This window comes from Sphingopyxis bauzanensis (assembly GCF_002205675.1).
Lineage (GTDB): Bacteria > Pseudomonadota > Alphaproteobacteria > Sphingomonadales > Sphingomonadaceae > Sphingopyxis > Sphingopyxis bauzanensis.
On the sequence record NZ_NISK01000002.1, the window covers coordinates 878090 to 989864 of the forward strand.

The following is a 111775-nucleotide window of genomic DNA, read 5'->3' on the forward strand; positions in this document are numbered from 1 at the left end:
GCCGGGTGACGGCATCGCTCGACGATCCGATGCCGTTCGGCATTGACGGTGACCTCCCGCTGGAGTTGATCAACACACGGCCTTATCCGCCGGCGCGATCTGAACTCCTGACGCCTATCGTGCCCGACAACGACCTTGAAGGACTTTCAGCCTATGCGTGATGCTTCGTTGACGTTTGCTCCCGAGACGGCCGTTGCACATGCCCAGCATGGGTCCGGGGAGGTTGTGGCGGATAGCGGCGCAACTGTTGTGGTTCGCTTCGGCGCGGCAATCCATGCCGTTCTGAGGAACGAGTTGACCCTGGCGCGTTCGTTGAATCTGGCGCTTCGTGACGGCGCTGTCGATGCCAGCAGCGATGGTTTGCTGCGCGCCAGCGCGCTGGCAATACGTTCGGTCAACGATCAATGGGGGGTATTTTCGCGTTCGCGGGTGCAGCTTTTACCGCACCAGCTTTGGGTCTGCCACAAGGTCAACCGGACCTGGCCATTCCGTTGGTTGGTGGCCGATGATGTCGGGCTCGGCAAGACGATCGAAGCCGGGCTGGTGTTGATGCCACTGATCGCGCGTGCCCAGATCCGGCGGCTGTTGGTGCTCGCTCCGGCCAAGCTTGTTCCGCAATGGCAAAAGCGGATGCGCCAGATGTTCGGTATCCGGCTGCATATGTACGACCGTTCGGTCGATACTCCTGCTGCGGATTTCTGGGACACTGCGCAAATGGTTGTCGCCTCCGTCCATACGCTGCGCCGCGAAGTCGCCGAGGGTCGCGCCGAGGGGAGCCGGTTTCTAAATGCTGACGCGTGGGACGCAGTCGTTGTCGATGAGGCGCATCACCTCAACGCCGACGAAAGAATGGGCGAGACGCTTTCGTTCCAATTGCTGCGAACGATGGAAGACCGTCGTCGAATCGGATCTCTGCTGCTGTTTACTGGAACACCCCATCGGGGCAAGGATTTCGGCTTCTTCTCGCTGCTCAGTTTGCTCGACGAACGTGTATTCGGGCCGGACAAGGACGAGGAAGCACAACTCGCCCGGCTGCCGGAGTTCATGATCCGCAATAACAAGGCGACAGTTACTGATCTCAAAGGCGTGAAACTATTCACGCCGGTGACAGTGGAATCGCGCGAATACAGCTTCAGCGAAGCCGAACGCGCCTTCTACGACACGTTGAGCGCCTTCATCATTGATGGACGGGCTTATGCCTCGACACTGGACGGCCGGGCACAGACGGCGCGAATGCTGCTGCTGATCGCGTTGCAGAAACTGGCTGCCAGCTCGATCGCTGCGATCCGCAGCGCGTTGGTCCGCAGACGCGACAAGTTGGCTGCGGTGGCAGAGCAGGCGCGCGCACCGAAGCAGGCCGCGCAGCAGACCAACGAGGACGAGACGCTGGACGAGCGCGCAGAGGCGGATGAAAACGCCTGGAACAAGGTGCTCGCAGAACTGATGGACGGCGAAGTTGCCCGTATCGACGAGTTGCTCGAACTGGCCGGGCCCATCGTGCGCGAACGGAAGGTCGATCGCCTCGTAAGTTTGATCGACGACGAGTTGCCGCCGAATGAGCCGGTGCTCCTGTTCACCGAATACAAAGCCACGCAGGCGATGGTGGTCGATGCGTTGCACGCGCGCTTCGGACACGGCTGCTGCGCTTTCATAAACGGTGATGATCGCCTTGAAGACGTGGCGCTGGCAAACGATAAGCGCGGTCCGTGCGGGTGGACACGCGATGCCGCTGCACAGGCTTTCAATAACGGCGACGTGCGCTTCCTGGTTTCGACCGAGGCTGCGGGCGAGGGCATCGACTTGCAGGAACGTTGTGCGACCCTGATTCATGTGGATATGCCGTGGAACCCAATGCGCCTTCACCAGCGCGTTGGCCGACTATCGCGTTATGGCCAGACGCGGCCGGTGCAGGTCTACATCCTGCGCAATCCCGATACAGTGGAGGCGCGAATCTGGGACCTGCTCAACGCCAAGCTCGAGCGAATCCAGGCTGCGCTCGATGTTGCCATGGATGAGCGCGAGGACATCAGCCAGCTCGTGGTCGGGATGTCCGGAGCGAGCACGTTTGAGTCACTGTTCGCTGAAGGACAGATGCATGGCCGCAAGGGGCTGGATGACTGGTTCGATCGCAATGCCGCGACGATTGGTGGTGAAGACTTGGTCGATTCAGTTCGAACCATGCTGGGCAGCGTCAGCCGCTTCGATTTTGCTCAGGTGGGACGCAACATCCCCAAGGTCGATCTCGCCGATCTAGAGCGGTTCCTAACCCTATCAATGGAAGCGAATGGGCGTCGGATCATGAAGCGCGATAATGGTCTGGAAGTGCTTGCCCCGGAGGCTTGGGCGCAAACGGACTATGCCATTCAGGATCGCTACAAAGGTCTCGTTTTCGACCGCAATGCCAAATTCGGCGGAAAGGACGCCCCCGTTCGTCTCGTGGGTGTCGGGCACGTGCTGTTTGACCGCGCGTTGCGCGACGGCGAAGAGCGCGAAGCGCATCTTGCCCATTGCTCAAGATTGGAGGCACCTTTGCTGATCGCCAGCATTGCCGACGAGGTGACTGGCCAGGGGCATTCAATCCAGCGCATCGTTGTGGGCGCTTGGCACAGCGCAGATGGGAAAACTCACCTGCTGCGCGATTGGGAACTTCTGCAAAAACTTAACACCCTCGGGCGCAGCGATCTCCCGGAATCGGCCATGGTCGACCGGGAAACTCTAGGCAGCCTGCGCGAGGTCCTGATCCGTGCCATCGAAACCGACGCAGAATCCATAGCAGAATCGATGATCCGCCCAGTAGTTCGCGGCGAAATACTGCTTCTGCCGGAGCCTTTAAGGCTCGAACCGTTCGCGTAGCCATAGCTCAGTCCCGGAACCCACGCGAGTTCCTGCATGAGAGGCTTTCGTACGCTGAAGCGCCCGAAACCCTTCACCAACTCAGCCATTGCGGCCGCCACGAAAATTGTCTGAAAGCGGGCGATCCCGAGCCCAATTGTCGCCGTCAGGAACGATACGACATATCTTCAAACATCGGCACTTGCGTCACCGCATTTCCGCTGCGTAAGGTCAATCAAACAAACGAGATTGATCCTCAAAGCATCATGCCGAAAAATGTGCCACCCGTCCTGACGACGGACACCTCAAGACCACGACGCTGGTGGCACTTCCAGTAGCATGAGAAAGCCTCAGACTGGAAAACCCTATCCGGCCGGTTTAGCCACCGAAGGAGACTATGCGACGCTCAAAGAGGCAATTGAGCGTAGCCCTTCTGACCTTCTCGATGAATTGCGTTTTGTGTGGGACTTGCCTGAAGACAAGCCCATCCGTGTCATCGGTCGCGTATGGCTCAAGGCGCTGGCAGACGGGCGGGAGCTTTGGTTCTTCGACGACATAGAGCATCCTGAGAAGGGCGTTGGCTTGCTCTATCCTACGCTATCAAACCCATCGGGCCACAAGGACGCCGTCGTAGCATCGGCGTTCGTGCCACCAGGCCCCTCGCGCAAGGTCATTGACCCTCAAGTTGCTGCATCCGGCCGCCAGTGGGCGGTGGCGGAACTTGAGCTCTCGCCCGTCGCGGAACGTCAGAAACAGCGGAATCCGTGGCTCATGAATGTCCGCTCAGGGACGCTGCGTCCGCTAAGCGAACTCCCTGTGGATTGGCACGTGGGGGTGACCGGTCCAGAGTCAGCACGTCGAATTTCAGCGCTGGCACGCGGTGAAATCGAAGACTACCTGCGTAAGCTGGTCCTCGACGAGGACAAGGAACTGGCACGCCGTCTGGAAGAAAACGATAAGGAGCTCAACAATCTGGCAGCCGCACGTCGGCAGGCAGAAGCGGACGCCGCGGAGGTCCACGCCGAGGTCGAGGCCGAACTTTCCTCGCACCGCCAGCGCCGCGATGAAGCCGAGCACGGTGTGATCGAGGCGCAATCCCAGCTTCGTGAAGAACAAGAACGCCTCGCTGCCTACCAACGAACCGTGGAACAAGGGAAGCAGACTATGGAAATCGCCTATCGCCGCCTGGAAGAGCTGCTCTCCGCGAAGGGCGACCGGCTTGTCGCACTTGGACTGGCCGATGCCGAGGACGTGGCAGCGCTGTTGCCTCATCTGGGCACCATGGAAGAAGCGCGCGAGGGGACCAGCTTCGCGGACGCGCTCCCCGGCGGCTTCGCCCAGCTGGCGCCGTTGCTGCAGAGTCGGATGGCCGAACAAGGCCTGCTCTATTCGCAGGCCCAGCTTCGGGACTTCCTCGCGCTGTTACGCACCCGTGACTTGGTGGTGCTGGCCGGTGATTCCGGATCGGGTAAGACAAGCCTCGTGCGGGCGGCTGCTAAGGCTATCGGCGGTGCCTGCACGATCATCCCCGTGAAGCCCAACTGGACCGGCCCGGAGGACCTTCTCGGATATTTCAACCCCATCCAGCGAAGTTATCAGGCGACGCCTTTCCTTCTAGCACTGCAGGCTGCCGGGCGTAATCCGCTGGTGCCGCACTTCATCTGCCTTGATGAAATGAACCTGGCACGCGTGGAGCACTACTTTGCCGATTTTCTCAGTCTGCTCGAGAACCGCTCGATCGCTCCCCAGATCCCGCTCTACACCGCTGACGAGGAGCGTCACGTGGTCGTGGAGCAAGGCATCTTCCTCGAAGTCGAGGCGGAGGCACGCCGGCGCTCCGGGCTTGGCGATAGTGCCACGCTCGAAGAAGTGCTGCGCGACGATCGCGCCAATGCCGAGCTGCACCGTCTTGGCGGCTTCGCGGACAATGAATCCGTGCTGCTGCATCATGGACGCCTGCGGCGCTCACTCGCGGCTCAGATGCGCATGCCGACCTCGATCACCCTGCCCGAGAACGTCTGGATATTCGGCGCCGTGAACATGGACGATACCACGCACCAGCTTTCGGCCAAGGTGCTCGACCGCGTGCAGGTAGTGCGGTTCCGCAACCCGATGCTAGCCGACTGGGACGCGATCGAAGCCGAAGTCCAGGGAGCTCACCAAAGCCTGCCTTCGGACTTGGCAGAGTTGCGGATGACCCCTGAGGATTTTGGCGTCCGCAGCGACTATCCGGCCTTCGACCGTCATGATGCAAGCGTGGCATTCCTCTCGCATCTGTCGCGTGAGTATCTCGATCCCCTCGGCGTGGAATTCGGACTGCGCGCTATTCGCCAATCGCAAGGTTACATGATTGCGGCCGAGGCTGCCGGGATCGACACTGACGAGGCGCTGGACAATGTCGTCAAGCATAAGATTCTCCCCAAGATCGCCTTCGACACCGCACGTCCCGCCGGCAACGGTCGTCTTCGCCGCGAACTTATCGATGAGTTGCGAACCGAGCTGACGCAGCGATTCGAAGGAACAAGCCTCGATCTCGAAGCAAGCTGCGTCGGCGATCTTGGACGCATGATCCGGCTGACCGACGGGAACAACGGCATCGTCAACTACTGGCTGCGCTGACCCGTTCGATGGGGGTGTCGGCGCACCATCTCGAGATCGAATGGGATTCGTCCGGAATTGCCCGGCGGATCGAGGTGTCGACCTATCCAATCGAGATCGCGACCGCGAGAGATGGCACGATGCATGCCGAAGTTTCGATCTTCCGGAATTTCGCGCCATGGGTCGGCCTGCAACTCTCCGGTCAACTCGCAAGCGTCGAACCGGCGACTGTCGATGCCCAGGGCGAACGTCATCCCTGGCTTCCGGTGCTTGATAAGCACGGTGCTGTCTGGTGGATTCCCGCTACCAGCTGGAGCAAGCCCAACAGCCGATATCTTTCTGAGATGCACCGATCCTTCGGGACTTTCTCGGTGGAGCTTGGACCATATCGGAGCCTGGTCATCGACGCCGTCGCGAATGAACTCGATCGCGCCCATGCGCAGGAGTATCTCGACGACTTTCGGGACGAGCTGGTCTGGCTCGCGATTGGGAAGCCGACAGGGGCTCTGGGCGAGGTGGGGTCCGACTACAGCCGTGACCTTGTCGATGCACTCGGGGAGTTTGCTCAGGCCGCGGGCCGCGTCCTCGAGCATCCTGCTCAGGAAATCCGGGAAGTCACGGCGCTGGCTCCTCCATCGCGTCTACGTCCGAATGCCGAGACGTTTCGTTCCGTCATGCGCCGTCCTGGCGCACGGCTCTACCCCGGGCGCGCGGCACAGGAGAGCGCTGACGTTCCTGAGAATCGATACCTGCGCGGGCTGGTTCAGCATTGCCGTCGCGTTGCGCAATCGCTTGCGCGCTCGTCATCGCGTCACCATGGGCATCTTGCCGCCCGTTCTGCAAGAGAGAAGGCACGAGCGGCAGATCTGCTCGTCACCGAGCAGATCGAGGTAGATCAGGAGATATTCGACAACCAGCTTGCCGATATCCGGCGACGCATGGATGCGATCGCCAACTGGGCAGTCGGTTCGGTCTTATCTCGATCAAACGAACGCGAGTATCGATTCTCTGTGGGCAAGAAGTATGAAGGAAAAGGTGGAGGCCTTTTCTATCGAAATCTGGATGGCGACAGCCAGAATGGCGGAGGCGAGCGCTTCCAGTTCAGTGTGGCTCAACTCCCCGAAGGCCTTCATGAGCTCGTGAGGGAGGCTCAGAGTATCGACAAAGACCTCACCTTGGCTTTAATGGGCAAGGCGAGTGTCAGTTCCTTTACCACGGCGAAAGGCACGGAGGGGCGCCGAGCGACTTTTACTAAGGTCTCTGCTGTCCGACCTCGATCCCCAGTGCTTGAGCGACGCGTAGCCACCCGCTTGCAATATGAACGCGAAGGCTGGCACAGGGCGATCAGCACCAAGGAACGCCAGGAATATCGCGCGGAGGCAAACACCGCGCTTATCCGGGCAAGCCAGTTCGATGTTCGTGCCCAGGAAGGCGCAATGGCGTCTGCCGCACTTGACGCCATAGGGAGTGCCCTAGGTCGCCAGGAGGCTTCATGGGATCGCCTGCGGGTTTCTGCTAGTTCAACGTTTCCGATGGGCATGCGTTTTGTCCAGAATCCGATCTATGCGGGCGCGCTGGCAGCCTTCCATAAAGTCGTGATCCTGGAGCAAAGCACGGGCATTGGCGGAGATACGCTCGAAAAGCTCGGACGCATCAACATCCTGCATGCCAGCGCGCTCTATGAACGCTGGTGCCTGATCAAGATCGTCGCGGTTCTGATAGAGGATTTCGGCTTTGTCCCACAGCCGGATTGGGTGGAACATGTCGTGACGTTCTCGGCTCAAGCGAGTGAGCCCAGAGACCCGGGTTTCACGATCAAATTCACACGTCAGTATCCCAGTCTGACCGCCCAACTGGATGTTGAACCCGTGTTGGCCAACGGACGGCGTCCGGATTTTCGGCTGCGTTTCAAGGTCGCCGCCTCTGCTTCAGACGTTGAAGCCAATGTTGATTTAACATGGGGCTATCGCCCATCTATCTTAGGGAACCTAGCCGAGCAGCACTCCGGTCTTGTAATGGATGCGAAGTTCCGCACGCGCTGGAAGCAAGGAGGACTTGCCGACATGCTGAGGTTGCTGGTCGACGCCAAGGACTATGGTCAGGACGGAGATCGCGTCTTCATCCTCCACCCTGCCAAGGGAGCAGTTGAGCATAGGACTTCGCCGTTGGTCTGGAGCCGAGATTGTGACTACGGACAGGACCACCCAACGGGTCACGCTCACGGCAGCATCCAGCTTGGTGCGGATCCCGTTTCCGCCGGCGCATCGACCATGAATTTGCGCCGCCTGATCGCACTTGAGCTTCAGGAGGTGTTTCCCAAGCCTGAGTTCGTTCAGATCAATGCGAATGGCGCCGGGCAAAGTGGTCGGGAGGACAAAAAAGCCGAAATCTGCAGGTCCAACGCAAGCTTATGCATCGCCTGCGGCAAGGCTCACGGGAGTATTGATGTCACACAAGGAAAGACCGAACGCGGCAATGCCAAATGGTTCTACCGATGCTCGGACTGTGGCACCGCGTCAATGCGGACGCCCTGCTTTGGATGTGGCACTGAATTACATAAGAATGGGCTGCATATGACGTATCACCTCACGATTGCCGATCATGTAGCTAATGTCGTCTGTCCCGACTGCGGCGCGAACTTCTGATGATGGGACGGTGCGGGAAGTGCCTAGCACCACGCGCGAGATGAAGAGCCGCGAGATGGGAAGCAGCCGTCCATAGACTTTCATCGAAGAGCCCGCGTTTAACAACGAATGGCGATTTTCGTCTGCGATCGGCGGTAAGCCCCCTCGCCACGCATTTCGCGCAAGTCGCTCCAAGGCTTCAAGATGATCGCCCATATACTCCCCCCTCTGCAAAACGCATGTGCCATGTGAAGTTTCGACTATAGCCCGCGGCGGCCAAAATGTCGGCGTTATTGTGTAGTATATTCCGTGGTTGAATACTCATCAATGATGGCATTTCCGTGCCATGAAGGTGCGCGACCTCCTTGCGGCGAATATGCGGCGCTTACGCCAGTCCAACGAGCTGTCGCAGGAAGAGCTGGCGCATCGCGCGGACCTTGATCGAACTTATATCAGCGCTCTCGAACGGTCCGTCTATGCAGCCAGCGTCGATGTGCTGGAAAAGCTCGCTACTGCGCTCAGTGTGACGACTGCCGAGCTTTTGGTTCCGCCGCCGCAAATCTCCTCGTCTCGCTCTAAGCCCTGATCCGGCCCCCCGAGCGAGCGTCGGCGGCAAAGGCCGATAACGGCTTGTCGGGTGTAAAATGCTCGTCGCGTTCGATCCGAAGGCCGCGCGGGCTGCGAAACGCCGCCATTTCGCTGAGCCGGACCCAGCCAAGCTCGGGCATCCCCAGTCCGAGATCGCAAAGGCCGAACGCGAGATCTTCGTCGTCGGGATCGACTTCGGTGAGGAGCCAGGTAGCACTGGCATCGGGCGTGAAAAGCTTGAGCACGGGTTGCGGGTCGATGTGATCGCCGCCCGCGGTCCGGTGACCGTTGGCGAGGAGCTGGGTGAAGGCTGCTTCATCGATGAAGGCGGGGCGGTTCATGTCACGCTGCCTTCGATTTCGGGATCCGGACGGTGGCGGTCTTGGGCTCTTCGCCCTTTTCCGTCGGCCAGACTTCGGCCTTTGCCTTGACAGCGTCGCGGACAACTTCGTCGACCTTGCTCCAGTCAAGATAGCGCTCGTGAAGTGCGGCGGCGTGGTCGTAGGCACCGGCCCAGCCATAGGCGTCAACCAGCTGCTCAAGGTGGACGTTGACGAATGGCACCTGGCCCTCGGTCGGCTTGGTGAGGAAGCAGGCGTAGAGCGCGGCGCTGTTCTGGACGAGGTGATTGAGGCGTGGTGCGACCAGGACGAAATAAGCCTCGGCGTAGTCGCCGCGCATGACGGCGGCCTGTGTGAGCAGGTGCTCACGAAACAGCTGCTGGAACGGATTGACGCGCAGCGCGGCGTGGTCGGGTTCCTTGAAGAGCCCTGAGGAATGGGCGAGGTCAGTGTAGCGCGGGTTGAGTTCCGGCGGCGCGGGTTCGTTGCCCGTCTCGGTATACTTGCATTCGATCCCGATGAAACCGCGCTGGCCGTCGCTGCGCTCGTAGATAAAAGCGACGTCGAAAGCACTGCGGTCGCCGGTCAGGGTCGGGTCCTGGCGTCCGGGACTGTGCTCGAAGAGTATGTCGCAAACGACCTTGAGGTCGATGCCGGGGATGATCGACCGAAGCACGCGGGCGGCGAGGTCGCGGTCCTGGCGTAGCGGGGCGCAGGCGTTGAAAGCCAAGGGCATGGACGAAAGCAGGTTACAGAACAGCCGGTTCTGGTCGATCAGTGCGTTGGGTTCCTGATATGCCGCCTCAAGCCGAGCGACTTCAGCAATCGCGGGTGTGAGGAAGTTGCGGCCCTCGGTGCCAGCGGCGGTCGAGATCAGCGAACCGATGGTGCGTTTCCGACCAAACCTGGGGGTGAAAGTGCCAATCGGCAACTTCTGGCTCTGGCGCCAAAGACTTTGCAGAAGACGCGCGCAGGAACGGAAGCGATTGTCGAATTCCTCGAAGGCGCGGTGTTTCATCAGCACGGCGGTTGGGACGATCGGCAACTGGGTAATCGGCTTGTTATCGACAGGGATCATGAAATTCCTCCTGCGCCAGCCGCTTGGATGCGGGGGCACAGGAAGGATTCACGATTGGGGGAGCGAAATTAGCAGGACCGGCCTGCGCCAGCGGCAGGATCAGCCGAACGACAATAGCGCCGCGTGCTGGGCGATCCATTTCTCCAGCGCCTGCAGACCGCGCTCGGGTCGTGCCTGCTGCTCGCCATCAATGTACAAAGTTCCTTTTGTAGGAAAATAGCTTGTCTGCCCGTCCAGCTTGAGCTGGTGGTCGCTGTTGGCCGGGCGGCGGACGTCAATGCCCTTCTCGATGAGCAGGTCGATGGCCTCGCGCATCGCTGGCGTGTCATTTGGGCGGGCCTCAGCCTTGGGCATTTTTTGGAACCTCATCCGTCATACTCCTTCTCTCAATGGATTTCACCGGAACGCAAAGGCAGAGAGAAAGCGTGTCTGTTTCACAGACAGACACAAAGTATTTCAGATAGTTAGATAGAAAGGTTATAAGGGGAAGGGGTAAGGAATATAGCTGCGCGCGCGCATCACTACAGGGCCGATCAGGGCGTCATTCCCTGAGCGATGTGCCGATCTTTTCAATAATTAGGTCCGCCTTCATTTCCGATGAATTGGTGCGCCGAGCCGGGGCGCCATCATGCGGGCACATAAAGGCGTGAAAGGTCGACGCCGATTTCGATGGTATCGATTGCCTCCTTCAGGTTCGACACCGTCAGGCCCTTGTCATAGCGAGCTGTCTCCCCAGCCGTCGCGTGCCCGGTTACCGCGTCAATGACGGAATGCTGTACGCTGGCCCGCGACATGAAGGTGGTGGCGCTATGGCGGAAAGAATGGAAATCCCGCCCGGGCACAAATAGGCCGGTTTCCCGGCGGTATCGGCTGAACCACTTCGAATAATTGTGTCCGAGGCGGTCGTCCGCTCCGCCAGGCTGCAAATTGGCAAAGAGCAGGTCCTTGCCGACTTTCCGTTGCTCATCAGCATAGGTGAGGAAGCCGAGCCGGATGAGTTCGGCATGGACGGGCACCTGGCGAATCGCGTTGGCGTTCTTGAGTTGCTGACCCGTGCGCATGTTCAAATCAAAGATCCAGATGCTTTCTACCTGGCGAACGTCCGTCAGGCGCAGCTGGCAAATCTCTTCCTGGCGCATGCCAGAGAAGACGGCGATCAGGGGAAGCCAGAACTTCTCATCGCGCAGGATGACTGAGCCGGGCTTCGATCGGCGATTGGCGGATTGACAGCCCGTCCAGACCGGCGAGGAAAACAGCGCTTCAAGCTCGTCCTTTTCCCACATCTGGCGTTGGTCGCGCGCCCGTTTGCTGGCGGCGAACTTCCAGTCAGCGAAGATGTTGGTATCGGCCCGCCCATGTTCGATGACGGACGCCCAGAGCGAGGCGAGTGCAGCGAAGTGCCGCTGCACAGTGCGCGGAGACAGGCGCTGGACGTCAAGTGACTTGGATCGCTCAACCACCTGCTCGGCTTTGACCCCGCGATATTCGGCGGCTTTACCGTAGTTGGCAGGAAGATCCTCCAGTAGCTCCTTGAAGCGAGCGGCATCGCGGCGTGTGAAGTTTGCGAGCGGCCGGTCGCCGAAATATTCGGCAAACAGGGCATAGGTTTTGCGCGCCTGCAGGCCGGTCTGCTGCTCCCAGACCTTTCGGCGCAACTGTGCTTCCCGAAAGGTTTCCGCTTCCTCGCTGAACGGCGGGCCTGCTGGAGCGGGAGGAACTATCGGCAAGGGATCAGAGGGCTGCACGGATGCCTGAGGCGGTTCTACTGGGCCCTGCAAGACAGCCACGAGCAACTTGTCTTTGGGTTCGTAGCTGAAATCACCCTCGGCCCGCGCCTTCAGCGCTTCGGCCACTTCGATTCCGGCACGAAGCATAGCATGTGACACGCGGCGAGCATCCATCTTTTCGACCTGCACGTCTTGACCAAAGCGCCGGGCAAGCATGGTGCTGGTGATCGATCGCACCGATCCGAAGGCGCTGTTGGCAAGATCAATCCGGGAGCGCTCCGCTAGTTGGCGATAATGTTCGATGTAGTGGGTGCGCCGTTCCTCGGGGATTGGATCGTCACGCATCAACCGGACAGTCTCATCCTGCGCCAGGATTGAGCTGTAAAAGTCCTTTACCAGCGCGGCGATATCCTCGTCGCTCAACATGGGTGCGGTTCTGACGGCATCGAACAACTCCTCGGAGCAGACATAGAGGCACCGCGACAAGCGGCGGGCGAGGACCACGTCGGCGGTTCGCAGGCTGCATGTAAGCTCAGACCGGTTGAATAGTCGTTGAAGGGCGACTGGCACCGCGCGCCGAAAGTAGAAAATACCCCCGCGCCGTATCGTATTCGGAATCGATCCCATGCCCACATAGCCCCGGCTCTGTAGCAGGGTTCTGTAGCAAAACCCCACCTAGCTTCGGGCGCCGAGAAAAAAGCGTTAAGTGGCAGTAACTTAAGCACCGGCTGGCTGGGGCGGCAGGATTCGAACCTGCGAATGGCGGCATCAAAAGCCGCTGCCTTACCACTTGGCGACGCCCCAACGGGCCGGTGCGAGGGCGCTCTATAGCGCTTCGGCCCCTGTTGGCAAGGCGCCCCTTAGAGCCGCGTCACCCAGCCGTGCGGATCGGCGGCGCGGCCGCGCTGGATGTCGACCAGCTTGTCTTTCAGCATACCGGTGACCTGCCCCGGACCACCGGCGCCGATGGTAAAGCTGTTGTCGCCCCGCGTGACCTTGCCCACCGGGGTCACCACCGCCGCCGTGCCGCAAGCGAAGCTTTCGGTCAGCTTACCGCTCTCCGAATCGGCCTGCCACTGGTCGATCGCATAGGGTTCCTCGCGCACCATCAGCCCGGCGTCGCGCGCCAAAGTGATGATGGTATCGCGGGTGATGCCGGGCAGGATCGTGCCGGTCAGCGGCGGGGTGACGATGCTGCCGTCGTCGAACACGAAGAACATGTTCATGCCCCCCAGTTCCTCGATCCAGCGATGTTCGGCGGCGTCGAGGAAAACGACCTGATCGTGCCCCTTGGCGATCGCCTCGCGCTGCGCGATCAGGCTGGAGGCATAATTGCCACCGCATTTGGCGGCGCCGGTGCCGCCCGGCGCGGCGCGAGTGTAATCTTCCGACACCCACAACGAGATCGCCGGGGCGCCCGATTTGAAATAATTGCCCACCGGCGAGGTGATGACGAGGAACTGATATTCGGCGGCGGGCTTCACCCCCAGGAACACCTCGCTCGCGAACATGAAGGGGCGTAAGTACAGCGCGCCGCCATCGACCGGCGGGAACCAGGCGGCGTCGGCGGCGACGGCTTCCTTCACCGCGGCGATAAACAGCTCCTCGGGCATTTCGGCCATCGCCATGCGGCGCGCGCTGGCGTTGAAGCGCGCGGCGTTTGCCTCAACCCGGAATAGCGCCATCGACCCGTCGTCGAGCCGGTAGGCCTTCAGCCCCTCAAAAATCTCTTGCGCATAATGGAGCACTGCGGTCGCGGGATCGAGCGTTAGCGGGCCGCGCGGCATCACCTGCGCGTCGTGCCAGCCCTGCCCCTCGGTATAACGGATCGACACCATATGGTCGGTAAAGACGCGCCCGAACGCCGGATCGGCAATCGCTGCCGCGCGTACATCGTCCGCCACGCGATTGGGGTGCGGCAGATGGGTAAAAGCGGGAGCGGACATGCAAAAACACCTGTGGCTGAGCGGTCTATGGAGCGCGCCTCTTGCCAAAGTCGGGCGCCGCGCGCAACGGTAGTGACCATGGCTGAGGAAAATTTTCTTTCACAAGTACCCGCTGCGTCTGCCCTTTTCTTGCGCGAAGACGAAGTGCGTCGCGGCATCGAATTTCTGTTCTTCGCGCATGCGTCGCTGTGGCGGTCGATCGACGCGCAGCTCGCCGAGCAGGAGCTGGGACGCGCGCATTACCGGGCGCTCTATTTCATTGCGCGGCAACCGGGGCTGACGATTTCTGACCTGCTCGCGCTGCTGGGCATCACCAAGCAGTCGCTGGGCCGGGTGGTCAAAGAGCTGGAAGCGCGTGACATGCTGACGACGCGGCCGGGCAATCGCGACCGGCGGCAAAAGGAACTGCGCCTGACCGACGCCGGGCGCACGATCGAAACCGCGATCTTCGCGCTGCTGCGCGACACGATGAGCCGCGCCTACACCCACGCCGGACAACAGGCGGTGACCGGCTTCTGGCACGTTAGCGAGGCGCTCGTCCCCGCGCGCGACCGCAAACGCATTGCGGGGCTGGGACGCGATCCGACTTAGCCCTCGCCGCGCGCCAGATCGGCGAGCTCGCGCCCGCGGTCGCGCGCCGCGCGCAGCACATTGGTGAGCAGCGCCGCCAGCTGGCCGTCGCTGTCGAGCACATCGAGTCCTGCCTGCGTCGTGCCGCCCTTGCTCGCGACCTGCGCGATCAGCACGCCGGGCTTTTCGCCGCTGTCGGCGAGCAGCGCCGTGGCGCCGCCAAAAGTTGCCGTGGCCAGTGCGAGCGAATCCTCTGCCGACAGGCCGAGGCGTTCGCCTGCGGCAGCGTAGGATTCGATCAGGCGAAAGACGAACGCCGGGCCGCTGCCGGTAAAGGCGGTGACCAGATCCATCGTCGAATCGTCAGCCAGCGTCACCGTCTGTCCCAGCGGATCGAGCAGTGCCGCGATCGCCGCGTCATCGGCGTCACCCAGTGTCGCCACCGCGGTCACCCCCGCGCCGATGCGCGCGGCAAGATTGGGAAGGATGCGAACCTGCGCGCCGGCACCCGGGAAACGCACCGCGAGATCGGCCAGCGACACGCCCGCCAGGATCGACATCAGATGGACGCCGCCCGTTGCCAGCGGCGCCAGCACGTCGGCGACGTCGCCCAATTGCTGCGGCTTCATACCCAGCATGATCCAGTCGGCGGTACCGCCCGCGGCCTGCCATGCTGCCAGCGATGTGTGTTGGACGACGCCATCGCGCGGCGTCGCAACCGGATCGATGATCGCAACCTGCGCGCGGGCGAGCCCCGCCGCCAGCCAGCGATCGAGCATCGCACCCGCCATGTTGCCACAGCCGACCAGCAATAACCGACCGGAGAAATCCCGCAAAAGCTTCGTCATATTCGTTTCTTTTCTAGTCCCTATCGGCAGCTGCTGTCGGCGCCCGACAACAGGTCGAGGCAGCGCCCGTCGATCTGACCTGCATCAACTGGCACCCCGGTCAGCGCCGCCAGCGTCGGCATGATGTCGACCGTCATCACCGCATTGGGCTGTTCGAATCCGGCCAGCCCCTTGCGCCAGAACAGTATCGGCACCCGCCGGTCATAATCCCACGCCGAGCCATGCGTCGCAACATAGCCGAGTCCCGATTCGGGAATCGGGGTGACGCGCGGTTTCAGGACCACGATAAAATCGCCCGACCGGTCCGGATGGAACGACGCGCGCAACTTGTCGTGCAGCGTCCAGGTGTCGGGCGCCTGTTTCGAAAATGGCCGGTTCGTCAGCTCATCCGCCTTCACTACCGCCTCGATCTGCGGATGCGCGCGCAACCGGGCCAAAATTTCGGCCTGTGCGGCCGTGCGCTGCGCCGGGGTCAGCGCCTTCGACAGATACATGTCGCCGAACGGACCGTCACCATAGAGCAAGGGCTGCGGCAGTCCGAGCTTTTCGGCAACCGCCTTGCCCAGCGCGTCGGGGGCGAGCGCGCGATCGACGCGCTCGGCAGCAGGCCAGGCGTTCTGACGATTGCGTTCGGGCATGTCATGGCCGCCATGATCCGCGGTCAGCGCGACGACATAGTCGATGCCCGTCGCATCCAGCCGCGCGAAAAAGTCACCGAGTTCGCGGTCGAGACCCATCATCTGGAGGCACATTTCGGCGCCCGCGGTACCCACGCCATGGCCGACATAATCGGTTGCCGACAGGCCGACGATCAGCAGGTCAGTGGCGCTGCCCTCGCCCATCTTGCGCACCTGACGCAGCGCCGCTGCGGTCGCGAGCACGGCGCCATCAGCCTCGGGCGACGCGAGGAAGCGCCGGAAGTCGCCGGCATCGCGCGCCAGGCGGCCCGTTCCGACGGTGGCGCCCTTGTCGCCGACCGGGATCGCGATGTCGTGCGCCGCGCAATCGGCGGGCAGCGCCAGCCCCGGGCGCGGCTGCGAGATCGCGGCGGCGATTGCCGCACCGGCCTGCGTTGCGGTCGGCGACAGGGTGGTGCCGCGGTAGCTGGTGAGGCCGTTGGGCGCGAGCCACAGCAATTCGTCGGCCTGACGCCCGCCCATCATGATCGCGGCGCGGTCCTTGCCCGCGACCGATACGACCTGCGTCTTCGGATCGCGCGCTTTCATCATGTCGCCGAGCGTCGGGACGAGGAGATGGTTCACCGACGGCGCATATTTGCCGCCGCCCGACGCGGTGCCGGGGACACTTTCGTCTTCGGCGCAATAGATGCGTTTGTCTTCGCGGGCGACCGAGAGGTCGAAATAATTGTTGGCAACGATCCCTGCGCGCCCCGGGTGACTGCCGGTCAGGATCGTCGCATGGCCGGGGCAGGTTTCGGTGGCGGCCTGCGCCTGATAGCCAGACGGAAATACCACACCCGATGCGAGCCGTGCGAAGCCGCCGGTGAATTTGTCGCGATATTCGGCGAACAGGTCGGCCGATAGCTGGTCGACCGCGACCATCACAATCAGCTTGGGTGGCGGTGTCGCGGCGGTCACTTTCGGGACGGGCGGCGCTGAATTTTGCGCGAGCACGGTGCTGGCGCCGCCGACGCAAAGGGTAGCGGCCAGGGCGATTTTGAGATGTTTCAGCGTCACGAGCGGCGGTCTCCGTTGCACAGGGTGTCAGCGCGGGCTGTCCTCTCGGCGAAACCCGCCTATATGGCAAGCCTCGAGAGACAGGTGACAGCGGAACCGGCATGGATCGCGGCAAGGACGTTTTTGTGACAGCGCTTTGGCGCCCGGTGCTCGCGCTGCTGGCGTTCGCCTTGCTCGCGCTCAGCCCCGCACGGGCGCAATCGACGCATATCCAGCCGAAGCTGGTCGCCGAATCCGCCGCGCCTGCGCCCGGCGGCGCGACCACGCTTGCGTTGACCATGACCCCCGACAAGGGCTGGCACGGCTATTGGATCAATGGCGGCGACGCGGGGTTCGGGCTGTCGGTCGAATGGAATTTGCCGGAGGGCGTGACGGTCGCGCCGTTTCGTTATCCGGTCCCCGAACCGCTGATCCTGTTCGGCATGATGAACCATGTATACGAGCATCCTTATGCGCTGCTCGCCGACGTGCAGATCGATCAGAGCATCGCGCCGGGCACCGACCTGACGCTATCGGGCGTCGCCAACTGGCTCGCCTGCACCGACAAGGTTTGCGTGCCGGAAAAGGCGGTGATTTCGGTTGCGCTCAAAGCGGGCGATGGCGCCGTTCCAGCCGCGTCGCGCACGCGTTTCGATGGCTGGCGCGCGTTGCTGCCGCAGCCGCTCGATCGCAGCGGGACGTGGGAGCGGCGCGGCGATACCGTGCGCTTTGCCATCCCCCTGCCCGCCGGGTCGGCGCTCGACGCACCCTATATTTTTATCGAAACGCAAAATCTGGTCGATTATGTCGCGCCGCAGAGATTCAGTCGCAACGGCGATTTCCTCATCGTCGAGACCCGCGCCAAAGGTGAAGCCACCGGGCCAGTCGCGGCGCTGCTCAAACTTGGCGACGGGCGCGGGCTTTCGGTGCATCTCGAGCCCGGAGCGGTGCCAGCTGCGGGTGAGGCGATCGCTGGAATGACAGACGCCATCGATCTTGGGCTGTTCTGGGCCGCGCTCGGCGGCGCGATCCTCGGCGGGCTGATTCTGAACCTGATGCCCTGCGTCTTTCCGATCCTCAGCCTGAAGGCGCTCAGCCTTGCGCGCTCGGGCGGCGATGCGCGATCGGCGAAGGTCGAGGCGCTCGCCTATACCGCGGGCGCCATCGTCACCGCGCTGCTGCTCGGCGCCGCGCTGCTCGCGCTGCGCGCCGCCGGAGAGCAGGTCGGCTGGGCGTTTCAGTTGCAACATCCGGTCAGCGTGCTGGCGCTGCTGATCCTCGCGCTCGCGATTACGCTCAACCTGCTGGGCACCTATGACCTGCCATCGTTCGGCGGCGGGCAGGCGCTGGTCGACAAGGGCGGCGCAGCGGGCGGTTTCTGGACCGGCGCGCTCGCCGCCTTTGTCGCGACGCCGTGCAGCGGCCCGTTGCTCGGTGCGGCGCTGGGCGCGACGCTGGTGCTGCCCGCATGGGCGGCGCTCCCGATTTTTGGCGGTCTCGGCCTTGGACTTGCCCTCCCCTTCCTCGCGGTCGGTTTTGTCCCGGCGCTGCGCAACCGCCTGCCCAAGCCCGGGCCGTGGATGGACCGGTTCCGCAAATGGATGGCACTGCCGATGGGGCTGACCGCGCTCGCGCTCGGCTGGCTGCTGTGGCGGCAATTGGGCAGCGGGTCGCAGCTGATCTGGCCGATCGTCGCGGTCGCCATGGCGCTCGTGCTTCTGACCCACTACGGCGCGATGCAGCGCGGCGACCGGCGGTCGTGGCTGCTGATCGCGGCCGGGCTGCTTTTCGTTGTTAGCCTTGGCAGCACCGTCACGGAAGTTGCCGACACCGAACGCACGACCGCGGCGAGCGGCTCGACCTTCTCGCCCGATGCGCTCGCAAAAGCGCGCGCCACCGGCAAGCCCGTCTTCGTCTATTTCACTGCTGACTGGTGCCTGTCGTGCAAGGCGAACGAGGCGGGGGCGATCAACCGCGAGGCGGTGCAGGATGCGTTTGACGCGGTGGGTGTCGTCACGCTCGTCGGCGACTGGACCAATGGCGACCCCGTCATCACCCGCACCCTCACCGAGCATGGCCGTAACAGTGTCCCGCTCTATTTGTGGTATGCGCCGGGCGCGGCGAAGCCCGACATCCTGCCGCAGATCTTGACGCCGGGGATGCTGACTGAACAGGCGGGCGGTTGATGGCCAAACAGCGCGCTGACCAGCTGCTCGTCGATCGCGGTCTCGCCGAAAGTCGGACGCGCGCGCAGGCGCTGATCCTCGCCGGGCTCGCCTTCGTCGGCGATCGCAAGATCGACAAGGCCGGGCAACAGGTCGCCGACGACGCCGAGATCAGCGTCAAGGGCCGCGACCATCCGTGGGTGTCGCGCGGCGGGGTCAAGCTCGACCATATGCTCACCCACCTCGGCTGGGATGTGACGGACGCAGTCGCGATCGACGTCGGGTCGTCCACTGGCGGCTTCACCGACGTGCTGCTCAGCCGCGGCGCGGCGCGCGTCTATGCGGTTGATTCGGGCACCAACCAGTTGGCGTGGAAGCTGCGCCAGGACGATCGCGTCATCGTCCACGAACAGACGAGCGCGCGCATCCTGACCGCCGCGCACATCCCCGAACCTGTCGACCTGATCGTCTGCGACGCCAGCTTCATCGCGCTGTCCAAAGTGCTGCCGGTGCCGATGAGCTTTGCCAAAGACGATGCCCGCCTCGTCGCGCTGATCAAGCCGCAGTTCGAGGCCGAGCGGCACGAGGTCGGCAAAAAGGGAGTGATCCGCGATGCCGCGGTCCACGCGCGGGTGTGCGAAGAAGTGCGCGGCTGGATGGAACGCAGCGGCTGGCGCGTCGTTGACACCGTCGAAAGCCCGATCACCGGGCCGGAGGGTAATGTCGAATTTCTGATCGCCGCGATCAAAGCTGCCGCTTGACGCCAGCCCCGTCCGCCGCGACATCCTTGCTCAGCCGATTCCCGCGCAAAGGACCATGTGCATGACCGAGATCGCTACACCGGGCCAGCTTCGAATGTCGTACCTGCGCTGGGCGCTGGTGACCGTCCCCGCCATCGTCCTGATCGGCAGCCTGATGGGCGTGCTGTCGAACAGCGGTTACGGCAATCGCTGGTTCGCCTCGCTTGACCTGCCCGCGATCACCCCGCCCGGCTGGGTGTTCGGGGTGGTCTGGCCGATCCTCTACATCATGCTCGGTCTGTCGCTGGCAATGATCCTGCACGCGCGCGGCGCCAAGGGGCGCGGCTTTGCGTTGACGCTGTTTTTTGTTCAGCTGATCGCCAACTTCGCCTGGTCGCCGCTGTTCTTTGGCCAATATCAGGTGACGCGCGCGCTTTATCTGATCATCTTCATCCTGATGATGACGATCGCCACCACCTTTGCGTTTGCCTCGATCCGCAAGGCCGCGGCCTGGCTGCTCGTCCCTTATATGGTCTGGCTGAGCTTCGCCGCGATCCTGAATTTTCAAATCGACCAGCGCAATCCCGACGCCGAAACCCTTGTCCCCACCGCCGCCAGCACCCAGATAGGGTGACGGCAAGGGCCTGAACGTCCGACAAAGGAATTTGAAGATGCAGAGCGAAAACCGCTTTTTCGACGATCTGGCCAAGATGGTGAACGGCGTTGCCGGAACCGTTGCCGGCGCCGGCCGCGAGGCCGAAGCCGCAATGCGCGAACGTGCCAAGGAATGGGTCGGCCGGATGGATTTCGTCAGCCGCGAAGAATTTGAAGCGGTGAAGCAGATGGCGGCGACGGCGCGCGCCGAGACCGAAGCGCTGAAGGCGCGGCTCGACAAGCTGGAAGGCGGAGCGAAGCCTGCGGCGGCGCCGAAGACCGCGGCGGCAAAGCCTGCGGCCGCGAAGCCTGTGACTGCCAAGCCCGCAGCAAAGCCGAAAGCGAAATAGCGAAGGAAGCGTCGCCCCCGCGAAGGGTGTCAGGAGGCGTGTGGCGCCTGCCAGCCTTCGCGGGGGCGACGGATATTCGCGGACTCGCCACTCCCGCCAAACCCCGCTAAAGCGCCCGCATGAGCGAAGATATTTACGACGACGAAGACGGCCAGGACGCCGCGCCGATGGACATGCTGTCCTCCTATTTTGCTGCGCACGACTGGCCGCACGAGATGGTCGGCGAGGACGAGATCGTCGCGACGGCGCAGGGTAGCTGGACAACTTATGAGCTGCGTGCGGTATGGCGCGCCGACGACGGCGTCATCCAGCTGCTTGCCTTTCCCGACATCCGCGTGGTCGAAGACAAGCGCGCTGTCGCGCATGAGGCGCTGGCGCTGATCAACGAACAATTGTGGCTTGGCCATTTCGAGCTGTGGTCGAACAGCGGCACGATCCTGTTCCGCCACGGCATGCTGATCGGCAGCGACGCATCGCTGTCGCTCGACATGACCGAAACGCTGATCGAAAGCGCGATCGACGAATGCGAGCGCTTTTACCCGGTGTTCCAGTTCGTGCTGTGGGGCGGCAAATCCCCTACCGAAGCGCTGGCAGCATCACTGATCGAAACGCGCGGCGAAGCTTAGCCTTTTTGCGGCCTGGCTTCGGGGAGGCGCGGCTTTGCGCGCGCCAGGACATTTCCGGTTGGTCTGCTCAGACCTTCTGACCGTCGAGATACCGATAAGAAAAGGGCCGGAGTTTCCCCCGGCCCTTCGCTAAATCAGTTGGTATCGCTCAGGCGCCGGTCACGTCGGCCGTATCGACCTTCACGCCCGGACCCATCGACGACGACAGGGCGATCTTGCGAACGTACTTGCCCTTGGCGCCAGCGGGCTTCGCCTTGACGATTGCATCGACGAAGGCGTCGAAGTTCTGGCGGAGCTTTTCCTCGCCGAACGACAGCTTGCCCAGACCCGCGTGGATGATGCCGGCCTTTTCGACGCGGAATTCGATCTGACCGCCCTTGGCGGCCTTCACGGCTTCGGCGACGTTCGGGGTCACGGTGCCCAGCTTCGGGTTCGGCATCAGGCCCTTCGGACCCAGCGTCTTACCGAGGCGGCCGACGATGCCCATCATGTCCGGCGTCGCGATGACGCGGCCATAGTCGAGGTTGCCCGCAAGCATGTCTTCCATCAGGTCTTCGGCACCGACCTTGTCGGCACCGGCGGCCAGCGCCTTGTCGGCGTTGTCGCCGCGCGCGAACACGGCGACCTTGACGTCCTTGCCGGTCCCGGCGGGGAGCGTCACGACGCCGCGGACCATCTGGTCGGCGTGGCGCGGATCGACGCCCAGGTTCAGAGCGACTTCGAGCGTTTCGTCGAACTTGGCCGAGGCCAGCTCGCGCACGGTCTTGAGCGCTTCGTCAACGGTGTGCAGCTTGAGACTGTCAACCTTGCCCTCGAGGGACTTCTGCTTCTTGGTCAGCTTTGCCATCGGATCAGCCCTCCGTCACTTCGAGGCCCATCGAGCGCGCGCTGCCCTCGATGATCTTCGTCGCTTGTTCCAGATCGTTCGCGTTGAGATCCTTCATCTTGATCTCGGCGATTTCGGTCAGTTTCGAGCGGGCGATCTTGCCGCCGCTGATCTTGCCCGGCTCTTTCGAACCTGACTTGAGGTTTGCGGCCTTCTTGATCAGATAGGTCGCGGGGGGCGTTTTCGTGACGAACGAAAAGCTCTTGTCCGCGAAGACGGTGATGATGGTCGGGGTCGGGGTGCCCTTTTCCAGGGAATCGGTCGCGGCGTTGAACGCCTTGCAGAATTCCATGATGTTGACACCGCGCTGGCCGAGTGCCGGCCCGAGCGGCGGCGAGGGGTTTGCGGTCCCTGCCGGAACTTGCAGCTTGATATAGCCGCTGATCTTCTTAGCCATAATGGCCTCCTATCTTTCTGTCGGTCCCGCCGTGCAGCAAGACCTCAAAATAAGCGGTCGAACAGAAGGGCATCACCCCTTCCTCCCGCGCGGAATCACGCCCTTATCTGGCGCGAAGCGGCGCGCATAAGCGCAAATGGTGCAGAAAACAAGCCTGAAGCAGCTCAGGCGCAGGGGAATCGGGTGAAGGCGTCAGCATGCGATGAGGCTTGCGAGGAAGTCGTCGTCCCACGCGGCGATTTTTCGCCTTGAGCGAAGCGAGTCTTTGTTGTTGGCCGTCGCAGAAGATTGGTTGCGATGTGATTGATGGCGGTGAAATTGGCCGGGGCGTTCTCAGTCCTGACGCGACATTCATCATCGCGAAAAACCATGTCCAGAACCCAGTGCAAGCTATTTTCCACGGCCCAATGACTGCGCACGATCGAACCCAGCCTGTCGGCCGGCAGTTCGAGCGAGCTGATGTAATAGCGGGTCTCGCGCTCGGTCTTGCTGCCGATTTCTCGGGTGCTATCGATGATGACGATGGACTTCAGCGCCGGCCACTGATGGCGTTTCTGGCGCCACTCAACGTCATGGATGACAGTGGTGGCCCGGGTTTCGATCCGGCCGTGATCGCCGTCTACGGACTCATGCTGACTGATCATTGTGTCCGCGTAATCCCTGGCTTTCTGCTCGGCGACGAACAATCTGACGTCCTCCTGCAGCGCGCTTTGGTTGCCTTTGAGCGCCAGGACATAGTCGGCTTTCTGGTCAATGATCTGCCTGGCTATCGCACGTTGGCGTCCCATGGCATCGATGGTCACGATGGGCGGCGGCGCTGAGCACGAGGGAGACGATAATTGTTACGGCCGAGCGGCTGTTCGCGCTCCATGGCTTGGAGGGCGTCTCGCGCCCGTTTCTTCCTGTCCTCTGGGTCGCAGATATCCAGGTTCAGGCGAGGATATCTGGAGGCCTGCTAGCTCCGATTGAAGTCCAATAATCTGAGGGCGCAGCTATTCCGTTGCGCATGACGACTTCCAATGCCGGGTTTGGCATCGATAGCCGGGCGTTCCGACTGTCCTCGCAGAATCCATATGATCGTGCCCAGCCGTCGATCGCCTGATCAATCGTGCTTGCGGAGCAAGCCGCAGTAACTTTTTGGCAGAATTCCAGTGACCTCACGAATATCGATGGATCGTCGCGCCGCGATAGCGCTCGCAAAGCGTCGAAGTAGTCGCTGCGAAATACGGTGGGAATGATGATCCGTGACAAGCCCGCAGCGAGTAGCTCCTTTGTCATCATGATCCGGCTGATGCGGCCGTTCCCATCATTGAACGGATGCACGTCGACCAGGAGAAAATGGACTACTAGAGCGCGGGAAAACGGGTCGGTGATCGAACGAAGGACGTTCACTCCTTCCCGCAAGGTTCCGCGGACCAGGTCGGGATGGACAAAGGCCGTGTTGCCGGCCTGATTGGGCTTCGTCTTTAATACGCCAGGTTGAATACCGGGCCGTTGAGTCATCAGATTCCGATGGCGTTCCTGCACTTCGTCTATGAAGGTGTCCGCATCCGTTGCAATGGCGGACCGCTGTCCGAGTTCGACGAGTTGAAGATATGTGCCAAGGACATCGTGCCCGTCTGCAGGCCGGTTCTCGGGAATCCGGCCTTCGAACACGATTTCCACCGCTTCGCCAATTGCGAACTCCGTTCCCTCAATGAAATTCGAGAAGTAAGCTTCCATGAAGGCCCCTGCCCGCCCTCGCTCCGGCGATATGTCTGGATTTGGAATGATCAACGGCGCTCGCGTTTGCAGGAATTCGACGAGCTTGACGACGCGTCCAATGCAGCCCGGGTCGATAGGCGACCCGTCAACGCGGGCTTGGCCCTGTGAAGTGAGTGCCTTGCCCTCGCGGGTTTGCATCAACATGCTGATCATCGCGTCGAGAGCATCAAACTCCTTCTCGCGGCCGATCAATGGCGCAATTGCACGGGCGTTGTCCCGGATCACATTGAGGTGGCTGACCCCGTGAGTTGTGCATAAGCTATCCAGACGCTTCTCGACGACGTCCGGACCAAGGGTCCGAGCTGGGCCGGTTCGCGCGCGCGATGGTGTCATATTATCGAGTAGACGCCGTGCTTCGCTAGCGAGATGGGTTCCCAGAAAAGGGATGTCCTCCGCGACCGGACCAGCGCCTTGACGAATGCCGATCTCCAAGCCGGGGAGTTTGATTTTGGCGCGGCTGCGGGGAGCGCTCATGAACAGGATGGGCACATGGTCTGGGGTGTCTCGGAACGGCCGCGCTTCAATTCCGGAGCGATCCGTAACGACGCCATCAGGCACAAGGTGGGCGGCGATCTTGGTCCAGTTCCGCAGGATTACCCCTTCGACCGTTTCTGTGCCGGGGTCGATATATACTCCCTGCGCCACACGTTGCAGCTTGCCGGCGGCAAGATCCCGGCGGATCTTGCGATCCGCTGCTTCGTCGCCCGTACCAGTGAAATAAATGTCCGCCATTGCCGCCTTGGGTTTGCTCTGGTTGCCAAAATGTCCGCCAGGGTCGCGTAAGAGTGCAATCTGTCCGCTACGGTCGCATAGGCCACTATCACATAAACACCGCGACAGGAACAAAAATGTCCGCCAGGATCGCGTAAGGTGCCAATCTGTCCGCTCAAATTGCTTAAAGCCATCTTTGCTGCGGCTGGCGACCTCAGCTCATCCGGCAAATAAGAATGACGTACGGGTGGTCAGTACGCCGCCATGTCCATTGCCAGTCAAGTGACGGGTTGTCGCAGTCATGACGAGTGCGTTCGCCACCGCTGTGAGCAATCGCCAAGCGACTCCGCCTTCCAAGCGTCAATCAAGCGGGACGGAAGACCCGAACAACACCAGCACGATTGCCGGCGGTTCGCAGCTCGAAGTCACTTCGAAAGAGTCGTGAGCCGGAGGGTGTTTGGGCTTTGGACACGGCCAGTTCGAAGCCTGCGGGGTCCAGCCAGCGCGTATCATCTCCATCCCTCACAGCGACGACGGCATAGCGGCGGTTTCTGCCGTCGGTGCCGGTCAATCGCGCGTCGATCGATTCCTGCTCCGGAGCATCCGGTTCGTGCCGAGCCAGGCTGGTTTGCCACTGCTGAAAATGCTGCGGATCGATCCGATCTTCTGCGACGACGTCATCTATTTCGTCGTCGAGCCAGGTTTCAAACGCCGGGCGGCGTTGGGCCGCGGCCTCCCTCGTCTGGGCGAGCCCTTGCGAAAGACAGAATGCGACGAAAGGATCATGGGTGCCCCAGCGCAGAAGCTCGCGAGCCCAGAAGCCGAACCACGGCAGGCCGGCCGTCTGCTTCCATTCACCCAGCATTGGCGTGGTCGTCGCATCGGGCGCGCCGTCCGACCATGCCTTAGCTACGACGGCGCCGACCGCGACGCCCAGCCGATATTCGAGATTGTCCGCAACGAAGCGCTGCCAGACACGAAGATCATCCGCCTCGGGGGCCCTTGCACCAGGCTCAGCCATCCACCAACCGAGGACGTCATTCCATTGGTCAAGAATGGCCTGATCGCCAATCGTTGCCCGGACACGAAAGCCGAACCCCTTGTCACCCTCGAGCAGGTTGCCAATCGCTTCGAAGATATCGATCCGATCTTTCGCGGAGAGGTCGCCATACTCGGTCGCATCGGCCAACAAAGCGCGAATTTTCTCAGCCACCGCCTCAAATCGCCGACCGATCACCGGCGTGAACCCGTAGTGATAGAGCCGGAGACGCTCATCCGCGTCGGGATAGAGGTGTTCGACGATCCCGGCGCCACGCCGGATGAAGGCGGATTCGAGCCAATCTTCCTGCTCGCGAGCCACCGCGGTAAAGGTTCTTGCCCACAACTCGCGCATCTCCGCCTCGGCGCGCGCGCGATCCATCGGCGCGGCGCTGCCCTCCTCGCTCTCGGCAATCGCAGTCAGCAAGACCGAGTCGAGTTCATCCATGGCATCTGCGATGCGCGCTCTCGCGCCGGTCGCGCCAGCACCGGCGTCTGCGCTTACGTCACCCGGCGCCGTCTTTTCCAGCCAATCCATAAAAGCGTCGGGCGTAATGCCAAGCACATCTCGCGCCTTCTCCCAGATCCGGTTGAGAAGCAGCGCGAGGGGGCTTTCTGCACCGCCGAGTTCCTGTTCCTCGGCTAGGAGCTGTTGTCTCAGCTTGTCATATTCATCCGCCCATTCACGCAATTGCCGTTGCTGCGTCGGGCGCGGGCCATTGGCGGTAGTGGACGGACGTAGAGGCAGGGCGACGAGAGTCATGCCCTCGATCCCGCGCGAAGCCCCGGGTCGCCCTGCCCGCCCGGCAAGGTTTCGAAATTCCGCAGTCGTATAAGGGATGACGACCGGTTCTTCTTCGACGGGATCCCAGGACCGACGCTTGAGCGAGGTCAAGAAAATCAGATCAAATGGAAGATTGACCCCTTCGGTTAGCGTCGCGGTCGCCACCGTGATGGGGCAGATTTTCTTGTCGATCATCTCCACCATGAGGCGGCGCAAGCGCTGCGGCATTTGCCCATGGCTTGTGGCGATACCCCGTTCGAGCAGAAAGAGTTCGAATGAATCCGGACCGCAATAATCGCGGCAAGCCGCGCATGCTTCTTCAAACCGCTCGCCCAGACGCGCTCCGGGCGGCTCGAAATCGACGATTGCGTCCCACGCATCCAGCTCGAGGGCTTCCTTGAACCATCGCATCGTCTGCTCCGGCTCCTGCGCTACCGAAATCAAGATGCGCTGGTCTTCTCGCGCCAGATGCAAGGCGGTCCAGAGCACAGTGAGCGAATTGAAGCGGTTGAGGCTGTTGCGCCATTGTGACGGCAGCTGTGGCATCGCCTCGTAGCGCAAGGGCAAATATACGGGATTTTCCTGACCCTTTAGGTACAGGGGTTTGCCGTTCATCAGGTCGAGCAGAATTTGTCCCGATGTGCCGGGCGAGGTTTCCAGAACGCCGATGACCTGACGCGTACTGCGATATCGCACGCCGACCGCATCGGCATCGGGATCGCCTTCGATCCAGCGCGCCACGGGGCCCGAGGCACCACCCGCAACGGCCGTCAACGCGATCCGTGTGACATCGGGTCGCCGAGCCAAGATGCGCGATACGAGGTTTTCCAGGCGAAGAGAGCGGTTGCTGTGATCCGAAAAGCTGACGGCCGTCGCTTCGTTGGCCTCGGGTACGACCTGATGGGCTTCGTCAATGATGAGCAGGGTCAGCCGCGTGAGCAGGATGCTGCCAAGATACCGAAGCAGCGCGTCGGCCTTCTCGACGGTCACGATCAGGACCACGGGCTCCTCGCTGGTCAGCCACACGTCCGTGATGCCCCAGTCGGCACCGCCGTAGAGACCGGTGACGATGACGTCGCCGCGCAACTCCGAGCTGAGCTTGGCCTCGACCTCGCCGGCCAGTGCGCGGGACGGCACGATGTAGAGCGCAAGCGGTCCGAGACCGTCGTCGTGGTCGCGCAGCAACAGTTCCTTGATGAGCGCGAGGTTTGCGACGAGCGTTTTGCCTGATCCGGTAGGTGTACATAGGGCAAAGCTCGAGGTGTGCAGAAGGCGCTCGATGCCGTGGAGCTGCGAAGTCCACAAGATGCCCCGCCCCCGGCTAAATTGGTCGCGCGCGTACCGAAGAAGGCGCCCCGAGCGCTCCGGGCGCAACGCTGCTAGCCGGCGCATCGGATTGAAGATCGATGCGCTCGCATAGCGATCGGCGACCTGCCGCATCAGCGAGATCACCAGCGCGGCATCGTGGCTGAACATCCGGTGGGCGAGTTCATCGAGGGCATGGAGCTTTTCGAGCGCCCGGGCGAGCCGCACGTCATCCCCGCGGCGAATGCTGTCGGCGATCAGCCCGACACAGCGGACCAGCTCAACGGTGACTGCCCACATAACGCCCGGCGCTTCGTCGCCGCCACGCATCGCTGCGAGGATCGCGCTGTCGGCGTCGGTCGATGTGAGGTCCGGGTGCCGACGCCAGAATCGCCCTGCGCGGCGGACCGCATCGTCGAGGTCGGCGCGAAGGAAGCTCGCGTAGAGCCGCACGCCGTCATGCTCACTCTCGACCTGATCGAGCAATCCCGCGGCCATTGCGGGGAGGCCACCGAGTTGATACGCGCCCGCTGCCAACAGCTCGATCGGAACGATGTGACGTGTGCCGTCCTCGGCCCGAGACAGCCATTCGAGAATTTCGCCGGTACGCCGGTAGCAGTCGATTGCTCGCGGCGATTCCGCGCCTTCGATGACGCTGAAGATATGGGCGGCGTGCAAAAGCCGGCGCGCGTCATTAAGTTGCCCGGCGGACTCGTGCTCCGCCCAGGCGATCGTCGGCACCTGCCACGTCGACTGCAAGCAGCGAACATAGGCGCGTGCCTGTGGCCGCGTCAGCGCGTTCTCGATCGCAAGTGATTGGCGGACCTGCTCGGCCAGGGCCAGTCGTTCCTCGTCGCGCGCCGCCATTACGGCGTGCTCCACAGGGAGGCGTAGAGCGCGTCGATCAGGACATCCCCTCTTTCAAGAATGACCTCGACGATTTGCAGGTCGCGGCCCGCCCGATATTCCGAGGGCGGCTGTTCCCAGGCGATCAAAGGATCCGCCCTCTCGCGTTTGGCGGCGCCGTTGCCGCAGATGATCACAAGGTCCGTACGCTCGGGCGGGGGGCCCAGGTTGAGAACCGCGCGGTCGATCGACAGGATGATATCGGCATGTCCTTCCCGGTCGCGCTGCTCGAGAACGAACTGCAGTTGGCGAAGGCCATGCGGTATCGCGGTGTCGCGATTGAGTTCATACCAGATGCCCTTGCCCGTATGCGCCAATACACCCGTCTCTTCATTCCGAACCTTCGGGCCGAGGAGCAAGGCCGCCACCGTGGACTCTGTCAGGCTTTTGCGCCATTTGGCCTCACCCGCGATGACCCTGACGACCTCGCGGTCGTTGTTGAGCGAAATCGCGACGAAATCGGTGCCGTGGCGACCATAGATTTCCCGGACTCGCTCCGGGTCGTAACGGAGTGCCCAGAGATATTTCTCGACGTCGTCATGTTCGCGGAACAGGAAGATCGGCACTTGCCAGACATGGCCCCCGACAAATTCATCCTGATAGGCTTCGGTGACCAATCCAGCCATGGCCTCGCCGAAAAGCCCGCGGAGCGCTTTTGTCGGCAGGCAGCTGGGATAATTAACCGTCGTCGTCGCGGCTGAGTCGGGATGGAGGCTGATCCCGATCTTGCGGTGGAAATGCTCGCGCGCGTCGAGATGAGCCGATTCAAAATAGGGCCGCAACGCACTCAGCAGTGTATCATCACTCTCCGCCTGTTGCTCCAGCAGAAGGTGTCCGTAATTGCCGCCCTCGACCGTTCCATACGCCTTGAGCCAACTGGCCAGCGCTGCCTTCGGGGGTGGACAATCATGCACCGGCAGGTCCGCCGGCCATTGCAGCGAGCTTTTCCACCTTGGCGTCGAAGAAACGCTCGCTCCACAAATCGACCGACTTGAGATCGGCTGGACGAAGGAAGCGCGCGACGTCGGCCGCCGCCTCCTTCCAGTCGATGTGCCGGATCGCGGCGAACAGCGCTTCTTTCAGCCAAGGCATATCGACAGCGATACCCTGGTCGCCGGCCCAAGGGCCCGCCTGAAGCAAAGCGTTGCGCAGAAGCGCGAGGTTGGGCGCCACGCCGCGCGAGATGTACCAGGAGAAGTCGAACCAGTCGCGACCCTTGAGGAACCCGCGACAAAGCAGCGCATGGATTTTGAGGGCAAAATTGGACGCAAGGTCCTGGTGTCGGACTTCATAGTCAGCCGGAAAATCGAGATATGTCGTCGCCTCGCCAGACCCCAGTGGTGGATTGACGTCGATCTCCAGCTTGATGCGAACGGTCTTGGGACGGCCGGTGCCAGCGAACGAAAGATCCAGCTGGCTGGCGATGGAATCGTTTTTGAGCAGCGCTTGACGGACAGCCTTGTCCATTCCCGGCCGGGCCTGGGCGTCGAGCTTCAGACCGAATTGGCCGACCACGTCGGTCAATGCGTTCAGATACGGCGTCCAATCGAATTCAGGGTCCGGCGCGCGCAGCAGAAAGTCGAGATCTTCCGAAAAGCGCGGCAAGCCATGAAGGATGCGGAGGCTCGTACCACCCTGGAAAAGCGCGACGTCGAAGAAGTCTGCCCGCCAGAGCGCATAGAGCGCAATTTCCTGGAGGATTTCCTTGACGGCATTTTCCTCCTCGAGCGCATTCTCCGCACCATATTGCCGCAGCTTTTCCTTGATGATGTTAATCATTCGCTAGCCGTTCCGGAGGTTTTTTCGTCACTGCGTTTTCGAGCGCCGCCAGGAATTCCCGGACTGCCTTGTGCTTGTAGACCGGCTTCAATGCCGCGAAGTCTTTCGGCGTGAGCGCCAACAGCAGTTCCTCGTCGAGACGCATGCCGCGGACAAGCCATTCGATGCCCGACCATCGCTCCTTCCGCAAGGCGACAAGATCCATCAGCGCCCGAAGCGGCTGGGCAATGAAGGCTGACGTCTTTTCGAAGGAAACACGGTCGATCGCCGTCAAAAAATGATAATCCTCGATTGCTAGCGGATGAAAGCTGAACGTACCGAAGGCGGACGTTTCGAAGCGCATCGTCTTGCGGCCCGGCGAGACGCTTGCCGTTACAAAGACGGCTTCAGGAATCCATCCGTGGTATGCCAAGGCGCTTTCGAACGAAATATAACTGCCGGCGACGAGGCCCTGAGCAATGGTAAAAGGATGGATGGAATTGCTGCGATATCGCTGGCCGAGGACGTAAGCGCCACGCTTCAGACGAATGAGCGATCCATCTCGCAAGGCCCGGTTGACCACGCCATAACGGCGCGCGTCACTGCCGCCGAGAAATTCGCCGAGCTGTCGCTCGCTGAAGACGCGATTGGCGATCCCTGTGGTTGAAAGCTGTTGAGCCAAGGCGGACATATAATTCCAGATACTTCCAAAATATGGAAGTTTCAAGAATTTCTTGCAGCGGCGCTGCTGGTCGACCTGTCAGAAACGCGCGCAAGTCCTGCTGTCGCGTCGTCGCGTCGGGCCTTTCCCTTAAGAAACAAGCGGGCGGCGTCATATTGAAAAATGTCGCCCAAATATCCTCTTGGTATATCTATCTCACAAATTCCAATATTCTGAGCCGCGATGGTCACCGCCAAGCGCGATGCCCCGTAACGGACCGTGCCTGATCCAGAAGCGCCAGAATCAGGATCCTCACTTCATCCACTGCAAAGCCGCCGTCGTCCGGGCGTCTGCGGCGCCAGATCGCGACGCGGTTCAATGCACAGTACGGCGTCGCGTTCGGCTCGACGCCTCATCTCTGCGCGCTCCCAGTCCAACCGGTTGGACAAGTTTAGCGCGCAGAACAATCTGGTCGCGTCGAGCTGGAGGCCAAACACACTCGCTTGGCTCACCGCCGACCTCCCGACGATCCCGTGTTCGACCTGTCGGGCGAGGGGCTACAGCGCGCGCCGACCCCGTTTGCCTTTTCCTATCTCGCTGAGCGCGCGGGCCAGTTTGCCTACCGGAGTTTTCTCGTGCTTATGAGTCCGGTATCCCCAATCGCGCCACAGGTTCCGGCTGTGGCTTTAAGCCGTCTGGGAGATTGCGAAAGCCCATCATCGTTTGATCCACGTCTCATTGGTATCAAACAACCGTTCATATATGACAGATTAATCCTGAATTTCTCGCTTATCTGATGATTAAATGGCTAGGGCGAGCTCGGTCTGCTCGTGGACAAAGGCGGCTTCATACTCGCGCGCCACAGCACCGAAGACGCCAACCTCGCGCAATCCTTCACGCCACTCTTCGGAGACACGGCGCGCCGTCTCACGGATCATCTGGCGTGCGTCAGCCGGAGTGATCTCGAAGAATTCGCAGGCCTCGAGGGCTAGGCGGATCGATCGGTCATGCGCGCCGCCCTCCAGAATTGCCGTTTCGAGATGAGGGTTGCGATCAGGTGCAGGGTTCACATCGAAAGCCGGAGAAAGGCGCCAGCGACCCGATCCCACATAGAGGAAGCCGTGGTTCTTTAGATGGTCATCCTTGTTCGACACTAGGATGGTAAAGATCAGACGCAGGAAGAGTTCACGAAAGTCGTCCTGCGCATTGGCAGCGTTTGCCCGCATGAAGTCGACGATCTCTGTGTAGGAGCCGAGCTCGGTGCCTGTCTTTCCCAGAGCCGTGCGCGCTGAAATGTAAGGAATGCGCGCGGTTCCGCGCCGATCGAACCGCTGGACCAGCGCCACCGGGAATGGCGTGTCGGACAACTCCAACCTAACCTCCGGTGTGCGGATGCCGCAGGCGCGAGCCAGGCGAAGCGTCGCAACCTCAACGCGCTCGATCGGCTGTTGGTCGTGAACCGATGTGAATTTGGCGAGCCAGAGCGCGGCGCCATCCCGCACATTGGCCTTGGGACGCGCGCCCCCGGAACCGCCGGCACCGGCAAGTGCCTGCATCTCCTCGGCGGAAATCTCCTTGCCCTGCTCATAGGCTCGCGCGATGGCGGTGATCGCCTGCAGGTCGACCAGGCGCGGCACCGCGTCGGCCGCTGCGCCGCGAATGATCTTTCCGGCGTCGTCGAGGAAGCGCAGCGCGCCCTGTCTGCAAGTGTCGTCAGACAATGTCAGATATTCATATTCGGAAAGGCAGTTGCCGTAGGCGCGTTCGAGAAGCCTGCGGCCCCAACTGTCCGGCGCCGCGTCGGCAAAAACACCGGCCAGTGCGTCACGCATGTTCCCGGGCTGGCCGGACGTGTGAAATGGTCCATCTTCAAACGGCAAGCTCGGCTGTACAGCAAAGGCGCGAGGATTCTCGATCCAGGCCGGGTCATAGGAGAAGGTCGAGAACTGCCGAGGCCCGGTCTGCGTGAAGCGCAATCGACCGACGGGCGTCAGGCTCTCTCCGAGAACGACCTGGGCTGTATAGTCGGGCATCAGAAGGCCGCGCCGTCCGGATCGACGACATCTGCTCCGTCCTGCGGGGACCCTTCCTTGGCCTTCTGCCTGCGCAGCGTGGTCGCGAATGACCTTGCGCGGCGCGGCAACCGTTCGTTGGCCAACGCCAGACCCAGGTCGTCCTTCCTGATATCGATCAGATCGGCCAACCGTTCCACGAGCCCCAGTACAACTAGGACATCGGCGAGCGTACCGATGGCCACGCCGGGATCCCCCTTCTCAAGGCGCGCGACGCTGCTCGGCGACGTACCAGCACGCACCGCCAGATCGGCCATAGCGATGCCCCTCCGCAAGCGTGCGCCACGGACATCTTCACCAAGCCTCTTGAGGGCTGACATTGATTTCGGTGAGCTCATATCAATTATCCAAATACGACAGATAAAAATTCATACCGCATCATATATGACTAATTGATTTCCATCAAGGAGCATGATCTTCTTCGAATTCCTGCGAAGGGCGCGCCATCCGCGCCCTTCGCAGGCTGCAGGAACCGACGCGGACCGGTCCCTTGAGAAGCAAGCTGGAACCGTCATATTGAAAAATGTCGCAGAAATACGCTCTGAGTATATCTATCTCACAAATTCCAATCTCCAAGGCCGCGACGTCAACGCCACGCGCGATGTCCCGTCACCGCTCGGACCTGATCCAGAAGCGCTAGGAGCAGGATCGTCACTTCGTCCGTTGTAAAACCTCCGTCGTCCGGGCGCTCGCGGTGCCAGATCGCGACGCGATTCCATTTCCAGTACGGCGAGAGTATCTCGGCCAGGCGCTGCATTTCGCTGCGCTCCCACCCCAGTCCGCTCGCGTTCGAATAGGCGAGCGCCTTTTCGATATTGTGCCGAATATACTTCGCACACCAATCGTCATCGAAGCCAACATCGAGCAGATGGGCGCTGAGGCCGGCCTGTGCGATGATGCCGGCGCGATAGAGCATGCCCTCGGTCGTTCGCGCTTGCAGACCGAAGGTGATCAAGGACGCAGCCGCATCTCGATATCGCGCCCGGCTCAGCGCGCGTCCCTCGTCCGTGCGTCGAAGCGTGACTGGCGCATCCCCATGTTTGAGGTGAAGCGCAGCAAGGCACGAAGCGCTGCTTTCCTGGGTCAGTTCAGCAGCGGGGATCGCGGAAATAGGTGTGGACACCGGATTGTCGAAATGAGGTACGCTCATCGTCTTCTCCCTCGCATCCGGATGCGACGCGGGAGACAGGGTGGATGCGATAGGACCCGAACTCCCGCGCGCTGGGCGCGGGAGCCGCCGGGGCTGGTAACATGTCGAGCATGCGCCGCCGCCTTTAGCCCGAGGGCCTGTACATACGCGACGGCACCCCGGGAAACCGTGGCTTCCGAGGGGGCTTATTCTCGACGGGATTACCAGTCCCGGCGCCGCCGTTTGCGCAGCGCAGGCTCGGCATAACAGACAGAGACTCGGGCGCCAATAGAGCTGTAGCCAGCCGTTGAAGCGCTAAGAAATCCGTGCTAATTTACATCGTTATGTCCGACGATGATCTCTTTCGCTCCGGTCATCTACCGAGCGGCTTGGAAGACTATGATTTCAAGCCTCACGATCCGTTCATCGACACGCCGTCCTATCTTCACTGGAGCGATGCAAGGTGGCACCCTGGGCACCCTTCAAGCCCCTACCCCGTTCGACCAATCACTTGGGACGAGGACAGGGTCACGACGATCCAGCCGATCACACCGGACCCACTGCCCCATGAAGACTGGGGCGACGTAGAACCCAAGAATGTCGGGAGCATGATCTCCTACGGCCTACTGCTCTCCCTCGTGGTCTACATGTTCTGGGTGTTGTAGCTCTCAGTCTCTGAGCTTTGGATCGTGGAAGAAGCCGTGATCGCGGCCCTCTTCGACCTGTTGACGTAAATCAGACGCACCTTCGATGTATTGGCCGCGCATGGTCTGCGCCACGGCCTTCCTGCCCTGGAGGTCGACCCGGCCTTCCTCAATGATTGCGGCAGCCGGACTCGGTCTGCCGCCACCCGGTCCGCCGCCAAGTCTGCCGAGGCCATGGGGACGGTAGGCCGCACGGATGTCGCCCTCGGTCGCAATGGACGGCGCCTCAATACCTTCAAGCCCCGGCGTTTGCATCAGGTCCGAGACTTCAGCGTACACCGACGCCATATAGTCCTCTCGCCAGCGCTCGATCATTTCCTGACGTACAAGTCGTTGCTGTGGCGACACGACGGTTGCCCAGAGCTCCGGCGCATCAAGCCCCGGGTTCTCAGCTTGCTCGGTGCGATACCATTGCGCGAGCTCTTGGCTCAGATTTTCGCTAAGCTGCATGCCATGAGTCTCGGAATAGGAGGCATCGTTCGACAGCTGTTCGGAAATCTCTTTCAAACGGCGCGCAACCTTTGAATGGCTTTGCGCAAGAGACAGCGAGTCTTCCGTCCCGACCGACGAAGAGGTGGTCGTCGATGCCCGGGAGAAGCTTCCACCCCTCTCATATTGCGAATCCGACATCGATGCCCCGGCGCCATTGGAATGCTCGTCATTCACGCCCCTCGAAGACATGCTGCCGGAATCAACCGACCGCGCCTCGGACGCACCGTGGTTCAGACTGTCATTCTGCGTTCCAGATTTGGAAACGCTGAGGCCCAAGTTTGAAGAGGCGCCGCCGCCACCCCTTATACTCCCACCGCCAAGACCACCCGAGATCGTTCCTCCGACTTGATCGGTCACCTGGGCTTGGCGGTCGTGGCTCTGCGCGATACCCTGTCGCTGACTGATCGTGGAACTCTCAATGTTTCCTTCCGAACTAGTGGTGCTCTTCTTGTCGAACTGATCGGTCCCACTGCGTGTCTCCCAGCCAGAGCCCGAGTCCCACCCGGCGCTTCGCTCGGTCGAGGTCCCGAACGTGCTACGATTGGTGTGGCTCGCCGAAAGCGACTGTGAAACCGAGTTCTCGACGGCTCTCGACAGTCGATCCGTGAAGCCTGACACCTCCCGCTGCTCGGCCACAGAACCGGATGTCATCGTCGCCGTGAACCCAAGCCGCGAGATGGCTGCGCCAGTATCGAACACCTCCTGTCCGTTGCCGAACCCGCTGACGGTCGCGCCATTGTCCTGCCGCCATCCGACGCTGGGCGCACCGCCCATATAGCTGGGCGCGGTGGTCCATTGATCGGCTTGGCGCATGTTCGCTGTCGAATTTGCCCAGCTCGCATTGCCGTAGGAATAATTGCCCGTCGTCTGCTCCAGCGCGGCGGCCTCCGCGGCATTCTGCGCGGGCGCCAGCATCGACATCGAATGCCCGGCAATCGACATCGCGCCGCGCGCCAGCCCGGCAGCGAGGAACGGCACGCTCATCAGCATGAATCCGGCGATCGTCGCTGTCTCGGCGTTGACCGCGCCGATCCCGGCATAGCTCCCCAAAGTCACGCCCCCGCCGGCTACGCCATTTGCGGCCGACGTCGCGCGCGTCATGCAGATCATGTGCAGGATTACATAAAGCGGACCCCAGGCTGCCAGATAGAAGAAGCCCGTCACATAGCCCTTGAGCGCCGCGACCCCGGTCTGCGGCATCAAAAACAGCGGAAAGATGACCGGGAACATCGCGAAGAACACAACGGTGAGCACGATGTTGAGGATCGGGACCCAGGCCATCGCCTGCTGGGCGATCGAACCATAGGTGTTGCGCGCCTGGATGTCAGCGCGCGTCTGGGCGAACGTGTCGATCGCCGCCGCGCCAGTGCTGCCGGACATGCTGTTGCGCGCCGCGGTGAAGGCATTGATCGCCGTGTTCTGCCGCATCACCTCCGCAAAGCTTCCACCGGCCCCCGTGAAGGCCGCGCTCGCAATCGGGACATCATGTTTCAGCTTGTCGGCCGCCAGCGCGTTGCTCAACCGGGGATAGGCCTCCCGTCCCCAGAGCGGCGCGTTGGCCTCGATCATCGGCCCCCATTGCGCATAGAGCGACTGATAGGCCTGGCGGCAGGTCAGGATGTAGCTGCGCACAGTGCCGTCGCGCTGGCGCTCGAGCCATTGCTGTGACCGCGCTTCCGAGCCGGGCCCGACGGTCGTCCAGAGATCGGTGGCCTTCGCGAGTTCGGTCAGCGACTTCTGGTAGAGCATCACATCGCCGAACAGGCATTTCTTGAAGTGATTTTCAAGGTTCGTCGAAAACTCGGCGTCGCGAACGATGAAATTGCGTGTCGCGTCGAACAACCGCGCGCCATAGACAATACCGTTGCTGCTGTAGTTGAGCTCGTTCGGCATCACGAACACCGTCTCCGCGGTGCGCGTCAGCCAGTCGCCCATTTGCGTCGTGAGGCTGGCGAGAAGGCCGAGACCCAACGGGACATTGTCGACAGTCGCCGGCGCGAGGGCGGGGTTGATGCGGTCGGTCACCTTGATGTCGACGGTCGGCACCATCAGGCAGAGATAGATGGCGGTCGCCTGAAGGAACCAGTTGAGCCAGACCCGATAATTCAGCGTGAAGGTCACGACGAGCAGCGAATAGATGAGGCCCATGACCATCACGACGCGGATCAGGGACTTGTAGCCCCCTCCCCCCGACCAGGCCGCAACCGCGTTGAAGGTGTTGACGAGATACTCGCCGCCGCCGACCGTGAAGACCTCAAGCATCGCACTCCCTTTCGCGGCTAGTGGAGCCCCTGCGCACTGAGACCGCGCGAGAAATTCAGCGCGGCGGTCATTCCGGGCGTCATCGAATTCTGGAGCGTCGATTCCAGCATGATACTGCGATCGATGATCTGCATGGTGACCTGCAGCTTGTTGTTGAGCTTCACGTCGCGCTGCCCGAACTTCGCGCGGGTGGACGCGATCTGCTGGCGCCACTGCGCGGCGGTCTCCTGATCGAACGTCTGGTAGTGGACCTTCGCCTGCTCGACCCGGTCGAGCATATTGTCGAGCATCGCCGACAGCAGGTCGACCGCGACGATCTCCGAAAGCGTCTGAATCTCGCCCTGCGTCAGCGCGTAATGGGCATAGGCCTGGACAGCGAGGATCTTGTAGAGCGGGATCGTTGCGAGGTTCAGAAGCTGCTTCTCCGCCGCGTCGAGCGGCGTGTCCGAGCGGATCTTGTCGCTCATCGAACGGATCATCGCCTCGATCCGCGGCCTGAGCGCAGCCGACGCCGGCACCGACAGCGTCTGCTCCCCGACATCATAGCAATTGGTGTCGTTGCAGCGCAGGATCTTGACCGGCGGCGCATCGGCCGTGCCGTCCAACAGCGCTGTCACCACCGCTTCCTCGGCTGGCCCGAACATGACCACCCTGCCGCCGACGCTCGGGTCGGATGAAGGCGACGTCACAACCGTGCCCACCAACGTCATAATATATTCGGAGAAGCCCTTGTCGAAGGCTCCGAACTTTGCCGACTTCTGGAGGGCCTCCCAAGTGTAGTTGTGCGGCTCGCCGACGAGCTGCTCCTTCATCGCCGCGTCGCTGTTGCCCGCGATCGTCGCATCGCGGCGATTGCCATTGTTGCAGCCTTGGCGCGCCGCCGCCCAGTCGGAGAAGACGCCCTGGCTGTTGCCCACCGCCTCGCAGATCGTCGCGCGCGTCGTCTCCATCTGCGGCCAGATACCTCCGACGAGCGCCTGCGCCGTTTCGCAGCTCGAAATGTTCATCTGGTTGAGGAGCTGCGCCTTCTGGCTGAACTCGTCCATGACCTTGCCGATCTCAGGCGAGACGGAATCGATAGCCAGCTTGAAGGCGAACCCGAGGGCGTTGTTCGCCGTCGCCTTCAGCATGGCGATAATCTCGCTCGCATTGATGAACGAGAAGCTGCCGCTGAAAAGATCGATGCCGCCGCAACCAGCCCGCGCGCTCGGAAGCTGGAGGTTGAACGGCTGCACGCTTTTCTGGGGAAAGCGCGTCCAGACATTGCCGAGCGAATAATAGCCGGCGGACTGTCCTTCATAAGCGGAGGGGCCCGTCACATTGGCCGCGCCGCCCGCATCGGAGAAGAAGCGGTTCATCTCGGCGCCAACGTCGGCGCGCGCGGTCCCTGCGACTGCAAGATTCGCGGTCGCGGCAAGTCCGGCCCATGCGCAGGTCGAGCGTAGGATGCGGCGCCACAGGCCGCTACGGCGATCCTTCCCCATCAATAGTCACTCCCCACCTTGGTGTTGGTCAGCGCGAAGATGCGATCCATGATCTCCTCGGCGCTCAAAATGCCGTAGCCGACCGGAATCGTTCGCTTGGTCAGCGTGTCGAACAGCACCAGCGCCGGCGTCTCGTTGCCGCCGACCCCCATGCGCGCGCGCTGGCCTGCGTCGACGACATATCCCGGAAACTCGCGGCTCGGACCGCCGTCCATCGAGACGGCCATCACGGTAATGTGGTGGCTATCGGCGACCGAGCGGAGGATCGGCGAAAAGATGTCGCATGCGCCACAGCTCTGCGCGTAGAAATAGAAGAGACCGTAGCGCTGGCTCAGGTTCGCGAGCACTCCGTCGCGATCGGCGCGGCGGTTGTCGAGCCAGGCCCTTTTGCCGACACTCGAAACCGGGCGCTGCAGCGTATAGTCGAGCTCGGGCTTCTGCCATAAAGCGCGCTGCCAAGTATCGGAAAAGGTTGACGCCCGATCGAGCTGCTCCCGCTGGAAACGGACATAGGCGATGACATTCTCCTCGGAGGGATCGAGGATCGCCCGGGCTTTGAGCTCATCGAGTTCGCGCGTGACCGCCGCCAGCCGTTCCACCGCGCTTCGCTCCGGCGGCGGAGTGTCAGGCGCGTTCTGCAGCCGCGGCTTTGGCTTCGAGCAATAGAACCATTGTCCAAGCCGCCGCTCGCCACAGTAGAAATCGTCGTTGCCCTCGCCGCGTTCGAAGTCCGCGCCGCTCGTGTGCTCGTCTTGCGCGAGCGCCGGCGCGGCGAAGCTCGAAATCCATAGCGCCGCCAGCGCGGCCATCATCCTGCCAGCCATGTTCCAGCTCCCTTCTTCGCCGGACGGTTCTGCGAACCGCCGGCCTTTTGCGCGGAGGATTTGGGTGAGCGCGCGCGGCAGGGCATGGTCGGCCCCGTTGCTCGCATGGAGGCGGTAGAGGCAATGGAAAGGCCTGCGGGCAAGGGCGCGATCATTTGCCGTGCAAGTCATAATAGCCCTCTATCTTCTGCTGAATCTGGGTCATGGTCTCAACCTCATCGGGAAGTTTCGCGGCGTCCATGAAGTCCGCATACACTTCGGTAAAATCCATCACCGACAGATCGAGCCGCGCAAATTCGTCGATCGTGAAGCCCAGGCATTGTTCCTTCTTGGGCTTGTCCCAGGGCTTGCCAAGCTGCGTGCGCCCCTGCTCCTGGAGGACGCGGCTCAATTTGCTCTCGAAGCAGCAATAGGCGGTGCGCTTGGTCTTGCAGATGCCGAGCACGCTCGAGGAGCAATAGGTGCCGACCTTGTGGCAGAACCCCATCCGGTCCCTGATATCGAGCTTCATCTCGTCCTGCGAACAGGCAAAAAGCGCCAGGAAGGGTGTGGCGAGCGCAGCGATCCCGGCGGGGCCGGCGGCAAGCGCGGCAGCACCGGCGCCGGCCGACAGCAGGCCCGAGACCTTGCCGGCGCAGCAGTTGATGAGACCGAAGACCGGCTTGTGACACGTCTCGCGTGCGCCCCGGAAGAGACTGAGGTCGTCCTCGTCGAACTCCTTGCCGGCCTGGTCGATCGCGTGAAGCGCGACCAGCGCGTCCTTGAGCTCAGTTGACGCCTCGCGAACGATCGGCTCGCAATCGCCATTGATGCAATAGACGTCGTCGCCGCAAATATATTGTGGCGCGGCCCCAACGTTGCCGCCGGGCGCCGGGCAGCGGTAGATGCGCTCCTCCACGCGGCAGGCGCCGTCCTGATCGTCGTCGAGGCACTCGGTGCGCACGAAGCTGCATGCGCTGTTGGCCTCAAGCTCGCTGCAATCACTCGCCGGCGAAACAATATTGCACTGGTAGGAGCGCCGCCACTCCCAGCACGGTTGGGTAATAGCCACGCCATCGATGATCCGCGTCGCCTCGCCTTGCGTGCACAGGTCGGGGCCCGACGGGACGCATTGGCTGTCGCCAGCATAGGCCTGACAACTCGCATCGCTGCGCTCGACCGTGACCGATGTTTCGCTGGCGCGGGCATACCAGAGCTTTCCGGTCGCCGGCATCTCGGGGCTGCTCGACGCGATCTCGGCCGTGCAGCTCAGCGTCCGCACGCTATAGTCGCCGCAGAATTTATTCCCACTCCGATACCCGACGGCGACGCTCGCGGCGCAGCCGCCCATCGAGGGACCACTGACCCAGCAGCTTCCATTCGCCAGCGCGCCAGCGAAATCGCTGTCCCGCGGAAAGGGCGCGCCGTAAACACCGTCCCCTGCCGCATAATATTTGTAGACCTGCCGTGTCGTGGCGCGCGGAACCATGGCGGGCGCGCAGGTCCGCGTCTCCTCGGTCAGCTGGCTCCCGCGGTTGCAACTTGCCTCATAATAGCCCGTCGCGTCCGTGCCGGGCGGCAGCGGCGTGCAAACCCCCGCCGATCCGCCCATTTCCTCGCCGTCCAGATAGGTCGACGGGTCATTTTCGACCGATGTCGCGCGGCGCGTTGTGGCAAGAATTTCGTCATTGCTGAAAGCAGGCCGCGTGCGATCACCGTCGACCGTGATCCGATATGGCTCGCTGCTCTGCCTCGCCGATGCGCCCGCCGCCTCGAGACGATCGGGATCGTCGAAATAGTCGCCCTCGGGCAAAGCAGTCCCCGCATATCCCGGAACCGCCTCGGCTCGCGCAGCGTCGGTCGGAACAAGCGTGCTATCGCGCCGGGTTTCGTTTCCGAGCTTGCGGCCCTCTTCCCGGGCCTCTTCGACGGTCGTTTGGGCAAGCACGGGCGACGCCGCGGCCAACGCGGCCAGCAGACAGACAAGGGCGCGCCGCGCGATCATCGCGCCGGCCGATGCAATCGCTTGAGTCCAACCGCCGCAACCCGCGCGCCGGGACCATTGGCCTCGGCAAAGCTGGTGAGCGCATATTCCAGCGTCACATTCCCAACCATGCGGTCGTGCGCCGGAACCTTGGTACGGCAAGCGAAGCCCGCGCAGAGGTCGAAATCGGACGAGACGGCGACATAGGTCGGCACCGCGGCCACATCGAACGCACGAAAGAGGCGCGGATCGATGCCGATATTGGCGAAATCATCCTCGCGCGCAACGATCCTGCCGAGACGCTCAGTGAAAGCGCGCATGGAATTGTCGGGGAAGCCGCGAAACACGACGACGCCACCCGCCCGCGCCGTATCCTCTATCAGCCTCCGCAGTGCCTTGGGCGGCATCGAAAGGCTGGCGAAGACGATGAGTTGGGGTGCTTCGCCGGCGCCGGCCCCGATATTCGTCGCCGCACCGGCGACAATCTCGTCGAAATCGATCGGACCCGCAGGACCCTTGGGCAAGTCGGCCGTCGCCACTCGCTCCATATTCTGCGTGCCCCCGACCCGAACCGACGCGGCGTCCTCCCGGAAGGCATCGCCCCGATCCTTGACCTGCTCCACGAAGGCGACCGCTTCGTCCTGCATTTCGGCGGACCGCTTTCGAACCGCCTCGAGGTCGAGCCCGTCGACTGTCTGCGCGAGGAGTGCGGTGACGCTCGCCGCCGCGAGCAGCGCGCCTCCAGCCAGGATCAGTTTTCGCATCCGCGCCTCCTAGAACACACAGCAGTTGCGCTTCCGCCAGACCAGATAGCCCATATCTTCGCCGCCGGCGGGATAGGCACGCCCGGCATCGGGCGGCATGGTCGAGGCGCCAATCGCCGAGCAGGCGAAGCGGCCGTTCACCGTCGGGATCGGATTGGTCATCTGGAACCGATATTGCTGTTTGCGCATGATCGGCATCAGATACTTCTTGCACAGGCCCTTGGTCCCCATCGTCCCCCAGGCCAGCGCCTGGCGGTGCATCTTGTATGCGAAGCGCGAGAGGGCGAGCCGCGACGACTGCACATGGCCGATCGACGCGGGGATATTGCCGTTGAGCGGATACATCGAGCCCTGGCAGCCCGCGCACCAGAATAGCTGGTCGAGCGGCAGGTTGGCCGTGGCGGCGACACAATCACCCGCGCAGGCTGCCTTGGCGATCGGGTTCGCGAAGACGACGGCTTCAGGATTGATGAGCGCCGCAAGCGCATCATCCTGCCAGAGCGGATCGACCTCGGTCATATAGGCGATGTCGAAGCTCGCCTGCTCGAAGCAGGCGAAATCGGTCAGAATCTCCATCCAGTAGAGGAGCGGGTAGACATACCAGTGCACATGCCACTTCGCCGTGCTCTGCGATCGGCCACCGACCATCGACGGCCCCGCCAGATAGCCTTGGCCGATGTCGAAACCGGGGGCGATCCGCATGCCGCCGAGGTTGGGAAAGCACCAGGGCTTCATCGTCACGTCGGCCAGCCGGGCAGGCTCCCAGAAACCCACCGAAATGCCGATGCGCGGCATCGGATCGGCGCAGGCACAGACGGGTGACGCCGGATTGTTCGTATCGGGCCGTCCGCTCGGCCAGATCTTGAGACCCCCCACCGACAGGGGGAAAAGGCAGGACCAGCAGACGTCCGTCACAGGATTGACGAACTTGCCGTTGCAGGTCGGCCCTGCGGCTTCCGCCACGGGCGCAGAGACGAGGATGCCGAGGAGGGCGAGCAGCGCGCCAACGATCCTGCGAAGCGCGCGCATCATTCGGTCTCCCGCGGCATATCGAGAAAGGCCGTGTCGGCGCGATGCTTGGCGCCGAGGTAGAGGAGCGTCGTCATCACCGCCGCGGCGAGCAGTACGCCGGTCGCGGCGGGCGCCAACCGGCCAACGAGTTCCCGCAGCTCGCCTTGGGCGACGATACTCGCGGCAAGCGTCAGACATAGCGCCTGCCATCCATATCGCAGGCGGCGCAGTCCGCACGTTTCCGGTGCCGCCATCGGCGTCGTCAGGAAGTCGAGCCAGAGGGGCATCAGCTCCGTCCTCCCGGTTTCAGCGCGATCTCGGAGACCCGCATGGTGCGACCGGTCTGGCTGACCACTGCCGGCGTATGCCGAATGCCGAAGGTGCCGGTCAGCCGGCCCTCCTGGTCGAAGTAGAAGCGACGCTTCCTCGCCGTCATCTGGTCGATCGGCGACCCCTTGACGAAGATGATCTTCGCGGCGGGATCGGCGTACCGTGCCAGCGCCCAGTCGAGTTCGCCCCGGTCGTCGCCGTCGATGAAAACGAGGTCCTGCCTGATCGCCACGAAGTCGAGAGGATTGATCCGCTGCCCCGCCGCGGCGATGAGATTGCCCTTCTGGTCACGAATGTCGTGCTCGATCAGTGCCGTCGGGTCATAGTCCCAGCTGCGCGCCGCGCGCGCGGGCGTGATCCCGCCAACCGGATCGGGTCTGCGCACCTTCGCTTCGACGCGACGCGCGAAGACCTCGTTCATCCGCGCGAGTTCGCCGCTGGACTCCGCCCGGCGCAACCGGCTCTCGATCGTGGCCAGCAGATCGGGCTCGATGATCGGAAACGCCTGCCCCTCCACGCCGAAATCTCGTGCTTCGCTCCGCATCGGTCCTGCCAGAAGTCCGGCGGCGGCGAGCCCGAGAGCGCCAAACATGATAGGTCCGGCCCGCTTCACAGGATGGGCACTCCTGTTCCGAGGACCTGGCGCGCGCACACGAAGCCGATGTCCGCATAGCGGCTATCAAATCCGTCGCGGTGTGGTGTCGCCGCGAAATAGCATCCGGCAGGTATCGCGCCGGTCGCGCCCGGGGCGAGCGGCTCGCCAAGCCGGGTCCGGGCCTTCATCCGCGCCACCGCCTTGCCGTTGATCGTGACGAGGTCCCCCCGGTGCGCGACGACATCACCCGCCACGCCATAGACGATCTTGCCGAAGGGCTTCGCACGTGCGCCGAAATGACGGCGCAGCAGCGGCGTGCGCGGCGGGGCGAAGAAAACATAGTCGCCCTTTGCGGGCATGCGGCCGCGATCGACGAGAAAGGCCCAGTTGGGAAGCGAATCCGTCGTATTGACGAAGAAGAGATGATGGTCCCGCCAGTCGCCGAGCCCGCCCAGCACGCCGCAACCGACGAAGACCGCAAGGACCACCAGCCAGACGCGCCAGCGCGCGTGCGAGCGCAGCGCGAGCATCTCACTGCCCGGCATAGCCGCCACTCCCGTCGAATGTTGAGACGGATGGCGCGGGCGGCCCGTATTGCGGCTCCGGCGCGCCCGGCATCGCCTGCATATCGCCCGGCGCGACGGTCCCCGGATACGCCATCGGCATCATGGCTTGCGGCGGCGGCGCTGCCTGCCCCGCAGCTGCCATCGCCTGGTCCTGTAGCCGCTGCAATTCGGCGGCCGAGGCCTGCCTTGGCCGCGCAATGCCCGAGGCGTAAACCGCGTCGCGCAAAGTGTCGGTGATGTCGGGGACATTCTTGGTGAGCACCGCTTCGCCGACCAGGACGACCTCACCTTTTTTCGCCCGATGCGCGAGCTCGGAATCGAGCGACTCCATGAATTTGCGCATCTCCGCCTCGACCTGTGCCGGCGGCGACGCCGAGCGCGCCTGGGCCTGGACATAATCCCCGACGATCGACGACAGGCGCGCCGCGACGATCCGGTCCTGCCGCGGCTTCACCAGTTCGCGTGTGACCCACATGCCCCAGATCAGCGCGCAGAGCACGAGAAGTCCCGCCAAGATCTGCGCCCGGCTGAGCCCGCCAAAGACCGGACGCCGGCGCCGGGCCGCATCGGGTACGGTGGGGGGCGGAAGTTCGAGCTCGGTCTGTTCAGCCATGGTCGCGGATCCCTTCCGGCAATTGCGCGGGAACGATCCGGTCCCGGCGCAGGATGATCAGGAGGATGGTGACGGCGAGATGTGCCGCGAGGAACAGGTCCCGGAAGGACTGGACACGCGCTGCATCCGCCTCGACATATCGGCGGGCGAGATTGTCGAGCTGATGCATCATCCCGTCGAGCGATCCGCCGCCCAAGAGAAGAAAGCCGAGCGCGAACACTCCCCAGCTCAGCAGCATCGTCGACAGCAGGAACCGCGACAGGTGCAGGCCGAAGGCGATCGCCGTGCGGCCATCCGGCAGCCGGAGCGCGCGGCGGGATTTGGCGGACGATGATGAGGCGATGCCGGTCATCGGCTATTCCGCCGCTTCCGCGAAGTCGGGAACGTGCGGTGCATCCCCTCGTCCGCGATCGGCAGGAAACGCGACGCGTTCGATCGCCTCGTCCATGCTATGCCCCTCTGCGACCAGCGCCTCGATCGCGGCGTAGACCGCCGGGCTCGACGAATAGACAGTCGCGGAAAAGGGATCGAGGACGAGCCTGCCGACCGCGAGCATCTCCGGGCCCTTGATCAGGATATCGGAATATTCACGCCCATTGATCTTGAGCGATCGCAGCAGCGCGTCGGTATAGTCGTCCATCTCGAAGCGGTCGTGGTTCTTGAAGTCCGCGATCGTCTCCGGCTTTTGCTCAAGGATGACGAACCAGTCCGAGTTTTCGAGCGCCGCGATCGAGCCCGGCGACTTGTAATAGTCGTTCAGCGACTGGGTCGCCGTGACGAGCGCGCCCCCATATTTGCGGCAGGTTCTGGCATAGATTTCGATAAAATCCGCCATCGCGCCGCCGCGGAGCATCTGCCACGCTTCGTCGAGAAACAGCGCCTTGGGGATCGAACGATCGACCTTGCGCATCATCTGCTGCGACATGAACATGATCGCGGTGAGCACCACGCTTCGAAGTTCCTCGCGTGAGGAGAGATCCGACAGTTCGAAGACGGTGAACTGCGCCGAGAGCTCGAACGAAGCCTCGCCTTCGAAGAAGCGGCCATAGGTCCCGCCCGACGAGAACGGACGCATGGCGATTCCGAGATCCATCGCCAGCGCATTGCCCGTCGCTTCCAGCGCCGCGATCACGTCGTCGATCGCGCCGGTCCGGCCCTTCGCCTGCCAGACGCTGTTGACGGCTCCGTCGATCAGCCCCCGCTCGGTATCGTTGAGCCGGTCGATATGGCGCGCCATCTGGCTCACGATCGCCTTCAGCATCGCCATGCAATCGAGAAGATAATCCTCGTTCGCGCCCGCCAACTCCGCGTCGATCATGCTGAACGGGTTGAGGCAGAAGCCCGACGAGATGGTGAATTCGACAAAGGCGCCGCCCTGGAGCTTGGCCGAATGCTCGAACGATCGCCCGTCGTCGATCACGACCACCCGCGCCCCTGCACCGCAAAGCGACGCGCACAGCTCCTGGAGCGTGACCGACTTGCCCGACCCCGACTTGCCGACGACCGCGACATTGTGATTGCCGGCGGCGTTTTCGAACGGGCTCCAGAAGAAGGGCTGGCCGCGGCGACCGATCAACATCAGATGCGGCACCTGTCCGCCCAGATACTCGCCCTGGATCGGCGCGAGGTTGGCGGCCGTCGTGGTGAGCAGCGTGCGAAGCCGCTTCATCCGATCGAGATCACGCGCGAGGCCGTTCGCCATCGTCATCGGCATCGCGCAGAGCAAGCCCATCACCTGCAGGTAGCGATCATCGAGAAGGTCCCAGCCCGCCGCGCGATAGACCGATTTCAGGACCCGCTCGTTGGCGTCGCCCCGCCCCTTGGGGGAAAAGGAGGTGACGCTGAAGAAGACACGAACAAGCTTTCGCCCCTGGCGCACCTCGTCGTTCACGAACCGCCATTCCTGGGACTGCTCGCGCAGTTGCGGCAGGAACCGCGCCGACTTTGAATCGGCGAGGCTGGTCGTCCGCATGAACTTGAAACTTGCCTTGTTGCTCAGCGCCTGGGGGTCGGGAAACTCGATGCAGAGGTTCGTCGAAACCGGACACGGCATCCGCAGCTTGTCGGTGAACATGTCACCGATGAGGCGGGCGACGTCCCAAGGCGCCCACCGCGTCGGGAGATTGCGGACCGAGAAACTCCGGACGTCGAAGATATCGGGGAAAATCTCGCCGATCTCCGGCGCGTCATCCACTATCTTGCCCGTCGGCCGAAATCGCTCGGTTCGCAGCAGCATCCGGTCGGCCTCGATCCGGAATTCGACATCGCGCCGGATGGCCTGATCGGCGATGGGATCGAACGGATTGTAGTTGACCACATCTTCGCCCGCCGCGGTCGTGGGCGACGTGATGTCATCGATCCAGGCGATAAGATCCGCAGGCTCCATCCGGCGCGCCGAGACGTTGATCGACGCCAGAGCGGAGATCAGGCCCTCCATGACGGCGACAATCTCCTCGCTGGTCAAGCTCGAGCTCTCCGGCGTCGAATAGGAGATGGCCACGCGGTGGTTGCGCAAACTGAACGGCGCATCGGAGGAGAGCGATTGCCAGACGCCCGCGGTCAGAAAATCGACGCGGTGCTTGGCCATGCGCTCATAGACGCCGCGCGCGGCATATCGCGGCAGATACCAGCGCGACAGCCGTTCGCCGATCCGCGGGCTCATCCATTGGTGGAATTGCAGACAGCCCGGCGTCGTGATGGCCTCGGACAGAAACTGTGTGAGGATCTCGCCCGTGCGCTCGTTCGCTCCGATGAGCGGGCTCGCCTCCACGACAAAGCCGCGCGACGCGCTGTTGTAGAAGATCCCGGTCTTGGGATCATGGCTCCGATAGGGAAGCCAGTCGGCGAGCATCGGGACGCCGAGCTTTGGCCGTTCGGTGTCGGGCCGCGCGGTATCGCCAAGGATACCAGTCACCATTCGTTCGAAGAGGCCGCGGTCCGCCATATCAGTCGTCCTTCGCAACGTTCGCTGGGAATCCAGGCGCCCGGGTCGCCGCGGGAGCCAGGCGATCCGAGACGTCCGCCTTGATGGCGCCGAGGGGGTCGTCCTTGCGCGCACGGGCGGCGGCCACCGCGTTGGGCGACGGGAGACCCGCGGTGCGCGGCACGTCCGCACCCTGAGGCGGATCGGCCTGGTCGACCGCGTCGGCCAGCGAGACAAAACCCATGACGCCGCCAGGTGCCCGCGCGCTCGCCCGCGGCGGCGCGAAGGCCTGCTGCCAGTCGCCGCTCGCGACGACCGCATGCACGGCAGTCGCTTCGTGAAGGCGGCCCCGCTCGTCGATGTAGGGTTGGAAGACGATCCGCAGCACTCGCTCGCGCGTGCGCGCGGGATCGCCCGGCGCCGGCCTCACGGGCTGCGCGCGCGCAACGCGCACAGCTGCGGACTCGCCGAGCCCGGGCTGGCCCGCCGCGGGAACGAAGTCGCCTTCCTCTCCCCCGCCGGCAATCGCCGCGAGAGCGCGGTCGTCGATCGCGGCGCTCGGCGCGCATACGCCATCCGGAGCGTCACAGGAGAAGCTTCCTCGTACATTCCCGCCGAGGCTGGCGCAGCTCCCCAAGAGAAGCAGGCCGCTTGTGCCAAGGACGATCGCGGGGCTGCGGCGCAACCGCCGGCGCAGCGCCCTCACGATTTCGCTCCCTTCAGCCATTGTTCGAGGAACGCGCGCGGGCGGTAGCCTTCGAGCATCGCGCCGTCGCGGCGCACGATGACCGGCGTGCCCCGCATGTCGTTGCGCGTGGCAAAGGCCTCATTGGCATCGAGACCCGAGGTGTTGCAGGCGGGCGCGGGCTTAAGGGTCTCGCCGGCATAGACAGCGTGGAGCGCGGCTTCGCGGTCCTTGGCGCAGTAAACGCGGTCGGCGATGTCCCGGCTGCCGAGCACCGATATCGGACGCTCGACGACCCGCACGTTCATCTCGCGAAGGACCTGGGCAAGCGCGCGGCAGTAACCGCAGCGAAAATCGGTGAACACCGTGACCGTCTCGCCAGCCGGGTTGCCCCAGACGATGGCGCCATCCTTCGGCAGTCCCGCAAGCGAGAGGGTGCGGCTTGCGGCCGCCGCGACCTGGCGTTCGGCCTGTGCCGGCATCGCAGCGCTCTGGCCGTCAGGCATTTCGCCCGCACCTGCAACGCTATTCGCCCGCGCCGCCGCGCCGACCAGCATGACCGGGTTCATCTCGAGCAGACGGGCCGCTGTGATGTCCTGGCGCGTCTCCATGTCGTAGACCCGGCCGATGACGAGATAGCGGGCGCCGACATCAACATAGAAGAGATTGTCACCCGCAACGACCTCGCAGAGCCCGCCGATGGTCGCGCAATCAACCGAGCCGATGACCGTCTTGGGCAGTCGCGCCTTGAGCAACGCGCGCACCTGGCCTTCGCTCACGGCAGCGTCCGCCGCGAGTGCGATCCCGGCGGCGCCGAGCGTGACGAGACCCGCCGCGAGGAGGCGCGAGGGGCGCGCGAGACCGCGCCAGCGTTCAATTCCGGACATAGACACCCTCCAGGAAAACGATCTCCACATCGATGCCGGTCGGCATCTCGATCACCGGCTGATATTGCTCGGCCCGCTCGATCAGATATTTCGAGACCATGTCGCCGCTCTGGGCGACGCCCTCCCCGAACCCACCTTCGAGGATCTCGCCGGTCGACAGCTTGTCGCGCTTCCCGTCGGTCGAGATGTTGGTGCCCTGGAAGACGCTGTTGGCATTCGCCGAAAAGCCTCGCCCGAAGCCGCCCGCGAGCCCGGCGAGGAAAGCCTGGGTCACGAGCGAGCCCTCGCGCGAGACCACCCGGCCCCGCACGCCGGTCTTCCCGCCAAAGGCGAGGAAGCCCTTGACCTCGGACACCGCATAGCGGCCGCCCGGCTGCGGGCAGGTCATCTTCTGCAGCTTCACGTAAACCTTCTCGGCCGACAGATCGCCGCGCGCGGCCCCGTTCACGAGGCAGCCTTCGATCCGGGTCGTGAGGACGCGCCCGTTCTGGAGGACCGAGCGCGCCGGTCCCGTCACGCGAAGGACCACCGGGAGCGGGTCGGTCTGGCTGTTGACCCCCGCGCTCGCATCCACGCCGACGATGACCTTCGCGCGCGCAAAGCTGTTCGGCGGAAGATAGTTGATGCTGTCGGTATAGAGCGTGTTGCCCTTCTCGACCCGCGACGCCGTTCCACCCTGGCCGCCGGCGAAGCTGACGAGCTTGACCTCGGGTGGCGCGCCGAGGCCGCTGGCACCCTTCTGTGCGGTCGCCGCGCCATCGGGCCGCTGATAGGCCTGGGGACCGGTGGGGCCGTAGAGTGCGCCCGGACCGGGTGCCGGCGCCGGCGTCCGGCGCTCATTGGCTTGCCGGCGCAATTGTTCGTTTTCCGACTGATAAGCGGAAAGCACCCGCTGGCCATCGGCCTGCATCGCCTGGTTCTGGCCCTTGAGCGCCTCGACCTGCGCGGTCAGTTGCTCGAGCCTGCGGTTTTGCCCGTCGATCGACTTGAGCTGGTTCTCGGTCGACTGAAACCTGTTTTCGGAGAGCGCCATCCACTCCTGCTGCGAGAGATTGCGGTTGACCATGTCCTTGGTCGACACCGCGACCTCGGTCTTTCCGTCGTCCTCCGCCGCCGCTTCCGATTCATCGCCAGAAAAAATCCAGATCGACGACAGGATCAGCCCGGCGCCCGCCGCGCCAGCGAGGAGCAGCCGCTGCCGCCGGCGAACAGCCTCGTTGCCGGCGAGATCGCCTGTGAGCGGCGAGACGCCTTCGTCGCTCGGCTCGTCGAGCGGTTGGCGTTTGCGCTTCAGGAAATCGGCAAGAGACATGGGTTCACCTTCCAGTCTGGGAAACGAGGTAGGCGGTGGTCGCCTTCCCCGGCGGCAGGGTCCTCTCGGCGAGCGAAACCGCCAGCGCGCTGGCCGGGGCCACCATCGCTTCGGTCAGTTCGACCGCCTGATCGCTCTTGTTTTGGATACGGAGGACCTTCCCCGAGAGGTCCGTCCCGCGATACTCGGCCACGAGTTGGACCTTGAGCGGGCCGACATTGACGGACGTCAGGCTGCGCTGGCGCATCTCGTAGCCGTCGACGATTGCGCCCGCGTACATGGCCTGGACAAGCTCGATCGCCGCGTCCTGCGGACCGCGCGATGCCGCCGGCTTTACCTCGGCCGCGCGCTCTTTCGCGATCGCGGGATTGGAGATGAAGATCTGGACCGCCTGTTCGCCATCGATCCGGCAAACGAATTTATAGACATATCCGCGCTTGCTCGTGGCGAAGAAGGAGAGCGCCGGGCGCGCGAAGCCGTCGGGTACGGACAGATAGATATCGCCCCGCACCGGTTCGTTGACGACCGAGAAATCGTCCGCGGGATTTCCAGTCGAGATCTTCGAGACCGAGGCGAACTCGTCTTCGACCAGACTGATCCGCGTGAGGTCGCGCGCCGACGCCGTGCAGTCGACCTGGCTGCTGTCGGACGCCATCACCGTCTGGTCGGCCCAGGCTGGCGCCGCTGCGACGAGGACAGCGGCGGCGACGAGGCCCGCACCAGCGAAGCGGCTGAGATGGCATTGGACGCGCGAGAGGAGCACGGCTCCGATCGCGGCGCTGCCCATGGCGATGACCGACATCATAGGTCCTTCCCCTTGTCCGGCGTCACCATCCCGAAGCCGATCAGCTTCAGCGACAGCCCGGAATATTCCCAGTCGTACCGGAAGGTCCGGTTCTCGCTCGAGATGACCTTGTTGCCGACGATCGTGTGGAGCTCGCCCGTCACCTCGGAGCGCAGGTTCGTCGTGTCGATTTCCATCTTTTCGATGGTGAAGAATTGCGCGATCGAGGATCCGCGCTGCTCGCTGACGATCTTCATGAGGTCCGCCTTGATCCGGCCCTGCATGCGCGGCGCGGTAATCTCGAGGACTTCGGACATCCAATATTCGAGATTTTGCGGGCTCCGGTCGAGGGTCAGCACAACGGTGTCGCGCGTGATCATCTCGAGATATTCGCGGCTGACGCCAGCCGAGCTGACCGTAAGCGGCGAGCGCAGGACCGGCTGGAGGACGACCTCCCGATCGCGGGAGATGGTCACGAGGAACAGCCCGATCGTGATCGCGGCGAGCGCGGCGGCGGCGACCGCCAACATGTTGCGCTGCCGCAGGATCCGCTGATTGTGCGAATGGCTGAAGGAGAGTTCCATGTCAGCCAGCCATTAGGCGCAGATATGAGGGTGGCGTGGCTCTCAGCCCGGTAAAACCGGACGGAAGATGCCAATAGGCCATGTGCAGAAGCCATGACGTTGCCCGGCCTGCCTTAGCTTTCCTGAGACCCCACCAGCCTGCACCCGAAAGAAACATGCCGATAAGGATATGCTGAGACAGGATCCCCCATGCGAAGGGAATGACCATCGCCAGGAACTCATCCAGCGTCCACAGCCCGATCAGCTCGGGATCGTCCAGATGAGTCGGGATGACATATTTGTCCGCGGCCATTGCACCACCCTCTCCTTGGATCGGCCGAAGCTGCCACCTCGACCGGTCGCGGGACCTTTCAGATCGTTGCCGTCACCGTCGAGGTGACGATCGGGATGCCGGTGCCGGCGCCGACGCCGACCCCGACGGGGATTGCGATTTGCCCCATCGAGAAGCGCCCCGAGGCGAGCGCGACGATGCCGCCCGCGAGCGAGAGGACGGTGATGATCTTGCCGCCCGAGCCCTCGAGGAAATCGGTGAATGTGTTGAGGGCGGTGTCGAACGTCGTGTCAGCGCCCGCGAACGCCGGGCCCGCGGTCCAGGCGAAGAGAAACAGGACAAGCAGAGCGAGGGCGATCGCCAGCTCCGCACGTCCAACATTGTTTCGGACAAGTTGCATGGTGGGTTTCCTTCTCATCAAGACGCGACCGAACCGCGCCCAGAAGGAAGCTCACCAATCGTTCCGCTCCCGGACAAGCGGCCCCCGACCCTGCAACTCGATTCGGGAGCCCCGGCGACGAATTTTCTTTCCCAAGTTGGTGATTTCGGGGCGCTTTGCCCCGTCCTGAGGGGCAGGGCGCCCCTCCGCCAAGGGCGACATGGCCACCGATCGGGGGCACAATGCCCCGCAATTGCGGACAGAAGCCCGTCACGGTAGATTCGCGGCTGCGGACTCGGGTTTTGTTAACCATTCGACGTTCAACAAAGCGGGATCGGGGGCAACGCTTGCCGGAGGGCACGCTTGTGAACAGGGTCAAATGGGAACGTGGCGTTTATGACCGCTGACGCACGAGACTTTGCGCTCGAAATCTCGGAGCTCCTTTTCCGCCTCACCACGGAATGCATCCGCGTGCGCTCTAACGAAACCCGCGCGCACGAAAGCCTTTCGAGCCTCACGCTGCACGTCGTGGGCACGGACCGCGACATGGCAGGCCATGACACCGACATCCTTCGACAGCATCTGAAACTCATCCCCGCCTCCGGGGATATTGCCGTCCTGCTGGCGCTGCCTCAGACCTGCATCGACCGGCTCGGGGGCGTCAGGACGAGCCTCGAGAAGCGGGTCGGCTACCGGCTCACGTCCGAAGACACGCTTTCGCTACTGCTCTTCAACTATGTGGTCGAACAAAAGGCCGCGCGCGTGCTCGATACGCTCGGTCTTGGCCGGTCCGAAAGTCGCGACCCCGGCAGCGAAAACGCTTCTTTCTCGCAGTGACAAGCCGGGCTTTGGCGGACGTCGCGAGTGCCAATCTGGCCCAAACCGCGCTTGCAAAGCCAATTTCGCTATGATTGTCTTGGGTTAACGGAGCGGCATTGGGGGTCGAAATGTCATCTCTTGCCTGGTTTGAGGCGTAGATTATGGACGCCGGGGAAAGCGGGAATCCGCTCCGCGACTATATTCCGCTGATCCTCGAATCCATGGCCGCGCAGGAAACGGCGCAGCGCGCGCTCGCGCAAAAGACCGGGATCAACAAGACCCGGCTCGGCCTCCTCCTTCACCGCGATCCGGCCAAACGGTCGGTGATCACCCAGCCTGAGCTGGAGAAAATTCTTCATGCGCTGGGGACGAATATCCTGCAGGCCTATACCTGCCTAGAGACCTTCCAGGGTCTCGATCTCCTCGATCGCCAGCGCTATTCCACGATCATCGCGATGCTTTGCGACATGTTCGCCGACCTACCCCGCAAGATCATCGAGGCGCTCGACGAGATCAACGGCATCGACGGATCGGAAGTGAAGCGCGACTGGGGCGCCCCGCTCCAACGCGCCGTCGTGAAGAAGGTCGCCGAAGAGGTCGTGAAGATCCGGGAGCGCCGCGCACGCCTTGTCGATGGCGATGATTTCGAACTCTAGCCGCCGGCTCGCGCGGCGCACCTCCGGCGATCAGCCAACCTCAGAAGGTCGAGATATCGGCCGTTCGCTGCCTCACCGAGGGCCTGGACGGCGCCTGCAGAGCGACGCCGTCCGCCGGGAGAATGACCGTCTGGCGCTGGAGGCCGCTGAGGCGAGACCAGTTCCAGAGGACATTGCTAACATAGTCCTGCGTCTCGCGGATCCGGGGAACCAGGCCTCCCCGCACCCGGCCTGGTCCGGCATTGTAGGCCGCGAGCGCGAGATGATATTGCCCGAATGTGTCCAGTTGCTGGCGCAAATAGCGCGCGCCGCCCCGCAGATTGCCGTCGACGCTGTACCGATCGACGCCGAGACCCGCGGCCGTCGCCGGCATCAACTGGGTCAAACCGAAGGCGTTCTTGGGCGACACGATGGTCGGGTGATACCGGCTCTCGCGAATGATCATCGCGTCGAACAGCCCCACCGGAATTCCATATTCGCAAGCGATCCGGCTCATCATCCCATAATAGGATGCGCGGCGCAGTTCGGCGTCGGAGCTCAGGAATCCGGTCGCCCGATAACCCGGCGATGCACAGCCCGGGACGAAGCGCCAAGTCTCACCCGAAAGGACCGCTCCCGCCCGCATCCACAGTGGGACGGAGATGGCCGAGACCGGCGCCAAGCTCTCCGTCGTCTCGGCCCCCTCGTCGTCAAGCAGGCCCCCGGGATCGCCGGGCATCGCCGGCGCTTGCAGTCGGGCAAGCATCTGCAATTCGATCGATCGCGCCTCCTGCCCATAGGCCAGCACTTCGGCTCCGAAATGCGGCGCGGTGCGGGCCGGCGCACCTTCGGCGGCGCCGCGCGCGCGGGCATCACCCATGAGGATCAGCTCTACGCGCCGCGCTATCGGCGGGTCGGCTTCCTTCGCATGCACTGCGCCCGTCCAGCACGTCGCCAAGCCTATCAAACCCATCAAAGCCTTGCGCATGACGCTTTCTCCCAACTGCCAGAGGCAAAGTTGAGATCAACGCGCCGCTCCCTGTCAATCCGCCGGCGACCCGCCTGTGCTAGTGGCGGCGGTGCGATTGGAGACCGCCGATGTGGCTGATTCCGAGAAACAGCGATGGCTGTGGTGGCGCGCGGATCGCCCTTCCCGCGCTCGTCCGGGAAGCGCTTGTCCGCTGGTATATCGGCGAAGGGTCGCGCGCCGACGAGGAGGCCGGGATTATGCTCGTTCAGCAGGCCCGCATCGGCGAACGGTGGATCGCCTGTGATTGTTTGGCTGACGGTGAAGCGCCGCCGATCCTGACGCCCGCATTCCTGTCTGAGGCCGACACCTATTATCTGCGCCGATTGACCAGTCCCAAGCGCCCGGAGCACCGCACGGATTGCCCTTTCTTTCGCGAGCAGGCAACCAACCGGCTGTCCGAGGTCCGTACACAGGACAGCCCGGCCGATCCGCCGATCGGCTTTTTCGAAGTGCTGCGACCGGCGCCGGAGAATCTGGCGCAGCGCCCTGAATCCGACACCACCGACGACCGAACGCGGCATGGGTCGATCCCGCGCCTCGCGCGGCTGCTATGGCGGCTGATGATGCTCTCCAGGCTCAATCATTGCCCGCCGCTCCGCGACGAGGACCCGGAACGTTCGATCTCGCGCGAGTTCCAGCGGCTCGCTTTCGCGGCCGCCCGGGTCGAGATTGCGCCGGGAATCGAGCTCGGCCGTGCGTTCTGGACCCACGCGCAGCCGCTCCACAGCAGACGCGTCTTTGCCGCGCTGCGTGCGCTTGCGCCGCAATGGCCCCGCGGTCACGCCCCACAGGGGTTCCTTGCTCTTTATGCGCAGCATGTGCGCGGCTCGACGATCGAAGTCGCGGACGGCGAACCCGTGGTGCTCGCCAACCGGGTCCAGTCGCCATCGATCCGCGGAAACCAGATCAAGGGTCCCTATCTGGTCCTGGTCGTCGCCGGACAATATCCCGAAGCGCGCGGCTATGCGGCACTTCGCGGCTACGCCCAGCCGGTCTTCAAGGGCAATCGGTTCGTGCCCGTCGATTCCGAGTTCGAGCGCCTCGTGCTTGGTGAGCTCGTCGAACTGCGCCGAACCCTCGACCGCGCCGGGTGGGATCTATCGATCGCGAAGCCGCTGTTCGACACGCTGACCCCGACAGGAGCCTGCAGGCCCGATTTCATACTCGAGGCTTGTGCCAGGCGAACCGGAGAAATCCGGCGGATCGTGGTCGAGGCCATGGGGTCTAGCGATCCAGACCATCTTGCGTCCAAAGCGGTCACACACCCGAGAATGAGGCAAATCGCTCCGATTTCCCTCGTTTCTTCGGAAGATCTAGAGTCTGGGCGCGTCGGCGACATCGTTCGCGGCGCCTTGGGAGTATAGTCGGCGTTGAACCATGAGGCCTCTCTTCGGCAAACCTGAGCGACAGGCTTGGGGCGCAAAGGTGTGGTCGCGCTCAATCAGTCCATGGCAGAAGATCTGGGCCTTGCTTTGCCGCCTCCCCAAGCTCAATTGAACGGAAGCGATGCCTGCCTGTAGCGCGGCCGTGCGGGCACGGCTCGCGTGTCGGCCTGAAGAAGCCCGCGCGCAGCGGGAGAAAGCGTATAGACCGCCTGACGTTGCCCGCCGCGATTATGATGATCGACGCAGTAGCCCTGATAATGCCTGAAGAGGAGGCCAGCGCGAACGAGATCCGACACCGCGCGGCTCACGTTCGTTTTGCCCGATACGCGGACACGCAAACGCACCTCGCTGTCGATCGCGCGCTCGGCTTCAGCAGGATCGGTAGAAAGGGTCCCCTCCCCTGTCAGTTCTCCGCGAACGCGTTCCTGAAGAGCCTGCCGCCGCGGATCCCGGTGGCCCATGGGCGCCAGCGCATCGCACAGCCAGTCGCGAACCGTCACTTGCTCGCCTTCATTCATGATGAGCGGGCCCGCACTGCCATTGGGTCCGGCTGCCTTGGCAATGAGGTTGAGCACCATGAAGGCATAGCGCGGCCGCGCGGAGCTGTGCGCCAGGACCTCGAGCAGCCCCGGCATATCGAGCGAGCTATTATCCGAACGGGATTGAAGGGCGGTTTCCAGCATCGGAACGAATCAAGCACATGAGGAACGAAAAGTGAATCCCCAAAATCGTCCTCACCGGACCTTTGTCATGTGTGACACTTTGCCCGAGGGTAAAGTGTCATTGGCGACAATCACCGAAAGTTGGCGCTCCTCAGCGAAGCGGCAGCCAGGCCGACGTCTCGGTTCCCGGTCCTCCGGAGAAAACCATCAGCGCCGCTTCGATCGAACCAAACCATTCCAGCGGATCGACCTTGTAGCGCAGCAGATCCTGATCGCTAAGCTTCGCGTCCCTGATCACGGCGATCGCCTTATCCAGACGCTCATGGCACTTCGCCTTTACGATCGCCGACGCGACGGGAAGCTGCCGCCGCAAGGTCTCGCTAACTTCGATATGGAATCCGATACTGAGCGACGCGCTGGAGAACTCCCAGTTTCCCGCGCCGCTCCCCTTCGCGAATAGAAAATCCCGGTGCCAGAGGTCGCCTGCGATCCTGGCGCTTTGCTCGACATGGCCTATCGCGCCGTTCCGCAGCCGGATGATCATGTCGTGATCGGCCTGCTGTTCCGGCAAGAGCTTCGACGCATCGAGCTGAACCGACCCGCGTTCACTCTTCGACCCGCTGGTCGCGGTGGCGCGGGCATAAAGCAATATAGCGGTCGTCAACAAGCCGCTCTGAACATGAAGCAGGGCAAGGGGATCGATGCCATCGGCTGCCTTTGTCACCTGGGCCAGCGCATCGCAGGCCCCTTGGGCCTGCTCAAGATCCGCGCTGCACGACTGAGCTCTCCAGGCTTGCCTCAGCGCGCTTGAGATTCTCTTGTCGCCGCCTTTTACTTCGATCGAGGTAGCGAGCTTCATGAGATTTACCGTTACCGGCAGCGTAAACGGGATGCCGCCGCCCAAAGGACTCTTCGCCAATCTTCGTCTCCTGCCGGCAGGCGCCGGTGCAGGCGACCAGGCCAAGGCGTTGCCGCGGACCTTGTGGCACCCGCCGTCCCGTCGATCCAGAGACAAGGCCAAAACCTTTGGCCCTATAGATCGAGCCCCAGGCCCCGCTCCGGCAGCAGGGGCAAAGTGTCACTACGGCCGCTCTTGTCGGGCGCGTCGGGTGTCTTGCCGTTGCCGGCGCCCTCGGTTGCTGGACCCGCCGGCAATGGCGGCAATTCGCCTCCAGCCGCGGGTATGTCGGGCAGCCCCAGACCGTCGATCGGCCCAGGATCGAACGGCGCCTCCGGCGCGGAGCACCGGCGCCCATCGATATCGATGCGCCCGAGCGTTTCCAGGGCGGATGTCTTATTGCCGGGATTCATATCGAGCTGGCGGGAGAGCTTTTCCTTGTCGTCGACGATCATGGTGAGCGCGTCGCGGACGCGTGTCACGGCGACGTTGAACAGCCGCTGGTTCGACAAATGCCGCTCATGCGACGACATGACGGTGATGGCCTTGTCGGTCGTGATCCCCTGCGCCATGTGCATGTTGAGACTATAGGCAAGATCGAGCCGCGACAGCATCGGATCGCCCTCCGCGAGCCGTAGCTGCTGCCGATCCGCCGTCTCCACTACGATCGCGCCGCTCTCGACCGTCGCGACGCGGGCCAAGGCCGAATTGAACAGGCCGCGCGCCTTGTCGTTGGCGGTCCAGCGGATGCGATCGCCTTCCCGCAGCGCGAGCGACTTCTTCTCGGCGAGCTGCAGGCGGTCGCGCTGTTCGGTTGGGGACAGTTTGAGCGGATCGAAGCGTATCCGTCGTCGCCCATCGGCGAGCTCGACCTTGCCGCTGCGAACTATCCTGACGACGTCGTAGCGCCCCGCCGCGATGCCGACATCCCGCGCACCGCCGGCGCCCACTTCAAGGGTCTGGCCGGGGCGGTAGGTCGAGACATGTCGCAGCTCCTCGCGGGTCGTGTTGATCCGCTCATAAACGGTGACCTGAAAGGCCTCGCCCTTCACGCTCCCTTCGGCGACCAGACCGTCCTGGATTCGTTCGTTGATGACGGTTCGGGCATCGCGGCCCGAAGCGAAGATCGCCGTCACCTCGCGTTCCGTGGGCGGAAGCGCGAGCCAGCGATCAGCCGCTGCCGAGGCGGGATCGGCTTCCTCGATGACGTTGTCGCCGAGTACCGCGAGTGCGGCCCCAGCCTTGCCGATATTGGCAAGCGCCGCGACCGTGCGCAGCTGATCGGTGCGCTGACGGATGTTCATGTCCATTCGCGCCATTGTGCCGCCGCCCGCCTGGATCATCGCGAACGCCTTGCCCGCATCGATCGAGGACAGCTGTTGCCGATCGCCGACGAGAACGAGCTTGTCCACGCCGAGCGTCTCCGCGATACCGTGAAGCTTCAGCATGTCGCTGCTCGAGACCATCGAAGTCTCATCGACAACAAGCATGCTGCCAGCGAGAGACGCGCGCGCCGCCTGGTGTCGATCCGTCCCCTGCTCCGCGATAAACCGCTCGTTGGCCAGCACGAAAGAGGCGATCGTCTGCGCCTTGATCCCCGCCCCTTCGGCAAGGTCGGCAACCATCTTGTTCTGAAAGGCAAGCCCCATGATCGCACGCCCTTCAGCCTGCGCGACACCCGCGACCGCCTGGAGCATGGTTGACTTTCCGGCGCCCGCGACGCCTTGCACAACGACCGAACGATCGGGAGACGAAAGGATCATTGTCGCGGCCGCGAGCTGGCCCGGATTGAGGGGCCGCTCGGCCGCGTCCTGGAGGCGGCCCGGCGCGGCATCCGCCGAGACGACAGGGCTAGCCAATCCCCTCCCCTTCTCGACCGCCGCGAAAATCCTCTCCTCGGTCTGGAGCGCCTCGCGTGTCGTCACCATGCGACCGGTTCGGTCGGCCGCTGCGGCGACGCCCTGGATGAGCTGCCTCCTGTCGACGAGCGCCCCGATCCGGCGCTCGACACCCTCGATCGTGACGCCCTTCAGACCGAGATCGAGCGCGGTCTTGGCGAGCGTATCGACAGGCCAGGCTGCTTCCCGCTCGCCAAGGATGCGAACCGCCGATGCAACGGCAAGCTGGGTTCGGGCCGCGGCGGGGGAGGCGACCGCGCGGGCGAGGCCGGTGTCGACGAGGGGATCGTGGGGGCGGAGCAGCCCGCCGAGCCGCTGGCGCGCCGTATCGATCGCGTCCGAGATCGCGCGATAACCCTTGTCGAAAATGCTGCCCGCAGGAGCAAAGACGGACCGCGCTTCGGCTGCCGCGACGAGCGCCTTGCCGTCGAAACCGAGTGCGGCCGCCCGGCTGGCCCATTCCTGTTTCAGCGCCGCACGATCCTCGACGCCGAGCTTGGGATCGCGCGACCGTTTCGTGATCTCGCGCAAGCCCTCCGGCGACTTGATGCCGAGATGCGTCGCGCGCTCAAGAATTTCCGCGCGCCGCTGGCTGAACTCCGCAAGAACAGCCTTCGGGACCCCCGCGATCTCGAAGGTTCCATGCTTTCCCTTCATGTCGAGGCTATATCCGAGGCGCTCCAGCTCGCTGCGCAGATGCGCGTGATAGATCGCGCCAATGACGGTGTTGCGGCTCCACAGCTTGTCGGCGTGCAGCGCCTGCCAATTGCCCCCCGGCATGCGTGTGAGATTGGCGATTACGGCATGGATATGACCCTGGGGATCGAGCGCGCGGCTCGTGTCGTGCTGGAAGAGGGCATAGACGAGATTGCCGGTCTGGACCGGAACCTTGCGGCCCTCCACATCGCGCCGTCCTTCCGCGAGATTCTTCTCGACCCACGCCATGGTTTTGGCGACCGCGGCCATGTTGGCGGCGAGGATGCGCTTGTCCCCTGCGACATAAGCCATCACCGACGCGGACTTTGGCATCGAGAAGGTAAGGTCGAATCCTGGGCGCCGGTTCTCGACCTGCGCGACCGCCTCACCGTCTGGAAGGCTCCCGTTCAATATCGCTTCGAAACCGTCTTTCGTGACCTCTCCAGAAAGTCCGAGATCGGTTGCACCTTCCCCCGCCCAAAGACTGACCTCGGAGGAGCCCTCGACGGTGTAATAATCGTCCTTCGCGAAATAGTTCGCAGCGCCTGCGGCCGAGCGTACGGGTGCGATCGACAGCATGGCTCAGATGCCGATATCGAGGCCGTCATCCTCTCGCCCGCTTCCGAACGCCTGTCGCAGTTCGAAAAGCGTCAAATCCTCCGGAACAGGCGGCGCCCCGACCTGTCCCTTGGGACCGGAATCCCGGCTCGGCGCTGGCGCTTCAGCCTCCGCCGATGGCTTGCCTGCGTACCGCGCCGGCGCTTCGCTCGCGGGTGCCGGCGCCCCGCCCGGCGCGCCCGTGGTCGGCGCCGTCTCCTCGCTCGGCTCTGGCTCGGCAGAGAGGATACGGGCGGCCAGATCGCGCGCGACATTGCGCGGTTCGGCCTCACCCTCCGACACCTGCGATGCGCCATCCCGTCCGCCCGCTTCGCCATCCTCCTCTTGACCGAACGCCTCTTCGGCGCGCTTCGAGCGGACCGGGCTGACATCGGCGCGCGCGACATGGCCCTCGGCCACGGCCGGATAGTCCTTCCACTCGAGGAGGATGCGCGCGGCGGGAAAGCCGTCGGGGAATTTCACGAACCCGTGAAGCGCGGGCAAATTGGTGATGTCGTCGGCGATCACGAGCGGCTCGACTTGCTTGCGAGGAGTCAGCGTCGAGGCGTCGCGCGTGTTGTTATAGCCATAGCTATAGGCCTCATCCATCTGCCGGACTTCGCGGTTGCCGATATAGCGTGCGCATTGCTCCGCGGTGTCCAGATCCGCGGTCGCAAGAATGAGCTTGGTGCGCGCGAGCGAGGCGAGATTGCGCGCACCCTGCTCGCCATAAACCTCGACCAGCTTTTCGAAACTATGGATGCCGAGGACCATCGCACCGCCGAAGGCGCGGCCCGTCTGGAGCCCGTTCTCGATCGCGGGCAATCGGTGCAGCGCACCAAGCTCGTCGAACATGAACCATGTGCGCAGGGACCGCGTGCGCGGGAGGGTCATGAGGCGGTTGATGGCAAGGTCCATCCAGAGCGTCAGAAGCGCCCTGTTCATCGGCAGATCGATATAGTTGGAGGTCACGAACAGGATCGCTCCGGGCTTCTTGTCACCGGTAATCCAGTCCCGGATCGAGAAGGGCTCCCCCTCATCCGGCAGAAAGCGCAGGACCTGCGCATTGGTGTTCATGACGGCACGGATGGATTCCGCCATACGCGCAGCTTCGGGTGCAGTCAGCGGGTCGGCGATGGTGTTCGCGAGGAAGCGATGCACGCGCTTCAGATCCGCGGTCATCAGATTTTCCGAAAGCGCGAGGTTGGTTGTCTGCCCGCGCTCCTGGAGGCGCATGCACATCTCGATGAAGAGAGTGCGTGCAGCGAGAGCCCAGAAGGGTTCCGAGGACCCGCCATCGGATGGAATAAGCGCGGCGGCCGCGGCCGTGAACTCGCTATGGGTCCGGCAGTCGTTGAAGATCGACCAGGACGGGCACCGCGCATCCATCGGATTGAGGATCGTGTCGCGCGCCGGGTCGTAGAAGGCCTCGACATAGGCGCCGGTGAGATCGAAGATCACCGCCGTGTCCTGGCGCGCGCGCATCTGCGCGACGAGGCTCCTGAGTTCCGTGGTCTTGCCCGATCCCGTCGTGCCGATGAGCATGACATGCGACTGCTCGGTGCGGTGCGGAAAGGGAATCCCGGCGAGCAGATAAGGGTGGTGGATGCCAGCTTCCTTGCGGGCACGGAACGGCATCGCGAGCACCGCGGCAGGCGAGTGCCCGGGGCAATGCGCATGCACATCCTCCTCGTACCGGGCCTGGTTATGTTCGAGGATCTCAGCGCGCAGGAGCGCGCGGTCGACGAGCATGGCGCCGCGCTCGTGGCGCTCCTGCAGGATGGACCGGCCCCGCCGATGCGATAGGTCGATGAACCATATCGCCGTCGGGATCGCGATGAAAATCGAGATGAGGAAAGCGCCCAGAAGACCGCGCGTTGCGGTATCCCAGGCCCTGATGACTTCGGGGATATAGGGGACCGCCTGCATGACCGTGCGCTCGATCTCGCCGGTTGGCAGCGTGACATTCACCCGCTTGGCGGGATCGAGGTCGACCCAACCCCAAAAGGCCGAATAGATCTTCATGCAGACAAGCTGGAATCCGTGCTCGTCGAGCTTGATCGACATGATGATGAGCCAGGCCGCAACGAACAGGAAGAACCACAGGATCACGGGCAACCGCGCGCCCGAGATCCACATCAGGAGTTCATGGGTCAGGAGCTGGCTGCCGCGCGTGAAATTCCCGGCATTGCGCTGGACGTTTCCGCGCGCCGAATGATGAGTCAGAGGGATGGGCCGACCGTCCGAGCGGATGTCCTCATGCGCCATGGAACTGCTCCAGTCGCCGGTCGGTTTCCGCCACCAGGCGGTCACGATATTCAGGGAATTGCTCGCGGATGATGATGTCGAGCGCGAGGTGCTGATACTCGCCGATGCGGGCCATGCGCCGACAGCTCGACGCAAGCAGATCGCTCCCCGCGAGATACCGGTCAACGGCGGCCCGGATGATGTCCGAAGGCGTGCAGTCGCCTTCTGCGGCGAGCAGCACGATCCGCTCATATTTGGCGCGGTCGAGCCGCACCGTGCAATGCTTGTTGGGAGTAGACAAACCAGGCCTCCTGGCAGGGAGGCTGGCGGGGTCTCAGGAACTGCTGGCGATTATAGCGGAATTTGGCACGGCGAACAAGATTGCCGTGGCCGGCGCGGGAGCCGTGTTCCGGGCGAACACGCCAAGGCCCCGCGTTTCCGGGACTTCTCGCCAATCCCTTGGCTGTCCCACGAGAGCACACGTCTGACACCTAGCATATCACGCTGATTTATAAGCGAAACCAGGCACCTTCAGGTGCGTTCGGTGTGTCTTTGAATTTAGGCATAATCCAGCACTCCTTTCGCACCTCATTTTGTCGTGAAAATGGCGGAAATCTGCGCTTCCGGCGGGGTTCTTCCTAGACCACCGGGCGCTTGAACGACAGCTATTTTCGGGTCCAAAATGGAAATCCGAAAGCAAATAGCCATCACAAGGCTCGATATTGCCCCGGAAATCAGCAGCATGCGCCAAATACGATTCCGAAGTTCCCCGACCTTGCTCCAGACGCACGGCCTGCTAGGGATATGGGGCGCTGCGCAAAGGGCAGCGCCGGACCTCGCAAGTCTGTTACTCAAGCACCTCGGAAAACTCATTTTCCGGGCTGCCGTCGCGCATGTCCAGACCTTCGGGTTAAAGGTGGCGGCGCATGTGAGTAACATGTTGCGAAGCCCGGCGGCTCCCGCGCCCAGTGCGCGGGAGTTCGGGAGCCTTCGCCGCGTCGCTCCGTTCTCCATATCCAGTCGTCGCACGCGGGCCGGAGAGAACGATGCCGGACCATCAAGGCACACCGCAGAATTGGCGTTTCGAGCCGCCAGAAATTGACCCCGGCGACATGGGGGCGTGGGAGCGGTTGAAGCGCGAACTGCCGGACGGTTGGGAACCGCTGACTGTCCAGCGGACGGCATATAAGCGCGCGCTCGGAGAGGTCCGTTTTCGCAACGCGATCGCTTCACTAGAAGCTATCGATCCCGATGCGGACCATGTCACCCCTACACTCTATTACGGGGCGGGCATTGCCGCACAGATGGGCCTTACGGCCTATCTGCTTGAACGCGGCTTTGACGACCATTGGTGTGCTAGAAATGTGGGCCTTCGGATCACTACCGCACTGGACTGGGCGAATGCCGCTGGCCTGAACCACGCGAACCCTTCAATCTGTCGGTTGGCAATCGTTCTCACACCTTATTGGAAGTGGCGACGGTTCTGGAAAAGCGAGATTTTGCGCAGTGCCGATTGTGGATTTAGGCCGGGGGACGTTCACGCCATTATCGATAATCTGCTGGACCACATCTGTAATGCAACTGGGTTTGAATATCCGGTCGCGGACAGTCCGCGCCGCGAGCAACTTTGACTAGACCAGCGTGGAACCGTCCCCAATTAGCGGATCTGAACGCGACGAGTTCATTCGTCGTTTCGAGCAGGCGTTGAGCGAGCTTCCCGAACGACAGCGAGAAATCTTTAGGCTGAGTGCGAAGGAGGATCTGACCTATCCGGAAATCGCCGACCGCCTTGGGATCAAAGCCTCCGTGGTTGCGCATCATCTGGCGAAGGCGTTGCGCTATCTCGACGGCCGCGTGATGCAGACGACGGGAACAGATCCCGCGCGAATGTGATGCACGTCGGGATAAAATCCGCACTAGGCACGAATAGCGCGTTGATAGAGCGGCGAAACCGGTACGTTTCCGGCCGACTTCTTGAGATTGCACGGTTCGCAGAGCAATTGGAGATTGGTGACGTCATTGGCGCCGAAACGGGCAAGGGGCACGATATGATCGTACCGCTCCGTTTCCAGCTGATTGATAAGCGCGGCCAAGCTTCGTTTGCAGGATCGGCACTCGCCTTTGTCACGATAAAAGATTGCGCGACGCGCCCAGATCGGGATTTTTGCGCGTTTTAGCGTCCCGGAGCGGGTCTTGTTTTTTTCTCCGAAGCCGGAATACTCAATATAGCCCGCACAGAGCCGATTGAATTTTTGGAGGAAGCCGACGTCGTTGAAGAGGACATGAAAAACCTCGTCTACAAGCTCATCGATTGCCTCGTGGAAACGATCGGATTCCGCGACGAAGCTCCAAAAGCTCTCCTCGTCCTCCAGCGCGCTTTCAGGGTATTCGACGCCATAGAGATCTAGGAATTTGCGCAGGAAACGACAGACAAGGTCGCCTCGCGCCACCTCCTCGGTGACAATTGGCACCGAAACCTCCCGAATGAAATCATGCAGATTGGTGTGCCGGTTGAAGGGTCGCATCAGCGATAGGGCCCGCATGTCGCCAAGTATGTCTTCGATCCCTCGAAGAAAGGCTCCAGGCGTCGAAACGACGTTAAAAACGGCATTTGCTAGATAGTAAACACTGAAACCGCGCGCCTCATAATAGTTCTCCACGCGCACGTCGCTCATCGTGAATTACGCCGCTTTTCCTGTGTCCGACAAGGACGCCCGCTTTCTCGCGATGCTGGCGAATGCGGTTCACGCATCGGCACGGATCGCAGCCTCAAGCTCTCGCTGTTTGGCGGCAGCAGATGGACAATTTCGGTGCGCATTAGATACATCCTAGCAAAGGCTTTATCGCGATGCCCAGCCTAAACCGGGCACCGCGAACAATCGTCATCGCGGAGACGGCGGGATGTCACCATCGCCATCAAGTGCGGCGCCAAGCTCGGCCAGCGCCTCGGCGAGATTCCGCTTCACTTGCGCGATGTCGATGCCAAGGCGAGCGGCGATCTGGCCATACCGTAGCCCATCGCTGGCGCTGAGCCGATAGACCGAGCGCCGGGGTTCGGGCATTGCGGCCAGCGCGAGGTGAAGCCGTTCGATCTCGGCGGGTGAAGGCCAGTCCATCATTGCCCCGCCCCCTTCTCTTCACCCTCGCCAGCGCGGAAGGCGAGCGAATAGTCGGCGGCCTTGCCGGCCTGCGATGCGGCGCGAAAGATCGCGCGGGCGTCGTCTTCGAGCAAGACGAGCCATGGCCCGATATAATCAGAATGTCGGACGGTCGGCACGATGCCGAGTTCGGCGATGTTCCGACCGGTCACCTCGGCGTAGAGGCCATTCACCGGGCGCTGTGCATGATAGGAAGGCGTCATCTTCTCGCTCCTTTCAAACCACTGCACCCGGCGCAGGAATGGCGGGGTGGGCGGCAGGAGCGGACCGGCAGTCCCGCAGGAGCGGCGGGCCGCACCCGCAGGGGCCAACGCAGTGCCGAACCCGATCTTGCTCGGGTTGCAGCTCGCCGCGGTGGGACTAGAGGGCCGCGACGCCCACCCCGCTATTCTGAAGCCGGAGGCCAACGCCATCGCGTCCGCTCGATGTCCGTGTGCCGGAAGGCCCGGCCCACGTCAGCGATTGTCACCCGCAGGGACGAGACGCCGCAGGTGGCTCGGTGAAGCGCAGCGGAATAGAGCGCGGCACCCGAAGGGTGGGACGTTAACCGATCCCCCTCAGCTAAGAATGCGAGCTGAATGCGCGCGCATCCGCCAGCAGCTATCGCCTCAGCTGACCGCAAGTCGCCAAATCGCGATTGCTATTATGTTCTCTCTATGTTCTCATCTTGGCATGATTCGAGTCGATACAACCCTTATAGCGGACGCATTGCTTACCGCTCCCGGCTGGGCTCGCGTGGGCATCACCGAGCCGTCGGAACATTTGCGCCGAGATGCCGCGGAAGAGCTAGCGCGGGCCGTCGCCGCCTCTCTGGCCGATGATGACGAGACGCTTGATCATTCCGATCAATTGGCGCTGGCGTTGTAATGCCAAGCGCCGTCCAAGTTGCGGGATGGAAGCCTAGCGTGTTCTGCCTGTTTCGGGATATTAGCCGTGCATGGTCGGCAAGCCCGCGCCTTTATCCAGCTCACGGAGCATTCACCGATGGATACCTTGACGCCAGCGGCGCGAGGCGAGCGTATGAGCCGGGTCCGTGGAAAGGACACGAAGCCCGAATTGCTGGTTCGGAGCTTGATACACCGCATGGGTTTTCGGTTCAGGCTGCATCGGCGCGATCTTCCCGGCAGTCCCGATCTTGCTTTCCCGTCACGGCGCAAGGTGATCTTCGTGCACGGCTGCTATTGGCACCGCCACCCCGACCCCTATTGCAAATTGGCTCGATTGCCAAAATCTAGGCTGGATTTTTGGCTGCCAAAGCTCGAAGGAAATCGACAACGCGATTTGCGGAACATCGATGCGCTAGATCGTTTGGGTTGGGGGGTCTTGGTGATATGGGAATGCGAGCTAAAGAACGTGGCCTCCCTAGAATTGAAGATTCGGACATTCTTGAAAACATGAAATCGGTTGAGCTGTTCGCGGGCGCTGGTGGGCTGGGTATCGGCCTCCATCAAGCGGGTTTTTCTCCTCTCAATGTCATTGAGTGGGATCGGTATTGTTGTGACACGCTCCGCGAAAATCTCGCGAGACGGGTCAAATCCCTGAAAGACTGGGGCGAGATCACGGAAGGTGACGTGCGCATCGTCGACTTCAAGCGCTACGAGGGCAAGGTTCAGCTCATTTCCGGCGGACCGCCCTGCCAGCCTTTCTCGCTTGGTGGGAAGCATCAGGCGTATGACGACACCCGCGACATGTTCCCGCAAGCTATCCGGGCGGTTCGCGACGCGAAACCGAAGGCCTTCATTTTCGAGAATGTGAAAGGGCTGACGCGGGCGACCTTCCGCAACTATTTCGAATATGTCCGGCTCCAGCTCGAGCATCCGACCGTGACCGCCAAGGACCAAGAGGATTGGATGTCTCACTTGGCCCGACTCGAGCGTCATCACACCAGCGGCGCGCGGCCCGACTTGCACTACCGGGTCGTCACGCGGCTTTTGAACGCCGCCGACTATGGCGTCCCGCAGCGCCGCGAGCGCGTGATTTTCGTCGGCATTCGCGATGATCTCAACACCGAATGGAGCTTTCCGAAGCCTACACATTCCATCGACGCCCTTTTGTGGGATCAAACGCGGGGCGATTATTGGGATCGTCATCGCGTCGCCAAGCGAGATCGCGGTCTGAACTCGCGTTTCCTCGTTCGCGCGCGAAACTTGGAGGAGAAGCCCAGCGAAGAGTCGTGGCGAACCGTGCGCGATGCCATTGAAGGTCTTCCCGACGCGGAGAAAAACCCCAGCGCCGCCAAGCAGTTCTTGAATCATCGCCAGCAACCCGGCGCTCGGTCCTATCCGGGGCATACCGGAAGTCCGCTCGATGAGGCGGCGAAGACGCTGAAAGCTGGTGTCCATGGCGTACCTGGCGGGGAAAACATGCTTTTCCGGCCGGACGGCACGGTGCGGTATTTCACGGTTCGTGAATCCGCCCGCCTCCAGACGTTCCCCGACGATTTTCTGTTCCATGGTTCTTGGTCGGAAACCATGCGGCAGTTGGGCAACGCGGTCCCCGTGATGCTCGCGCGCAAGGTGGGCGAGAGCGTCGCTGAGCAGTTGAGGCGAGCCGCGTGAGTTCCTCACGCGTTTATAATCCGCTCGATAAAATCAACCTCGCGAAGAGCATTGAACTCGAACTCCTCGCGCGTCCCCCCGTGCCGCTGGCGGAAACGTCCGGCGTCACGGGCGCGGGCGTCTATGTGATTTATTATACGGGCCCGTTCCCGTCCTACGCGGCCATAGCGTCGCCGGCGCCTTCCGATCCGGTCGCGCGTCCCATCTATATCGGCAAGGCCATTCCGCGCGGCGGACGCAAAGGCGGATTGTCCGAAGACGCTTCGGCCAAGGGCGACGCCCTCGCGCAGAGGCTTCGTCAACATGCCGCGTCGATCGCGGAGTGCTCGAATCTCGACCTCGCCGATTTTCACGTCCGCTTTCTCATCGTCGATGATGTGTGGATTCCGCTCGGCGAGAATATGCTCATTGAGACGTTCCGTCCTGTCTGGAACCGGGCCATTGACGGCTTTGGCAACAAGGATCCGGGCAGGCGCCGCAAAACCCAATTCAAATCGCCTTGGGATGTTTTGCATCCGGGACGCTCGGCGGGGATCAACACGACCGACAACGTCGCCTTGACGCCTGAACTGCTCTACCAGCGGATCGACGATTATTTCGCTGGACGTCCTCTCGCGAAACTTCCGAAAGCTATCGCTGATCAAGAAGAAGAGCTGCAGGAAGAGGCGGAGGACGCCGCCGACGAGGCATAAGCTCATAAGCCAAGCCTAAAAAGCGCCATACGCCGCAGCATCTTCCTTGCAGGGATTGCCACAGGTAGCGTTGTACTAGATGACGGCAAGTTAGGGGAGGCCGCCATGGCACATGACGTCGATGTCGCTGAACAGTTTGAAAAGCATTTAAATAGCCCCAAACAAACTTGGCTTCTGGGTGCTGGCGTCAGTTTTTTGGCAAACATTCCTCTAATGTATCCTCTGACAACTCGCGTTCTCGATTTGGCGCGCAACGACCTGTTTGGGGATGACGCGGAGGCGATCCGTGTTCTTGATTTTATCACCAGCGACTGTGGGGAAAGCTCTCACATTGAACATCATCTCACGCACCTTGGCGATCTAATTTCGGTCGCTGAACGCTCCCGAACAGGCGGAATCGAGATCGGCGGCGAACGGATCGGGAAAGAAAAGCTGATCGAGGTGCATCAAGGTTTGGTCCAGAAGATCGCCGTGACTGTGCGGTGGGGATTCAGAGCAGCCCGACAGAATGCGGCTGGAGAGGTTATCGAGGAAGCCCGGATTGGAACCGATGGCTCATCAATCGTGGACATCTCAGGCCATCGGAAGTTCGTCGAAGCCATCTTCGGAGCTAACCGGGCCGGTCTTGATTTTGTTCGAACGCCCGTCGAATTTTTCACCACGAATTATGATACGCTTATCGAGGACGCACTCGCGTTTGCCGGTATCGAGTTCCAAGACGGTTTCGTAGGCGGCGGCGTCGGGTTCTGGAATATGCGAAATTATGCCGCGAACTCAACTACGCGAGCAATTGTCTCCAAACTTCATGGTTCGATCGACTGGTACAGGTCCCATACTGGAAACGCCAATCTCCTGCGGGTGCGGTACGGAGACACCTATCCGGGCGAGGGCGGCTCGGTAATGATTTATCCTCAGGCTACAAAGTATTTGAATACTCAGCGCGACCCATTCGCGGAGATTTTCCAGCGCTTCAGGCAGCGTCTGGCGCAGGGAAGCGACCATGTGCTTCTCGTATGTGGTTATTCGTTTGGCGATGATCACATCAATGCCGAAATCGAAATCGCGATGTCGTCCGGCAAGAATCAGCTCACCATTGTAGCGTTCGTCGATGAGCCAAATGACGAACTTCCGCTGACGCTGCGCACTTGGCTATTGGAACCATGGGGACAGCGGATTTTCATCGCCAGCCCAAAGGGAATCTACCAAGGATCGAATGGTCCGTTTTTCCCAATTACCGACGGAAAACGAGATTGGTGGACTTTTGACGGGGCCGCGAATCTTTTCGCGGCAGGCCTGCCAAAAGATGTCCAGGAGGCAATGGCATGAGCGCGTTCCTTCTCGATGCTGATCTCGAGATCGGTACGGTGTTCGAGGTGGCTGGTGGCGCCATCAAAATTGCCCTCAAACGCGACATCACGGAACTGACACGAAGCCATAGCGGGCGCGTCTATGACGTGGGACAGATTGGCAGCATCGTCAAAATGCATCTCGGCCGAAAAGTCCTTTTCGCGACCGTGAGGTTGTTACGATTACAATCCGACGAAGAGGCCGCAGCTCTGTCGCCTCAGCAGGGCAAAGCTCTCGATCAAGATCGCAGGGTTATCGAGGCTGACTTACTCGGCGAGGCGTGGTTCAACGCAGCGGAGAATGAGCTATCATTCAAGCGCGGCGTGTCCACATATCCGTTGCCGCTGCAAACGGTCCATCTCATCACGAAGGAAGAGACTGACAAGCTCTTCGCCAGCGCGGAGAAAGCATCGGAGGACGGGCCGAACCGGCTGGTACCAATCGGCACCTATGTTGGCGCGACGAGGGTGCCCTGTCGCGCGAATATGGACAAACTTTTTGGTCATCATTGCGCGATTCTCGGATCGACGGGTTCGGGCAAATCGAGCGCCGTTGCCGCCGTCATCCATTCTATCCTCGAACATCAATGTCGGCCGGACCAGGAAACCCGCCCTTGCATCATCCTCATCGATCCCCATGGGGAGTATGCGTCAGCCTTTAACGGCAAGGCGAAAGTGTTTCGCGCCTACGACGCGCTCGGTCAAAACCCCGAGGGCATCTCGACTTTGAAATTGCCTTATTGGTTAATGTCGAGCGACGAATTTCGTTCGCTGGTGATTGGCAAAACAGAATTCGAAGCAACGTCGCAAGCCAATACCGTTTATAAGGCGCTTGCCCATGCGCGCATGGTCGGCGCGGGATTGGCGCGAAGCGCGGTCGGGGATATCCCCGCCGATCTCCCCGCCGGACAGCACCCCGAACAACCCGTGCCCTTAGCTGGGGTGAATGAAGATCAGCTCGCAGCTTTCGACCGCGACAAGCCCCGCCCGTTCACGCTGGCCGAATTTCACGCTCATATAACGGGTCGGCAAGCCAAGCGACTGCAAGGCGCCGCATGGAGCGACGTAACCCCTTCCGACTTTCAGAAGGACTATGCTTCGATCCTGAACAAATTCCGTGTATTAACGACCGATCCTCGGGTTCGTTTTCTGATGGAAGAACACGGACCCGGTGCCCCGACACTTTCCGAAATCCTATCCCAATTTCTCAATGTGGACGGCGCGGACGACGCCTGCTTGAAAATTATCGACATTTCGGGCCTGCCGAATGAGGTCGCTGGTCCGCTGACTGGCGCAATCGCCCGCCTTCTCTTTCAGTATAAGCTTCATCAATCGCGAGAAGAGCGTGAACGCGATCCTATATTGTTCGTCTGTGAGGAAGCGCACCGTTACGTGCCAAATCGAGGAGACGCGCAATACGAGGTAGCGCAGACCGCCGTTCGTCGCCTTGCGCGAGAGGGTCGGAAGTATGGGTTAGGGCTGATGCTCGTGTCCCAGCGTCCGTCGGACATAGAAGATACCGTGATCTCGCAATGCAATTCGTGGATCGTCCTGAGGCTGTCGAATAGCCGTGATCAGGAGCACGTCTCGCGGATATTGCCCGACAGCTTGACTGGGATGACCAAGGTGCTTTCATCCTTACCAAGGCAAGAAGCGCTTTTCGTTGGCGAGGCCGCCGCGATACCAGCCAGAATTCGATTGCGAACTCTAACGCGTGAGCAGCTGCCGAACTCGCACGACATCTCGTTCGCCGAAGGTTGGTCGTCGGAAGGAACGACCGCTGAGGGCCTCGCAAGCATCGTCGATCGAATGACTGCGTGATGGACCACCCACCTTTTTAGACACACGCCCCTCTGACCGATTGCTGAAACCGCCGAAAAACCGGCAACTCAAAAGACAGCGTTTGCCTGCCGCAGCAGTCCGCCTCGAAATGATCAAGGCTAAAGCTCGCCTATCAGAAATCCATGTTGGCGTGACGGTCGAACAGCCCGGCTAAGTGACGGGCGAACTCCTCCATGTCGGCGTCCGAGCACATGGCGGCGGCGTAGGAGCCGTCCTTCACACGCGTGAGCACCACGGGAAGCTCATAATCTTGCAGATAAATCTTAGCTGGCGAGCGTACCCCGGTCCAAAGATGAGCTATGAATGCCTTGATCAGATCAATCGAAGGAGCGGTTCTGAAGTCAAGCCCGGAGCCGAAGCGGAACACCGAAGGATTGCGGTTATGCGGCAGGAGCATAGGCACAGCACCGGCACCAGAATGAAAAAGAAGCGCTTCGCCTTCCTTCCCGAATGACCCATGCGCGACAAAATTCCGGAGCTGACGGCGCAGCACAGCGAGGTCGTCATAAAACCTTTTGTCGTCCTTATGAGTAATATCGAGCGCGGCCTTGTATTTGTCCGCCCAGTCGGACTTTGCTAGAGCCGCCACGTCTTCACCTGTGGAGCACAGGCCGCGCAACGTGGCGATGTGAATGAAAACGTGTTCCGTCCAACTGAAAAAGCTTTCGATCGCCGATAGGGCAAACCAGCGAGCTTCACGGGTCAAGTTTTGGGCGGGATAGCGTGTCGACCATGTGTTCGGCCCAGTCTGAGTCCTGATGCGTTCGCCCTTCCGTGCCTCGGCCTCGCTCGTCCGCGCATCAAAAAGACCGAGGTAAAACTCCACGCGCGCGAATAAGGCGCGAGACCGGTTCACGACATTGAGATGGGATTGCTTTGCCGCCTCGCTCGCCCGCCATTCGAAGTATGGCCGGGCGGCCTTCGCTGCTTTGTTGAGACAAGTCGCCACACGCTCCGCGATGGCTTCGGTCTTTGGCTTCTCCATGCCGAAAATGCCAAGACCGAATTTTCGATGCTCGACCAAGAAGGGCGTCCCCTCATAATCGACCGTGACAGACCAAGCCGTTTTGTCCCATTGCCCATTGTTTCGGAATCCAAGCAGGTCAATGAGTAGGAAATACACAAGATAGTAGGGCGGTAGTTTACCGCCCGCGTCGGTCCGCTTAGCCGACATAAAGAGCTGATGGTAAATAGGCTGGTCCAGCTCAGCCTGCTTCAGGGGGCCAATCGCCTTTTGGACCTTCTGCCTGATCTCGTCGATATCCATGCCGAATGATAAGCCCAGCGGGTACAAGTTGCCATGGCCGTTTGCTCGCTGACTGCGGCGGGCGCCGGTCACGCTCGCTTAACAGCTGGCTCGGCTTGCGCAGAACGTCGAATACCATGTCTGCGCCACAAATTTAAGATCGCGGGCGCTTATTATTAAGGCGTCAAAGGGGCATGACGAAAAAATAGTCGGCATATCGGGGCCGCAGGAATAACGGCCAAAGTGGGCAACCCGTTTGGACCAGATCCGGAGCCTAGCTAGCCGGTGGCGTTGACTGATCCCGCCCCCACCGCCAGCAGTCATCTCGCATCTGGTGATGAAATTCGCGCGGGTCACTCACCGAGAGGCCTAGCCGCCTCGCACCGGAAGCGAAGCCAACCAAGGCGTCGTCGCCGAGCTCGCCGTCCATAACGCCAGCCTGATTTACGCACAGCGCTGTCAACATCGGAAGACCGCGCGCGTGGCAAATGTCGAGCAAGCGATCAAGATGGCCATTCGTGCCGTTCATCTGGTGGCGCGCCTGCGACCAATCGACGTCGCTGGCCGCGGCCAGAGCGCCATAAGTCGTACATACTTGGTCGATCGCGGCGGTTTTTAAATGCTCCAGCGATCGGTCAAAGCTGAGCCTATGCTTGGTCTGGGTGCGCCGCGCTCGCTCTTCGAGCAACTGGCCATACAACGGAGCCGCTGTGCCACCCTTCGTCTCATGGTTGCGAATCCAGCTGTCGATCTCCGCGTCGGTCTTCGTCTCGAAACCCACTCCTTCGCCCTCCATCCTGCTCGGCACATCTCGTCATCCGCAATGCGCGCGCAAATTCGAATCTAACCCGAAATGCTGCTTACTTAATCAGCGCCTTCCATTTCTCGGCAATATTCAGCGAACGGCCACGTTCGGAAAGGAACGCCATGGCGGCTTTACGCATCGGGTCTTCGGCCTCGGCAAGCGGCATTGGTCGGCTCGGCGGCTGCGAAGATCCGCCGTGGCGACAGAAGGGCCCAAGATACGCGGGATTGTTGGCGGTAGCGGTGAAATCGCCGAACTTCGCGTTCGACCAACCGGCCTCCTTCGCGATGCGTTTGTCGTCCCATTTATCGTCGCTCATCCAGTCTTTGAAGGCGTAGAGCGTCACATAGGTCAACTTCTGCACACCAACGAATTTCAGAAGATTTTTGGTCACCTGATCGTACCGCGCCAGAAATAGAAGGGTCGAGACAGCATGACCAAATGGGTCGCGGCCGCCGAGGTTCCTTGCGCCCACCATCGACGGCGAGAAAGGCTCCACTCTGACATCGGCTAAGTAATTGCCCCCCGGTCTGAAGGTCGCGTGGCGGTCGTTTTCGTCAGTCAAATTTGTCAGCGGCGGCGCGAAATACGAGGAACCATAAGCGAGATACATCGCGCCATCGAACACCGCCTTCAACGCGGCACTGCGGTCGGCCAAGTCTTCGGGTGTCGCGGCATCGTTGAAGTGCGGGGATGTCCACGCGAAATATTGCGGTTCACCCTCCGTCTCCTCCGGCCAGATGACAACATCAGGACTGACAAAATTTCGGGCGAAGGAGCCGAACCAAGAGGTGTTCGGTTGAAACCAATAATACCATTTGAGCTTTTGCGGGTTCGTCATGCCATAACCATAGCGCCTTGTCCGCGAGCCCTGCCATATCTTTCTAACGCGGTTGCGAAAGCGATCGCCGCGGGCTGGCCCGCGCCAACGCGGCCCGCTTTAGATGCGGCGACGCCCTGCGTCGGCTCTTCGACTGCACTATTTTAGCCGAACTACGATGGGCTTAGCAAACCGATCATCAATCACATGAGCCTCGTCAAATGGAAGTGCTGTCGCTTGCGGCCGAACATTTTCGAGGATGGCGTCCCAGTCCGCGCCGGGCATCGCCATCAGTTCGGCTGATATGAGCAAGATGCCCCCATCGTAGCAATCCTTGTTCTTGTTCTCGAGGCAAGCGCACACCCCTTCCACCACCACCTTTTCGACACCTGCGCGCGTGTGCAGGGTCCGGGGCCTCGCCGTGGCCTTCGCGAAGGCATCCTTCTTGCTCCCGTCGGGCACACCCAAGAAGCCCGGCGAAACCTTTTTACCTTGTCGATATTTCGCCAAGAATACCCTGCCCCGCGCGAGGGAAAGCGTCGCCTCGATACCAGTCACCTCGCCAGTTTCGGCGGACTCGTGCCAAGCATCATAGGGCGCGCTATCGAGCGGAAACCGGATACGGCCCCCAACCCTGCCAGTTGCGCGTAGGAAGTCGCCGATCGGCACAACCTCGTCTGCTAGCTTCTTGTATCGACCGACACGCTCCGCATAGCTCCGCTGTGTTTCCGGCGCGAGGTCGCGCTCGAATAGTGCGTCGAGGGTCTCTAAAAGTGTCTTCACTTCGATGCCGCCTTCCGCAGAGATTCGGGCGTACATCTCCTCAAGCGCCGCGTCGTCGAGTATCGCTTGATCCACCACTGCTTTTCATCCTCTCTCGGCCGATCGCTTCCCTGCTTTTCGATCATACATAGTGTTACCCCGCAATCATCTCTTCAATGAGGTCGCCGATCCTCTGCGCCGCTTTGGTCACGTCGGAGTCGTCAAGATGCGCGTAACGTGCCGTGCTCTGGATCGATCGATGCCCAAGGAGTTTTCCGATCATCGGCAGCGTCTCCGACATCGCCGCCGCGCGGCTGGCGAAGCTGTGCCGAAGATCATGGATGCGGACGCGCGGGAGCCCCGCCTCGGCGCGCACACGAAGCCAGAAGCTGGAAAGCTGTATGCGCTTTCCTGTAATCCGATCGCCGAAAACGAGCTTGTCGCTTTGCCCACGCGGGAACCGTTCGAGAATGCCCCTCGCCTGCGCCCCGAGCCACACGGTTCGCGCACCGGTCTTGCTGTCTTGAAGTTTCAGGCGCGAGCCGCTCACTTCGCGCCACGTCAGATCAACGATCTCGGAGTAGCGGCAGCCGGTCAGCAGGAGCATTGTCAGCGCGGCGGCATGGACCGGTTCTCCCTCCCTGCGAGCCTCTATTACCCACCCTAACCTTTTCATCTCTCCTCGGGTCAGGTGCCGCTCGATCTTACGGCCGCGATAGCGCCGAATGCCGCGGCAAGGGTTGGAGCCGGGCGAACGCTGTCCCCACTCCTCGGCGGCATTCATCAAGGCTCGTAATATATCGAGCGCCCGATTGGCCGCGCCGGATCCAGAAATATCCGCCACCTTGACGTACCAAGCGAGCACGTCGGCTTCGGCGATAGCGTCGATGCTCTTGCCCGCAAACGCACCGTCCAAATGGTTGCGGCGGTAGAAGTTGTGAGTGCGCTTGGTCGACGTTTTCCAGGAGGGCTCTGCCCGCTCCCAATAGCGGGACAAGAAACGGTCGAACGGCGGGACAGCCCGAACGCGCTTGCGCTCGTCAGCCGGATTCTCGCCCACCTGCGCGCGCAGAAGGACGCGCCGCGCAATGTCCATCGCGGCGCTCTCGGTAATAAACGCTGCGTTGCAAATGGTGGTGGTGCGCACGGCCCCATGCATCCGCGTCTGTACGATGTAGACGCGCTTACCCGAGCGATAATGGCGCGTTCCAAACCCCGGTTGCTTCGTGGACCAACGCGTAATGCGGATAGCACCGAGCGGCTTTCGGTCGCCGGGGTCGGCGATGCCAGCGGCCGCGAGTTCCTGCGCGAGTATCTCGCGGAGCGCAGCGCCGCTCATGGCCGCAGCCCCAGTGCGGCGGCAATCGATCCGGAAACGCGCTCGGCCGCGTCCGCGATGGCGGCGTCCGCGAGATGGGCGTAGCGTGCGGTGGTCTCGGGCAGCACATGACCCAGCAGCTTGCCCACGCGTGCAAGCGATATCCCGTCCATGATGCCGACCGATGCGAAGCTGTGTCGCAAGTCATGAAGCCGGACATCGGGGATCGCCGCCATTCGGCGAAGGATCGGCCATCCGTGCTCCAAGGCTCGAACGCGTCCACTCCTTGTCGCGAGAATTGGCCCCTGCCCTGCTTCGGGCCTCTTCCGCGCTTCCAGCACGGCAAGCGCCTGTCGGTTGAGATAGAGCCGCCGAGGGCCTGTCTTGCTATCAGGCAGATGGGCGTAGGGCGGCTCGATCCATTCCCAATGCAGTGAGGTGATTTCGGACCTGCGCGCGCCAGTGTAGATCAGGAGCCGGATGGCCGCGACAGCGTCCGGCCAGTCCGCTTCGCGATCAGCGAGGGCCTGTGCCAACCGGCGATATTCCTTCGCCGTCAGATACCGCTCGGGGAGTTGCCGCTTGTAACGGGGGATGCCTCGGCAAGGATTGGAGCCTTTGGCACGATGACCCAGCCCCTCCGCATAACCGAGCATCACGGCAAGAACGGGCAACGCCCGGTTGAATACGCCTTGCCGCTCGTGGAGGCTGTCCTTCCATTCGAGAATATGCGCTCGATTGATCGAGGCCAGCCGGTAGCGACCGAACCATGGCTTCAATGTCTTCTCTATCGCGGTCCGATTGCGCTGCTGCGTCGAGCGCTTCCAATGCCGTGCATAGTCGCGCCAGAATTCCTCGATGTAGTCGGTAAATTTCGGTTCGCTTCGGAGGGGGCGAGCCGGACGCTGGGGTACGCCGTCCAGCGCATTTTTGGCGAGGAGACCGCGCGCAGCACGTCTCGCATCGCCCGCGTTGAGATGGGCCGGACCGCCCAATGTGATCCGGCGCGACACTCCCCGCTGCCTGAGCTGAACGATCCAGCGCTTCGTACCAGTAGCGTAGACCCGGAGACCGAAACCGGGTAGAAGATCGTCCCAGTAGAGACGTGCGACACCCTTCTCATTTCGCCGGGCGACCTGTCCCGAAAGGCGTAATCTGGAGGCGTTTGATTCGGCGTCCTGAGGACGATTTTCGGGGTCGGAATCCGAAAGCAAATAGCCATCGGGAGACCCCATAATTCGGGCAGAAACCTGAAAATCGGTCTCCGTAACATACTGTAATTTATTTTTTATTTTTTCCTGATGCCCGAATTGGGCGTTCGGTGTGCCTCTGTACCAGGCTGAATCGGGATGTTGGAAGTTCAGGGGTGTTGACCGGCTCGCATGCGAAACCGCGTCCGGCGAGGCATGGCTCCGTCCGGCGGACGGAAGCGAATTGGCAGCGCCGCGCCAACCTCCAGCGCCGAAGCGCCTTGGCTGGGTTGCGGGTGTCTGCTAGGCGGATGTGGCGCCGCGGAAATGCGCGGCGTCGGGACTGGTAATCCCGCGAACACAGCAACTCGGAAATCTGATTTCCGGGGTGCCGTGACATATGTCCAAGCCCTCGGGCCAAAAGTTTCGGCGCATGTGTGTTCGCATGTTACCAACCCCGGCGGCTCCCGCGCGGAACGCGCGGGAGTTCGGGTGTCTGGCAGGGCGCGAACGACTGGTCCGAGAGGAGGAACCGACGATGGCTGATGTGGCGGCCGATGTTCTCGAAGCGAGAGCCATTGCGCTGATGCGCGAAGCGCTGGAGCTTTTCGATTCCGGCGGCGGGTCCGACGCTTCGGCGGCGCTTCAGCATGCTATCGACATCGCCGAGCGACAGCGGCCGATGACCGAACACGACATCTTCGATTCCGAGCTTGCCAATCGCATCCTCGGGCCACTCGAACTTGCGCCGCGCGGCTATCATCTGCGTATGGGGATGCCCCGCGACTTGATCCTGCAGGACGCGGGCGGGCCGGATCGTTCGGATTGGGCGCGGCACTAGCAGGCGCGGCGGCGGTCGGGGCCGCTCACACTCTCGACCGAGCGCGCCGCGCAGCATATAGTCCTTCTCGTTCGCAGCCCGATCAGCGTGAACGAAAGGGCCGGTCATGGCACGTACATTGGAACAGGAACGAGCGGCGATCGCCGCCGAGGCGCGGAAGCTTGAGGAGCGCCAACAACGGCTCGAGGAACGAGAGCGCGAGCAGGCGATCGCCGATATCGACAAAGCCGGGCTTCTGAAGCTTGACGCAGGACGGCTCGGTCGACTTCTCGGGCGCATCAGGGCGCTGGGTATAGCGGAAGTCGAGAAAAGGCTGACGGCCTGACCATATTGCCGCGAATGCTTCCTTCGCGGCGCGGACATGGGGGGCTCGATGCCCCCCGTGTCCGCATTCCTGTCGAGCAAAAAAGAGGGAGGCGTTACCGCCTCTCCCCCTCAATGTTCATCGATGAGGCCGCCCGCCGCCGTGTAGACGATGCGGTCGATCAACCCCTGCGACAGCGCGCCATAGTCGCCCTCGTCGATGGCGATGTAGCGATGGTCTTCGTCGGCGATGACATGCTGATCGAAGTAGCTGGAGAGCGCCCGGCGCTCGGCGTTGGCGACGGCTGCGAAGTATGCGGCATTGTCGGCGGCGGCGCTTGTCGAGATGTTCAACATGATGTGCTCCTGTCTGTCTTGAATGACAGGAGCGGCGCGTCGGGCGTCCGGGGCCGGGTCAAGGATCGCGCAGCGACCGCGAAGCGGCGGTGGGGGTCACGATTTTCTTCGGCGGCCACCGGATCTGCGAGGATATTCGCTGCGCGTGATCCGCCGAAGAAAATGGTGGGGCCCCGCCGTCCTTGAGGCGGTCCCGGACGTCTGACAGAATCGGAATTCTGTGAGAGAGTTTCTTTCCTCCCGGGATCATGCCGCGGCTGCGGACCGGGTGGGTCGCGATGCAGGCAGAGTAGCAGGGAAGTCCCTGCCCAGCCGCTGGCCCGCTTTCCTCTGGATGTGATGGAAGGAGGGGCCCCGGCGATGGCCAGAGCCCCTCAGTTTCGAGGATCACATATGGTTTGCGGTGCGCGGATTGCTCGGGCGTTCGTCGATCGTGGCGCCTGACACTCGGCCCCGCCCTTTGGAGGGCGTGGCGACGTGCTTTTGCTGGTCGAGCTTGACGACGTGGAGCGGGACACCGGCCCGGCGGAGCTTCTGGGCGAGGTTCATCTGGATGCCAGAGCCTTCACAGATGACCCCTTCCACCGGGTTGAGCATGAGTAGACGGTCGTTTCGGACGAAAGCCGCCTTTGCGCCGAGGCGCCGGTCGAGCCGGAACTGGATCGATTTGACGCCGCGAGCGGATGCCCAGGCCTGCGCGATGGCATCGCAGCCCTTGGTCTGTGCGGTGGTTGCGAGGACCATTTCGGGGACACGCGCCCGGATGCTGTCGAGGCCCCTCCAGAGCAGGTCATGATCCTCCCAGATTTGTCCTCCGGAGAAGATCACCACAGGTCCCTCGGGGAGGTACTGCTCCCGGCGTTCCCGGGACCGAGCGGCGAGGAAGTCGCGGGCGTCGATCATCGACGCGGTGACGCCCGACGAGACCCGGCTTCCGCGTGTTGGCGCATAGGGGCGTCCGGTCTCCACCCGGAAGACTTCGGCGGCATGGTCGCGCATGCATTCCATGGCATCGCGGCAGCTTTGCAGAGTCTGGCAGAGGATCTGCGCGTCCTCGATCTGCTGCGCGTAGATCTCGCTTGGGTCGAAGCTGCGGGCGAGGTCACCGAGCTCCTTTGCCGCATCGTCCTCACGGTCGTTGATCCGCTTGGCGACGACGTGGAAGCTGTTGACGAAGCCCCAGGCAAGATCGGCCGTGAACGGCTCGAGGCGGGTGTCGCGAAAGACGTCGAAGAGCGTCGCCATCACCATTTCGACGGCAGCGCGGCTCTGATCGGGATCGGGCATCTCCAGCGGAGACGTGTCTTCAACCGGGGACAGTTTGGCGCGCTCGTCATGTTCGAGAAAGGCGCGTTCATATGTCGAGCTGCGGTCATGATCTCCGGTCTCGGTCGCGATGAAGCTGGCGAGATCAGCGAAGTTGTCGAAAAACTTGGTCATTTGAGCCTCCAGATGTTGGACAGGTCTCATCCGTTCGATGAGGCTCAATTTCGGGCATGCGGTGGTCAGGGAGGTCGGGCACGTTAACCGGGAAGCCGGCAACGCCGGACCTCGGTTAACGCCGCCTCGCGGGGAGTGGGGGAACCGATTTTTTTCGGCGCCGCAAAGCGAGCGACGGGGAAAATTGGGGGGACCGCTCATGCTGACGGACCGCCAACCCCGCATGGCAAACTTGGACTAACATGAAGATAGGAAATTACAGGGGTATTGGGTGATGCCGGATAGCCCAGCTGTACCGGGAGATGAGCCCTATGGCGTTGTCCTAATGGTGGGTCGCGGTTCAGCGTGCCGCGCCGGAATCTGTGAACAGGCTGGTATGAATCAGGCGCGCCGCGCGGGACGAGTTCGGCAGCGGGGAGCACGCCGAACTCGTCCCGCACGACTATCAGATGATGCGCAGGAAGTGAGCCGAAGGCTCTCGATCGGTTGAGGAGGGCGGGGATTTGGAAGCGCCGTCCACGTGATGGCGCTGGCAGGGTAACGTCCGGACGGAGCCCGGTTGGGATCAGCTAATGTGAGGCTGCGCGCAGGTCGCGGCTACCGCGAATAAGCGCCGGCGCCAAGACGTTTGTCTCGGCGCCGGTTTAACGAACAACGGGTCAGTGCATCGACCCGCCGAGCGCGAGATAGATGTCCGGCCCGATGAGCTGGTGCTCTGCGGCAACCAGCGACCAGGCCGCTGCAAGCTCGTCGTGATACTCGGCATCGACGATCGCGTCGGCGCTGGCTTCGCCGAAATTGGATTCCTCCCAGGCACGCGCGTGCGCAGCGTCGGCAGCGCCGGTGATGGCGTTGGCGAGATGGGCCGAGATTTCATAGTGGCTGAGCTTATCGGCGGCGCGGCGGATGCGCGCGACCATAGCCGGATTGTCGAGTTCGATGCCGTCGACGATATCGGGCATGGCGTCGAAGGGGCGGAATTGCAGCATGACGTGTCTCCCATAGAAAAAGGGCGGCCGCAAGCGACCGCCCCGTGGCGTCAGATGAACTTGATCTCATCGGCGATTATGTCGGTGTTGTAGTAGGTGCGGCCGTCGCGCTCGTTGCGGCTGTACCGGATCTCGCCGACGACGATCAGTTCATCGCCCTTCTTCTTGTGGCCGCCGACGGACTTGCCGAGACCGCCAAAGGCCTTGACGGTGTGGAACTCGTCCCAGGTTTCCGTGTAGCCGTTGCCGTCCTTCTGGACCTGGCCGTCCTTGATGACGGGCTTGCTGGTGACGAGGGTGAAGCTGACGCCGCTCTTCGTATCATTGCCGAAGCGGGTGACGTCGGAAGTGATGCGGCCCGCGAGAAAAACCTTGTTCATGTGCCTGTCCTTCGCTTGCGCCAGCGGGCCGATCCCGCTGGGATGAACTTCAAGCGAAAGCCCGTGTTCGAGGGCGCGGCGCACCGAGCGCAGCGAGGGGAACTTCGATTTTTCGGGAGGTGCGGGCGGAGGCCGTCAGGCCGACAACACGGCCGGACAATCGAGGTTGCGCCGGGTCCGCACGGGCGTAGCGTTCATCCCTGACTGCGGGGTCGCCCGAGGTGCCGGGCGGGAGTGTTCACAGGAATGAGGTGTCTTGCGGGTCACGCACGGCCCTATCGCCGGCGGTGCGAATCGAAGGCCCACCGTCGGCTCCGGCTCGATATGCAAAACTCGTCCTTGGCCTGGCGGGGGCAATGACTCACCGCACCGGTCGGGGTCTGCCCTGCATGGCTGGAGCTCGCGGTGGGCGGGGGCTCCGCGGATGAGCGTGCCCTGCGACTGGCTGATTTGGGAAGCCGGCCGCAAGGATAGGAGAAACCCCGCCGAGCTCTCGAGCTCGACGGGGCCGGGTCGCTCTTCGGGTCGCGGAAGAGCAGAGACCGGATACCCTGGAAGCGTGAAAATGAGATGAAAGGCGCGATGACAATCAGCGCTGTCGACTAGCCTTGTCGCGGGGGCGACAGCGGTCGTCTTCAGATCCACTCAGCCAGAGCGACTATATTGGACCGAAAAGCCGAAACGGAGCGGGCTCCTATTGGCGAAGAAAAAAGGGCCCGCTTCGCCGGCGAGAGGCGAAGCGAGCCCACTGCCCCGCGCCGGGGCTCGAAGCGCGGGGATCGGAAGAGGCGGCCGGTTCGACCTATTCAGCGGCCTCGGTTTCGCGGGGCTTGCGCTGACGGCGGCCGGGTTCCTGCTGCTCGCCGCCGAAGCCATGCTCGGCCGAGGATTCGCCAAGACCTTCCTGAACCGGAGGGGCCTCGGTCGCGTCGCCAGGCAGCGGCGGCAGCGCATCATCGGTCTTCGCAGCGACTTCGGCTGCAAGATCGCGGCGGCGGGTCGGGCGCGACCAGACGAGGTTGAAGGATCCGTCCTCCTGGCGGAAAGCCGAGATGTAGAGCGGAGCCGCAAGGCTCGGATCCTCGATCTTGCCGTTCAGGAACGATTCGCCGGTGCCGTTCGAGAAGAGCTCGAAGAGCGCGCCGACCCTGACCCACGCCCGCGAGGCGGAAAGCGCGAGGACTTCATATTTGGGCGCCTTGGGATTGGACGACTGCACTTCGCGCAGGGCAATTGTCATCGCAATCGTGAGCGTTGCGATCTTGCCGACAAAAATGCCGGCGTCGTTTTGCTTGATCGAACCAATATTCATGGAAGGTCTCCTGGATGATGGCCCCGGACCTCATGTCCGGACCACCCTCCAAGCTCCTCCTTTCCTCCTCGGCCGTTCGGCCGAGCGGGCGCGCGAGCGCCCATTTCCGGGGCACGCGAACGCGGCCTCGGGATGCCCAAGGGGCTGTTGGACCTCCAATCAGAGGTCCAGAGAGCGATCATGGATAGCTAGGAAGGCGCTACCAACGCTGGCATCGGCAGGCGAAATGCGGACGCCGATCTACCTAGGGCGGGACCGGCGCTTTGGCGGACCAGCATGGTCGGCCGACACTTCGAGATCTATCGCGAGTTGCGTCAGCGTGCGATGGGCACCCAGGCGTTGCAGGCCGTCCATGCGCGTGTCGCGGGTAAGGCCGGCGATGCGCGACCGGACGAGCGAGGCAGCAACACGCAGCGTATGAGGATCGATCTCGGCCATCGAATCGTTATAGCAGATTGTCCGAGCCGCGGCGAGGAAAGGGTGTCAGGCGGCCTCGGTGTGGGCAGGCCGCCAGAGCTGGATAAGTGCGACGATTTCGTCGCTCCGTATGCGGTGCTCCACTTTCGGCGCGCTGCGGGATAAGACCATCTGAACATGCCGGTTCAGGGGATTCAAGCGTAGAGTTCTGATAGATCGAGGTACGTGCCGTTCCGAAATCAGTGAATCGACCCGAAGAGGCGTCGTTTCATTTCGGACTGCAAGGCGCCATCGGCGGAATCGCGCCCTGCTCGCATCTCTGTCTCAAGCAGCGACGCCAGCGTGTCCGGCACGTCGGCGAAGGGGGCGATGACAGCGATGGCGGCCTCGGGCGTTGCTAGCTCGCCGGGCTCGGTTCCGACCCAGAGGGTCGCCTCGCCCTTATCCGGCCCAGCCTCGGTACGGGCGAAGACCTGCGCGAAGAAGGTTTGAAGGGGGCGATCCCAACCAACAACGATAGCGACAATTTCCGGCTGGTCCGGCCTCGGGGTGAGAATATGGCGGCTCATCATTTGCTCCTCGCAACGCGGTGATCGAGATGGCGGGCAGCCCCTGAGGCGCTGGCGAGCGCCCGGCGCGCGGCCGCGACAGCACGAGGTGATCCGCATTGGCGCAAGAGATCGCGCGCGGTGCGCAAATGGTCAATCGCTGCGGCCATGCGCTGGCGGTCCGTGGGATCGGCTGGTCGAATGACCCTCATGGATTGAGGTCCTCCGCCGGGTTCGGGACGACGGCCTCGGGAGGGTCGGACAGGGGCGGCTCGAACCGGACGTCGAGCCTCGCGCGATCGATGGAGGCGAAGAGCCGGCGGCCTTCGGGCACGAACCATTGGACGTGATCGGAAAGAATGGCGCGGGTCTTCTCGATGAGCGCGGCATCTTCGCCTTCGAGCAGGCTGGTTGCGATTTCACGCGCATCGGCAAGGAAGCGGTTGTTCTGGGTTTCCCAGCTGTCAGCATCGCTGTCCGAGCTAGCCGAAAAACAGGCGCCCTCCAGCAGGCGCAACAGATCGCCCGCGCTTAGGCCCTCCTTCGAAGGGAAGATGATGCGGGCGTCGTCGAGACAGCAATGCCAACTTTCGTCGAAGACTATGGCGACCGGCGCGGGTACGGTGATCGTGTCCGCTGGCACGTTCGAGATTTCGACGAGCAGGTTCAGATTTTCAACAAGGCCGCTTTCGGGCGCATCAACCGTCTCGCTGTCGAAGATATGGACGGCGCCGTCTTGGTCGAACGTAAAGCGAAGGCCGCTGATCCGCGTAAGACGGTCGTACCAGTGATAGCCAGCCATCGATGCATCGGCAGCCGCGAGCCGTCCGGCGAACCGCGGATCCTTGGCGAGGGCAAATGCGGCGCACTGTTCGATGGCTGGCCCGAAATGATCCATGAGAATAGGCTCGCCCGCGAGGGACAATTCATGGTCGAGGTCGCTGTCGCTGTCGGCCTGCGCTGGAGTCCAGGGTTCGAGGATCGGACTTGCCGGCGGCAGATGAACGCCGAGCGCCTCGGCGTCGCACCAGCTTGTGTGCGACAGGCGATGGGACCCCAGCGACTGAATATGGCGGTAGATGGCAATGCGGATTGCGGTGCGGAGGTTTTCCAGAGCCGAATTCTCGACCACCTCCTTGCGCGCGGGCAAGACGAGCTGGATTTGCGGCGCGTCGACGATGTCTACCTTCGCCGACCATTGCCGGTCGCGTTCGATGATCATCGGGAGTCGGCAAGAGGTCGTCACGCCATGGAAATTGATGGCGCTCGCGCGATGCAGGTGCCTGGGATCGCGATAGATGCCGATCCGGACGCCATCGCGTTCCACGATCGTTTCGGCGCCGGTCAGCCAATCCTCCCGGGGAATGGGAACGCCGTGGAGTCGAACTTCGATCGGCGCGTAACACGCGGCTTGCTGCGCGGCGCGGTCGAGGCTGAAAGCCCAGGGGCTCTCGAGTTCAAAGCGAAAGCATGTGCCGACAGGGTGGCCAATCGCCGTTACCGCGATCGGCGCCGCGCTCTCCCAATCATCCGGTCCGATGTCGATCCGCCATCCGGTCTTGCTGCCCGGGGCGCGCGAGCTGACCTCGAGGCGTCGCCCGGCGAGGCTGAAGACGCCCATGCCGGCGGGATCCTCGCGCGCCATGAGCGCATTGTCCCAGCCGGAACCGCCGAAGGCGAGGAGCACCGACGGGTCTTCGATGCCGGCGCCGTTGTCGGTGACGCTGAGCCAGGTTCTCCCATTGTGCTCGCTGGTGGTGAGTTCGAGTAGGGAGGCACCCGCGCGCCGGGCATTCTGAATGAGCTCGGCGAGGACGTCGCCGATCGTGTTGTTGAACAGGCGCGTGACCTTGGTGATCGCGTCCTGGCTGATGCTCGTTGAAATCGTGCGGGGCAACATGCGTGTCTCCGTGGAAAAGGGGCCGTCATCGAAAAATCGTGTTTCAGCGGCGACGCGGGGACGAGGGGCTCGCGCCCGATCGCGGTCCCGCGTCGCCGGCAGCGCGGGCTAGTCGATGGCGCTGCCGATCTCCGCGGCCTCGGGATGCCCTCGCGCGAATTCGTAGAGCCGGTGAAAGGCATCGCCGAGCAGCGGGTCCTGATGGGTGATGGCGAGATCTGACAGGGTGAACAGCGTGGCAATGATCCCCGCCGCATCGGCGCTGACCTCGCCCTCATATCCGTTCCCGTCCCACGATATCCGAAGCCGATCCTGCGACTTGGGCGCGAGATAGAGCGGCTCGCCTCCTCGTTCGTAGAATTCCCAGAATCCTCCGCCATAGTCGGCGGGACTGAGCCGCCGCATGGTGGCGAAGAGCTGGGTCTCGGCCATGAAGAAATGCTGCTCCCCGAACAGGCGGGGAAGAAAGGTGATCCGCTGGGTGTCGGGAACGACCGTGGCGGCCGGAAGAGTGGGATGCGGGGAGGATGCGGGAATGGACATGACAGGTCTCCGAAGACTGAGGGGTCGGGCGGCCAGGCTGCTGCCCTTCGGCGGCATCCGGTCCTCTTCCCCATCACCCCCTCCCCTTCGACCTGTGATGTGCCTCCCGGCCTCGCTGCGATGGCGTGCGGCCTCGGGCGGCTATCACGGGAGCAGGCCCGAACGGGTAGCAGGTTCGGAAGTGGCGCTAGGCCGCAGGCAGACCGGCGTTGAAGGCGGTGAGCCAGTCCGACATGGCGGGGCGGTCGGGAAGCGGGACATGCGAGGCAATGTCCTGGAAGCGGACGAGATCGGCGGGTGCATCGCGGATGATTGGATCGATCTCAGCGCTTGGCAGAAGAGCCTCGGCGCGAATGAAGTCGGTCATGCGCCCAGGTCTCGTACGCGTCGATTTGCGCCACAGGCCCTTGACGGTTCGTAGGCGCGGCGCGGCGCGCGCCTCGACAAGAATGATGAGGCGCAGACACCAGGCCGGAAGGGCGCGGACCTCGTCGGGCTTCATCGCCCGCAGATGAAGCAGCTCGATTTCGGTGGGAGGGGGAGCCCGGCGGCTTCGATGCGAGCCGTGCAGCGCGCGCGGTCCCAGCCCCATTCACGTAAGGGGTAACGACAGTCGAAGAGGTTATTTTCGAGTCCCGCGGCGTGGCTATTTCGGCGTGTGTCGGCGGGCGATGCATCATAGACATGGGTCGCTCCGGGGCTCTCGCGCAGCAGACCTGCGCAAAAGGCCCCACCCGCCTCCCCTCGCCTCTCAGTCGTGCGCCGCCGCCAGGCGCGGCGCGCTCTGATGATCAATCGTCCGGCTCGAGGTCCGAGGTGCGATCGTAGAGATCGAAGAAGAGGCCAAGCGCCGCGGCCTCGGAATCGCCGAGGTCCCGGTGGTCGTCGGCGTCCGGACCGCTCGCGATCTCGATCACCGGATCGACTGAAATGACCTCGCCGGTGGGCAGCCTGTATTGATTGGTGGCTCCGTCCAGCGGACATGAGGCGTCCGGGACCTGTAGCGAACCGGCGATCTGAAAATTGATGCGCATGGCGGGAGAAGCTCCTGCGGCCCGCGACAAAGCGGAGCGAGCATGGTTAGAAGCCGACGGCCGGCGAACGGGATGGTCTATCGACCAGCCGCCGGCACTGGCTCGGCGGAAAGAAGGGCCTCGAGGGTAATAGTGTGTCGCGGTCGGCGACCGAACTGAAAGCCGTGTTTAGTGGCATATTTGCTGAGCGACATCGGCTTTCGGCCGAGTGCTGCCGCGAGATCGGCAATCGATATCCCGGTCCGGAACGCGATGCAGAGCGCTTGGGTCTCGGTGTCCGTGAACGGCCGGATATAGCCGTGAACGAGGCCAAGACTGTTCGCGCGCGATGTGATCGCGGCCTTGGTTCGGCCGAGCTTCGCCGCCAGCGCCTTCGTTGGCAGGCGCCCATAGTCCTCGCGCATCGTGCGTTCGTCGGCCTCGGTCCAGTCGGGACCGAGCCGCCAGCCGTTCCGATTGGCGTGACTGCCGCGCAGTTGGAGATAGTCGGCGCGGTGGCGAAGCGATCCGGTGGAGCGCCCGAGCTGTTGCTTCAGCGGGGTTAGACTCAGGCCCTGCGCATAGGCACGGGTGAGCAGCGCGTCTTCTTCTGCGGACCATGGGCGTCCCCAGCCGCGACCATAGCCGAGCTTACGGATCGCGGGTCCGAAGCCGCGGATCGTCCGTTCGGGGAAGCCTTCGGCGACCATCATCGCCATGATCGCGTGATAGCGATGCCCGGCCTCGGCCAGCTCAAGCGCGCGGGCTGTCTCCTCGGCCGACCAACATGGCGGGTGATGGGCATGGACGATGCCGAGGAGGCCGGCACGGCTGGAGATGCCGCCGAGCGGGCGGCCGATCAGCGTGCCGAGCTGGCGCAGAGGCACGCCGCGGCGATAACCCTCGACGAGCTGCGCGTCTTCCCACCCGGTCCAGTCCGGTGGGTTCACGTCGGTGAGATCGAGAAAGCCCGCGCGCGCATAGACGGCAGCGCAGGATCGGCCGAGATGGGACGCGATCGCCGCCGTTGGATCGCTGCCGTAGCGCCGGACGAGTTCCGCGTCGTCAAATTCGGTCCAGGGGCGGGCTGAGTTGCGGCGCAGACCAAAGAGCGTCACGCGCTCGGCGACAGCAGCGCGGCCTCGCCCGATTTCGGCAGCGATATCGGCGAGTGCTGCGTCGGCGGCGAAGAGCACCCGCAGCCGATCGGATTCCTGAGGGGTCCATGCGTCGGCGCGATAGGCCATTTCGCGCAATGCGGCGCTCGGTGCCATAGGCGCCGGCGCCGAGGCGAGCTCGACGAGATCGGCGTGAAGGTCGAGCGCGCTCATGCGAGCGCCACCACGGGCATTTCGCAGATCTTGGCGCGAAGGCGAGCATGGAGGCGCGCGATACGCTCGTCGCCGCGGGGCATGGTGTCGACCGCGGCGACAGCAGCGAGCATGTCGAGAGCGCTGTCGACGACCTCGCGCGGATGCCCGAGATGTACGGCGAGATCGGCCGCGGTCGTCGCGTTGGGGGCAATCCGTTTCAGCGCCGCGATGATCGAGGCGGCCTCGGGCGTCGATGGGTCGAGGAGAAAGGCATCGAGGACCCGCATGCCCTTCATCGTGAGAGCGGAATCGCGGCGGGGCGTCGATACTTCGCGCAGCGCCGCGATGTCGAGCAGCCGGCTGGCCTCGTCGAGGTCGACGTCGGCCGCGGCGGTGAGGGTCGGCGTGACGCCAAGATGTTCGGTGATGGTTTCGCCGATATGGGCGAGCACCGGCAGGGGGGAGAGGGCCGGCCCCATGGCGTAGAATTCGCCGGGCGCGAGCTTGCGGAGACGATCGGCGTCTTTCGCAGAGAAGCCGAGCAGGTCGGAGGCTCGGGCAATGTCGCGGTCGAACACATTGAGCCCGACAAGGAAGTTCTGGAGTTCGGAGACCACCGAGGAGTTCAGCTTCGCCAGGCGCTGTGTCGCGATCACCGGGGCAATGCCGCGCTTGCGGCCTCGCGCGCAGAGATCGGTCAGCGTGGCGACGCCGATCCGGCGCGTTTCCGCGTCGCGCGCGGAACCGGCATGATGGGGGGCGAGCAGGTGACCTTCGTCGATGCAAACGAGGACGGTGTTTGCCCAATGCTCGGACGGCGCGCCGATCAGTCCGGCGAACAGCGCCGCGGCCTTGAGGATACGCTGGTCGGGGTCGAGATCGGTGAGGTCGATGTGGAGCGATAGCCGGTGCTGGCGCGCCCGGGCAGCGGCCGCCGTCAGTCCGTCGGCGGTGCGTTCGCAGGCCTTGAGCGAAGTCGCGCCGATATGCGCGGCGAGATTGCCGAACTCGCCCTCGGGATCGACCAGGATGATGGTGGTGAAGTCGAATGCTTCCTCGATGATCTTGCGCAAGGTGCGGCTCTTGCCGGCGCCGCTGCTTCCCTGAATGAGGAGGCGTCCCGCCATCAGCCGTTCGAGCTGGAGGCTGAGCTCGCCTCGCGAATGGGAACCGATGGGGACCGACCATTTGTCGGCCGCGGTGTCGAAGGAAAGGACAGTTGCCATGCTGGGATCTCCTGGGCCCGGCCTTATCGGCCGCATCCCCCCTCGAACCCCCTTCCCTTTCCCGGCTCGTCGCGGGCCACGGATCCCCCGGCGTCAGGCAAGCGGAACATCGAAGCCCGGGGCGCATTCGGGTTCATCGGGATAGACGCCAGCGGGGTCGCAGAGGAGGAGCTGCAAGACGTCATATTCCTCGTGCCGGAGAAAGCGGCCTGCTTGGATGGTGAAGCGTTGCTTCGCTGCGGCGGTCGCCCGGCGGACGCGGGCGGGAAAAGCGGCGCCGAACTCGAGGTCCCCCTCGAGGGGCTGTCGTTCTGCCCGCATCCTTGCTCCGAGCACATTCAGGATCGTGCCTGTGACGGCCCGATCGAAATTTCCGACGAGGAGGAGTTCGGGCAGACCCTGAAGGGCGTTGCCGATCGTGTAGATGAAGGCGGGATCGTCGCCGTCGGCGAAGATGGCCATCAGATGTTGGCCGGTCCGCATGATATTGCGGTCGATCGCGGCGTAGAAATCCAGCGCGTTGTCCATTGGGGGTCTCCGGAGGTCGAACGGGATCCGTTCGCGGTCGCAATCATCGCGGCCTTACTCCCGGCCCTTCCTCCTCTCCTCCTTGCCCTCGGCGGGCACCATCGCAGCACCCGGGAGCGCCTCGTGAGGGGCCTGGCCGAGCCGAGCGCGGATCGCATCGTGCGAGGCGGACCAGCCCGCGGCTTGGAGGAGATTGGCGGCCTCGGCGCGGGCGGCCCATGTTTCCGCCAGGGTCTCGGCGAGCGAGAGTCGGCGCAGCGCGAAGAGGAGCTGGTGCGATTCTACCATGGGCTGGTTCCTTGGCGCGAGGGATGGGCGTGCGACCGCCCGGGGGCGAACGGCCTCTCGGCCGTTTCACAGGAGTGCGACGGTGACGAATATATCGGGCGGGCACGCGATCTCGGTCACGATGTAGCCGAGGCGATTGACGTAATGCATGCCATCGGTGATCTCGAGATGGCCGTCGCAGTCGGTGAGGGTCCAGACAGTCCCTTCGCTCCGGCGCCGCAGGAAGTCGAGCTCGCCCGCAAAGTTCGCGAAAAGACAACCGCCTTGGCCGAAGTCGAAGCTCGCATCGGGTTCGAACGGATTGGGGATTGGCCGGAAGCGCTCGATGAACTCGTCCTCGGTGAGATGGATATTCCACACGACATTGACCGGCGGCGCTGGCGACGGCGGGGGAGGGCGGGTCTTGGTCATTCAACGCTCCTTGGGGTGCAAGAGCCGGGTGGCGGCGCCAAAGGCGCGGAGGCGGGCAGCCATGGCGGCGCGAAGTTGCGCGCGGTTGGAAATGAACCATTCCCATTCGAGGGGTTCGCCCGTGGCTGTCGCGTATCCGCTTGCCGGCGCGGAAGCGGCCACCTCGACAATGATCCTGTGGCCGCGGCCGGGTATTTTGCCAGTATAGCGCGCCGTGAATTCGCCGAGGCGGCCGGTCAGTCCCTTGATCGCCTTGCCCCAGCGGATATGGCCGGCGCCGACACTCTGTCCGGCGGCGATGCCGCGTCCGATCCAGGTGCGGAACTGTGCTTTCTGCAACAGGACGCTGTTCCGGGTCCGGGCCATCGTCCGGCAGAGCGGGATTGCCGACGCGTGCGCGTCGAGTAGCGCGAGATATGGTCCCTGGGCGGCGGCGAGGATATCATCGAACTCGCGGCCTTCCAGGAGCCCGCGCAAGGTCGCGGTCTGCCCCGTGTCGGCAGCCAGCTTGGCGAACGCTCCAGCGCTGAGCGGCGTTAAACTGGCCATTGCGTCGGGCAGGGGGATGAAGCCGTCGCCCGAGATGACGATGACGAGAGCGTCCTCGTTACCGGCGGCTGCGACGAGGGCCGGGAGCAGCACCGCCGACGAGATAGGTGTTTTGGCGAGATCACCAGCAATGCCGATCTCGGGGGCGCCGAGGATGAGAAGGCGGCGGACCCATCGCACCGGCAGCGCAGCATCGGTCGGTTGCCCCCAGTCGCTGGGGCGCGGCCTTGCCGGTGCCGGGATGCGCCGCTGCTCCGGCTCGCAGGTCGCAGACAATGCGCGCCGGGCGGTGTCGAAAGGATCGTCGCGATTGCCGCCGCCGACGCGAAATCCCTGGTCGTAAGCGGCGTCCGCCGCAGACTGGTTTCCCGGCCTGTGCACCTCTGGGTCCCATCCGGCGTGGGCCGCATACCAGCCGGAGGCATAACGGACCGCAAGGTCCCAGTCATAACCGTGAAGGTCGCGCGCCCGCAGGATCGCCGCTTCGCGGGGTCCGGCCTTGCCCTCGCCGATCTGCGCGGCGGTGAAGGCGAAATTGCGCATGTGGCGCTCGGCCTCGGTGACGGCTCGCATCGCGTCAATCACGGGACGCAGAGCGGCGGCGCGGTCGCGCATCCTTGCCAGGCGCGCATCTGCAGGGGACGAGGCCGGGAGATCGGGGTGACGGCGCCAGACATCGGCAAGGGATCGGGCAAGCGCGGGCGGACGGCCGTGCGCGATCCATGCGGCGGCATCGGCGGGATCGAATGCTGCGGTCATGGCAGGAGATTTAGGCGACGAGACGGGGTTCGGCGGGGACGGTGGATGGCAGGCGCAGCTCGCGGCGGATGCGTTCGGCGAAGCGGTCTGGAGCGAGCAGCTCGCTCATCGATCCCCAATGGTTGCGCTCTCCGATATGGTCGCCTCGGCCCTGGACCCGGCGGAAGCAGATCTCGCGGCCCGGACCGAAAGGCCCAAGCGAGAGCTGGACCCACAGCATCTCGGCATGAAGCGTCACCTCTCCCGAGACGGCGGGGCCGGCCTTGTTGGATCGGACGTCGAAACTGCCGGAACCGAGCGCCAGCGCTTTGGCGAGCATCTGCAGCGCGGCGCGTCCCTCGGTGTGAAACAGACGCTTTGCCGGTTCATCATAGGCGACGCCGCGAAGCGCCAGCGTCCTGAGCGCGGGCTTTGACCGGAGATCACCGATCCGTTCCATGCAAGCCTGTCGCAGAAGCGCGTCGTCGCCGCGGTCCGTGCACACCGTGGCCAGGTGCCGGCACAGAAGTATGATGGCAGGGTCGCTTTCAGTGGCGATGCCGGCGTTGCGGCTGTCGGTGATCGCCGCCTCGATCGCGTGAAGCGAGGCGGCGATATCCATAAGCGCACTGGGGTCGAGGGCCTGCTGGAAGCGAAAGGCGAGATCATAGCTCATGAGGGGGTCTCCGGCTCTCGAGCGGACATCCGCTCGCGCCTTCCCTCCCCCTCTCCTTGCCGCTCAACCGGAATCGCGAGAAGGACCACGATTGTCATAGATGGGCGTAATGTTCGGCTCCCATTCGTGGAGGGGCCAAATTCGGCCATTATAGCTGACGTGCGCGATCGCGATCCCGCCAAGCTTGACCGTGCCTCTGGGAAAGTCTCGCGCGCCGAGACCGCATTCTTCGCGGCGTACGGAGTATGTGGTGGAAGCCGCCTCCCATCCTTCCACGACGAGGTCGGGAAAGCCCTCCTGGACAAGCTCGAAGCGCGCGCGGGGACGGCGACCTCTGCGTTCGCCAAGGCAGCGGGCGAGATGCCCGGAATAGACGGCGACGGCGGACCAGTAGGCGGCAATCATGGCCTTGCGGCTTGCCCAGCTTCGGGCGGCGCGATCGCGCGCGTCGCTCTGGAGGTCGAGCAACAGCGCGACGAGAAGCACGCGCTGTTCCGGCAGGAGGGATTGCAACGCGCGGAACGACGGCAAGGCGAGCACCGGATTCCGAACCTCGGCCCGGGCCGAACGGGCGTTCATGACTGTTCTCCCGTGACGAGAGCGGCGGGTGGCGCATCGATCGCGACGCGGTCGGTCTGGAGATACTCGTCGGGGTGGAGCTCGAAGTAGATGCGCGCGATGTCCTCGTCATCAAGCGTGTCCGGATCGCGATCATGGGCGATCTCGCTCCAATATTCACGGCAGAATTCGGCAATCTCGCGCATCAGGGTCTCGCGGCTGACGGCGGCATAGAGGTTAACGCCCTCGCGGTGATCGATATGCGCGACATGGATGTCGATCGCCCAAGGAAGCGGGTGGAGCCGGAGGCTATCCTCGGCCGCAGCAAGCGCCTCGATCAGCGCTTCGCGGTCATCGGCGGAAAGGTCATCCGGTGTCTCGAGCGCCGCGCGTGCGCGGGACATGAGACACGCGAAGTCGCGTCTCTTGGTGCATGTCATGACAGATATCCTTAGTCGTGGGATGGGGAGCGAACGGCAGCAGTGGAACCGGATCGTCCCATTGCTTCGAACCGCTCGTGCTTCTCCTCCCCCTTCCCTCGCTCAGCCGCCCTGGTGTTCGCGGTAGATGTCGGCCGCCCATTGTTCGATCCACGGTGTCGTCAGTTCATCATGTTCGAGTTCGCCGTCTTCAATGAGGGTCCGAATCTGCATGCGCGCCTGCACGATCGCGGCTTCCCACGGGTCCCACGGCGGCGCGTCGGGAGCCGCGCGGGGTTCGACAGGGAGGCGGCGCGGCGCTTCCCGGAGACGGTCCTGCTGGACCCCGAGCCAGTGCTGCATATGGTCGGCCACGAAAGGGTCGGTCTTCGAACGCCCTTGGCGGTGCGCGGAGATCCGGGCGCTGACTCCGTAAGCCTGGCTATCGATCGACGCGATGCGGTGCGCGAAGCCGGTCAGATAGGGGAGCGCCTCGCCCTTCACGCCGAATAGGTGGAGGCGCTTGCCCCGAGGCAGAATCTGATCGAGGTGGTCGACGACGGCGACAAGGCCTTCCGGACCATGGATCGGCCGGCGGCACATGCTCCCGACCCCGATCAGAGGCGTGCGCTCGATCGTGAGACTGAGGGCGTCGGCACAGCGCTCATAGTCTTGCGGTCGTCTCCCCTGAAGGACGGGCAGGAAGTTCGCCTCGATCCCCCGATCACACGCGCGGGAGCGGCATTCGATCGCCGCCCGGACCGTTCGCGACATCCGGTCGAGCACTTCGTCGCGGTCGGCTGCGATCTCCTGTTCGACGCAATAGTCGAGGCTCGCCCACGAGGTGAAGGGATAGGCTGCAGCCAGATCGAGATAGTCGTCGACCGTCCAGGGATAGCCGCCATATGCGACCATCGCGCTAAACCCGGCGCTGTCGAGGCTGAGTCCATGGAGCCCCCGAACGTTACGCAATTGACCGGTCGACCAGCCGGCCCATTCGCGGACCCCGCTTCGGCGCGACCAGCGCGAGAAGGCGTTCGCCGAGACGAGGACCGGCTGGCGAAGAGCCCGGGCACGCGCGAGGAGTGGCCCTTCGCGCAGGTGCGGCAGGCCGAGCATGATCTCGATTCCGGCGGAATGGATGGCGGGTGTGTTCATGATATGGCGCTCGCACAGGAGATTTATGATGACCGACTCGTCGACCCTTTGGCTGGATCCGTTCGACTGCGATGTGGCGTTGCGGGATGCGGCTTTGGACGAGTCCAATCGTCCGACGCAGCGCATGATCGCAAACGCGTCGCTCGGGATGCATCTGGAGGATGCCTATTATTCGGTGCGCGAACTGCGCGAGGCCGTTACCTGGGTGCATGAAGGTGTTGCCGGCGGGAAGCGCAAGCTCGCGTCGCTGCTCGCTAACCCGGACGGCGACGATTTCCAGCGCTGCATCTATTTCTGCCTCGCGGGTCGCGGCGTCGTGGATATGATCGACGACTTGCTCTGGCTCGAACGTCTGCTCGAGGCGCGCGGCCGCGTCGCGGGTGACGTTCGCCGCCGGCAGGTCGGCCTCGGCGCGCTGGTCTCGCCCTATGTCGCGGATGCGCCCGACGGACCGATCGTCGCGGCGGCAGAAGATTTTCCTCAGGGTCCGTCTTGGTGGACGGAATAGCTTGCTAACAGGTCCCCGGTGGCCGCGTTCTGCCCCAGTCTACTGCCCCTCTCCCCCTCTCCTTCGCACGGGCGGTTTCTATGCCGCGCCTGAATGAAGCGGTACTTTGTACAAGAAATGGGCGACCGCGATTGTTACAGGTTTTTGTCAGTAACGTTCGGTGGTAACTCTAAATCTCGTCAGAGTCGCCACCGCAACGAGTGGAGTATAAGAAACGCGATTGCGATTCAGGTAGGCTTGCCGCCATGGAATCGGTGAAGGGGATGGGTCGTTGGTAGTCGTTGTTGGGTTGATTTCTATTGGCGGCATGCTGGGCGATGAAGTCTAGTCGCGGGCACTCTTCGGGCGCCGAGGAACTGTTTGAGCGTTTAAGCCCCCGACAACGGGAGTGCCTGCGACGGGTCTATCTCCGAGGTACGTCGAAGGAGATCGCGACAGCGCTCGACCTCGGTCCGGGCACCGTCGACACTTATATTACGGAGGCGATCTCGACATTGAAGGCGCGCAATCGCCGGCACGCCGCCGAGTTGTTGCACGCCTATGAGGAGACGTCTGGCGCCCCCCGGAAATTCGAGTTCGAAAAAGCGGGGGTAGTCGAACCCGGTCCCGACGAGACATCCAGGTCGTCGGAAGCCAAGCCGCTTACGTGGCTGCAGTCGCTTCCTTTTCGAACCAAGGGAGTCCCGTTCAATGACCTCAGTCCATTCCTCCGCTTCTTCTGGATCGTCCAGCTCGGGATCGCGCTCGCCATCGGCTTCGGGATGCTCGCGGTCGGCCTCGAAGTCCTTTCTCGGATCCTCCAATGACACCGCCGCGCCGGATGCCCATGTGGTGGAATTGACGGACGCACTGTTCGGCTATGAACACCTGCTGCAGCGGCTCTTCTCGGAAGGCGGTCGTCTCGCGAGTGCGGTGGTTGCCGCCCAGTCGCATGAAAATCTCTCGCCGGTCGCCGGGCATCAGATCCTCTCGGCGATCAGCAATGCGCAGCTCTCGGTGAGCGGTGCCATCGGGCACATGGCCGAAGGTCATCGCCAGCTCGAGTTCATGGCGCAGAAGCTCGGCATCGATCCGGAAGCCTTTGGCGACGTGATCAAGCGCCCGAACAGCGCGCGCGGGGCGACGCCGATCGGCCTTGCCGCATGACGCCAAGGGCTGAAGGACCCTTTGCGATTCCATGATCGTCATTGCGGTCTTTATTGGATTGCTGACCCTCGCCGCTGGCTATGCCCAGTGGCGGGGCGGCGCGCCGGAGAAGCTCGCGGCCACCGCGATGTTCGGCGCGATGCTTGCGACCTTGTGGGTCGGCTCGCACGCGCCATCGTTCAACGGAACGCAATGGGAATTGCTCGTGGTGGACTTCGGGCTGTTTGTCGCACTGTGTCTGCTTGCCAATTTCGCCGACCGATTCTGGCCAATGTGGCTTGCGGCCTTCCAACTGGTGGCGGTCGCCTCGCACGGGGCGAGCGCCTATAACCCGGGGATCCTGCCCGTCGCCTATTGGTGGATCGTGGGGAAGATCTCTTATCCGATGATCGCGATCCTGGTGATCGGGACGCTGCGGCACGATCGCCGGAAGCGCCTCGGCGGACCAGAGTTTGGATGGACCCATGAGCGCCACCGTGCTCGCGCGGGTTCTGGAGAAACACAATGGACGAGCTAGGAGCCCGTCCACGAACTCTTTTTCGCAGGTGTCGCGGCGGACATGACGGCGTTCGCGCCGGGTTTTGACCTGAGGGGTGGTAGAATCGCGGTGATTGGGTCCGAATGCCGGGTTGGTTGCGGCCTGTGGCGCTGAAGAGACGCAATCGAAGAGGGCAGAACTACGCTACGGCCCAGAGCTTGGTGATATTGTGGGCGATGCAGACGAGGCTCCATTCGTCTTGGACTTTGTCGAGACCGCGCAGGAGGAACTGACGGAATCCGCGCGCTTGCTTGATCTGTCCGAAAACCGGTTCGGGCAGTTGTTTGCGTAAACGATAGCGACTGCGGTGTCCGCCAAGCTTGAGCTTCTGGCGCATCGCCTGGGTGAGCGGTCCGCCCACCTTGCCTCCGGTCGTCGGGCGCTTGGCCTGGCCCGTGGCGATGTAAGCGGAAATCTCGCGATCCTTGAGCCCGGCCAGATTGGCTTCGGAGCAATAGCCGGCGTCCGCCGAGATCTCCCTGGCCTTCTTGCCCTCCATGTTCCGGGTGACAGCGTCGGTGAGCGGGATCAGGCAAGTGGAATCGGCTGACGAGTTCGACAGCGAATGCGCCACGATTATTTGCGCGGTCGCATCGACGGCGATCTGACCGTTATACGCCTGAATGAAGCCATCCTTGCCCGGCATGATCCGACTGTCCGGGTCGGTGAAATTGCGCTGTGCCTTGGGCTTGGGCGTTCCTGGCGGATGCTTGGGCTTGCGGCCTGGCCGCGGTCCATCGCTGCGATCGTCATCATCGCCCTTCGCCTTGGCCTTGGCATCTTCCTTTGCTCGGGCCTCGGCTTCGAGCGCGACCTTGGCCTCACGGATCCTGGTCAGGCGCTGCTGTTTGTCGGCAACCCAGTCGGGCAACTCGTCGCCGCGCTGGCCGGCGCCGAGGCTCGCATCATCGCGGCGGTCAGCGGCCTCGGCAGACTTGAGCCAGCTTGCCACTTCGGCCGCAAGCGCCGCTTCGGCCTTCTGCATGCGGGCATAGCTCATCGCCTTGTGCTTGGACGCATTGGCTTTGATCTTCGTACCGTCCAGCGCGACATGGCCGAGCTTGACCAGGCCAGCCTCGGCGCACAGCTTCAGCACCTGTACGAACAATCCCGACAGCGCTTTGAGATGCCGCTTGCGAAACTCTGAGATCGTCCGAAAATCCGGCTTCGAACTGGCCGTCACCGCATGGAAATCGAGCCGGTCTTCGCAAGCCCGCGCGATCCGTCGCGAGGAATAGAGGCCCTGCGTGTACGCGTACAGCAGCAGCGCCGTCATCATCGCAGGATGAAACGCCGGCGCCCCACGAGCATCGTCATACGATGCATAGACCGCTTCGAGATCCAGCTCGTCGCGCACCAGATCCCGAACAAAATGGGCAGGGTGCGAGGACGGGACATAATCCGACACCGAAGGCGGAAACAGGGATACCTGATCAACATCCCAGGGAAGAAAGCGCTTGCTCATCCCCCGACTGAATCAAAACTCATCGCCGCAGTCCAGCCCAAATATGCTAAATCGTGGACGGGCTCCTAGACGACGAGGAGCTCGCCCGGCTTTGCCAGGCGGTTTACCGGTCACGTCGTGCACGGCCGCGATATATGGCGGCGGCAGGCGATCTGTTCGCCGACCCGATCTGGGATATGATGCTCGATCTCTATATCGCATCGCAGCGCGGCCAGCTCACGACCGTCACCAATGCCTGCGTTGCCGCCGATGTGCCACAGACGACCGGGCTTCGCTATATCGAGAAGCTGACCTCGCGCGGCCTCGCGGTCCGGTACAGCCATTTGAAGGATAAGCGGATGCTCGGCCTCGAGCTGACGCCCGAGGGCAAGGCGGCGATGGAGGACATGCTTCGCGAGCTGGTGCGGCTGCTCGGCGAAGCCGGCTACCGGCACGAAATGATGCCGCCACTCCTCAAGGCGGTGTGACCAGCAGGGTTTTGGCCATCGCATCGATGCCGGCGGCGGCGGCGCGGCCTCGGGACGATCGCGCAGCCCGACAGCGGTCCGCAGAGCATATATGGTCGCAGAATGAGACCAAATGTCGTTGCAACGGCGTGCGAATGACCGTTGTTTGGCGTTGCGGCAAGCTGGCCGTGGCGGTGGGTACTCTCGGTACGGGTCACCGTCTGACGGGATTTCGCGCAGGCCTGGCGGGCCAGCAGCCTGACGGGTTCCCCAACAGGGGTGTCGGACATGGGCGCTGACCATGGACTGAGTGAACGGGCCTATGCGGCCCTCAAGCTGGATCTCGTCGAGGGGGAGTTGCCGCCGGGCCGCGTGCGGATTCCCCATCTTGTCGAGCGCTACCAAGCCGGCGCGACGCCGGTGCGCGAGGCGATGCTGCGGCTCGTCGGCGAAGGCCTTCTCGTTATGCCGGTGCAAGGCGGGTTCGAGGTTCCGGCGCTGGACGAAATCGCGGTCCGGCATCTTTATGAAATTGCACAATGCAGCATCCTCGATGCCGCGGCGTGCCAGATCGGCGCCGCGTCTCCGCTCGTGTTCGACGAACGCGATGAGACCGGTCGCGCGCCGGCGATCGAGCGACTGTTCGAGTTCCTGGCGGTGCGAACCGGCAATCCGTTTTTTCTGGCGCGGGTTCGGGGGCTCAATGATCAGATGCGTCGGATTCGACGTGCCGAAGAGAGCCGATTGAGCGGATTGCACCGCGAGTTCGCGGCGCTGCTTGGTCAGATCAGGCGCGATGAACGACCGTTGGTGCGGCGATCCCTCATCGCCTATCACAAGCGTCGGCTTCGCCATCTGCCTGAAATCGTGGGCGCGATCCCTCCGGGGAGGCGAACGTAAGGCCGGCGTTACCCATATTGGACTTAAGTATCGGATATATAGGTCAGATGCGGGACCATATATCTTAGGATATACGCCTTTTCTTGGCGATCCTTTCAGAGCTGCGACCCAGCAGCAGGATGTGAAAGGAGACTATCATGAACAAGGAACTCGACCATCGCGACGACGAGCTCATCGATCTCGGTTCGGTCACCGAAGAAACGAAGGGCCCCGGCTTCATCAACAACGACGGCGTCGGCGGCAAGCTGCCGTTCGCTGGTCTTTCGGACGACTGAAAGGCAGGGCGTGCGAGCCGTAATGGCTCGCGCGCCTGACGCTCGTAGCATGTCCATGGCCTTTGCACTTCACGAGAGTATCCGCTTCTGCATCAGCGGCGGGCAAGTCATTCTGTTAGACATTCGAGCGGAAAGGTATTTCGCGCTTCCCAAAAGCTACACCGATGCTTTTCACCATTGGCTAGGGGGTGAGCCGATTACGGAGCGAGAAGTAAATTGTCTGGAGCGGCTTATCAGAAGAGGAGTTCTCTGCCGCACCGCGGACGAACCGTCTCGGTCTGACAACCGCAGTCTTGGCGCATTCGTGCCGACCGCCGTGCTCAACACCTCCCTCGTGCGACCATCGCTGCTTGCTGTCGTCAAGGCGATCGGAGCTCGTCTTCTATGGGCGTGGCGCATGAAGCATTGGCGGCTTGAGCGGCAGCTGCACCATCTGGAGGGACTGGGAGACAGCAGAAAAGCGACACCAACGGCGGAAATGAGAGCCATCGTCTACGCCTTCGAGCTGGCCGACCGGGTCCTTGGCAGCCACGACAAATGCATGGAACGATCCTTCGCCCTGGTGTCGGTTTGCCGGAAGTACGGTTTGCGAGCGCAGGCGGTTATCGGAGTGCAGAACGCGCCATTTGCGGCGCACTGCTGGGTTCAGGACGGAGAGATCGTTCTCAACGAACAACCTGATCGAGTACAGCTGTTCACGCCCATCATGGTGATATGATGCCGGTGCAGTATCTGATTCTGGCTAGCGGTGCGCCCGGTTGGAATGAGGCATTCGTCCGATCGCTGGTCTTTCGCACCGCCATGTCTGTGGCCTATCAGAGCGATAACCTGATCGCGTTGGTGAACGATCCCAGCGAGATGCTTCTAACTCCCGACGGGAATGGATTTATCGTTGGGAAGCTTTTCCGAGCGTCCGGCGAATTCGATAAGATTGATGCTTTTACGCGAGAGGAAGCTGAAACGATAGGGCGGGACAGTCGGCTAGTCTCCCAATATTGGGGCAGCTATGTCTCAGCGTTTCGCACCGATCGGGAAGTTGGCATCCTACGGGATCCGTTGGGTGGCCTGCCTTGTTATTACACTTCGTCCCGAGGTTTAACCGCATTTGTCTCAGACGCGCCAATTCTAGAAAAAGCCGGCTTGCTCAGGCCTTTGGTCGATCTTGCGGCTGTCGGTCGCACGCTCTATTTTAGCCAACTCCCCACCGAGGGCACCGCAATTTCCGGTCTGAAGCAGCTGCTACCTGGCCAAATGATAACTTTGGCGGATCATGAAACCAATTTGACGCAGCAGTGGAGCCCTTGGGACCACATGGCGCCACGCGCATCGGAAGATCTCCACACACGAAGCGAACGGCTTGAGCACCTGATCCGTCGTACTCACGCGGCGTGGGCCAAATGCTATCCGCGATCCCTCATCGGGCTCTCGGGGGGGCTCGATTCATCGATCGTCGCCGTTTGTTTGGCGGAAGCGTGTGAAACCGTCCACTGCCTCACAGCCGTTACATCTGATCCGGTGGGCGATGAGCGACTTTATGCCCGCATGATATGCGATCAGACCGGCACTGCGTTCCATGAGAAGGAATATGCGGACGCGGCCATAGAAATGGGTCGTTCGGTTGCTGAAGGCGTTCCCATTCCAAATGGTAAAACACATGAGATGGCTTACAATCGCGTTGTACGTGAGGCGGCACGCCGGCTCAATGTCGATGCTTTTTTTGTGGGCGCTGGCGGTGACAATGTTTTCTATCTGACGCATTCGGCGAGGCCGATCGTCGATCGGTATCTCGCCGAAGGGATTTCCAAGAACCTCTACGCCACTATATTGGACATCTGTTCGATCACGGGCGCAAGTTTTTGGCAGGCTATTTCCGAGGCAGTCCGGATAGGCATCCGCGGTCGCCGACGTGCCCAAATCTGGCATGTCGATACGGACTATCTGGACCGCGAGCTTGTCGCGAACGCGGCAGAATCACCCGTTCAGCACCCATGGCTGCGCGCACCAAAGGACGCCAGCTATGGGAAATTGGGGCATGTGGCCATGATCCTGCGAGCGCTCCATCATATCGAACATCGCGACAAGCAGTTGACTGTTCCGATGATCAGTCCCCTTCTCTCACAACCGATAGTCGAAGCGTGTCTGGCAATACCATCGTGGGAGGCTTGTCATGGCGGCCAGGATCGCTCTGCTGCTCGCAGAGCTTTCTCAGCAGCCTTGCCATCTCGTGTGGTTGGTCGCCGTGGGAAAGGCAGTCCGGACGGCTTCGTTGGGGGCTTTATTCGTCATCATTGCGGGGAGATTGCAGATCGGCTCTTAAACGGACACTTGGCGACAAATCGTCTCATCGATCGCCAAGCCCTCGAGATCGCATTGCGGCCGACCACTCCTCTTCAACGAAATGATTGCGCTCGGATCATGGAACTCCTTGATGCTGAGGCCTGGATCGATCACTGGTCTTCAACGTCAAGAGACCGAGCCTGAGTATTTGCACCGGGTCCACGAAGCTTCCATTCATCGCGCATTATCTTCCACCGTTCGGCTTCTTCTCTACGGGCGGGATTCTGCGGAAGCTCGTCCTTCAACCAGAAATTGAACCAAGCCAAATTGCGAAGATAGATGGCGAGCCGATGCGCGGGCTGAGACTTGATGTGATCCTCGTCGGGAAAGATATAAAGATCGCTGGGCGTTCCAATTTGTTGCAACGCTGTATGGCTTCCTACCATCGCCAAAAACTCATTGTCCGCAGCCTGGAAGAGCATTGGGAATCGGACCCGTTCCGGTTGCGACATAAAAGCGATCTTCGACCAGAAGCCAACATCATTGTCGGCAAGCCGGGGCCATCCGCTCTCATGATATGCCTGCGCGATCATCGGACCCAGAATTGCATCTTGGTCAGGCTCCAGCGCGCAGCCAGAAACCGATCCGGCCGCGAATTTGACGCTGTTGATTGCGGCAAACTTAGCCGTGGTACAGCCATCACTCAGGCCTGAAATGCCGACCTTGTCGGTGGCAATCAGTCCTCTTTTCTCCAGAGAAGAAATCGCAGTTTCGATCGCGGAAAGGATTTGCTTTCTGCCTACGAAATTTTGGTTGAACGCGGCTGCTAGTTCCCCCGCATCCTTCTGCCTGCCAATGATGTCTTCATAAGTCAGATTATCGACGCTGAGTATGAAATACCCCTCATTGGCAAACGTCTGGATGGGGATCTCGTCCCCTGTGCTGCCCCGAAGAAAGCCCTTCGTGCGATACTGGACGATCACAATTGGATAGCGTTGACCGGCGCGGTAACCGACAGGATACACAAGGTCGCCGTACCAAGGCACGCCGAATCCATTCCGCCAATTGAGCCTTTCCACGCGCCCCAGGAGCAGGTGGTCGAACTCGGGATTGGGGTCGAACAGCTTTTCAGCTTCCTTTTTTCGCAAGTCGAACTTTACGAAGTGGCGAGGTGCACTTGAGCGTTCACGGAGGCAGAGCAAGCCGTTCCCACTAGGCTGACACTCGATGAGAGCATCACTCGTAACAATCGCGCGCGAAGCGGAAGGCGCCTCAGGCCTCCACAGATAAATTCCCGTGAGGCTGTTGGCCCAGCCCTCGCGCCGCGTAAAGATCAGCTCTGCTCCATCGGAAGTCCAGCCGATCATAGACGATCGGTCCAGCTTGCAGACGTTGGGCGGACAATCGAAGCGGTCGGTCCCAATCGTGGCAATCAGCCTATAGTCCGGCGGATAGCTCTGGGTTTCTTCTGTTTCGATCCATGCCTCCCGCTGTCCTGGACCAGACGCGCGGCGCGGTTGCTCCTCACCGACGCCGAAGACACGACTCTCGGCCTCGGTGGCGGCACGCTCCGCGCCGGTTTCAATGTCGACGACTATGTACCGTGACGAAGTGGCTGGTACTTGCGGCCGCCCTCCGCGGACGGGGAACGCTCGCTCGTCATAGCGCCATCCGCTCAAGCCTTCGAGGTCGATCCCGCGTTCTTGTTCTGGGATACCTGGCCGCGTCGAATAAATGATGGATTGATCGTCGTCCGATAGTCGGAAATCATCTACATCAGTTGGAGATTTCGTAATCTGGCGAGCATTTGCACCGTCCAAACTCGCAAGCCAGACTTGATTCGATCCATTATCGCGCTTCAAATACGCTATCAGCTTGCCGTTCGGCAGCCACCGCGGCGTAATGGGGGCCGGGGTTCCGATTTGGAAGGCTGACCACCCATACCACGCCGGACGGTCCATAATGAGTTCGTGGCTGATGTCGATTAATTGACGCTTGGCACCGGGACGAAGCGGCAGCACGACTAGTCCCGCACAATATGAGTTTGTCTCGGGGTCTGCGCGATGAAGCTGGAACGCAATGCTTTGCTTGTCTGGTGAAAGCGTGAATAGGGGACGCGAGGGATCCGCGGCATAGGGTTGACCGATATCCCGAAGCTCGACGAGATGATCTGCCGTGACGGACGAGCGCGGGAGCTTCGCCGCTTCGGTCGGCAAAAGCCCTTCGCAGCGATCATCGGCGCTTGCAGGACTAGCGAAAATGACGAGAGCGCACAGCCAAACGGCGGCGAAAGAATTTCTGGCACGACGCATCATTACCAAGCCTTGGAGACTGTGAGGCCGAAAGTGCGGCCGAGCGTCGAATGATTGACCGAGTCATACCGCAAAGCGGCGGGATCGAGCGATCGGACCGATGGCGGTATCTCGTCAAAGAGATTTTGAATCGTGATCGTCAGGGTGGTCCCGCCGAAGAGACCGCGGCGTTCACCGCTGCTGACATTCAAGATGGCATCAACGGTTACAAAAGACGGCACCTTCATGACCGGCTGGAAGCGGTCGTCCTTCATAGTGCCGATGTAGTTGCCAGCCGCCGTCAAACTGACGTCGCCTTCCTCCCAAGTGCCGCTTAGTTTTCCTCGCCAGTTCGGCGGCCTGAAGATCAGACCCGATTGGGACATCTCCGGTTGCCCTGCGACGATTTGCCTCGTGCTATCCAGATAAGTTAGAGAGCCGCTGATCCAGACCTTGGCACCATCTCCGACGTCGCGCGAATATTTGATTGAGGCGTCCATGCCGCGGAGCAATTGCAGCGAAATGTTCTGCAGCCGGTCGTCGAGGATCGCCGCAACCGAACCCGGATTAAACGGTTGTCCGGACGAATTCTCGAAAACACCCGAAATGCTGTTGATCGCGCTGTTTACCTGCAGTGCAGTGGGGTTCAGCTGAACGAAGTAGGCGTACACTGGGAGGAAAGCGCTGGTGATGGGCGAAAATGGTGAAGCCACTCTATTACGGTAGCGAATGCGGAAATAGCCAAGGTCCAATCGAAGACCATCGACCGCAACGGGTTCTATCGTCAAAGACGCCGTGAGCGTGGTAGCTCGTTCCGGCGAGAGGTTGGGGTTGCCGCCGAAGAGATATAGGACGGGATCGCTTACGGCCGGAGCGGGAGAGAAGATGAAACCCGGTACAAGCTGGGCATTGGAAGTTTGACCCGTTTGATACAAAGTCGGAACCTTGAAGGATTTTCCCCAACTGGCTTTGAACTCCAATCCGGCGAGCGGCGCATACACCATGCCGACTTTTGGGGTCGTTATTTGATCGATTCCGCGATGACTTTCGAAGCGCAATGCGCCGACGAAATGCAGCTTGTTAACAACGCTGATCCCGTTCGTCGGCGAGACCAGAGGTAGAGACAACTCGCCATAGCCAAAGGCGACGTTTCGAGTTTCGGCAAAGATATCGATCGGCGATTCCACACCGCCGACAAAACGCCGCGAATCGACGCGGAGCTTGTTGGATCTGAATCCGCCTCCAATCGCGATACGGGCCTCTCCGCCGGGCAGGGAAAATATCCGGCCTTCGGCTCCAATTTCGACCGCTCCAAGTTTGTTTTCATATTGAGGCACGGCCAGCCCAGCCTCTGCCCCATTGAAAAATACGCGGGTTGCGATCGATGTGTTGCTTTCACCATAGGTGCCTGACAGGCGAAGGGACCAACTGGTTCCTAGCTCCACTTGCAATGATGGTGTCACTGACCAGCTGTCGACCGTCGAATCAACCACACTGCCTTGGCCGTAACAGCTCGGCGAAATTGATGCGGTGATGCAGCGCGACGTCGAGCGGTGCATATAGTGTCCGTCGAACTCCAAACCGACGCTCTCACTGACAGTTTGGCGACCAGCTGCAACAATGCTGACCTGCTTTTGGCGGGGAAGGAGTGTCGTATCCGGTGGCAAGTTGCTCGTGTACGCTCGCTGGCGCGCCGCGACTTCGTCCATTTTTTGATAGTCGGCGGCGACCATCAAGCTACCGGAAGCCCAGGCTGGGCCCCCGACGACATTATACTGTTGCGTAAAACCGCCGCCCGCGGTCGTACCCGCCAAGCGCGCAGAAGTTATCACCTTGTCGACCTGACGTCGAAGAACGACGTTGGCGACGCCCGCTACGGCATCGGATCCATAGAGTGCCGACGCACCGTCGGTCACAATGTCGATACGTTCGATCGCTGACAGCGGAATAGCCGATATGTCGACACCTTGGCTGATCGCGTCGAACGCGACGCGATGTCCATTGAATAGAGTCAGAGAGGCATCGGGACCGAGGCCACGCAAATTAATTGCCGACGACCCAGATACGTTTGTAAAACCTCCTTGCCCCGACGCTGATATCGTCGGATTTTGACCGCCCGAGAAATTTTGCGGCAGATCGCGAATAATCTGGCCCAGATCGGTCCGGCCGAGCAACTCGGCCTCCCGTCGAGTGATGCTCGTAACGGGAGACGTCGCCGGGCCACCGCGGATGCGGGAGCCGATGACAGTGATCTCTGCCGGGTTAGCATCCGCAGTATCGATGGCGTCCGCCCGGGCCCCTTCGCCGATCAGGATGGTATCGTCCTTAAACTGGACCCGGACTGCCGTCCCATGCAACAGCGCGCGCACCGCTTGCTCGACCGTATATTGCCCCTTGAGGACCGGCGCCGTTCGCCCCGCCACCGCGGAGGAGGTGATCATGATCTGTTGGCCAGAGGTCAGCCCAACCGAGCGCAATGACGTTTCGAGATCTTGGGCCGGCAGATCATAGTCGGTAGCGGTGGCCGCCTGTGCGGCAGCAGGTGCAGAACACGCAAGTATAGCTGTTGTGGCGAGCAGCGTGCTCGCCACACCGGTGCGAAATGACATGGATCTTCCCCCCAATTTTTCATTTTGAGCGGGCGTTTTCCCGCTGCAATTTGGTAGGAACGAGATGGATTTGGAAAAACACGCTAGAGGTCGATTTATTTTTCCAAGCGAGTGAGAATGATCTCCCCAGCAGTGCGCTCGACCCGCAATCCGAGCAGTTGTGCGAGATGGCCAGCGAGCGCGTCGGCGTCGTCGATACGGAAGACGCCTGATACCTCGATCTTGCCGAGGCTTGGGTCCGCCAGCCTGACCTTCGCTACCGCATAGCGGTTCACCTGCGCGATAACATCGGCAAGGGGCGCGCGGCGAAATTCCATCATCCCCTTGGGCCAATCCTCAGGTGCGTCGGCCTTTCCCTGAATCTGTCGAGGCTGAGCCTTCGGTTCGACCACGATGGTCCCGCCCGGCTGCAGGCGCAGCGTCGGCGCCCCGGCGCGAGAGCCTTTTTGCGTGACGTCCACTGCGCCGTGGAGGAGTTGAACCTTGACCCTGCGATCCTCGAGATAGGATACATCGAACACCGTGCCGCGCGCGATCACCTCCGCGTCGCCGGCGTCGACGACAAAGGGCCGTGCTTCATGGGCGACTTCGAACCGTGCTCG

The 111775-nt window shown here is 62.5% G+C and carries 110 protein-coding genes, 1 tRNA gene and 2 pseudogenes (2 of these 113 cut by a window edge); 34 read left to right on the forward strand and 79 right to left on the reverse strand.

Annotated features, from left to right (window positions below; translation table 11 throughout):
• From CDQ92_RS10655 to CDQ92_RS10685, 5 genes are all read left to right on the forward strand, one after another.
• A protein-coding gene (locus tag CDQ92_RS10655; protein WP_088441317.1) for a sacsin N-terminal ATP-binding-like domain-containing protein crosses the window boundary here: on the forward strand, positions 1 to 161 show its final stretch. It extends 7054 nt beyond the left edge of the window; the window shows 161 of its 7215 coding nt (coding positions 7055-7215); the start codon falls outside the window, past its left edge; it ends in the stop codon at positions 159 to 161.
• Positions 154 to 2853 carry a DEAD/DEAH box helicase gene (locus CDQ92_RS10660; RefSeq protein ID WP_088441318.1) on the forward strand — a complete coding sequence of 900 codons (2700 nt, stop codon included), beginning with the start codon at positions 154 to 156 and terminating at the stop codon, positions 2851 to 2853. The genes CDQ92_RS10655 and CDQ92_RS10660 overlap by 8 nt, the downstream gene beginning before the upstream one ends.
• A 318-nt stretch (positions 2854 to 3171) precedes the next feature.
• Entirely contained in the window at positions 3172 to 5451 is a 2280-nt protein-coding gene (locus CDQ92_RS21670; RefSeq protein WP_229667019.1) for an McrB family protein, read from the forward strand.
• Positions 5452 to 5525: 74 nt separating this feature from the next.
• Entirely contained in the window at positions 5526 to 8075 is a 2550-nt protein-coding gene (locus CDQ92_RS10680; RefSeq protein ID WP_229667018.1) for a hypothetical protein, read from the forward strand.
• Between the two features lie 325 nt (positions 8076 to 8400).
• A complete protein-coding gene (locus CDQ92_RS10685; RefSeq protein WP_088441323.1) occupies positions 8401 to 8640 on the forward strand; it encodes a helix-turn-helix domain-containing protein in 240 nt (79 codons plus the stop codon).
• Here CDQ92_RS10685 and CDQ92_RS10690 read toward each other — a convergent pair.
• The 7 genes and pseudogenes from CDQ92_RS10690 to CDQ92_RS10715 all read right to left on the reverse strand — a co-directional run bounded on the left by CDQ92_RS10690 (position 8630) and on the right by CDQ92_RS10715 (position 13734).
• Complete coding sequence (locus CDQ92_RS10690) at positions 8630 to 8983, reverse strand: DUF2958 domain-containing protein (protein WP_088441324.1); 354 nt, start codon at positions 8981 to 8983, stop codon at positions 8630 to 8632. The two genes, CDQ92_RS10685 and CDQ92_RS10690, sit on opposite strands and share 11 nt — an antisense overlap.
• Position 8984: 1 nt before the next feature.
• Entirely contained in the window at positions 8985 to 10061 is a 1077-nt protein-coding gene (locus CDQ92_RS10695) for a PGN_0703 family putative restriction endonuclease (protein WP_088441325.1), read from the reverse strand.
• Between the two features lie 99 nt (positions 10062 to 10160).
• The gene (locus CDQ92_RS10700) at positions 10161 to 10430 is read right to left on the reverse strand and encodes a hypothetical protein (protein ID WP_144035745.1); all 270 of its coding nucleotides are present in this window, start codon (positions 10428 to 10430) and stop codon (positions 10161 to 10163) included.
• 257 nt (positions 10431 to 10687) lie between these two features.
• Positions 10688 to 12214 carry a site-specific integrase gene (locus CDQ92_RS10705; RefSeq protein ID WP_158213823.1) on the reverse strand — a complete coding sequence of 509 codons (1527 nt, stop codon included), beginning with the start codon at positions 12212 to 12214 and terminating at the stop codon, positions 10688 to 10690.
• Between the two features lie 18 nt (positions 12215 to 12232).
• A pseudogene (locus CDQ92_RS21970) lies at positions 12233 to 12415 on the reverse strand (DUF6538 domain-containing protein); the annotation flags it as partial.
• Positions 12416 to 12517: 102 nt separating this feature from the next.
• Positions 12518 to 12592, reverse strand: a tRNA-Gln gene (locus tag CDQ92_RS10710).
• Between the two features lie 56 nt (positions 12593 to 12648).
• Positions 12649 to 13734, reverse strand: a complete 1086-nt coding sequence (locus CDQ92_RS10715; protein WP_088441328.1) for a branched-chain amino acid aminotransferase — start codon at positions 13732 to 13734, stop codon at positions 12649 to 12651.
• 78 nt (positions 13735 to 13812) lie between these two features.
• Here CDQ92_RS10715 and CDQ92_RS10720 point away from each other — a divergent pair, with 78 nt between their 5' ends.
• Positions 13813 to 14325: a MarR family winged helix-turn-helix transcriptional regulator gene (locus tag CDQ92_RS10720; protein ID WP_088441329.1), complete on the forward strand. Its 513-nt coding sequence runs from the start codon at positions 13813 to 13815 to the stop codon at positions 14323 to 14325.
• On the opposite strand, the gene proC is transcribed toward CDQ92_RS10720, so the two are convergent.
• Entirely contained in the window at positions 14322 to 15152 is an 831-nt protein-coding gene (gene proC / locus CDQ92_RS10725; RefSeq protein ID WP_088441330.1) for a pyrroline-5-carboxylate reductase, read from the reverse strand. The two genes, CDQ92_RS10720 and proC, sit on opposite strands and share 4 nt — an antisense overlap.
• A 20-nt stretch (positions 15153 to 15172) precedes the next feature.
• A complete protein-coding gene (locus CDQ92_RS10730) occupies positions 15173 to 16849 on the reverse strand; it encodes an alkaline phosphatase family protein (RefSeq protein ID WP_229667017.1) in 1677 nt (558 codons plus the stop codon).
• A gap of 101 nt (positions 16850 to 16950) precedes the next feature.
• On the opposite strand from CDQ92_RS10730, the gene CDQ92_RS10735 reads away from it, so the two are divergent.
• From CDQ92_RS10735 to CDQ92_RS10755, 5 genes are all read left to right on the forward strand, one after another.
• Complete coding sequence (locus CDQ92_RS10735) at positions 16951 to 19014, forward strand: protein-disulfide reductase DsbD family protein (protein WP_088441331.1); 2064 nt, start codon at positions 16951 to 16953, stop codon at positions 19012 to 19014.
• Positions 19014 to 19754 carry a TlyA family RNA methyltransferase gene (locus CDQ92_RS10740; protein ID WP_088441332.1) on the forward strand — a complete coding sequence of 247 codons (741 nt, stop codon included), beginning with the start codon at positions 19014 to 19016 and terminating at the stop codon, positions 19752 to 19754. Before CDQ92_RS10735 ends, CDQ92_RS10740 begins: the two co-directional genes overlap by 1 nt.
• Before the next feature lie 61 nt (positions 19755 to 19815).
• Positions 19816 to 20367, forward strand: a complete 552-nt coding sequence (locus CDQ92_RS10745) for a TspO/MBR family protein (RefSeq protein WP_088441333.1) — start codon at positions 19816 to 19818, stop codon at positions 20365 to 20367.
• Between the two features lie 37 nt (positions 20368 to 20404).
• Positions 20405 to 20737 (forward strand): accessory factor UbiK family protein, encoded by a 333-nt coding sequence (locus tag CDQ92_RS10750; protein WP_088441334.1) that lies wholly within the window; start codon positions 20405 to 20407, stop codon positions 20735 to 20737.
• A 119-nt stretch (positions 20738 to 20856) separates the two neighbouring features.
• The gene (locus CDQ92_RS10755) at positions 20857 to 21363 is read left to right on the forward strand and encodes a type III secretion system chaperone family protein (RefSeq protein ID WP_088441335.1); all 507 of its coding nucleotides are present in this window, start codon (positions 20857 to 20859) and stop codon (positions 21361 to 21363) included.
• Positions 21364 to 21511: 148 nt separating this feature from the next.
• Here CDQ92_RS10755 and rplA read toward each other — a convergent pair whose 3' ends face one another.
• The 11 genes from rplA to CDQ92_RS10810 all read right to left on the reverse strand — a co-directional run bounded on the left by rplA (position 21512) and on the right by CDQ92_RS10810 (position 34561).
• On the reverse strand, positions 21512 to 22210 hold the full coding sequence (gene rplA, locus CDQ92_RS10760; protein WP_088441336.1) for a 50S ribosomal protein L1: 699 nt from the start codon (positions 22208 to 22210) through the stop codon (positions 21512 to 21514).
• Positions 22211 to 22214: 4 nt separating this feature from the next.
• Positions 22215 to 22646 (reverse strand): 50S ribosomal protein L11, encoded by a 432-nt coding sequence (rplK, locus tag CDQ92_RS10765; protein WP_088441337.1) that lies wholly within the window; start codon positions 22644 to 22646, stop codon positions 22215 to 22217.
• A gap of 164 nt (positions 22647 to 22810) precedes the next feature.
• Positions 22811 to 23449 (reverse strand): ISAs1 family transposase, encoded by a 639-nt coding sequence (locus CDQ92_RS10770; RefSeq protein ID WP_144035746.1) that lies wholly within the window; start codon positions 23447 to 23449, stop codon positions 22811 to 22813.
• 127 nt (positions 23450 to 23576) lie between these two features.
• Complete coding sequence (locus tag CDQ92_RS10775; protein ID WP_088441338.1) at positions 23577 to 25142, reverse strand: Fic family protein; 1566 nt, start codon at positions 25140 to 25142, stop codon at positions 23577 to 23579.
• Between the two features lie 343 nt (positions 25143 to 25485).
• Entirely contained in the window at positions 25486 to 29115 is a 3630-nt protein-coding gene (locus tag CDQ92_RS10780; protein WP_088441544.1) for a DEAD/DEAH box helicase, read from the reverse strand.
• Complete coding sequence (locus tag CDQ92_RS10785; RefSeq protein WP_229667508.1) at positions 29115 to 29771, reverse strand: hypothetical protein; 657 nt, start codon at positions 29769 to 29771, stop codon at positions 29115 to 29117. The genes CDQ92_RS10780 and CDQ92_RS10785 overlap by 1 nt, the downstream gene beginning before the upstream one ends.
• A gap of 289 nt (positions 29772 to 30060) precedes the next feature.
• A complete protein-coding gene (locus tag CDQ92_RS10790) occupies positions 30061 to 30933 on the reverse strand; it encodes a nucleotidyl transferase AbiEii/AbiGii toxin family protein (protein WP_088441340.1) in 873 nt (290 codons plus the stop codon).
• The gene (locus CDQ92_RS10795; protein WP_088441341.1) at positions 30926 to 31603 is read right to left on the reverse strand and encodes a type IV toxin-antitoxin system AbiEi family antitoxin domain-containing protein; all 678 of its coding nucleotides are present in this window, start codon (positions 31601 to 31603) and stop codon (positions 30926 to 30928) included. Before CDQ92_RS10795 ends, CDQ92_RS10790 begins: the two co-directional genes overlap by 8 nt.
• A 770-nt stretch (positions 31604 to 32373) precedes the next feature.
• The gene (locus tag CDQ92_RS10800) at positions 32374 to 33606 is read right to left on the reverse strand and encodes a type II toxin-antitoxin system HipA family toxin (protein ID WP_088441342.1); all 1233 of its coding nucleotides are present in this window, start codon (positions 33604 to 33606) and stop codon (positions 32374 to 32376) included.
• On the reverse strand, positions 33606 to 33983 hold the full coding sequence (locus CDQ92_RS10805; RefSeq protein ID WP_088441343.1) for a helix-turn-helix domain-containing protein: 378 nt from the start codon (positions 33981 to 33983) through the stop codon (positions 33606 to 33608). The genes CDQ92_RS10800 and CDQ92_RS10805 overlap by 1 nt, the downstream gene beginning before the upstream one ends.
• Positions 33984 to 34231: 248 nt before the next feature.
• Positions 34232 to 34561, reverse strand: a complete 330-nt coding sequence (locus tag CDQ92_RS10810) for a hypothetical protein (protein WP_144035747.1) — start codon at positions 34559 to 34561, stop codon at positions 34232 to 34234.
• Positions 34562 to 35118: 557 nt separating this feature from the next.
• Between CDQ92_RS10810 and CDQ92_RS10815 the strand changes: the two genes are divergently transcribed.
• Complete coding sequence (locus CDQ92_RS10815; protein ID WP_088441345.1) at positions 35119 to 35439, forward strand: hypothetical protein; 321 nt, start codon at positions 35119 to 35121, stop codon at positions 35437 to 35439.
• Positions 35440 to 35442: 3 nt separating this feature from the next.
• On the opposite strand, the gene CDQ92_RS10820 is transcribed toward CDQ92_RS10815, so the two are convergent.
• From CDQ92_RS10820 to CDQ92_RS10910, 19 genes are all read right to left on the reverse strand, one after another.
• Entirely contained in the window at positions 35443 to 38232 is a 2790-nt protein-coding gene (locus CDQ92_RS10820) for a conjugal transfer protein TraG N-terminal domain-containing protein (protein ID WP_088441346.1), read from the reverse strand.
• Positions 38233 to 38249: 17 nt separating this feature from the next.
• Positions 38250 to 39716 (reverse strand): conjugal transfer protein TraH, encoded by a 1467-nt coding sequence (locus CDQ92_RS10825; protein ID WP_088441347.1) that lies wholly within the window; start codon positions 39714 to 39716, stop codon positions 38250 to 38252.
• Positions 39716 to 40540 carry a conjugal transfer protein TraF gene (locus CDQ92_RS10830; RefSeq protein WP_188682412.1) on the reverse strand — a complete coding sequence of 275 codons (825 nt, stop codon included), beginning with the start codon at positions 40538 to 40540 and terminating at the stop codon, positions 39716 to 39718. Before CDQ92_RS10830 ends, CDQ92_RS10825 begins: the two co-directional genes overlap by 1 nt.
• A 151-nt stretch (positions 40541 to 40691) precedes the next feature.
• Positions 40692 to 42524: a conjugal transfer protein TraN gene (locus tag CDQ92_RS10835; protein ID WP_088441348.1), complete on the reverse strand. Its 1833-nt coding sequence runs from the start codon at positions 42522 to 42524 to the stop codon at positions 40692 to 40694.
• Positions 42521 to 43267, reverse strand: coding sequence for a type-F conjugative transfer system pilin assembly protein TrbC (gene trbC / locus CDQ92_RS10840; protein ID WP_088441349.1), 747 nt, complete (start codon positions 43265 to 43267; stop codon positions 42521 to 42523). The genes CDQ92_RS10835 and trbC overlap by 4 nt, the downstream gene beginning before the upstream one ends.
• 9 nt (positions 43268 to 43276) lie before the next feature.
• Complete coding sequence (gene traU, locus CDQ92_RS10845) at positions 43277 to 44299, reverse strand: conjugal transfer pilus assembly protein TraU (RefSeq protein ID WP_088441350.1); 1023 nt, start codon at positions 44297 to 44299, stop codon at positions 43277 to 43279.
• Entirely contained in the window at positions 44296 to 44565 is a 270-nt protein-coding gene (locus CDQ92_RS10850; protein ID WP_088441351.1) for a hypothetical protein, read from the reverse strand. The genes traU and CDQ92_RS10850 overlap by 4 nt, the downstream gene beginning before the upstream one ends.
• Entirely contained in the window at positions 44565 to 45152 is a 588-nt protein-coding gene (gene traW / locus CDQ92_RS10855; protein WP_229667500.1) for a type-F conjugative transfer system protein TraW, read from the reverse strand. The genes CDQ92_RS10850 and traW overlap by 1 nt, the downstream gene beginning before the upstream one ends.
• A 65-nt stretch (positions 45153 to 45217) precedes the next feature.
• Positions 45218 to 45748, reverse strand: a complete 531-nt coding sequence (locus CDQ92_RS10860) for a S26 family signal peptidase (protein ID WP_088441353.1) — start codon at positions 45746 to 45748, stop codon at positions 45218 to 45220.
• The gene (locus CDQ92_RS10865) at positions 45735 to 46382 is read right to left on the reverse strand and encodes a type-F conjugative transfer system protein TrbI (protein ID WP_088441354.1); all 648 of its coding nucleotides are present in this window, start codon (positions 46380 to 46382) and stop codon (positions 45735 to 45737) included. Before CDQ92_RS10865 ends, CDQ92_RS10860 begins: the two co-directional genes overlap by 14 nt.
• Complete coding sequence (locus tag CDQ92_RS10870; protein ID WP_088441355.1) at positions 46375 to 46734, reverse strand: hypothetical protein; 360 nt, start codon at positions 46732 to 46734, stop codon at positions 46375 to 46377. Before CDQ92_RS10870 ends, CDQ92_RS10865 begins: the two co-directional genes overlap by 8 nt.
• A gap of 3 nt (positions 46735 to 46737) precedes the next feature.
• Complete coding sequence (gene traC, locus CDQ92_RS10875) at positions 46738 to 49326, reverse strand: type IV secretion system protein TraC (protein ID WP_088441356.1); 2589 nt, start codon at positions 49324 to 49326, stop codon at positions 46738 to 46740.
• Between the two features lies 1 nt (position 49327).
• The gene (locus tag CDQ92_RS10880) at positions 49328 to 50011 is read right to left on the reverse strand and encodes a TraV family lipoprotein (RefSeq protein WP_229667499.1); all 684 of its coding nucleotides are present in this window, start codon (positions 50009 to 50011) and stop codon (positions 49328 to 49330) included.
• Positions 50008 to 50877 (reverse strand): DsbC family protein, encoded by an 870-nt coding sequence (locus CDQ92_RS10885; RefSeq protein ID WP_088441358.1) that lies wholly within the window; start codon positions 50875 to 50877, stop codon positions 50008 to 50010. Before CDQ92_RS10885 ends, CDQ92_RS10880 begins: the two co-directional genes overlap by 4 nt.
• A complete protein-coding gene (locus CDQ92_RS10890) occupies positions 50864 to 52189 on the reverse strand; it encodes a TraB/VirB10 family protein (RefSeq protein ID WP_088441359.1) in 1326 nt (441 codons plus the stop codon). The genes CDQ92_RS10885 and CDQ92_RS10890 overlap by 14 nt, the downstream gene beginning before the upstream one ends.
• Positions 52190 to 52193: 4 nt before the next feature.
• Positions 52194 to 52994: a type-F conjugative transfer system secretin TraK gene (locus CDQ92_RS10895; RefSeq protein WP_088441360.1), complete on the reverse strand. Its 801-nt coding sequence runs from the start codon at positions 52992 to 52994 to the stop codon at positions 52194 to 52196.
• On the reverse strand, positions 52991 to 53557 hold the full coding sequence (locus tag CDQ92_RS10900; protein ID WP_088441361.1) for a type IV conjugative transfer system protein TraE: 567 nt from the start codon (positions 53555 to 53557) through the stop codon (positions 52991 to 52993). The genes CDQ92_RS10895 and CDQ92_RS10900 overlap by 4 nt, the downstream gene beginning before the upstream one ends.
• Before the next feature lies 1 nt (position 53558).
• A complete protein-coding gene (gene traL / locus CDQ92_RS10905) occupies positions 53559 to 53849 on the reverse strand; it encodes a type IV conjugative transfer system protein TraL (protein ID WP_088441362.1) in 291 nt (96 codons plus the stop codon).
• A 58-nt stretch (positions 53850 to 53907) separates the two neighbouring features.
• On the reverse strand, positions 53908 to 54228 hold the full coding sequence (locus CDQ92_RS10910; RefSeq protein WP_088441363.1) for a hypothetical protein: 321 nt from the start codon (positions 54226 to 54228) through the stop codon (positions 53908 to 53910).
• A gap of 375 nt (positions 54229 to 54603) precedes the next feature.
• On the opposite strand from CDQ92_RS10910, the gene CDQ92_RS10915 reads away from it, so the two are divergent.
• Together CDQ92_RS10915 and CDQ92_RS10920 are read left to right on the forward strand one after the other, a co-directional pair.
• On the forward strand, positions 54604 to 55044 hold the full coding sequence (locus tag CDQ92_RS10915) for a hypothetical protein (protein WP_088441364.1): 441 nt from the start codon (positions 54604 to 54606) through the stop codon (positions 55042 to 55044).
• A 143-nt stretch (positions 55045 to 55187) separates the two neighbouring features.
• The gene (locus CDQ92_RS10920; RefSeq protein WP_088441365.1) at positions 55188 to 55682 is read left to right on the forward strand and encodes a hypothetical protein; all 495 of its coding nucleotides are present in this window, start codon (positions 55188 to 55190) and stop codon (positions 55680 to 55682) included.
• A gap of 40 nt (positions 55683 to 55722) precedes the next feature.
• On the opposite strand, the gene CDQ92_RS10925 is transcribed toward CDQ92_RS10920, so the two are convergent.
• A complete protein-coding gene (locus tag CDQ92_RS10925; RefSeq protein ID WP_229667498.1) occupies positions 55723 to 56634 on the reverse strand; it encodes a lytic transglycosylase domain-containing protein in 912 nt (303 codons plus the stop codon).
• Between the two features lie 125 nt (positions 56635 to 56759).
• On the opposite strand from CDQ92_RS10925, the gene CDQ92_RS10930 reads away from it, so the two are divergent.
• Entirely contained in the window at positions 56760 to 58055 is a 1296-nt protein-coding gene (locus tag CDQ92_RS10930) for a hypothetical protein (protein WP_088441367.1), read from the forward strand.
• A gap of 125 nt (positions 58056 to 58180) precedes the next feature.
• Here CDQ92_RS10930 and CDQ92_RS10935 read toward each other — a convergent pair whose 3' ends face one another.
• The 5 genes from CDQ92_RS10935 to CDQ92_RS10955 all read right to left on the reverse strand — a co-directional run bounded on the left by CDQ92_RS10935 (position 58181) and on the right by CDQ92_RS10955 (position 65375).
• Positions 58181 to 58759: a hypothetical protein gene (locus tag CDQ92_RS10935; RefSeq protein WP_088441368.1), complete on the reverse strand. Its 579-nt coding sequence runs from the start codon at positions 58757 to 58759 to the stop codon at positions 58181 to 58183.
• Positions 58760 to 58889: 130 nt separating this feature from the next.
• Entirely contained in the window at positions 58890 to 59657 is a 768-nt protein-coding gene (locus CDQ92_RS10940) for a hypothetical protein (protein ID WP_144035748.1), read from the reverse strand.
• Positions 59658 to 59770: 113 nt separating this feature from the next.
• Complete coding sequence (mobF, locus tag CDQ92_RS10945; RefSeq protein ID WP_088441370.1) at positions 59771 to 62809, reverse strand: MobF family relaxase; 3039 nt, start codon at positions 62807 to 62809, stop codon at positions 59771 to 59773.
• 3 nt (positions 62810 to 62812) lie between these two features.
• Positions 62813 to 65095 (reverse strand): type IV secretion system DNA-binding domain-containing protein, encoded by a 2283-nt coding sequence (locus CDQ92_RS10950; protein ID WP_088441371.1) that lies wholly within the window; start codon positions 65093 to 65095, stop codon positions 62813 to 62815.
• Positions 65085 to 65375 (reverse strand): hypothetical protein, encoded by a 291-nt coding sequence (locus tag CDQ92_RS10955; RefSeq protein ID WP_088441372.1) that lies wholly within the window; start codon positions 65373 to 65375, stop codon positions 65085 to 65087. Before CDQ92_RS10955 ends, CDQ92_RS10950 begins: the two co-directional genes overlap by 11 nt.
• A 745-nt stretch (positions 65376 to 66120) precedes the next feature.
• Here CDQ92_RS10955 and CDQ92_RS10965 point away from each other — a divergent pair.
• Positions 66121 to 66705, forward strand: a complete 585-nt coding sequence (locus tag CDQ92_RS10965; protein WP_144035749.1) for a hypothetical protein — start codon at positions 66121 to 66123, stop codon at positions 66703 to 66705.
• A gap of 10 nt (positions 66706 to 66715) precedes the next feature.
• Entirely contained in the window at positions 66716 to 66967 is a 252-nt protein-coding gene (locus CDQ92_RS10970; protein ID WP_088441375.1) for a sigma-70 family RNA polymerase sigma factor, read from the forward strand.
• Between the two features lie 23 nt (positions 66968 to 66990).
• Here CDQ92_RS10970 and CDQ92_RS10975 read toward each other — a convergent pair whose 3' ends face one another.
• The 3 genes from CDQ92_RS10975 to CDQ92_RS21675 all read right to left on the reverse strand — a co-directional run bounded on the left by CDQ92_RS10975 (position 66991) and on the right by CDQ92_RS21675 (position 68435).
• Positions 66991 to 67749, reverse strand: coding sequence for an HNH endonuclease (locus CDQ92_RS10975; RefSeq protein WP_088441376.1), 759 nt, complete (start codon positions 67747 to 67749; stop codon positions 66991 to 66993).
• Positions 67750 to 67956: 207 nt separating this feature from the next.
• The gene (locus tag CDQ92_RS10980) at positions 67957 to 68193 is read right to left on the reverse strand and encodes a sigma factor-like helix-turn-helix DNA-binding protein (protein ID WP_088441377.1); all 237 of its coding nucleotides are present in this window, start codon (positions 68191 to 68193) and stop codon (positions 67957 to 67959) included.
• Positions 68190 to 68435 carry a zincin-like metallopeptidase domain-containing protein gene (locus CDQ92_RS21675; protein ID WP_308423635.1) on the reverse strand — a complete coding sequence of 82 codons (246 nt, stop codon included), beginning with the start codon at positions 68433 to 68435 and terminating at the stop codon, positions 68190 to 68192. The genes CDQ92_RS10980 and CDQ92_RS21675 overlap by 4 nt, the downstream gene beginning before the upstream one ends.
• Positions 68436 to 68904: 469 nt before the next feature.
• On the opposite strand from CDQ92_RS21675, the gene CDQ92_RS10990 reads away from it, so the two are divergent.
• The 6 genes from CDQ92_RS10990 (at position 68905) to CDQ92_RS11015 (ending at position 74649) form a co-directional block, all read left to right on the forward strand.
• Positions 68905 to 69099 (forward strand): DUF6771 family protein, encoded by a 195-nt coding sequence (locus CDQ92_RS10990; RefSeq protein ID WP_088441378.1) that lies wholly within the window; start codon positions 68905 to 68907, stop codon positions 69097 to 69099.
• Between the two features lie 117 nt (positions 69100 to 69216).
• Positions 69217 to 69630 (forward strand): very short patch repair endonuclease, encoded by a 414-nt coding sequence (locus tag CDQ92_RS10995; RefSeq protein ID WP_088441379.1) that lies wholly within the window; start codon positions 69217 to 69219, stop codon positions 69628 to 69630.
• The gene (locus CDQ92_RS11000; RefSeq protein WP_088441380.1) at positions 69627 to 70790 is read left to right on the forward strand and encodes a DNA cytosine methyltransferase; all 1164 of its coding nucleotides are present in this window, start codon (positions 69627 to 69629) and stop codon (positions 70788 to 70790) included. Before CDQ92_RS10995 ends, CDQ92_RS11000 begins: the two co-directional genes overlap by 4 nt.
• Positions 70787 to 71482 (forward strand): Eco29kI family restriction endonuclease, encoded by a 696-nt coding sequence (locus CDQ92_RS11005; RefSeq protein WP_088441381.1) that lies wholly within the window; start codon positions 70787 to 70789, stop codon positions 71480 to 71482. Before CDQ92_RS11000 ends, CDQ92_RS11005 begins: the two co-directional genes overlap by 4 nt.
• A gap of 105 nt (positions 71483 to 71587) precedes the next feature.
• Entirely contained in the window at positions 71588 to 72808 is a 1221-nt protein-coding gene (locus CDQ92_RS11010) for an SIR2 family protein (RefSeq protein WP_088441382.1), read from the forward strand.
• Positions 72805 to 74649 (forward strand): ATP-binding protein, encoded by a 1845-nt coding sequence (locus CDQ92_RS11015; protein WP_088441383.1) that lies wholly within the window; start codon positions 72805 to 72807, stop codon positions 74647 to 74649. The genes CDQ92_RS11010 and CDQ92_RS11015 overlap by 4 nt, the downstream gene beginning before the upstream one ends.
• A gap of 133 nt (positions 74650 to 74782) precedes the next feature.
• Here CDQ92_RS11015 and CDQ92_RS11020 read toward each other — a convergent pair whose 3' ends face one another.
• The 6 genes from CDQ92_RS11020 to CDQ92_RS11045 form a co-directional block, all read right to left on the reverse strand.
• Positions 74783 to 76009 (reverse strand): hypothetical protein, encoded by a 1227-nt coding sequence (locus CDQ92_RS11020; protein WP_237246123.1) that lies wholly within the window; start codon positions 76007 to 76009, stop codon positions 74783 to 74785.
• 181 nt (positions 76010 to 76190) lie between these two features.
• Entirely contained in the window at positions 76191 to 76724 is a 534-nt protein-coding gene (locus tag CDQ92_RS11025; RefSeq protein ID WP_237246124.1) for a hypothetical protein, read from the reverse strand.
• Positions 76725 to 76776: 52 nt separating this feature from the next.
• Positions 76777 to 77562: a hypothetical protein gene (locus CDQ92_RS11030; protein ID WP_088441385.1), complete on the reverse strand. Its 786-nt coding sequence runs from the start codon at positions 77560 to 77562 to the stop codon at positions 76777 to 76779.
• A gap of 138 nt (positions 77563 to 77700) precedes the next feature.
• Entirely contained in the window at positions 77701 to 78402 is a 702-nt protein-coding gene (locus tag CDQ92_RS11035) for a hypothetical protein (protein ID WP_088441386.1), read from the reverse strand.
• A 55-nt stretch (positions 78403 to 78457) separates the two neighbouring features.
• Entirely contained in the window at positions 78458 to 79642 is a 1185-nt protein-coding gene (locus CDQ92_RS11040; protein ID WP_088441387.1) for a tyrosine-type recombinase/integrase, read from the reverse strand.
• Positions 79639 to 80856: a tyrosine-type recombinase/integrase gene (locus CDQ92_RS11045; RefSeq protein WP_088441388.1), complete on the reverse strand. Its 1218-nt coding sequence runs from the start codon at positions 80854 to 80856 to the stop codon at positions 79639 to 79641. Before CDQ92_RS11045 ends, CDQ92_RS11040 begins: the two co-directional genes overlap by 4 nt.
• A gap of 493 nt (positions 80857 to 81349) precedes the next feature.
• Between CDQ92_RS11045 and CDQ92_RS11050 the strand changes: the two genes are divergently transcribed.
• Both CDQ92_RS11050 and CDQ92_RS11055 read left to right on the forward strand, forming a co-directional pair.
• On the forward strand, positions 81350 to 81652 hold the full coding sequence (locus CDQ92_RS11050) for a hypothetical protein (protein WP_088441389.1): 303 nt from the start codon (positions 81350 to 81352) through the stop codon (positions 81650 to 81652).
• Between the two features lie 106 nt (positions 81653 to 81758).
• Positions 81759 to 81977 carry a hypothetical protein gene (locus CDQ92_RS11055; protein ID WP_088441390.1) on the forward strand — a complete coding sequence of 73 codons (219 nt, stop codon included), beginning with the start codon at positions 81759 to 81761 and terminating at the stop codon, positions 81975 to 81977.
• Between the two features lie 110 nt (positions 81978 to 82087).
• On the opposite strand, the gene CDQ92_RS11060 is transcribed toward CDQ92_RS11055, so the two are convergent.
• From CDQ92_RS11060 to CDQ92_RS11165, 21 genes and pseudogenes are all read right to left on the reverse strand, one after another.
• Complete coding sequence (locus CDQ92_RS11060; protein ID WP_088441391.1) at positions 82088 to 82312, reverse strand: hypothetical protein; 225 nt, start codon at positions 82310 to 82312, stop codon at positions 82088 to 82090.
• A gap of 387 nt (positions 82313 to 82699) precedes the next feature.
• Entirely contained in the window at positions 82700 to 83752 is a 1053-nt protein-coding gene (locus CDQ92_RS11065) for a DUF2493 domain-containing protein (protein ID WP_088441392.1), read from the reverse strand.
• 659 nt (positions 83753 to 84411) lie between these two features.
• The gene (locus CDQ92_RS11070) at positions 84412 to 84741 is read right to left on the reverse strand and encodes a hypothetical protein (protein ID WP_088441393.1); all 330 of its coding nucleotides are present in this window, start codon (positions 84739 to 84741) and stop codon (positions 84412 to 84414) included.
• A 50-nt stretch (positions 84742 to 84791) separates the two neighbouring features.
• Entirely contained in the window at positions 84792 to 85205 is a 414-nt protein-coding gene (locus CDQ92_RS11075; protein ID WP_229667496.1) for a single-stranded DNA-binding protein, read from the reverse strand.
• Between the two features lie 718 nt (positions 85206 to 85923).
• The gene (locus tag CDQ92_RS11080; RefSeq protein ID WP_088441394.1) at positions 85924 to 86433 is read right to left on the reverse strand and encodes a DUF736 domain-containing protein; all 510 of its coding nucleotides are present in this window, start codon (positions 86431 to 86433) and stop codon (positions 85924 to 85926) included.
• Between the two features lie 240 nt (positions 86434 to 86673).
• Positions 86674 to 86871, reverse strand: coding sequence for a hypothetical protein (locus CDQ92_RS11085; protein WP_088441395.1), 198 nt, complete (start codon positions 86869 to 86871; stop codon positions 86674 to 86676).
• A 218-nt stretch (positions 86872 to 87089) separates the two neighbouring features.
• Positions 87090 to 87422 (reverse strand): hypothetical protein, encoded by a 333-nt coding sequence (locus CDQ92_RS11090; RefSeq protein ID WP_308423634.1) that lies wholly within the window; start codon positions 87420 to 87422, stop codon positions 87090 to 87092.
• Positions 87423 to 87606: 184 nt separating this feature from the next.
• On the reverse strand, positions 87607 to 89298 hold the full coding sequence (locus CDQ92_RS11100) for an ATP-binding protein (protein WP_088441398.1): 1692 nt from the start codon (positions 89296 to 89298) through the stop codon (positions 87607 to 87609).
• Positions 89299 to 89406: 108 nt separating this feature from the next.
• Positions 89407 to 89841, reverse strand: a complete 435-nt coding sequence (locus tag CDQ92_RS11105; RefSeq protein ID WP_088441399.1) for an antirestriction protein — start codon at positions 89839 to 89841, stop codon at positions 89407 to 89409.
• A gap of 187 nt (positions 89842 to 90028) precedes the next feature.
• Positions 90029 to 90522: pseudogene (locus CDQ92_RS11110) on the reverse strand (hypothetical protein); the annotation flags it as partial.
• A gap of 110 nt (positions 90523 to 90632) precedes the next feature.
• Positions 90633 to 90875, reverse strand: a complete 243-nt coding sequence (locus tag CDQ92_RS11115; protein ID WP_088441400.1) for a hypothetical protein — start codon at positions 90873 to 90875, stop codon at positions 90633 to 90635.
• A 77-nt stretch (positions 90876 to 90952) separates the two neighbouring features.
• Positions 90953 to 92185 carry a hypothetical protein gene (locus CDQ92_RS11120; protein ID WP_088441401.1) on the reverse strand — a complete coding sequence of 411 codons (1233 nt, stop codon included), beginning with the start codon at positions 92183 to 92185 and terminating at the stop codon, positions 90953 to 90955.
• Entirely contained in the window at positions 92182 to 93393 is a 1212-nt protein-coding gene (locus CDQ92_RS11125; RefSeq protein ID WP_088441402.1) for a helicase HerA domain-containing protein, read from the reverse strand. The genes CDQ92_RS11120 and CDQ92_RS11125 overlap by 4 nt, the downstream gene beginning before the upstream one ends.
• A gap of 93 nt (positions 93394 to 93486) precedes the next feature.
• The gene (locus CDQ92_RS11130) at positions 93487 to 93921 is read right to left on the reverse strand and encodes a DUF4262 domain-containing protein (RefSeq protein ID WP_088441403.1); all 435 of its coding nucleotides are present in this window, start codon (positions 93919 to 93921) and stop codon (positions 93487 to 93489) included.
• Positions 93922 to 93975: 54 nt separating this feature from the next.
• Positions 93976 to 94209, reverse strand: a complete 234-nt coding sequence (locus CDQ92_RS11135) for a hypothetical protein (RefSeq protein ID WP_088441404.1) — start codon at positions 94207 to 94209, stop codon at positions 93976 to 93978.
• A 66-nt stretch (positions 94210 to 94275) separates the two neighbouring features.
• Positions 94276 to 94620 (reverse strand): hypothetical protein, encoded by a 345-nt coding sequence (locus CDQ92_RS11140; protein WP_088441405.1) that lies wholly within the window; start codon positions 94618 to 94620, stop codon positions 94276 to 94278.
• Complete coding sequence (locus CDQ92_RS11145; RefSeq protein ID WP_088441549.1) at positions 94621 to 95784, reverse strand: hypothetical protein; 1164 nt, start codon at positions 95782 to 95784, stop codon at positions 94621 to 94623.
• Positions 95785 to 95938: 154 nt separating this feature from the next.
• The gene (locus CDQ92_RS11150) at positions 95939 to 96583 is read right to left on the reverse strand and encodes a hypothetical protein (RefSeq protein ID WP_088441406.1); all 645 of its coding nucleotides are present in this window, start codon (positions 96581 to 96583) and stop codon (positions 95939 to 95941) included.
• Between the two features lie 63 nt (positions 96584 to 96646).
• The gene (locus tag CDQ92_RS11155; protein ID WP_229667495.1) at positions 96647 to 97162 is read right to left on the reverse strand and encodes a hypothetical protein; all 516 of its coding nucleotides are present in this window, start codon (positions 97160 to 97162) and stop codon (positions 96647 to 96649) included.
• Positions 97159 to 97545: a hypothetical protein gene (locus CDQ92_RS11160; RefSeq protein ID WP_088441407.1), complete on the reverse strand. Its 387-nt coding sequence runs from the start codon at positions 97543 to 97545 to the stop codon at positions 97159 to 97161. Before CDQ92_RS11160 ends, CDQ92_RS11155 begins: the two co-directional genes overlap by 4 nt.
• 138 nt (positions 97546 to 97683) lie before the next feature.
• On the reverse strand, positions 97684 to 98718 hold the full coding sequence (locus CDQ92_RS11165; RefSeq protein WP_088441408.1) for a deazapurine DNA modification protein DpdA family protein: 1035 nt from the start codon (positions 98716 to 98718) through the stop codon (positions 97684 to 97686).
• 28 nt (positions 98719 to 98746) lie between these two features.
• Here CDQ92_RS11165 and CDQ92_RS11170 point away from each other — a divergent pair, with 28 nt between their 5' ends.
• From CDQ92_RS11170 to CDQ92_RS11185, 4 genes are all read left to right on the forward strand, one after another.
• Positions 98747 to 99226, forward strand: a complete 480-nt coding sequence (locus tag CDQ92_RS11170; protein WP_088441551.1) for a hypothetical protein — start codon at positions 98747 to 98749, stop codon at positions 99224 to 99226.
• Positions 99227 to 99543: 317 nt separating this feature from the next.
• Complete coding sequence (locus CDQ92_RS11175) at positions 99544 to 100032, forward strand: helix-turn-helix domain-containing protein (protein ID WP_088441409.1); 489 nt, start codon at positions 99544 to 99546, stop codon at positions 100030 to 100032.
• A gap of 31 nt (positions 100033 to 100063) precedes the next feature.
• Entirely contained in the window at positions 100064 to 100372 is a 309-nt protein-coding gene (locus CDQ92_RS11180; protein WP_144035751.1) for a hypothetical protein, read from the forward strand.
• Positions 100373 to 100403: 31 nt separating this feature from the next.
• On the forward strand, positions 100404 to 100889 hold the full coding sequence (locus tag CDQ92_RS11185) for a hypothetical protein (protein ID WP_188682410.1): 486 nt from the start codon (positions 100404 to 100406) through the stop codon (positions 100887 to 100889).
• A 160-nt stretch (positions 100890 to 101049) separates the two neighbouring features.
• On the opposite strand, the gene CDQ92_RS11190 is transcribed toward CDQ92_RS11185, so the two are convergent.
• Positions 101050 to 102375 carry an IS1182 family transposase gene (locus tag CDQ92_RS11190; protein WP_088440032.1) on the reverse strand — a complete coding sequence of 442 codons (1326 nt, stop codon included), beginning with the start codon at positions 102373 to 102375 and terminating at the stop codon, positions 101050 to 101052.
• A 134-nt stretch (positions 102376 to 102509) separates the two neighbouring features.
• Here CDQ92_RS11190 and CDQ92_RS11195 point away from each other — a divergent pair, with 134 nt between their 5' ends.
• The 5 genes from CDQ92_RS11195 to CDQ92_RS11210 all read left to right on the forward strand — a co-directional run bounded on the left by CDQ92_RS11195 (position 102510) and on the right by CDQ92_RS11210 (position 106477).
• Positions 102510 to 102842 (forward strand): helix-turn-helix domain-containing protein, encoded by a 333-nt coding sequence (locus tag CDQ92_RS11195; RefSeq protein WP_088441411.1) that lies wholly within the window; start codon positions 102510 to 102512, stop codon positions 102840 to 102842.
• 267 nt (positions 102843 to 103109) lie between these two features.
• A complete protein-coding gene (locus CDQ92_RS11200) occupies positions 103110 to 103721 on the forward strand; it encodes a GntR family transcriptional regulator (RefSeq protein WP_088441412.1) in 612 nt (203 codons plus the stop codon).
• Positions 103722 to 103858: 137 nt separating this feature from the next.
• Positions 103859 to 103996, forward strand: a complete 138-nt coding sequence (locus CDQ92_RS20860) for a benenodin family lasso peptide (protein ID WP_144035753.1) — start codon at positions 103859 to 103861, stop codon at positions 103994 to 103996.
• Positions 103997 to 104045: 49 nt separating this feature from the next.
• Positions 104046 to 104714, forward strand: coding sequence for a lasso peptide biosynthesis B2 protein (locus CDQ92_RS11205; RefSeq protein ID WP_158213826.1), 669 nt, complete (start codon positions 104046 to 104048; stop codon positions 104712 to 104714).
• Positions 104711 to 106477: an asparagine synthase-related protein gene (locus tag CDQ92_RS11210; RefSeq protein ID WP_088441414.1), complete on the forward strand. Its 1767-nt coding sequence runs from the start codon at positions 104711 to 104713 to the stop codon at positions 106475 to 106477. Before CDQ92_RS11205 ends, CDQ92_RS11210 begins: the two co-directional genes overlap by 4 nt.
• Here the strand turns inward: CDQ92_RS11210 and CDQ92_RS11215 are convergent.
• From CDQ92_RS11215 to CDQ92_RS11225, 3 genes are all read right to left on the reverse strand, one after another.
• The gene (locus CDQ92_RS11215; RefSeq protein ID WP_088441415.1) at positions 106444 to 108588 is read right to left on the reverse strand and encodes an Atxe2 family lasso peptide isopeptidase; all 2145 of its coding nucleotides are present in this window, start codon (positions 108586 to 108588) and stop codon (positions 106444 to 106446) included. The two genes, CDQ92_RS11210 and CDQ92_RS11215, sit on opposite strands and share 34 nt — an antisense overlap.
• Positions 108588 to 111173 carry a TonB-dependent receptor gene (locus CDQ92_RS11220; protein ID WP_088441416.1) on the reverse strand — a complete coding sequence of 862 codons (2586 nt, stop codon included), beginning with the start codon at positions 111171 to 111173 and terminating at the stop codon, positions 108588 to 108590. Before CDQ92_RS11220 ends, CDQ92_RS11215 begins: the two co-directional genes overlap by 1 nt.
• Before the next feature lie 95 nt (positions 111174 to 111268).
• Positions 111269 to 111775, reverse strand: partial view of a FecR family protein gene (locus CDQ92_RS11225; protein WP_088441417.1) — the end only. Its footprint extends 510 nt past the window's final position; the window shows 507 of its 1017 coding nt (coding positions 511-1017); its start codon lies beyond the right edge, outside the window; the stop codon is at positions 111269 to 111271.

What these genes read in the sequence shown, in the direction of transcription:
- CDQ92_RS10660 (WP_088441318.1), top strand. Translation starts at nt 154, where the DNA reads ATGCGTGATGCTTCGTTGACGTTTGCTCCCGAGACGGCCGTTGCACAT.
- CDQ92_RS21670 (WP_229667019.1), top strand. Translation starts at nt 3,172, where the DNA reads ATGAGAAAGCCTCAGACTGGAAAACCCTATCCGGCCGGTTTAGCCACC.
- CDQ92_RS10685 (WP_088441323.1), top strand. Translation starts at nt 8,401, where the DNA reads ATGAAGGTGCGCGACCTCCTTGCGGCGAATATGCGGCGCTTACGCCAG.
- CDQ92_RS10690 (WP_088441324.1), bottom strand. Translation starts at nt 8,983, where the DNA reads ATGAACCGCCCCGCCTTCATCGATGAAGCAGCCTTCACCCAGCTCCTC.
- CDQ92_RS10695 (WP_088441325.1), bottom strand. Translation starts at nt 10,061, where the DNA reads ATGATCCCTGTCGATAACAAGCCGATTACCCAGTTGCCGATCGTCCCA.
- CDQ92_RS10700 (WP_144035745.1), bottom strand. Translation starts at nt 10,430, where the DNA reads ATGAGGTTCCAAAAAATGCCCAAGGCTGAGGCCCGCCCAAATGACACG.
- CDQ92_RS10705 (WP_158213823.1), bottom strand. Translation starts at nt 12,214, where the DNA reads ATGTTGAGCGACGAGGATATCGCCGCGCTGGTAAAGGACTTTTACAGC.
- CDQ92_RS10715 (WP_088441328.1), bottom strand. Translation starts at nt 13,734, where the DNA reads ATGTCCGCTCCCGCTTTTACCCATCTGCCGCACCCCAATCGCGTGGCG.
- CDQ92_RS10720 (WP_088441329.1), top strand. Translation starts at nt 13,813, where the DNA reads ATGGCTGAGGAAAATTTTCTTTCACAAGTACCCGCTGCGTCTGCCCTT.
- proC (WP_088441330.1), bottom strand. Translation starts at nt 15,152, where the DNA reads ATGACGAAGCTTTTGCGGGATTTCTCCGGTCGGTTATTGCTGGTCGGC.
- CDQ92_RS10735 (WP_088441331.1), top strand. Translation starts at nt 16,951, where the DNA reads ATGGATCGCGGCAAGGACGTTTTTGTGACAGCGCTTTGGCGCCCGGTG.
- CDQ92_RS10740 (WP_088441332.1), top strand. Translation starts at nt 19,014, where the DNA reads ATGGCCAAACAGCGCGCTGACCAGCTGCTCGTCGATCGCGGTCTCGCC.
- CDQ92_RS10745 (WP_088441333.1), top strand. Translation starts at nt 19,816, where the DNA reads ATGACCGAGATCGCTACACCGGGCCAGCTTCGAATGTCGTACCTGCGC.
- CDQ92_RS10750 (WP_088441334.1), top strand. Translation starts at nt 20,405, where the DNA reads ATGCAGAGCGAAAACCGCTTTTTCGACGATCTGGCCAAGATGGTGAAC.
- CDQ92_RS10755 (WP_088441335.1), top strand. Translation starts at nt 20,857, where the DNA reads ATGAGCGAAGATATTTACGACGACGAAGACGGCCAGGACGCCGCGCCG.
- rplA (WP_088441336.1), bottom strand. Translation starts at nt 22,210, where the DNA reads ATGGCAAAGCTGACCAAGAAGCAGAAGTCCCTCGAGGGCAAGGTTGAC.
- rplK (WP_088441337.1), bottom strand. Translation starts at nt 22,646, where the DNA reads ATGGCTAAGAAGATCAGCGGCTATATCAAGCTGCAAGTTCCGGCAGGG.
- CDQ92_RS10775 (WP_088441338.1), bottom strand. Translation starts at nt 25,142, where the DNA reads ATGGCGGACATTTATTTCACTGGTACGGGCGACGAAGCAGCGGATCGC.
- CDQ92_RS10780 (WP_088441544.1), bottom strand. Translation starts at nt 29,115, where the DNA reads ATGGCGGCGCGCGACGAGGAACGACTGGCCCTGGCCGAGCAGGTCCGC.
- CDQ92_RS10790 (WP_088441340.1), bottom strand. Translation starts at nt 30,933, where the DNA reads ATGATTAACATCATCAAGGAAAAGCTGCGGCAATATGGTGCGGAGAAT.
- CDQ92_RS10795 (WP_088441341.1), bottom strand. Translation starts at nt 31,603, where the DNA reads ATGTCCGCCTTGGCTCAACAGCTTTCAACCACAGGGATCGCCAATCGC.
- CDQ92_RS10800 (WP_088441342.1), bottom strand. Translation starts at nt 33,606, where the DNA reads ATGCCCGACTATACAGCCCAGGTCGTTCTCGGAGAGAGCCTGACGCCC.
- CDQ92_RS10805 (WP_088441343.1), bottom strand. Translation starts at nt 33,983, where the DNA reads ATGAGCTCACCGAAATCAATGTCAGCCCTCAAGAGGCTTGGTGAAGAT.
- CDQ92_RS10810 (WP_144035747.1), bottom strand. Translation starts at nt 34,561, where the DNA reads ATGCTCTATCGCGCCGGCATCATCGCACAGGCCGGCCTCAGCGCCCAT.
- CDQ92_RS10815 (WP_088441345.1), top strand. Translation starts at nt 35,119, where the DNA reads ATGTCCGACGATGATCTCTTTCGCTCCGGTCATCTACCGAGCGGCTTG.
- CDQ92_RS10820 (WP_088441346.1), bottom strand. Translation starts at nt 38,232, where the DNA reads ATGCTTGAGGTCTTCACGGTCGGCGGCGGCGAGTATCTCGTCAACACC.
- CDQ92_RS10825 (WP_088441347.1), bottom strand. Translation starts at nt 39,716, where the DNA reads ATGGGGAAGGATCGCCGTAGCGGCCTGTGGCGCCGCATCCTACGCTCG.
- CDQ92_RS10830 (WP_188682412.1), bottom strand. Translation starts at nt 40,540, where the DNA reads ATGGCTGGCAGGATGATGGCCGCGCTGGCGGCGCTATGGATTTCGAGC.
- CDQ92_RS10835 (WP_088441348.1), bottom strand. Translation starts at nt 42,524, where the DNA reads ATGATCGCGCGGCGCGCCCTTGTCTGTCTGCTGGCCGCGTTGGCCGCG.
- trbC (WP_088441349.1), bottom strand. Translation starts at nt 43,267, where the DNA reads ATGCGAAAACTGATCCTGGCTGGAGGCGCGCTGCTCGCGGCGGCGAGC.
- traU (WP_088441350.1), bottom strand. Translation starts at nt 44,299, where the DNA reads ATGATGCGCGCGCTTCGCAGGATCGTTGGCGCGCTGCTCGCCCTCCTC.
- CDQ92_RS10850 (WP_088441351.1), bottom strand. Translation starts at nt 44,565, where the DNA reads ATGCCCCTCTGGCTCGACTTCCTGACGACGCCGATGGCGGCACCGGAA.
- traW (WP_229667500.1), bottom strand. Translation starts at nt 45,152, where the DNA reads ATGCGGAGCGAAGCACGAGATTTCGGCGTGGAGGGGCAGGCGTTTCCG.
- CDQ92_RS10860 (WP_088441353.1), bottom strand. Translation starts at nt 45,748, where the DNA reads ATGCCGGGCAGTGAGATGCTCGCGCTGCGCTCGCACGCGCGCTGGCGC.
- CDQ92_RS10865 (WP_088441354.1), bottom strand. Translation starts at nt 46,382, where the DNA reads ATGGCTGAACAGACCGAGCTCGAACTTCCGCCCCCCACCGTACCCGAT.
- CDQ92_RS10870 (WP_088441355.1), bottom strand. Translation starts at nt 46,734, where the DNA reads ATGACCGGCATCGCCTCATCATCGTCCGCCAAATCCCGCCGCGCGCTC.
- traC (WP_088441356.1), bottom strand. Translation starts at nt 49,326, where the DNA reads ATGGCGGACCGCGGCCTCTTCGAACGAATGGTGACTGGTATCCTTGGC.
- CDQ92_RS10885 (WP_088441358.1), bottom strand. Translation starts at nt 50,877, where the DNA reads ATGTCCGGAATTGAACGCTGGCGCGGTCTCGCGCGCCCCTCGCGCCTC.
- CDQ92_RS10890 (WP_088441359.1), bottom strand. Translation starts at nt 52,189, where the DNA reads ATGTCTCTTGCCGATTTCCTGAAGCGCAAACGCCAACCGCTCGACGAG.
- CDQ92_RS10895 (WP_088441360.1), bottom strand. Translation starts at nt 52,994, where the DNA reads ATGATGTCGGTCATCGCCATGGGCAGCGCCGCGATCGGAGCCGTGCTC.
- CDQ92_RS10900 (WP_088441361.1), bottom strand. Translation starts at nt 53,557, where the DNA reads ATGGAACTCTCCTTCAGCCATTCGCACAATCAGCGGATCCTGCGGCAG.
- traL (WP_088441362.1), bottom strand. Translation starts at nt 53,849, where the DNA reads ATGGCCGCGGACAAATATGTCATCCCGACTCATCTGGACGATCCCGAG.
- CDQ92_RS10910 (WP_088441363.1), bottom strand. Translation starts at nt 54,228, where the DNA reads ATGCAACTTGTCCGAAACAATGTTGGACGTGCGGAGCTGGCGATCGCC.
- CDQ92_RS10915 (WP_088441364.1), top strand. Translation starts at nt 54,604, where the DNA reads ATGACCGCTGACGCACGAGACTTTGCGCTCGAAATCTCGGAGCTCCTT.
- CDQ92_RS10920 (WP_088441365.1), top strand. Translation starts at nt 55,188, where the DNA reads ATGGACGCCGGGGAAAGCGGGAATCCGCTCCGCGACTATATTCCGCTG.
- CDQ92_RS10925 (WP_229667498.1), bottom strand. Translation starts at nt 56,634, where the DNA reads ATGGGTTTGATAGGCTTGGCGACGTGCTGGACGGGCGCAGTGCATGCG.
- CDQ92_RS10930 (WP_088441367.1), top strand. Translation starts at nt 56,760, where the DNA reads ATGTGGCTGATTCCGAGAAACAGCGATGGCTGTGGTGGCGCGCGGATC.
- CDQ92_RS10935 (WP_088441368.1), bottom strand. Translation starts at nt 58,759, where the DNA reads ATGCTGGAAACCGCCCTTCAATCCCGTTCGGATAATAGCTCGCTCGAT.
- mobF (WP_088441370.1), bottom strand. Translation starts at nt 62,809, where the DNA reads ATGCTGTCGATCGCACCCGTACGCTCGGCCGCAGGCGCTGCGAACTAT.
- CDQ92_RS10950 (WP_088441371.1), bottom strand. Translation starts at nt 65,095, where the DNA reads ATGGCGCATGAGGACATCCGCTCGGACGGTCGGCCCATCCCTCTGACT.
- CDQ92_RS10965 (WP_144035749.1), top strand. Translation starts at nt 66,121, where the DNA reads ATGCCGGACCATCAAGGCACACCGCAGAATTGGCGTTTCGAGCCGCCA.
- CDQ92_RS10975 (WP_088441376.1), bottom strand. Translation starts at nt 67,749, where the DNA reads ATGAGCGACGTGCGCGTGGAGAACTATTATGAGGCGCGCGGTTTCAGT.
- CDQ92_RS10980 (WP_088441377.1), bottom strand. Translation starts at nt 68,193, where the DNA reads ATGATGGACTGGCCTTCACCCGCCGAGATCGAACGGCTTCACCTCGCG.
- CDQ92_RS21675 (WP_308423635.1), bottom strand. Translation starts at nt 68,435, where the DNA reads ATGACGCCTTCCTATCATGCACAGCGCCCGGTGAATGGCCTCTACGCC.
- CDQ92_RS10990 (WP_088441378.1), top strand. Translation starts at nt 68,905, where the DNA reads ATGATTCGAGTCGATACAACCCTTATAGCGGACGCATTGCTTACCGCT.
- CDQ92_RS10995 (WP_088441379.1), top strand. Translation starts at nt 69,217, where the DNA reads ATGGATACCTTGACGCCAGCGGCGCGAGGCGAGCGTATGAGCCGGGTC.
- CDQ92_RS11000 (WP_088441380.1), top strand. Translation starts at nt 69,627, where the DNA reads ATGAAATCGGTTGAGCTGTTCGCGGGCGCTGGTGGGCTGGGTATCGGC.
- CDQ92_RS11010 (WP_088441382.1), top strand. Translation starts at nt 71,588, where the DNA reads ATGGCACATGACGTCGATGTCGCTGAACAGTTTGAAAAGCATTTAAAT.
- CDQ92_RS11015 (WP_088441383.1), top strand. Translation starts at nt 72,805, where the DNA reads ATGAGCGCGTTCCTTCTCGATGCTGATCTCGAGATCGGTACGGTGTTC.
- CDQ92_RS11030 (WP_088441385.1), bottom strand. Translation starts at nt 77,562, where the DNA reads ATGACGAACCCGCAAAAGCTCAAATGGTATTATTGGTTTCAACCGAAC.
- CDQ92_RS11040 (WP_088441387.1), bottom strand. Translation starts at nt 79,642, where the DNA reads ATGAGCGGCGCTGCGCTCCGCGAGATACTCGCGCAGGAACTCGCGGCC.
- CDQ92_RS11045 (WP_088441388.1), bottom strand. Translation starts at nt 80,856, where the DNA reads ATGGGGTCTCCCGATGGCTATTTGCTTTCGGATTCCGACCCCGAAAAT.
- CDQ92_RS11050 (WP_088441389.1), top strand. Translation starts at nt 81,350, where the DNA reads ATGGCTGATGTGGCGGCCGATGTTCTCGAAGCGAGAGCCATTGCGCTG.
- CDQ92_RS11055 (WP_088441390.1), top strand. Translation starts at nt 81,759, where the DNA reads ATGGCACGTACATTGGAACAGGAACGAGCGGCGATCGCCGCCGAGGCG.
- CDQ92_RS11060 (WP_088441391.1), bottom strand. Translation starts at nt 82,312, where the DNA reads ATGTTGAACATCTCGACAAGCGCCGCCGCCGACAATGCCGCATACTTC.
- CDQ92_RS11065 (WP_088441392.1), bottom strand. Translation starts at nt 83,752, where the DNA reads ATGACCAAGTTTTTCGACAACTTCGCTGATCTCGCCAGCTTCATCGCG.
- CDQ92_RS11070 (WP_088441393.1), bottom strand. Translation starts at nt 84,741, where the DNA reads ATGCTGCAATTCCGCCCCTTCGACGCCATGCCCGATATCGTCGACGGC.
- CDQ92_RS11080 (WP_088441394.1), bottom strand. Translation starts at nt 86,433, where the DNA reads ATGAATATTGGTTCGATCAAGCAAAACGACGCCGGCATTTTTGTCGGC.
- CDQ92_RS11085 (WP_088441395.1), bottom strand. Translation starts at nt 86,871, where the DNA reads ATGGCCGAGATCGATCCTCATACGCTGCGTGTTGCTGCCTCGCTCGTC.
- CDQ92_RS11090 (WP_308423634.1), bottom strand. Translation starts at nt 87,422, where the DNA reads ATGATGAGCCGCCATATTCTCACCCCGAGGCCGGACCAGCCGGAAATT.
- CDQ92_RS11100 (WP_088441398.1), bottom strand. Translation starts at nt 89,298, where the DNA reads ATGTTGCCCCGCACGATTTCAACGAGCATCAGCCAGGACGCGATCACC.
- CDQ92_RS11105 (WP_088441399.1), bottom strand. Translation starts at nt 89,841, where the DNA reads ATGTCCATTCCCGCATCCTCCCCGCATCCCACTCTTCCGGCCGCCACG.
- CDQ92_RS11115 (WP_088441400.1), bottom strand. Translation starts at nt 90,875, where the DNA reads ATGCGCATCAATTTTCAGATCGCCGGTTCGCTACAGGTCCCGGACGCC.
- CDQ92_RS11120 (WP_088441401.1), bottom strand. Translation starts at nt 92,185, where the DNA reads ATGAGCGCGCTCGACCTTCACGCCGATCTCGTCGAGCTCGCCTCGGCG.
- CDQ92_RS11125 (WP_088441402.1), bottom strand. Translation starts at nt 93,393, where the DNA reads ATGGCAACTGTCCTTTCCTTCGACACCGCGGCCGACAAATGGTCGGTC.
- CDQ92_RS11130 (WP_088441403.1), bottom strand. Translation starts at nt 93,921, where the DNA reads ATGGACAACGCGCTGGATTTCTACGCCGCGATCGACCGCAATATCATG.
- CDQ92_RS11135 (WP_088441404.1), bottom strand. Translation starts at nt 94,209, where the DNA reads ATGGTAGAATCGCACCAGCTCCTCTTCGCGCTGCGCCGACTCTCGCTC.
- CDQ92_RS11140 (WP_088441405.1), bottom strand. Translation starts at nt 94,620, where the DNA reads ATGACCAAGACCCGCCCTCCCCCGCCGTCGCCAGCGCCGCCGGTCAAT.
- CDQ92_RS11145 (WP_088441549.1), bottom strand. Translation starts at nt 95,784, where the DNA reads ATGCGCGACCGCGCCGCCGCTCTGCGTCCCGTGATTGACGCGATGCGA.
- CDQ92_RS11150 (WP_088441406.1), bottom strand. Translation starts at nt 96,583, where the DNA reads ATGAGCTATGATCTCGCCTTTCGCTTCCAGCAGGCCCTCGACCCCAGT.
- CDQ92_RS11155 (WP_229667495.1), bottom strand. Translation starts at nt 97,162, where the DNA reads ATGAACGCCCGTTCGGCCCGGGCCGAGGTTCGGAATCCGGTGCTCGCC.
- CDQ92_RS11160 (WP_088441407.1), bottom strand. Translation starts at nt 97,545, where the DNA reads ATGTCCCGCGCACGCGCGGCGCTCGAGACACCGGATGACCTTTCCGCC.
- CDQ92_RS11165 (WP_088441408.1), bottom strand. Translation starts at nt 98,718, where the DNA reads ATGAACACACCCGCCATCCATTCCGCCGGAATCGAGATCATGCTCGGC.
- CDQ92_RS11170 (WP_088441551.1), top strand. Translation starts at nt 98,747, where the DNA reads ATGACCGACTCGTCGACCCTTTGGCTGGATCCGTTCGACTGCGATGTG.
- CDQ92_RS11175 (WP_088441409.1), top strand. Translation starts at nt 99,544, where the DNA reads ATGAAGTCTAGTCGCGGGCACTCTTCGGGCGCCGAGGAACTGTTTGAG.
- CDQ92_RS11185 (WP_188682410.1), top strand. Translation starts at nt 100,404, where the DNA reads ATGATCGTCATTGCGGTCTTTATTGGATTGCTGACCCTCGCCGCTGGC.
- CDQ92_RS11190 (WP_088440032.1), bottom strand. Translation starts at nt 102,375, where the DNA reads ATGAGCAAGCGCTTTCTTCCCTGGGATGTTGATCAGGTATCCCTGTTT.
- CDQ92_RS11195 (WP_088441411.1), top strand. Translation starts at nt 102,510, where the DNA reads ATGGCGGCGGCAGGCGATCTGTTCGCCGACCCGATCTGGGATATGATG.
- CDQ92_RS11200 (WP_088441412.1), top strand. Translation starts at nt 103,110, where the DNA reads ATGGGCGCTGACCATGGACTGAGTGAACGGGCCTATGCGGCCCTCAAG.
- CDQ92_RS20860 (WP_144035753.1), top strand. Translation starts at nt 103,859, where the DNA reads ATGAACAAGGAACTCGACCATCGCGACGACGAGCTCATCGATCTCGGT.
- CDQ92_RS11205 (WP_158213826.1), top strand. Translation starts at nt 104,046, where the DNA reads ATGTCCATGGCCTTTGCACTTCACGAGAGTATCCGCTTCTGCATCAGC.
- CDQ92_RS11210 (WP_088441414.1), top strand. Translation starts at nt 104,711, where the DNA reads ATGATGCCGGTGCAGTATCTGATTCTGGCTAGCGGTGCGCCCGGTTGG.
- CDQ92_RS11215 (WP_088441415.1), bottom strand. Translation starts at nt 108,588, where the DNA reads ATGATGCGTCGTGCCAGAAATTCTTTCGCCGCCGTTTGGCTGTGCGCT.
- CDQ92_RS11220 (WP_088441416.1), bottom strand. Translation starts at nt 111,173, where the DNA reads ATGTCATTTCGCACCGGTGTGGCGAGCACGCTGCTCGCCACAACAGCT.